A 113629-nucleotide genomic window follows, 5' to 3' on the forward strand; every position below is an offset into this window, starting at 1 on the left:
CGCCCCAGACCGTGGGCAGCGTCGCGGTACGCAGGTCGACGGTCCGGTCCCGGATAAGCGCGCTGATCCGGCCGTTCTGCGGCAGCCGCTTCTCGGTGATGTCGACGCCAGACATGATCTTTATACGCGAGGTGAGCGCGGCCATCACGCCGCGCGGCACGATGTCCAGCTCGTGCAGCACGCCGTCGATCCGGTACCGCACCCGCATGTCGTCCTCGGTCGGCTCCAGGTGCAGGTCGGAGGCGCGGTTCATGACGGCCTGCTCGATCAGGCTGTTCACGTACCTGACGATCGGCGCGTCCTCGGTGCTGGTGGCCTGCGCGGACATGGCCGAGTCCTCGACCTCGTCGGCCAGGTCGGCGAGGTCGGCGCCCTCGCGCTGGAGGCGTTCGATGATCCGGCGAACCTCGCTGCGGGCCACCACGACCGGGCGGATGGTCATGCCGGTCGCCGCGCGCACGTCGTCCAGCGCCACCACGTCGGCCGGGTCGGTCACACCGACGACCAGCTCGCCGTCGTTGATGGCGAGGCCGAGGACCCGGTGACGCAGCACCACCGGCAGCGGGATGCGCTTGAGCGCTGTCGGGTCCGGAGTGAAACCGACCAGGTCCAGCGTGTTGATGCCGAACGCGGCGGCCGCGGCCTTGGTGAGCTGCTCCTCGGTGACCACCTGGTCGTTGATCAGGACAGCGCGTACCGACCGTCCGCTGCGCTGCGCCTCATCGGCTGCCGCATCAACCGCGTGCGGGTCGACGCCGATCTGCTTGAGGGCATCGAGCAGCGGGCGGAACGTTTGATCCATCGAGTCCTCCGACGGACCCATCGGACGTCGCACCGGATTGCTGAGTCACCCCGTGTGCCGGAACGTCCGGCGATAGGCGGAAGGTGCCACTCCGATCGTGGCGTGCAGATGCTGCCGCAATGCGGTCGCGCTGCCCAGTCCGGCCCGCCGGGCCACCGCCTCCACGCCGAGGTCGGTGGACTCCAGCAGGAGGCGGGCCTGCTCCACCCGCCGGCGCAGCAGCCACTGCCGGGGACTGAGCCCGGTCTCGTCCCGGAAGCGCCGGGTGAACGTGCGCACGCTCATCCGCGCGTGCGCCGCCATCTCCTCCAGGCTCACCGGCTCGGCCAGCCGTTCCAGCACCCAGGCCCGGGTCGCCTCGGTGCCTCTGCCGGCTGCGGACGGCACCGGCCGCTCGATGAACTGGGCCTGGCCGCCGTCCCGCCAGGGCGGCACCACGCACCGGCGGGCCGCCCGGTTGGCCACCTCGCTGCCGTGGTCGGCTCGCACGATGTGCAGGCAGAGGTCGATCCCGGCGCCGACGCCGGCCGAGGTCAGCACGTCGCCGTCGTCCATGAAGAGCACGTCGAAGTCCCATCCGACGCCCGGGTAGAGCCGGCGCAGAACCCGCTCATAGGCCCAGTGGCTGGCCGCCGGACGCCCGTCGAGCAGGCCGGCCGCGGCCAGGACCGACGCGGAGGTGCAGATCGAGACGATCCGGGCGCCCCGTTCGGCGGCGGCGCGCAGCGCGTCCCGGATCTCCGGATCGATGGTCCCGTCCAGGATCGGTCCGACGCCGTGGACGCCGGGCACCACCACGGTGCCGGCGATCCGCAGCGTCTCCAGGCCGTGGTCGGGGATCACGGTGAAGCCGGCCGAGCTGCGAACCGGGCCGGGACCGCAGACCCGTACGTCGTAGAGAAGCTCGTCGTCGGCGCGGCGGGCGGACCGGAACACCTGCACGGGCGTGCCCAGGTCGAAAGCGACCACACCCTCCAACGCCAGGACGGCGACGATATGCACAGCCTTCAGTCCGATCTTGGGTGGTGGGCGGGGAGGTTGGATGGCATGGCTCGATTCTTGCGCATCATGGCCTCCCGGCCACTCGATCGGTGGTGCCGGATTCCGCAGAATCCGGGTGTGAGACGAATCCACCCCGCTTGGACCGTGGCCGCGGTGACCTTCATCGCGCTGATCGGCGCGGCCGGTTTCCGCGCCACCCCGTCCGTCCTGCTCCAGCCGCTGCACGACGAGTTCGGCTGGTCACTCGGCACCATCTCGGCCGCCGTGTCGGTGAACCTGCTGCTCTACGGCCTGACCGCCCCGTTCGCCGCCGCCCTGATGGACAGGTTCGGCATCCGGCGGGTCGCGGCGGCGGCGCTGCTGCTCGTCTCGGCCGGCTCCGGGCTGACCCTGTGGATGTCACAGAGCTGGCAGCTGATGCTCTGCTGGGGCGTCCTGGTCGGCCTCGGCACCGGGTCGCTCGCCCTCGGATTCGTCGCCACCATCACTGGGCGCTGGTTCGTCAAGCACCGCGGCCTGGTCACCGGCGTGCTCACGGCGGGCGGCGCGACCGGCAACCTGATCTTCCTGCCGGTGCTGTCCCGGATCGCCGGGTCGGACGGGTGGCGGACGGCCGCTCTGACCGTCTCGGTGGCGGCGCTTCTCGTCGTACCCCTGATTTATTGGCGGTTGAGAGATTTTCCGGCCGACCTGGGGGTGACCGCCTACGGAGGCATCGGCGCTTCCCGGATCGACCAACCCCGAGGCGCAGCCCGCACCGCGTTGCGCGGACTGCGGGACGCCGCGCGGACCCGAGCGTTCTGGCTGCTGGCGGGCGGGTTCGCGATCTGCGGCGCGACCACCAACGGGCTGGTCGGCACGCACTTCATCCCGGCCGCGCACGACCACGGCATGCCGCAGACCACCGCGGCCGGCCTGCTCGCCCTGGTCGGCGTCTTCGACATCGTCGGCACCATCGCGTCCGGCTGGTTGACCGACCGGGTGGACAGCCGGATCCTGCTCGGCGGTTACTACTTCCTGCGCGGGCTGTCGCTGCTGGTGCTGCCGTCCATCCTGGCCGCGACCGCGCACCCGAGCATGCTGGTCTTCATCCTCTTCTACGGCCTGGACTGGGTGGCGACGGTGCCGCCGACGGTCACGCTCTGCCGGGAGTACTTCGGCGCGGCCGGCCCGATCGTCTTCGGCTGGGTCTTCGCCTCGCACCAGTTCGGTGCGGCGATCGCGGCCACCGCGGCCGGCCTGGTCCGCGATCAGCTCGGTGCGTACACGATGGCCTGGTACGGCGCGGGGGCCCTGGCCATCCTCGCCTCGGTGCTCAGCCTGATGCTCTTCGCCGGCAAGAAGATCAAGACCATCTCGCCCGATCTGGGCCTAGCCGTCAAAACCAAAGCCGTCAAAACCAAAGCCGTCAAAACCAAAGCCGTCAAAACCAAAGCCGTCAGGGCGTGACCCGGACGACCTCCAGCAGCCCGCTCAGCACCAGGATCTGCCGGACGTTGGCGCTGGGGTGGGCCAGCCGGAACGCGATCGACTTGTCCCGGGCGCGCTGAAAACCGGAGATCAGGGCGCCGAGACCGGTCGAGTCGATGAACGCCACACCTGCCATGTCCACCACGATCTCGCGCGGGCGGCTCGCCACCGCTTCGCCCAGCACGACCCGCAGCCGCTCCACGGTCAGAATGTCGATCTCGCCCTGCAGCGTCACCGTGGCCGTGCCGTCGGCGACATCCAGACTCGTCACGATCTCATCAGTCACCGGGGAGCCTTCCGTCTCGAGCGCGTGCCCGCTTTGCGTTGGCGGGGGTTCCACGTACGGTAATCGGCATCACCAACACGTGAGGAGCACAGTGTGCCGATCCGTGGCGGCCTGCCGCCGCGCAACCCCCGCTTCGTGGGCCGGGAGGAATTGCTGACCCGGGTGCGCGGTCTGCTCGGCAACGGTCCGGTGGTGCTGCTGCCGAGCCCGGATCACCAGCTCGGCGGTACCGGACGTACCCAATTGGCGGTGGAATATGCCTATCGCCTCGCCGACACCTACGACCTCGTCTGGTGGATCCCGGCCGAGCAGAACGCCGGGATGCGGGCCGCGCTCGCCGGTCTGGCACAGCAGCTCGGCATCCCGGAGGCGCGTGATCTGAACCGGACACTCGGCGCGGTGCGCGACGCGCTGAGCCGGGGCGAGCCGTACCGCAACTGGCTCGTCGTCTTCGAGAACGCGAACCGGCCCGAGGACATCATGCCGTACCTGCCGAGCGGCGCCGGGCACGTGCTGGTGACCAGCCGGAACCCACGATGGACGGCCGAGGTGGCACAGGCGCTGCCGGTGCCGGTCTTCGACCGGACGGACAGTGTGGACCTGCTGCGCGCCCGGGCGCCGGAGCTGTCCGCGGCCGACGCCGAGGAGCTGGCGTCCCGTCTCGACGACGTGCCGATGGCGCTGGACCTGGCCGCCGCGGTGCGCGAGGCCGCCGGCTGGCCGCTGAGCGAGTACCTGCGCCGGTACGACGAGCGGGCCGCCGAGCTGGCCTTCCCCACCCCGATCCGGGTGGCCTGGGGACTGGCCGCCGAGGCGCTCGGCGAGGACGCGCCGGCCGACCGGGTCCTGCTGGAGCTCTGCACGTTCCTGGCCAGCGCGCCGATTTCCTGGCGACTGCTCTGGGCGGCGCGCACCCTGCCGCTGGAGGGTGAGGTCGCCCGCACGGTCCGGGTCGAGCGCCGGCTGCGGGCCGCGATGCGCCGGATCGGCCGCTTCGGCCTGGCCGACCTGGATCCGGCCGGCGAGAGCCTCACCGTGCACCCGCTGGTCCGGGGCATGTTCGGTCAGGAGCTCAGCTCGGAGCGGCACGCCGCGCTGCTGCGCACGGTCCGCGGGATGCTGGCGGCCGCCGACCCGGGCGACCCGGACAACCCGGCCGGCTGGTACCGGTACGCCGAGCTGGCGCCGCACCTGATCCACTCCGACCTGCTCGGCGGCGACGCCGAGGAGGTTCGTCAGCTGGTCATCAACTGCATCCGGTTCCACTTCGCCCGGGGTGACTACGACTCCAGCCGGGACCTGGCGTCGTCGGCGGTGGCCCGCTGGCGTGACGCGCTCGGCGAGACGGCCGAGCAGACGCTTCTCGCCGCGTTCCATCTGGCGAACGCGTTGCGGGCGGTGGGGCGTACCTCGGATGCCCGGAACCTGAACCTGCAGACGCTGCGCACCCAGCGCGAGGTCTTCGGCGCCGACGACGAGGCGACCCTGGCGACCGCCAACAGCGTCGGCGGCGACCTGCGGATGCAGGGCCACTTCGGGCAGGCCCGGCAGCTCGACGCGGACAACCTGGTCCGCTACCGGCGGCTGTTCGGCGAGAGCTTCCCGACCGCGCTGCGCTGTGCCAACAACCTCGCCGCCGACCTGCGGCTGCTCGGCGACTTCCGGGGCGCCCGGACGATCGACGAGCAGGTGCTCCGGCACCGGCAGGCGATCTTCGTGGACGGCCACCCGGAGACGCTGTCGTCCCGCACCGGCCTCGCCTTCGACCTGTACGGGCTGGGCGACTTCGCCGCCGCCGCGGCGGTGCTCGCCGGCCAGCCGTCCGGACGGGTGCCCGCCGACCACCCGTTCGCGCTCTGGGCCGGCCGGTTCGCCGCGATGGCGGCCCGCCGCCGGGGGCAGCCCGAGGCCCGCGAGCTGGCCGCCGCCAACTTCGCGGCGTGCCGGCAGAAATTCGGTGACCTGAGCGTCGACACGCTCGCCGCCGCGGTCTCGCTGGCGCACTGCGCCCGCGCCGAGGGCGACCTGACCGGCGCTCACGAGCTGCTGGAACGGGCGGTGATCCGCTACCACGCGGTGCTCGGCGACGAGCATCCGTTCACGCTTGCCGCCTCGGCCGGGCTGGCCGCCGTGGTCCGCGCGGCAGGCCGGTACGCCGAGGCCCGCACCATCGACCATGAGGTGCTCGGTGGCCTGCGGCGCAGTGTCGGCGCCGACCATCCGTTCACGCTGAGCTGCGCGAACGGGTACGCGGCGGACCTGGCCGCGGCCGGCGAGGCGCAACCGGCCCGGGAGCTGGCCGCGGACACCCTGCGCCGATCCCGTCAGGTGCGCGGCGTGGACCACCCGGACACGGCGGCCTGCGCGTGGAACCTGGCGCTCGGTGACGGCGACGAGGCGGCACGGCAGCAGGCGCTGGACGCGCTGGCGAAGGCGTTCGGCGACGGCCACCCGGTGTTCCGGAGGACCGCCGAAGGCGTTCGCCTGGAGACCGACATCGATCTCCCGCCGCTCTGAGCTGAGCCGCGCGTCTAAGCAGCGCGTTCCGAGACCAGCGCCTCCTGATCCAGCCGCGAGGTCACCTCGTCGGCCGGCATCGGGCGGGCGAAGTGGTAACCCTGCGCCCGCCCGGCGCCGAGCCCGCGCAGCCAGTCCGCCTGCGCGGCGTCCTCGACGCCCTCGGCGACCGGGGCCAGGTCGAAGGTGCGGGCGATGTGCAGCACGGCCTCGGCCACCGACGCACCGCCGCTGGACGGCATGCCCTGCACGAACGAGCGGTCGATCTTGACGACGTCGACCGGGAGGGTGCTCAGGTGGCTCAGCGACGAGAAACCGGTGCCGAAGTCGTCCAGGGCCAGCCGCACGCCGAGGGACTTGAGCCCGCCGAGGACCCGGGCCGACTCGTCCAGGTCGGTGAGCGCCACCGATTCGGTGAGTTCCAGCACCAGGTCGTTCGGGGGCAGGCCGGTGCGGTCCAGGATCTCGCGTACCTCGTCGATCAGCCGGGGGTTGCCGAGCTGCGACGCGGAGAGGTTGACGTTGAGCTCGAATCCGGGGAACTGCCGCTGCCAGGCGATCGCCTGCCGGCAGGACTCCTCCAGGACCCAGCCGCCGATCCGGGGGAGCAGGCCGAGGGACTCGGCGAGGTCGAGGAAGTCGGCCGGCGGGATCAGGCCGTACTCCGGGTGCCGCCAGCGGATCAGCGCCTCCACGCCGACGGTCCGGTCGTCCCCGGCCAGGTCGACGATCGGCTGGTAGTAGACCTCGAACTCGCCGGCGTCCAGCCCGCGCAGCAGGTCGGCCTCGGCACGGCGGCGAGCCTCGGCGGCGGCGAAGCGCACCGGGTCGAACCGCCGGGCGACCCCGCCACCCTCCTGCTTGGCCCGGAAGAGCGCCTGGTCGGCGCGGCGCAGCACGGAGTCGAGGCGCTCGTTGCGGCCGGCCACCGCGACGCCCGCGCTGACGCGCACGCTCATCGGGATACCGGCCACGGTGAGCGGCCGGTGCAGCTCGGTCAGGACCCGCTCGGCGACGGCGATCGCCGCCTGCTCGTCCTCGACACCGGGCAGCAGCACGGCGAACTCGTCGCCGTCGAGCCGGGCCACCGTGTCGCCGGCCCGGACGTTCGTGGAGAGCCGGTCGGCGGCGGCGCGCAGCAGGTTGTCGCCGATCTCGTGCCCGTGGAACTCGTTGAGCGCCTTGAACCCGTCCAGGTCCACGATCACCACGGCGGTCTGCGCGCGGGACGGCTCGTGCAGCACGCCGTCGGCGTACTCCAGGAACATCCGGCGGTTGCCGAGGCCGGTCAGCGAGTCGCGGAACGCGTGCTGGGCGAGCAGGCTCTGCTGCCGGGAGAGGTCGGCGCTGACTCGCCTGCCGAGGTACTCCCGGGCCAGGACCGCGATCGCCACCAGCAGCACCAGGCCGACCGCGGTCGGGGTGAGCTCGCCGTGCAGCTGGCGGAACCCGGCGGTGACAAGCGCGGCAGCGGTGACCGCCGTGCGCAGCGCCGGCCGTCCGCCGTCCAGCAGCAGGACGGCGAGGCCCAGGCAGAGCGCCGCGAGCAGCGGCACGACGTGCCCACCGGGGTGCGCCCCCGGGTAGGGACCGCCCTCGGCGGGCCAGGCGAGCAGGACGAGCGAGGCGATCACGACGGTGTCGTCGACACCGACCCGTACCCGATCCAAGAATGCGTGACGACCCACGAGCCACCTCCGGCGAGTCGTATCGGTCCGCCGGCGGTGCAGATGAGTTATCCGGCGAGCCAATCGGCGAGCTCGTCCACCGGGGCCTCGGGAACGGCCAGGGCGGCGGCCTTCACCAGCTCCGGCCGGGAGCGCAGGCTCGGGCGCGGGGAGACCAGGGCGAGGCCCGCCCAGGTGAGGTCCTGGTCGCGGTCCTTCTCAAGATCAATGTGGTACGCCGTGACAGCGGCCCCCGCATCACCCCGGACACAAGCGGAGTCTCCGGCCGACACGCCGCCCGCCGGGTCGTCGTCGTCCCGCCGCAGGTACGCCCGGGCCAGGCGCAGCCGGGGACTGTTCTCCAGGGCCCGGCCCACCACGTGCGCCGGCATCGACGGCACCGGCGGTGGCGGCCGGCCCTCCCGCCAGGCCGCGGCCAGGGCGGCGGTGTCCTCCGGCGCCACGGTCAGGTTCCGCAGCCGCCAGCGCAGGTGATGATCGGTGCGGGCCAGGTCGGCCAGCCGGACCGCCTCCGGGTCGACCGGCTCGTCCAGCCACGGCCGGACCTCGTCGAGCAGCGCCGTCACGAACCGCGCGCCGGCCGGCGTCAGCTCGCCACCGGCGAGCAGCCGCCGCGCCGCATCGGCGACCGCGACCCGCCAGCGGGCGAACTCGAACGCCGCGCCGGGGTCGTCCGCGTGCGCCAGCTCGGTTCGCCAGTACCGGGTGACGGCCAGATAGGCGTAGGTGCCGTGGAGCACGCCGGAGGCCGGTCTCGGATCGTCGCGCCAGGGCGAATAACCGCTGCCGCCACCGGGTGCGACCAGGTCGAACAGCAGGTTCGTGGCGTTCAGCACGCTGTGCACGGTCTCGTGCAGCAGGCCGACCGCGAGCGCGGTGGCGTCCGCCGGGGCCGACATGGCGACAGCGCCGAACGCCTCCGAGGAGGTGGCGCTGATCCCCTCGGCGGACGGGTCGGGGCGGACCGGGACGATCACCCGGAGGATCGCGGCGAGCATCTCGGCGGCCGGGCGGTGCCGGGTCACCAGGGTCCGCCAGGCGTCGTCGAGGCAGCGCTGCCAGTGGTCGCGCTCGGCCCCGGTGAGCGGCTCGGACGGCGGCAGGCCGAACTCGTGCCGCAGCGGGCTGGAGTCGTCCACCCGTACCCGCAGATGAAGGTCGTGGGAAACGGCCGTGAGCGGACGTCCCTGGATCTCGACGTCCTCGGCCCGGTCGCCGGCGCGCAGTGCGCGGGCGGCCCAGAGGCTCGTCATCGGATCGGCGATCAGCCGGTTCGCCTCGTCCGGGCCGGCCGCGAGGATCCGGGAGTACCACGCGGGGGCGGCCGGATGCCGGCGCCGGAGCTCGCGCAGCAGCAGGAGGGTCCGGCTCACCTGGGCGCGGCGCAGCGTGTCGAGGGTGCCGGCGTCCGGACGGCCGGCGCCGAGGGCGGCGAGAGCGGCGTCGCTGAGCTGGAAGGCCGGGGAACGCATCCGCGGGTCAGATGGCGGAGTTGAAGCCGGCGATCGGCTCACCGGGCCGATCCAGCTCGTCGGTGACCCGGCGCAGGGCGTGGGCGAGGGCCGAGTCGTCGGTCGCGACGAGCTCCGCGAGGGTGGCGCGGGAGACGTCGATCAGCACGGATCGCCACTGCTCCGGCGTCTCTCCGCCGTCCTGACCTGCCTCCACGGGCATCTCCTCCGGTCCTGCCTCGGTCTCGGTCGATGCGTTGCCGCAAGGTTACGGCGGTCGTCGGGTCGGGTGACCGGCGGGAGTCACTACCGTGGGTGCTCGCACAGGGTTGCATTCCCGTGATCTCATGGGACAACACGACCGCAAGCGGTAACGGAGGGCGAAATCGTGCTGGGTGCAGAGCCAGGCGCCGACGACGGCGTGCACCGGACCCGGGGCGCCGCCTCCGGGCTGGCCGATCAGACCGCGGAGGGGACGGACGAGCCGGTGATGCCGGCCGCGCCGCCGTTTCCCACCTTTGAGAACACCCCCACGTTGCCGCATCAGACACCCGGCAACGGATTCGAGAGTGGACGTGACAGTCGTGCCCGGTGAACCCACCCCTTCGCTGCCCCGTCGTGGCCCGGCGCCGCCGGTGGACCAGATGAGCAACGCGGAGCTCGCGCGGATGGTCGAGTCCGAGCATCCGTACCGGGGAAAGGCCCTTTTCGAGCTCTGCGACCGGGTGCCCGCCGACGACGACGCGGCGACGAAGGTGGGACTGCTCTCCCGGCTCACGTCGTTGCGCCGGGCGCGGCTCTTCGACCGGGTGTCGCTGGCCTGGTCGGCGATCATCGCGCTCCTGGCGGCCGAGACCACCCATGCGCGGGACGAGGCTTACGCGGCGTTCGAGGCGCTGGACCCGGCGGAGCAGCAGGACATGCTGGACTATCTGGAGGTCGGCGCGATCGAGGAGGCCCACCCGCGCATCACGTGAGCGGGCCTCCCTCCGGTGGTCTCAGGCTTCGACGCGGACGTCTTTGCGGAATGCGACCCGGTCGCGCACCGCGGAGGCGTCCGGTTTCGGGTCGGGGTAGAACCAGGCGGCATCGGGGGCGGTGTGCCCGCCCGCCTGCAGCGAGTAGTAGGACGCCTTGCCCTTCCACAGGCAGACGGTGTGCGTCTCGGACGGGACGAGCACGTCCTCCCGCACGCTGGCGAGGGGGAAGTACGTGTTGCCCTCGACAACCACGGTGTCGTCGCTTTCCGCGATCACTTCGTCGTTCCAGATGGCCTTCGGCATGTCTCGAACGTAGCGCGCCTCGCGATTTGTGTCCGATACGTGCGTTTTCTTCACCTCTCGTGGGTGAAACCTCGCAAACCGCATGTGTGAAGATCTACTCTTGGTCCCCAGCTTCCCCCTGGAGTGCACCATGCAGAACCGGCTCGATGATCTGCGCGGCCCCGCGAAGGCCAAGCGGCACAACGCACGGACGATCGCCGCGCTCACCGGCAACCCCGGCTGCTCCCGCCGCGCCGTGCTGGACGCCGCCGGAGTCGACAAACTCAAGCTCGCCGACCGGCTGGGCTTCCCCGGCAGCTTCGGCCAGTCCCGGTTCGCGCTCTCCCGGGGCAACGCGTTCGAGGCCATGCTCAAGGCCGACGACTGCGAGCTGCTGCGGTCGGTGCTCGGCGCGTCCGCGTCCCTGGCGTACCAGGATCTCGGCGCCGACTCGCTCGGCGACCGGCATGCGGAGACCGAGCGGGTGCTCGCCCACGCGCACGCCGCGCTGATCGACCATCCGCTGCTCACGCTCGAGGTGGCCGGGCAGACCGTCTATCTGGAACCGGATCTGGTCGCCTACGCCCACCAGGGCCGTCTCCAGGTCGTCGAGATCAAGTCGTTCGCGATCGTCGACGACCAGGCGGACAGCGCCAAGGTCTCGGCCGCCGCGGTGCAGGCCGCCGTCTACGTGCTCGCCCTGCGCGACCTGCTGACCCGTCTCGGCAAGGACCCCGACCTGGTCAGCCACAACGTGGTGCTGGTCTGCCCGGAGAACTTCTCGCTCAACCCGAAAGCCGTCGTCCTCGACGTCCGCAAACAGATGTCCACGCTGCGCCGCCAGCTGTCCCGGCTCGCCTCGGTCTCGTCGCTGATCGAGGCCCTGCCGCCGGGCGTCAGCTTCGACGTCACCCTGGAGCCCCTCCATCTGGTCGAAGCCCTCGGGCACGTCGAGGCCCGGTACGCCCCGGAGTGCCTCTCCGCCTGCGAACTCTCGGTCTACTGCCGGCACGAGGCCTCCGGCGGGACCGCGGCGCTGGGCCGGACCGTCCGGGAGGCGCTCGGCGGCATCGAGAGCGTCGAGGAGGTGCTCGCGCTGGCCGAGGGCCGCCAGGAGCCCACCGAGGAGCAGGCCGAGTCGGCGGCGCTGCTGCGGGCCGCCCTGCGGTTGCGCGCCGAGGCGCTGTCATGAGCGCTGTCACGAGTGTCGTGCCGGGTTCCCGGCGATTCCGGGTGGCCGGCCGTTGAGCACCCTCACCGCGCTGGCGCGGGCGCAGGCCGTCGCCACCGGTCGGGCGCAGCCGATCGCCACCGTGCGGCACCTGCACGTCCACCACGAACCGCTGGTGCTCGTCCCGTTCGCCATGGCCGGCGAGGCGAACGCGCCGCTCGCCGCCATGATCGGTACCGATCCGGCGAAGCCGAGGCTGCTCGTGGTCCGGCAGCCCCGCAACCGCGACGACCGGTTCGCCTTCTTCGCCGAGCTGGCCGAGGAACTCCTGCCGTACCTGGAGTCGTTCGCGACCGAGAGCGAAGAGGTCCCGATCGACCGGGGCAAGGACGTCCGCCTGCGCTACCTGGACGCGCCGCAACTCTGGGTACCGAACCCGGCCGGCGTCGACTTCCTCCGGCTGCTGGGAAGATCAACCCGATTTCGTACGGTCGACGGCGAGTACCCGGTGCCCGCCGGTGTGCCCCGGCTCGGCCGCTGGCTGACGTTCCTGACCGGCGCCGCCGAGATGCCGGGCTCGGCGCTGCTGCTCACCGCCGTCCAGGCGCTGGGACTGCACTGGGCGACCGGGCAGAGCGGCACCGAGGACGCCCAGTTCGGCACCCAGCTGGCCTGGATCGAGTCGGGCGCCGCCGCGGCCCGTGCCGCGGAGAACGGGCCGGCCGCCGGTCCCGCCACCGACCCGGAGTTCGACAACCGGGTGCTCGCGCCGCTGATCGAACGGTCCGCGCCCGAGCTGCCCGACGTGCTGCACGAGCTGATCCTGCCGACCTGGGACGGGATGTGGCGTGCGCTCGGGCTGCTGCGCGGGCTGCCGGTCGGCGACCGGGTGTCGTCGCGGTGGGACTCGGACCGGGACGCGTACACCGCCTTCGCCGACTACATCGCCGAGGGAGGCGCGCCACAGCCCCGGCGGGACAGCGCGGTGGCCGCCGCGGCGCGCCTCGCCCGGCTGGAGAACGCCGCCGCCCGGTACGCCGTGCAGCGCGCCTTCGACGACCCGCTGGTGCTCGCCGAACACCGGCTCACCGGTGCCGCGTTCGCCGGGGTGGTGACACTCGCCAACCCGAACCGGATCGACGACAGCGGCAAACGTAAGGCGCTCCGCCCGCGGATCATGGTGCACACCACCGAGCCGGTACGGATGGAGCCCGGCACGTCGCTCACCTCGCCGGCCCGGACCGCGCAGAAAGCACGGGTGATCTCGGTGACGCCGGCCGGTGACGGGGTGGACGTGCTGCTGGAACTCTCCGGCGGGATGGGCCGCAAGCTGGTCGCCGAGCCGGGGAGTGTGCCCGAGGTGGGGGAGCGGCTGGTGCTGACCACGCTGAACGAGGGTTTCCGGCCGGGCGGCTCCTTCCCCGACCCGGCAGACACGCCGTGGACCCACGGCGGGCCGCCGGTCACCGAAGCGCCCGTCTGACCGACTTCGCGGTCCAGCCTTGATCGGTTCAGCGGTGCAGCCTTGATCAGTTGAGGCGGTGCAGCCTTGATCAGTTGAGGCGGACCAGCAGGAGCGCTATGTCGTCGTTGCCGTCCGGGGCGGCCGCCAGCAGCAACTCGCCCAGCTCGTCGGGTGTGCGACCGGCCGCGGCGCTCAGCACCTCGCCGATCCGGGCGACACCGTCGTCCAGGAGGCGCTGCCGGTTCTCCACCAGGCCGTCGGTGTAGAGGACAAGCGTCGAGCCGGCCGGCACGAACCGGCGGCTGGTGGTCCGCGGCTCCCTCGGCGGCAGGCCGAGCAGCGGCTCCGGCGGCACCCACCAGACCTGCACCGTCCCGTCCGGCAGCATCAGCAGCGGCGGCGGATGGCCGGCCGACGCGAAATTCACCGCCCAGCCCGACCAGGACCGTTGCACCCGGGCCAGGACCGCTGTCGCGGCGCCCGGCACGCGCAGCCCGTGCAGCGCCTGATCGAGCCGGGAGAGCAGATCACCCGGCTCCTCGTCACGGCCGTACGCGTCACCGCGTACCAGATTGCGCAGTTGACCCATGGTCGCCGCGGCCTCGATGTCGTGCCCGGCGACATCACCGACCGCCACCATCACGCTGCCGTCCGGCTGAGCGAAAGCGTCATACCAGTCGCCGCCGACCGCCGCGCCGTCCTGCGCCGGCACATAACGGGCGTGCAGGTCGACGCCCGGAATCGCCGGCAACTCGGTGAGCAGGCTGCGCTGCAGGACCTCGGCGACGTGCCGCTGCTCCCGGTAGAGCCGGCTGTTCTCCACCGCCAGCCCGGCCCGGCGGCCGATCTCCGCCGCGGTCCGCTCCTCGGCCGCGGTGAACGCCGCCCGGTCCGGATGCTTCACCAGCAGCACCGCGCCGAGCGTCTCCCGCCGCACCGGCGAGGTGATCGGCACCAGCAGCGACGCGCCGAACCCGGCCCGGGTGGTGATCTCGGCGAGCTCGGCGTCGTGCAGCCGGCTCCGCAGGTCGGCCGCGCCGTCCGGGGTGCGCAGCGCACGCGTCCGGTGGGCCGCCCGGACCATGGCGTCCAGGTCGGCGTGCGAGCGCATGCCCAGCTCGGCGAGACGGGCCATGTCGGCGGCCCGATCCGCGTGCCGGTGAGCGGCCGAGACGTGCGCCGCACCGCGCGGCGAGTCGGCGATCGTCACCACGCACCAGTCCGCGAGCCGGGTCGACACGATGTCACCGAGCCGGCGCATCGCCTCCTCGACGTCCATCGTCGCGGCCAGCGACTCGGTCAGCTCGGCGAGCACCTCCAGCTGCTGGTGCGCCGACTCGGCGGCCCGGCGGGCCTCGTCCGCCGCGACCCGGGCGATCCGCAGGCAGACCTCCGAGGAACACACCTCGGCGAGCTCGCTGATCAGGGTGATCTCGCTCGGCGTCCAGACCCGGGGCTCCCGGTCGACCGCGCAGAGCGTGCCGACGATCAGGCCGTCCGGGTCGGTGATCGGGGCACCCGCGTACGCCAGAGCGCCCAGCTCCCGGATCGCCGGGTTGTCCCGGGTCCGCGGATCGGCCCGCACGTCCGGGATCGCCAGCAGGCGCCCGGCCATCACGACATGCCTGCTGAACGAATGGGTGAGTGACATCTCGCGAACCGTGGCGAGCGGCTCCGGCACACCCACCTGGCCGGCCAGATACTGCCTGTCCTCGGCGACCAGGCAGACCACGCCCATCGGCGCGTCGACCAGCTTGTTCACCAGCATCGCCACCCGGTCGAACGCCTCGTCCGGCCGGGGCCCGCCGATGATCCGGCGCACCGACCGCAGGCGTAACGGGTCCGCGAGCATGCGGCGCTCGGCGTCGCCGATCACGTCCTCCTGCAGCACCATCGCCCCCCGGTCCCGCTCGCCAGGCTACCGGCGCAGTGGCGGTGGCAGCCGCTCCGAAGCCGATCCGATCATCCGTTTCACCCTTGTCCGAACGGCCACCCCCACCCCATCGGGTGGCTCCTCCGCCCGCCGGCCCGAGGGCGCCGGTAGTAACGCCCGAGGGCCGGCCCTCGACGGCCTCCTCTCGCTCGACCTCGATCCGCCTGCCTTCGCGGCCCGGCCGACCTGGCCTCCCGCTCACCTCGATGCCGCGCCAACCTCGATGCCGCGGCAACCTCGATGCCGCGGCAACCTCGATGCCGCGGCAACGTCGCGGCCGGCCAATTGAGCGGGCGCCCGCCGACGTCGCCGCCCGCCTTCCGCGCGCCGCTTCACCCGCGTTCGCTCGCGCCGCGTTTGGCGCTCGCGCCGCGTTTGGCGCGCGCCGCTCACGCTGCGGCGCCGCCCCGATTGTCGAACGGCTGCCGTATCCCGGCCGTCAACCCGGACCGCAGCGTCCCCCGGATCTCCGTCGGCCCGAGCCCCGCGCACCGCGCCGCCCACGTCAGCTCCCGCCGGACCGTCGGAGCGTCCAGCAGCCCGGCCCCCACGAACCGCCCCAGCGCGAACGCCGCTCGGTTCAGCGTGTCGTTGCGGGCGCCGACCGGCGCGCGGGCCACCCGGTCGGTCTCCGACTCCAGCGCGACCTCCGCGTACCGATCGGGGTGCGCCACCACCCGCCGGCCCCGCGGCGGTGCCGGGCCCTCGATGAGCGCGAGCAGCGCGGCCGGACCGGCCGGGAGGCCCGGCCCGGGCCGCCGGATCCAGCTGTAGTCCACCCCGCTGGCGTGCCGTGACGGCGGCGCCAGAACGTAACCACCCGCGCCGCGCCAGTCGAGCCCGGGCAGCAGCCCGACCCGGTTGCCGAACCCGGTCGGCCGGAACCACAAGTGACGGCCGCCCCGGCCGGTGCGCACCTGAGGGCCGGCCGGGATCTCGTCGCGCAGCAGGTGGCGGAAGCCGTGCCAGCCCTCCGCGGAGTCGACGTCGGCCACGTCCATCACCACGCCCGTGCGCAGCCCGACGTTGGCGCGCGGCCAGCGGGTCCACCAGAGCGTGATCTGCTCGGGGTCGGTGGAGGCGTCGTGCAGGCCGTGCCGCAGGAGCGGGTGCTTGCCGGGGTGATCGCATCGGGACCCCTTGCCGCAGGAACAGACGCCACCCCGGGCAGGCGTGTGCACCGGCAGGACGGGGATGCCGTGCCGGGCGTACGCCAGGGCAGCCGTGAGCGACATTAGAACAAGCGTACGACTATTTCGGCTCCTTCAACACGTGCGCGATGTGATGCGGCGTGCCCCAGGCGATCCAGCTCGTGCGCGGTCAGTTCGCCCCGGCGTGGCCGCAGGATCGGCTGATACACGCCTCCGATTCGGTTATGACCGGTATAAATGCGCCAGCATCGATTGGTTCGCCTCCCAGCCGTCCGGGAACTTGACCGGGACGCCGAGGTGGACCGGCTCGGTCGACGGGTGCGCGTCGAGCAGCTCGGCGATGCCGGCGCGGGCCACCACGACGCACGCGTGCCGGTGCCGCGAGGTCAGCACGCAGAGCCGGCCGGACTCCAGGTGGAACGCCGTCGCGTCGCGCCGGCCGGAGAGCGGGTGGAGCACGACGGTCAGGTCGTACTCCCGGCCCTGCAACCGGTTCGCCGTGTCCACGGTGACGTCGGCGGCCTCCGGCGGCAGCAGCGAACGGATCACCGCGACCTGATCGCGGTGTGCCGCGCCGATGGCGATCCGGTCCGCGGTGAGCGGGCCGGTCCCGGACTCCGACGAGGCGACGCCCTCCCGGGTCAGCGCCCGGGCGGCCAGTGTCGCGCAGGCCGCTGCCGCCTCCGCGTCGGTCCGCACGGTGAACCGGGCGGGCAGCTCGTGCAGCCCCCAGCCGGTCGCGGCCGCGGTGTCCAGAACCTCGTCCAGCGCGTCCTCAGCGGGTTTCCCGAAAGCCAGCGTGCGGTCGCCCGGGCCGGTCCCGGAGCGGAACCCGGTGAACGGGTAGAACGCCCGGGCCACCACCGGCGCCGCCGACGCGGGCAGCCGCCAGGAGACCGGCAACCGGTGCACCGGCAGGTCGGGGTTGTGCCGCAGCAGCACCGCGACCGCGCTCTGCATCGGGTCCCAGGACAGGCCGATCCACCTGTCGACCTCGACCGTGGAGAACGGATCCAGCTGCCCGGGGTCGCCCACGAAGAGCGCCCGCTCGAACCGGGGAGCGACGCGCAGCAGCGCGTCCGACCGCATCTGGTACGCCTCGTCGACGATCGCCTGCGGCCAGGTGCCCTCGGTGACGGTCGCCCACTTGGCGGCCGTGCCGATGGTGACCGCGGGCGAGCCGAGATCCGCCACCTTCGCCGCCACCCGGCAGCTCGGATGTGCCCGCACCCGGTCGGAGGGCTCGTAGTCGACAGCGGACAACCGGCCCACCCCGACCTCCGGCGAGCGCACGCCGAGCCGCTCGATCAGGTCGTCCACCTGCTCGTTCGTCTGTGCCACGATCATCAGCGGCGCGCCTGTCGCGGCCACCTCCCCGGCTGCGCGAACCACCAGCGTGGACTTGCCGGCGCCGGGCGGCGAGTCGACCACCACGCCGCGATCGCGGCCGGACCGCAGGTCGCTCAGCACCGCCGTGATGACGGTCGCCGCCTCGGTGGCCGGGCTCGGGATCACATTCACCCGACGACCGTAGCGTTCCTGTCCGACAAGTTTCCGCGCCGCTCGGTACGCTCCCCGGCATCATGGATCAGCGTGAATGGGACTGGCCGGCCGTCAAGCTGGCGGCGCTCCGGCTCGGCCGGCGGCTCGGTGTGCTCCTGCCCGCCTCGCAGCCGCCTCGCTGGTCGCTGGTGCACATCGTCCCGAGTTCGGGACCGGCCGACGAGGCGGCGAGGCGATCGGGCCGTGCGCGCAGCGACCCGGCGCGCAGTTTCCGGGTCACGCACTGGGAGTTCGAGGCGGACCGGCTCGAGGGTTACGACCCTGACCTGGGTGCGGTCCGCCTCCGTCACGCCGACGCCGCGGACGAGGCGGAACTGCTCGCGGTCCTCCGGGAATGGCAGTTGCGGCCGGAGGATTTCGAACACTCCTGGGACACCGTGGACCCGCACTGACCGCGCTGACTGCGCTGACTGCGCTGACTGCGCTGACTGCGCTGAACAAGCCTCCGTCCGGCCGGGATCGGGTCGCCTTTCCGGTTATGCGAACAGGTCCGCCTGTGCTCGTTCACGTTCGGCGGTGAGAAACGCTTCCGTTTCCGGTCGGTAGTGAGGTGTTGTCACGCTGCGTGTTCGGGCTGAGAAGCCGCTGTGCTGGGCGCTCGCGCCGGCCCGGCAGTCCGGCCACGGCTGCCGTGCACTGAACGTCAATGGCGCGACGACCATTCATGACGAGTAATCGAGAATTGATTGATCGACCGTTGGTTTCCCGGTTAAGAAATTCCCTTTTCCGGTACGAGGTAAGAGCCGCTCCCTTTTCAGCGCCGTTCCCGCCGTACCCGATGATGGGGTTGCCCTGGGTCGGCCCGACGAGATCGCAAGCGTTTGCCGAGCGTGACCCGCACGCGTGGGGCCTCACCCGGGGCGCCGAACCGAAGTTGATCTGACGGGTATCTGACACTTGCTCCGTCGTGAGCCATCTAGTGATCTCGTGGCCCTCGGGGGACACCGCGCCGGTGGGCCCGCTTGCAAGCCCGCCACGCCGACTTGCAGTAGATCCACTTCGCCGGACCCGGCCCGTCACCCGTACGGCGGAATGATCAGAAATTCCCCGCCGTCCCAGGTGAGCCGTCATTTGATCACGCTCGGTGAAGCGATGTTTGCCTCTCCGTCATCGGCTGGAAATAACTACCCGCTTCAATAATCAGCACGGGCGAATGGCGAAACTAACCTGCAACTTGCGCGTGCGGTTCGCATCCGCAAGTTGCAGGTTTCACCGCTCTCCGGCCGCTCGCTCCAGCGTCGTGGCCCACCTTTGATCGACATGCGCGATTTCATTCACGGTTGTTTTTATGATCTCGTTGCGACCCCTTCCAGTCGATCATCGGAAGTGCAACTCTTCTAGCCAGCAGTGACGTCAGGAACACGGACGGTGGTGGTGGGGAATGCGCCCAGACGTTCTCGTCGGTCCGAGTGATTGGCTCATCGATCAGTTCGGCGCCCAGATCGCTGACGAGTTGTGGACCCGGGTCCCGGAGGCTTTGAGCACGGCGATCGATCGCGAGGTGCACGCGCACCCCGCGATGACTCAGACCATGGAACGTGTGCTCGGCAACCCTCGTTGGCCTTTGCCGTACGAAGAGCTGGTCCTCTTCCTCGGCACACTCCCGGGAGCGGAGATCATCGCTGTCCCGCGCTCGGTGTACCAGCTGGTCCTCATCAACGGGCACATCGTGGTCCCGTGGTGCTACGGCCAGTCCGCCCGCCTCTCGATGCGCGACGCGGAAGTCGGCCGTTCCTTCGGCCGTCTCGCCCGCGAGTTGCTGCGCCGCTTCGGCCCACCGTGGCGCCGTTCACCGGTCGAGGCCCCCCTCCCACTCGACGCCGTCGACGAGCGTGAGGTAGCCAAGATCTGCGCAGCGATCGCCCAGATCGCCCCGAAACCCGAGGTGGTCATCGCCGGTTACGCCGGGGCGCCCAACCTGGGACTGCTCCGCGCCTGCCTCGGCGAGGTCAAGTCCACCGACAACGGCACCCTGAACTGGGGCCACCTGGACGACCTGCCCCTCCCGCCGCCGGTGATCCCCCGGCCGAGGCGCATGCAGTTCCCCTAGTTCCCCGGAAGACACCCACCCACAAACGGCCACCTCAGGCAGCCGCCGCCCGAGGTGGCCGTTCCACACCCAGAGAGCGGACGCCCCCTCACCGAGCCGTAGCCCAGGCGTGCAACCCGCCGCCGGTTTGACCTGCGTGCGCTACGGCCGGGCCGGCCGAGCCGTAGGGCGGGCCTGTGACGCGCCGGGTTTGACCTGCGTGCGCTACGGCCGGGCCGACCGAGCCGTAGGGCGGCCCTGTGACGCGCCGGGTTTGGCCTGCGTGCGCTACGGCCGGGCCGACCGAGCCGTAGGGCGGCCCTGTGACGCGCCGGGTTTGACCTGCGCGGGCTACGCCGAGCACCCGAGCGCGCCGAGCGCGCCGAGCGCGCTGAGCACCCGAGCGCGCTGAGCACCCGAGCGCGCCGAGCACGCTGGACACGCCGAGCGCTGGGCACGCGCTAAAACGGACGGAGCGGGACCGCGAATCAGTTGGCCATCAAGTAAGCAGTCGAGAACGGCTCACGCCGCGAGCGCATGTCCGCATAAGCAGCGACCACGAACGGCGTCCCCACCACGGCGAACGCCACCGAGAACAACCCGTTCAGCAGCCCGTCAGCCGCCAGCCCCGCCCCCGCGCCACCGACGACCTCGACCATCGCGCTGACCCCTGCCACGGCGAGCCCGGCGACGATCGCGACGCCGAAGTACGTGCCGATGCGCCCCGCGGAGACCCCGAAGTCGGCGTGGAACAGCTGGAAGCACCGCCCGATTCCGGTCCCGCGTTCGACGGTGACGACCACGGGCAGGACGGCGGTGGCCGCGGCGACGTAGATGACCGGCAGCACGCAGAGGGCGATCGCGATCAGGGCGAGCGGGATGAGCAGGAGGTACCAGCCGAGCAGGGCGGGGGTGCGGCGCAGCGCGGTCCCCAGGGCGGCGCCGAGGCTGACCGGCCGCCCGGTTGCCGCCTGGACGACCAGCTGGACGGTCGCCGACATGGCGATCACGTAGATGGTGCCGGCGATCAGGGCGGCGATCACCAGCAGCGTGAGCGCCAGCACCAGATCACCCAGCGGCGGCAGCTCGGTGGGCCGGACGTCCAGGGCGGCTGCGGCGTCCTGCTGTTCGCGCAGCATGTAGTTCTGGGTGGGCAGGGTCAGCGCGACGGTCGGCACGGCGATCACGGCGTGCAGCAGGAGCGCGGGCTTCCAGATCTGTTTCACCAGGGCGGCGCCGCGCCGGAACCAGCCGTTGTAGTCGCCGCTGACCAGCGGATCGGTGGGACCGGCGTAGTACGACGGTGGAACCCCCGGCTGCTGACCGGGCCAGTAGTGCCCGTTGCCGTCCATGTTCTGCCAGCCCTGATTCACGTGCTTCCCCACGACGTCGTCCGAGATCAGTGGCGTCACCCTAGCGGTTCGGCGATGTGCTGGTGAGCCACCGCGACAACCGGCCGGGCGGAAGCGATGCCGAATCGGCGGTACGGCCTAAACTCCGTGGGATGGCCGAGCAGCGGGAGTCGCCCACCACGATCCGGGATCGTGCCGTGGCCGTCGCCGACTATTTGCTCGCCGTCCGGGCGCAGATGGAGAAGCCGTCGCGGACCCTGCCGTCCGACGCGCAGTGGCTCGACGACCTGCCGCACCACCCGGACTGCCGGACCGGCCCCGGGGCCGACGGCACTTCGTGGCTGCGTGTGGGTCGGCCCGAGCTCCCGGCGCCGGTGACCGTCCCGGCCGCCCTGCGCCGCCGGCTGCGCGGCGACATCTCCGCGACTGACGAGCCGGTGCCGGAGGCGGGCAGCAAAGCCGGGGAGAGTGAAGACAAAGCCGGGGAGAGTGAGGACAAAGCCGGGGAAACAGAGCAAGCGGACGACTTCGCGCACTGGCGGGACACTGTCTGGCGCCCCTGGTCCCAGGCCACCGCCGCCGCCGAGCAGACCCGCGAGCTGCACCGCCGCCTCTTCGACCGGATGTACCAGCTGGACATGGCGACCGCCACCACCGAGCTGGTCTGGGGCCACGGCGTCCTGGAGACCACGGTCGACGGCAACCGGGTGCGCTACCCGCTGGTCGCCACCCCGGTGCTGATCGAGTACGACGCGGACCGCGCCCTGGTCAGCGTCTCCCCGGCCGGCCCGTCCCGGCTGCAGGTGGAGGCCCTCGCGGGGCTCGACGAGCGGTACCTGAACCAGCTCGCCTCCCTGGCCGGCCCGGGTGGCGCGGTCGAGGTGGACCTCTGGAACGACTTCGAGCGGCGCGAGTTCTTCGAGCGCGCGCTGACCCGCCTGGGCTTCGACCGGGAGATCCTCGACAAAGGCGAGAGATCAACCAAGCCGGCGTACGTCGTCGACACCGCCGTCCTCTTCACCCGGCCGAGGCAACGCCACCTCCGTGCCTTCCTCGACAATTTGAGGGATCGCCTGACCAGCGGCGAGTTCGACTCGGTCGGCTCCCTGGCGGCGATCGTGGCGCACGAGCCGAGCCGCCTGGAGATGCCCGGCGACCAGCCGGAGTCATGGTCGCGTGTCGGCGAGCGTCTGCTCATGCCGCTGCCCACGAACGAGGCGCAGGAGTCGATCGCGCGCCGGCTCGCGCATCACCGCAACGTCGCCGTGCAGGGCCCGCCCGGCACCGGCAAGACGCACACCATCCGCAACCTGATCTGTCACCTGATGGCGAACGGCAAACGGGTCCTGGTGGTGGCGCAGAAGGAGGATCCGCTGCGGGTGCTCCGCGACGGCCTCCCGGAGGAGGTGCAGGCGCTCTGCCTCGCGGTTCTCGGCCGGACCACCGATCAGCTGGTGCAGCTTCAGCTGGCCGCCCGGGAGCTCTCGGATCGGGCCGCGACGCTGGACAAGGATGCCGAGGCGAGGCGGGTGGAGCGGCTCACCACCTCACTGGAGGAGGCGGAACGGGAACTCGCCGCGGCGATGGCGGGACTGCGTCTGATCGCCGAGAGCGAGGCGGCCACGTACCCGATCGGTGGGGTTGCTCTTCTCCCCGCCGAGGTCGGCGCCTGGCTTCGGGAGCGTGCCGCGGCGCACGGTGGCATCCCGGACCCGATCTCCGGGCCGCCGCCGCTGACCATCGAGGAGTTCGCGACGCTGCTCAAGCTGGCCGCACGCCTCACGCCGGAGGACCGCGCGGCCGCGATGCGCCCGCTGCCGGAGATCTCCGGTCTGCCGGACGCCGCCGCTGCCGCGTCGGCCCGGGAGAGGATTGGCGAGATCGAGGAGGCTCTCTCCCGCTTGGCGGACCAGGGCGTCGAGATCGGGAGGGTACGGTCGGAGCAGCGGACCGGCATGTCCGAGTTGCTCGCCGAGTTGAAGGACGCGGTGGCGTGGCTGCGGCGGCGCGAGGGCACCTGGACCGACCGGCTGGGCCGGCTGCTCGACGACCCGCATTGGCGCCGCCTCTGGAACGATCAGGTCGCCGCGACCGAGAAGACCTTCGCCGAGCTTGCCACCCTGGCCCGTGCGGTGACCGGCCACCGGATCGCGGTGCCCGAGCCGACCCTGAACGAGCCGAAACTGCTGCTCACCCGGCTGGGCGAGATGCGGCAGCGGTTCGAGGCGGGTCGCGGGCTGAGCCGGTTGCTGCAGCCGGGGCTGTACCGGCTGGCCGACGAGATCCGGGTGGACGGTGAGCCGTTGCGCACCGTGGACGACGTCGACCTGGTGATTTCCGGGGTGCGCCGGTCGCAGGCACGCCGGCGGCTCGGCGACAGCTGGCTGGAGTGGGTGGACCGGCTGTCCGTCCCGGCGCCGCCGACCGGATGGGGCGATCCGGAGGTCTGGGCGGGCGTGCTGCTGGCGGAGGCGAAACAGTCGCTAGATTTCGATCTGGACAGGTGGCCGCCGCTGGCCGGGCGACTCGCTCAGCTCGTACCGCAGAAGGAGCTGGAGATCGACGCGGCGTGCCTGGCCGACGTGGCGGGCCTGCTGGAGAGCGCGGCCGGGGTCTTCGTTCTGGACAAGGCGCAGGCGCAGGCCCGTGCCGTGGCGGAACGGGTGGCGCCCTGGCCGGACCTGGCCGAGGCGTGGAAGACCTTGGACGGCTGGGACGACGCGGTCGCCGCGGTGCGCCGGTTGGTGCTGCTGCAACCGGACGTGATGCGGTTCCACGCGGCGCACGATCGGCTGCTGTCGGTGGCGCCGGAGTGGGCCGCCATGATCGCGGGCGGCGAGCACCCGGTCGTCTCCGGGCAGGCGTGCCTGGAGGCGTGGGAGTGGCGGCGGGCGCAGACCTGGTTCGACGAGGTGGTCGGTGACGTCGATCCGGCGGTGCTGTCCCGGCGGGTGGAACGCGCCCGCGCCAAGATCCGTCGCCTGACCGGTGAGCTGGTCGTCGCGTCCGCCTGGCTGGAGGTGTCCCGGGCGCTGGACGACCGGCGGCGGGCCGCGCTCGGGGACTGGACCACCGCCCTTCGCAAGATCGGGAAGGGCACCGGCCGGGGCGCGGCGGCCTGGCAGGCGCACGCCCAGCGGGCGATGGAGTCCGCGGTGAGCGCGGTGCCGGTCTGGGTCATGTCGGTGGACCGGGCGATCGAGCAGTTCGCCGGCGGCGCGAAGTTCGACGTCGTGATCGTCGACGAGGCGTCCCAGGCGGACCTGTTCGCGCTGCCGGTGCTCTCGCTCGCCGAGCGGGCCGTGGTGGTCGGCGACGACCAGCAGATCGGTCCGCAGCTGGGCTTCGTCGGGTCGGTGACCGGGCTGATCCAACGGCACCTGGACGACGTGCCGTCGGCCGAGCACTTCGACCCGGAGTCCTCGCTCTACGACCACGCGGTGCGCCGCTCGCCGGAGCGGATCCTGCTGACCGAGCACTTCCGGTGCGTGCCGCAGATCATCGAGTTCTCGTCCCGGCACTACTACGACCACAAGATCATGCCGCTGCGCGCCGACCGGCCGGTGCTGCCGCCGATCCAGACGGTCTTCTGCGCGTCCGGGGTACGTCAGTCGCTGGCCGGTTTCGGCGATGTCAACCTGGAGGAGTCGGCGGCCCTCGTCGAGCGGGTCACCAAGATCGTGGCGGATCCGCGGTACGACGGCCGGACGCTCGGCGTGATCAGCCTGCTGAGCAGCAGTGGGCAGGCCGCGCACCTGTTGACCCAGCTGCGCGAGGCGATCGGCGAGGACGAGATCGAGGCCCGGCGGCTGCGGGTCGGTGACGCGTACACGTTCCAGGGCGACGAACGCGACGTCATGCTCGTCTCGATGGTGGTGTCCGAGAACGATCCTCGGGTGGCGGCGTTCACGAAGCGCGACTACCACCGGCGGATCAACGTGGCGGCGTCCCGGGCCCGGGACCAGCTCTGGATCTTCCATTCGGTGCGGCCCTCGGCGCTCGCGGCCGACGACGCCCGGGGACTGCTCCTGTCGTACGCGCTGAACCTGCCCACCGAGGCCGCGGCCGCCGACCTGGCCGCCCGCTGCGAGAGCGACTTCGAGCGTGCGGTGCTGAAGCTCCTGGTCGAGCGGGGGTACCGTCCGATCCCGCAGTTCCGGATCGGTGGCTACCGGATCGACTTCGTGCTGAACGCTCCGGACGGGCGCCGGCTCGCGATCGAGTGCGACGGGGACGCGTACCACGGCCCGGAGCGCTGGGAGAGCGACATGCGCCGGCAGTCGGTGCTGGAGCGGGTCGGCAACTGCGTGTTCGTGCGGATCCGGGGCAGCGTCTTCGCCCGGGAGCCGGAGGCGGCCATGCGGCCGCTCTGGCAGCGGATCGCGGAGTTGGAGATCGCCACTACATAAAGCACTCTTCTGCTGGCGGTGAGTGCATGTGGACGGTCGGGTTCGGGTACAAGATTGCGCAAGGTTCCAAGGCCAACACTTGTAGTAACTGTCTGTCATGGAGTTCTCGGCGGCATTTCGGCGTAAATGCGGAGTGACGAGGTCATCCGATCGGTTGTTTCGTCTCTCTGGATGGGCGATAATTCCCTGCTCCTGGCCCCGCTGGCGGAAACGTCAAAACTTTGACGCTTGTGTCCACTGTTACTACGGCCCGGTGACGGGTCGTAATAGGTGAGGGGTCTTGAGGTTGGTCGGGGGAGCAGCCGTGCGTGAGGGGGGAGGTGTCGTGGAATGACCGTGCCCGAAGAACGGGAGCGCTGGTCGCCGGCCCCGCCGTCGGCTCTGCCCGAACCACGGCAGCCCGCCGAGGACCGCGCCGCCTGGTTCACCTACTCCGCGGCCGGTGACCAGATCGTCTGGTCCGCCGCGCTCTCCGCGATGCTCGGCCGCCCGCCCGCCGAGAAGGAGATGACCCGGCAGATACTCGCCCGTTACGTGCACCGCGACGACCACGCGAAAGCGCTCGGCGCGATCACCGAGGCGTGGACCAGCCGGAACACCGTGCACACCACGGTCCGGCTGATGCGCACCGACGGCGGCTGGTTCGACGTGGACTGCCGGCTCGAGCCGATGATGAGCCCGGACGGCACGGTCCGCGGCCTGCGCGGCACGGTCCAGGACGTCACCCACCGGGAGCGGACCCGCCGGGAGAACGCGCGGCTCACCCGGCGCGGTGAGACCGTGCAGGCGTCCCTGATCGAGCCGGACCCGGCGACCGGCCTGCTCACCCGGGCCCGGTTCGCCGACGAGATCGACCGGGCGCTGCGCGGTTCGGCCGGCGCGGTGCTGGTGGTGCGGGTCCAGGCGGAGGACGACGGCGAGGACGGGGTGCGCCCCGAGCGCAACGGCGAGCTGCTGCGCCGCGCCGCGCGGCTGCTGGAGGACCGGATCCCCCCGGAGCATCTGCTCGGCCGGGTCGGGCCCAACGAGATCGGTGTCCTGCTCGCCGCGGCCGCCTGGAACACGGCTCACGAGCACGCCCGCCGGCTGATCGACGCGCTGCGGTCCGCGCCGCCGGCCGACCGATGCCCGCGAGCCACCGCCTGGGGCGGCCTGGTCCGCTTCGAGCAGGACGCCGAGGCCGGCAGCCACGACCTGCTGATCGACGCCGAGCAGGCTTGGCGGCAGTCCCGCGAGCTGCGCCGGCCGCTCACCCTGGTGGCGCATCCGGTTCCGGTGCGGGACCGGCAGGGGTCGTACCGCAGCCGGGTCGCCGACGCGCTCGGCACCGACCGGTTCACGCTCTACTCGCAGCCGATCCTGGAGCTGCAGACCAACAAGGTGACCCGGCACGAACTGCTGCTGCGGGTGATCGACGAGGCCGACGGCCCGCAGTCGCCGATCCAGGTGCTGGACACCGCCGAGCGGCTCGACGCGATCTTCGACATCGACCTCTGGGTGGTGGAGCGGGCCATGCGGCTCGCCGCCGAGGAGCCCGGCCTCTGCCTGCAGGTCAATCTCTCCGGTCGCTCGGTCGGCGACCCCCGGCTCACCGCCGAGGTGGAGAAACTGCTCGACCGGTACGCGGTGGATCCGGCACAGCTCACCTTCGAGATCACCGAGACCGCGCTGATCGGCAACCTGAGTGAGGCGCGCCGCTTCGCCGACCGGGTCCGTGACCTCGGCTGCGGTCTGGCGCTCGACGACTTCGGCTCCGGGTACGCGTCGTTCCGCTACCTGCGGCTCTTCCCGATCGACCTCGTCAAGATCGACGGGGAGTATGTGGTGGATCTGGTCGACAACCCGCAGGACCAGGTGCTGGTCCGGGCGCTGGTGCAGGTCTGCCAGGCGTACGGGATCCACACCGTCGCCGAGTTCGTGCAGGACGAGCCGACCCTGCGGATGCTGCGTGAGCTGGGCGTCGACTACGTGCAGGGCTATCTGATCGGCCGGCCGTCACCGGTTCCGCCGGGCCGATTGCACAACGCCTGACGCGGGTAACGTGCGGTGCATGGAGCACTTCACGATTGCGACCGTCGCTGAGCAGAGTCCCGACTTCCGCCGCGTCCTCTGGACCGGTAAGCACACCCAGCTCGTGGTCATGACGATTCCATCGGGCGGCGAGATCGGCGAGGAGGTCCACGAGGTGGACCAGATCCTCACCTTCGTCAGCGGTGTCGGCAAGGCCATCATCTCGGGTCAGACCCGCAAGGTCGCGCAGGGCGACCTGGTCGTGGTGCCCGCCGGGCGCAAGCACAACTTCCTCAACGACGGCCCGAACCCGCTGGTCCTCTACACGGTTTACGGCCCGCCGGAGCACGCGGACGGCGCCGTGCACAAGACCAAGGAAGAGGCCGACGCGGCCGAGGAAGCCGGCCAGGACGAGCCGCCGTCGGCGTGACGCGCGCGGCTCCGGCGACTGATCGGTTAAAACGACGCCGGAACCGGCCGAGGCCCCCCAGCCAGCCGGTTCCGGCGTCGTGTCGGGGTGAAAGTCCTTCGACAGACTACCCGGCAACGTTCATGTAAGTCGATCGAAACGACGCGTTATATATAGGCCCCCGCGGATGAGGGCGGCCCCGGCTGCCTCCGCCCGGCGCGATCACCACTAACCTGCGAACATGACTGAGCCCATCGACGGCGGGCCGCGCTGGCTGACCGACGAGCAGCAGCACACCTGGCGCCGCCTGGTCGAGGTGCTCGTCAAGGTGCCGGCCGCGCTGGAGGCCCAGCTGCAACGGGACGCCGGGCTGACCCACATGGGCTACCTGGTCCTGATGACCCTCTCCGAGCGCCCCGACCGCCGCCTGTCCATGAGCAAGCTGGCGAAACTGGCCTGCGCGTCGCTGTCCCGGCTCTCCCACGTGGTGGCTCGCCTGGAGGAGAAGGGCTGGATCCGCCGCGAGCGGGACCCGGACGACGGCCGGGTCCAGATCGCCGTGCTCACCGACGAGGGGTACGACAAGGTCGTGGCGACCGCGCCCGGCCACGCCGAGGCGGTGCACCAGCTGATCTTCGACCGGCTCACCGTGGCGCAGGTGCGGCAGCTCAACCGGGTGACCGAGGCCCTGCTGGAACAGCCCCTGGAGGTCCGGGAGAAGCGTTAGGCCCTGGCGTACGCCGGAGCCGAGCGGTCGGCCAGCAGGTCCAGGCAGAGCGCCGCGGTCCGTTCGTCGGACGACGTGCCGCGACCCTCACCGGTGTCCGGGTCGTACGCCGCGTAGTGCCCGTTCGCGTGGACCAGGCCGGTCACCGCGGTCCGCAGCCGGTCGGCCTCGGCGCGCTGGCCGTGCACGAGCAGTCCCCGGCGCAGCAGCCAGTTCAGGTCGACCCGGATCGGCCCGCGGCCGCCACCGTCGTTCTCCGGCACCGGCAGCCCGGTCCGCGACGGCAGCCCGAACCGCTCCGACGCCATCTCGGCGCGGATCGCCTCGGCGTGCTCGGCCGGCAGGTCCGGGAGCAGCAGCGGCAGCAGTCCCGCTGCCGTGTGCGCCGGGCCGGGCTCGCCGGTGCGCGGGTCACGGGATCGGAACGTGCCGGTCACCGGGTCCCAGAGCCGGCGGACCAGCGCCTCGGCGATCGCCTGCGCCCGATCCCGGTGCCGGTCGGCGTCGGCGGGCCGGCCCAGCGCGCCGGCCATCTGGGCCAGGGCGAGATCGGCGGCGCCGAGGATCGCGTCGAAGCCGGGGTGTGACGTCTCGCCGGTCAGGTACTCCTGCTGAGCCGAGAGCCGGGGGTAGAGCCAGGAGATCTCGGCCTGTGCCTGCCGGACGTGGGCCGCCCCGTGCGCCGCGCAATGCCGGTAGACCTCCCACGCCGCCACCGCGTGCAGGGGCGGGGTCGCTTGGCGGGTGCGGCTCCGGCCGTACCCGGGAAAGGTCGTGCAGGTCTCGGAAGGCAGCTGGCCGGTGGGTCGCTGGGCCTCGAAGAGGCCTCGGAGGCGCTGCCAGGCGCGCGCCGGATCGGTGTAGGCGAAGCCGATCGCGGTGACGGCGATGTCCCAGCTCGCCGGGGCGGAGCGGCCCGCGCGACCGGTGTCGAGGACCCAGGTCGCGGACTTCCAGAGTTCGGCGGAGACGTCTGCGTGCATCGTATTGAGACCCTTCCCTGCCCGAGCCGATGGAAACCTGATGATCGGCGGGGGAGGGGCCGGCTTGAGGAAATCAGTCCGCCGCAACGGCGAGCCAGAGACGACTGCGGCGGCCCGGCAGATAGGGCGAGTCCAGCCGCTTCGCGACCACTCCGGGCAGGCCCTGCGCCCGGGCGGCCTCACGGGCGAACTCGCCACCGCCGGCGAAGAACGGGGGCGTCTGCCAGTGGTCCCCGGCCAGGGCCAGCCCGTCCAGCAGCTCACGGCGCTCCGAGTACCGGACCAGCTCCATCGTGGAGTGCCCCTCCAGCCACAGCAGGTCGTACACCAGGAACTGCACCGGCGTGCGCTCCGCCGCCCGCCGCGCCGCCGCGGAGTCCTTCGGCGCGGTGCGCCGATCCAGGAGCTCGGGCGCGGGCCGGGCGCCGTCGAACGCGACGATCTCACCGTCGAGCACGGCCTCGACCGGGGCGAGCGCCGGGCCGATCGGCCGGATCTCCGGGTACCACGAGGTCACATCGACGCCGTCGGCGTCGGTCAGGCGAGATCTTCCACCGGAGATGTACGCGGTGACCCGCCGCCCGCCCCAGCGCATCTCATAACCCCAGTCGGCGTCGTCGGCCGGGAGTCCCGCCGCCCGGGTCGCCAGCATCGGGGCGACCACCTCGGGCATCGGCTCCCAGCCCGGTTCGGCCGGATCCATCCGGCGCACCATCCAGTCCCTGCCGCCGGTCTGGAAGAACACGTACCGTCCGGTGGTCCGCTCCCCGTGGAAGGTCACGCCGATCTCGTCGTCGCGCCACTTGTCGGTCTCGTAGGTGCCCCGGTCGTGGATCGTCATCCGGCCGCCGCCGTACTCGCCGGCCGGGATCTCGCCGGCGAAGTCGAGGTACTCCAACGGGTGATCCTCGGTGTGCTTGGCGAGATTGTTCCGAGCCTGATCCCGGGGGAGTCCGCGCGGCACGGCGAACGAGACGAGCACGCCGTCGTGTTCCAGCCGGACGTCCCAGTGCAGGCTGCGGGCGTGATGCTGCTGGATGACGAAGCGGTTCGTGGTAACCGTGCTCGTCGTCCTGATGGCCGGTGGGATCGGCTCCGGGGTGCGGCGGGCGTCCCGCTTGCGGCGGTAGTCGTCGAGGCGGTCCGTCATACCCTTATTGTCTGCCCGCGCGCATCGAGAAATACACCGGTGTAACTCGGGTGAGAACTGTCGTACCCCCGTGGTGGGGTGTCGGCATGCAGAACTCCGCGGTGCCGTTCGTCGTCGTCTGGCAGTCCACCCCCGAGGCCGCGCGGCTGCCCGCCGGCAGTGATCCGCGGACCGCGCGCCGGATCCTGCGGATGCGCCGGGCGGTCGCGCTGGCCCGTGCCGACCGGGCTTTCGGTGAGCTGGTCAGCAGCTCCTGACCGAACAAATCGGACTTGATGTCGATCGCGGGTGTTCCCCCGCGGTGATGGCGGGGGGTAGTGTCTTGGCTCCGGCCCGTATCCATCGACAAGAAAGCTCTGGTGCGATGACCTTGCGCATCCTTGTGGTGGGCGCCGGCATCTCCGGCCTGGCTGCGGCGCGAGGGCTGCGCATCGCCGGATTCCGGCCGGACGTGGTGGAGGCGCTGCCCGCCACCGTCGTGCCGGGCGCCGGCATCTACCTTCCGGGCAATGCGTCACGGGCCCTGCGGCTGCTCGGGCTCGACGTCCCGCTGCGACCGCTCGGCGATCTGATCTTCCGGCAGGTCTTCCTGGACGCGCGCGGCCGCGAGCTCTTCGAGATGGACGTCGCGGCTCTGTGGGCGGGCGTCGGCGAGTCACGGGCGCTGTCCCGCGCCGATCTGCAGCAGGTGCTGCTCACCGGGGTCGGCGGAGAGGTGCGCTTCGAGACCGAGGTCACCGGGCTGGAGATCGTCGAGGGCGCGGCGAAAGTGGAGTTCTCCACCGGCGGCGTCGCGGAGTACGACCTGGTCGTCGGCGCGGACGGCCGGCGCTCCACGATCCGCGAGAAAGTGGGTCTCGGTGGTCCCGCCGTGCCGACCGGGCAGATCGTCTACCGCTCGGTGGTGAGCGGCGGGCCGCCGCTCACCGACTGGACGGCGGTGCTCGGGCGCCGGGCCTCCTTCGTCGCGATGCCGATGGGCGGCCGCAGGATCTACTGCTACGCCGACGAGACCGCGCCGGACAGTCCCAACCCGGACGACCCGCGGGCCCGCATGCTCGAGCTCTTCGAGTCGTTCGGCGGTCCGGTGCCGGCCATCCTGGACAAGATCGAGAAAGTGCAGGTCGCGCGGACCGACGAGGTCGTGCTGCCGAGCTGGTCCAAGGGCCCGGTCGTGCTCGCCGGCGACGCGGCGCACGCCACCGCGCCGACCCTGGCCCAGGGCGCGGCGATGTCGTTCGAGGACGGTTACGTGCTGGGCCAGGAGCTCCGGGCCTCGGCCGACGACATCCCGGCGGCCCTGCGGGCGTTCGAGCGGCGGCGCCGGCCGCGCTGCGGCGAGGTGCGCGAGCGGACCCGGGAGCGGGACCGCACCCGCGACGTCCCGCCCACGCTGCGTGACCCGATGCTGCGCCGGCGTGGCCTGCGTCTCTTCACCGACCACTATCGCGAGCTGGTGTCTCCGGTTTAGACCCTCTTACCTGCATGGATCTTGTCCATGTGGGCCGGTTGGGTCCCCCCGCGCCAGCCGAAGGTCATGAGGGGGACTATCCTGCCCACGGGATACGCCCGATCTTCAGGGGTACCCCGAGAGGGACGAACGAGACAACGGAGGCATTTCGTGACGACCGTTGCGCCGTCGCCGATCGCGACCCGGCCATATCCGGTTCGGCGGCAGGTCAAGGGTTCGGCGATCGCTCGGATCCTGCGCACGACGGACGCGAAGCAGATCGGGATCATGTACATGATCACGGCCTTCGTGTTCTTCCTGCTGGGTGGCCTGATGGCCCTCCTGATGCGCGCCGAGCTGGCTCGCCCGGGCATGCAGTTGCTGTCGCCGGAGCAGTTCAACCAGCTGTTCACCATGCACGGCACGATCATGCTGCTGTTCTTCGCGACACCGATCGTGTTCGCGTTCGGCAACTACGTCGTGCCGATCCAGATCGGCGCGCCGGACGTGTCGTTCCCGCGGCTGAACTCCTTCGCCTACTGGCTCTACCTGTTCGGCGGTCTGATCACCATCGGCGGGTTCCTGACGCCCGGTGGCGCCGCCGACTTCGGCTGGTTCGCGTACACGCCGCTCAGCGACGCGCTGCACTCGCCGGGTGTCGGCGGCAACATGTGGGTCGTCGGCCTGGCGATCTCCGGTCTGGGCACGATCCTCGGCTCGGTCAACCTGATCACCACGATCCTGACCCTGCGGGCCCCGGGCATGACCATGTTCCGGATGCCGATCATGACCTGGAACATGCTGGTCACCGCGCTGCTCGCGGTCATGGTCTTCCCGTTCCTGGCGGCCGCGCTCTTCGCGCTCGCCGCGGACCGCGTCCTCGGTGCGCACGTCTTCGACGTGGAGACCGGCGGGCCGATGCTCTGGCAGCACCTCTTCTGGTTCTTCGGCCACCCCGAGGTGTACATCATCGCGCTGCCGTTCTTCGGCATCATCACCGAGGTCATCCCGGTCTTCAGCCGTAAGCCGGTCTTCGGCTACAAGGGTCTGGTCGCCGCGACCCTGCTGATCGGCGCGCTGTCGATGTCGGTGTGGGCGCACCACATGTTCGTCACCGGCCAGGTGCTGCTGCCGTTCTTCAGCTTCCTGAGCTTCCTGATCGCGGTGCCCACCGGCATGAAGTTCTTCGTCTGGATCGGCACCATGTGGCGCGGCCAGATCAGCTTCGAGTCGCCGATGCTCTTCGCGGTCGGCTTCATGGTGACGTTCCTCTTCGGTGGTCTCTCCGGCGTGCTGCTCGCCGCGCCGCCGATCGACTTCCACGTCTCCGACTCGTACTTCGTGATCGCGCACTTCCACTACGTGCTCTTCGGCACGATCGTGTTCGCGGTCTTCTCCGGCATCTACTTCTGGTTCCCGAAGATGTTCGGCCGGATGCTCGACGAGCGGCTCGCCAAGATTCACTTCTGGCTGACCTTCATCGGCTTCCACGCCACGTTCCTGGTGCAGCACTGGCTGGGCACGAAGGGCATGCCCCGGCGGTACGCGGACTACCTGCCGAGCGACGGGTTCACCTTCCTGAACACGTTCTCGACGATCGGTTCGTTCGTCCTCGGCCTGTCGACCCTGCCGTTCATCTACAACGTGTGGAAGTCCTACAAGGTCGGCAAGGTCACCACGGCGAACGACCCGTGGGGTCACGGCAACTCGCTCGAGTGGGCCACCACCACCCCGCCGCCGCTGCGCAACTTCGACCGGATGCCGCGGATCCGCTCCGAGCGTCCCGCGTTCGACGAGAAGTTCCCGGAGCTGGCCGCCGGTCACTCGCTCGCCGGCCCGCCCGAGGGTGGCGCCCGGCCGCTGACCGCCGAGTCCGACGGCGGCGCGACCTACCAGGAAGACAAGAGCTAGTTCTCCACCGCGCACGTTGCGGGCCGGCCCTTCGGGGCCGGCCCGTTCGCGTTTCCGCCGTGTTACGTGAGACTCGTCAAACCCGGTGGTTTCTTGTCGTACCCCTGGGGGAGGATCGGCGGCGGAGGTCAGGATCGTCATGTTGCTCACGCCTTACCGGGAAACGCTCGCCCTGCCGAAGATCCCGTCGTTGCTCGTGGTCGCCACCCTCGCCCGCATCCCGATCGCGGCCGCGGCAGTGGTGCTCACGCTGCACGTCGTGACGGACCTCGGCCGGGGTTACGGTGCGGCCGGTCTGGTCGGCGCGGCCGCCACGATCGGCGGCTCGGTCGGGGCGCCGGTCATGGGCCGTCTCATCGACAGGCGTGGGCTGCGGCCGGTGCTCGTGCTCACCACCGTGGCCGAGGTGATCTATTGGCTGGTGGCGCAGTCATTGCCCTACTGGGCTCTGCTCCCGGTCGCCGTGCTCGGCGGGTTCCTGGCCCTCCCGGCGTTCTCGGTCGCCCGGCAGTCGATCGCCGCCCTGACCCCCGAGTCGCACCGGCTGCCCGCCTTCGCCCTCGACTCGATCACCACCGAGATGTCGTTCATGGCCGGGCCCGCGCTCGGCGTGCTGATCGCCACCAGCGCCGGCCCGCGGGTCGCCATGCTCGCCCTGGCCGGCGGCATCTTCCTGTCCGGCCTCGGGCTCTGGCTGCTCAACCCGCCCACCCGGGCCGCGCACGAGAAACCCGTCTCGAGCGGCGAGCGGGTGCCGCGGCGCAGCTGGCTGAGCGCGCGGTTCGTCGCCATCCTGGCCGTCACGATGGCCGCCACCCTGGTGCTCTCCGGCACCGACGTGGCGGTGGTCGCGGTGCTCCGCGAGTCCGGCGAGGTGCACTGGACGGGGGCGGTGCTCTCGCTGTGGGCGTTCTTCTCCCTGCTGGGCGGTTTCGCGTACGGGACGATCCGTCGCGGCCTGCCCGCCCTCGCCCTGTTCACCCCGATGGCGCTGCTCACCATCCCGGTCGGCCTCGGCGGCGACCACTGGTGGCTGCTCGCCGTCCTGCTCATCCCGGCCGGCGCCCTCTGCGCCCCGACGATCACCGCCAGCTCCGACGCGATCAGCCGCATGATCCCGGCCGCGGCCCGCGGCGAGGCGATGGGCCTGCACAACTCGGCCCTCACCGTCGGCGTCGCCCTGGGCGGCCCGCTGGCCGGCCTGGCGATCGACACGAAGGGCGCTGCGTGGGGTTTCGTGGCGGTGGGCGCGGTCGGCGTTCTGGTGGCGCTGCTGGTCCTACCCGCCGAACTCCGCCGCCGCCGCTCACTGGCACAGCCGCCGGCCGCCGACGTGCCGTTGCCCGCCGGGGCGCCGTTGCCTGCCGACGTGCCGTTGCCCGCCGGGGCGCCGTTGCCCGCCGGGGCGCCGTTGCCCGCCGCCGTGCCGTTGCCGGCCGGGGCGCCGCTGGCGGCCGAGGGGCCCCACGCCGCCGAGGGGAAGTCTGCTCATGCAGGCGAACCCAGCCGACCCTGAGGCCGGCAACTCCGCGCTCACGCCTTCCCGCGCCGGGTCGCGCCCCCGCGCGGCGGGGTCAGTGGCGGGGGCGGGGCTGGATCGGGGTGTGGGGATCGGGGGCGGTTGCCCACGTCAGGAGTGAGGGCCAGGGGCCGTAACCTGACTCGTGGTTCAGGTGTTCGGCTCCGGGGATGACGTCGGTGGGGACGGCGAGCGGATCGCCGTACACCGTGGTGATGTCTTCGGGGAAGTAGGGGTCGTTGTCGGTGCCTACCAGGCGGGTGTAGGCGGACGCCGCGCTCAGCTGGGCGGGCGTCACCGGTGAGGGAGCGAACCCGGCGATCTCCGGGTGGCTTCGGGTGACTGACGGGGACGGCGGGGCGACCAGCACGACCCGATCCACCCGCAGCGGGACCTCGCCCCGGGCCGCCGCGTTCAGCCAGAGCAGGCAGCCGAGGCTGTGGCAGAGCACTGTGCGTGTCGTGCCGGGCATCGCGGCGACGCGGGTACGCAGTTCGGCCAGCCACTCGTCGAGCACCGGGAAGTCCGGGTTCGGCAGCTGAGGGTAATCGACCGAGTGACCCTGCGCGGTGAGCTCACCGGCCAGCCAGTGCTGCCAGTGCGTGGGTGGGCGGCGGTTCTGCCAGCCGTGCAGCAGGAGGAAACTCTGACCGGTCATGACAGCCCGCCGTCGATCGAGATGCCGTCCGGTTCGTGCCCCAGGTCGAGGGAGACCGCCGGGGACGTGTGATCGTCCGGGAGGACGTCGGTCCGCGCGGTCCTGGCGCCGAGGTGGTCGGAGGAGAATTCCAGGAACATGACGTGCAGGCCGACCCGGCCGTGCGCGGGGTGGTCGAAGGACCGTGGCACGGTGCCGACGATCCGGAAGCCGATCCGGCGGTACAGGTCGACGGCCGCGGTGTTGGTCTCCACCACGGCGTTGAACTGCATGCTCGCGTACCCGGATCGGCGTGCCCAGTCCACGGCGTGCCGGGAGAGCGCGGTGCCGACACCCTTGCCGCGTGCCTCGGACGCGACCATGAAGCTCGCGGTGGAGACGTGGCTGCCCGGCCCGGGGCGGTTCGTGCCCATCTTGGCGGTGCCGAGAATCCGGCCTTCCGGGGACGCCGCCACCACGGTCCGGCCGGGCGCCTGCTCGATCCACATGCCGCGGGCCGTCGCCTCGTCCATGCCGGGGTCGTACGGGAAAGTCTCCCGCCCCCGGATCACCTCGCTGATGATCGCCCAGACCTCGGGCCAGTCGGCGTCGGTGATCGGGCGGATGTCAGGCGTCGACAACTGGTGTGCCGGTCGTCGCGATCGAGGCGGCGCGCAGCTGTTCGAGGGCCGCGTCGGTGGTCGCCCGGGCCACCCCGGCGGTCAGCTCGAGCACCACGGTGGTGGTGAAACCGGCGGCTGCCGCGTCGAGTGCTGTCGCCCGTACGCAATGGTCTGTCGCGATGCCCACGACCTCGACGTCGGTGACTCCCTTGCCCCGCAGCCAGCTTGCGAGGGTTTCACCGGTCTCGGTCTGACCCTCGAAGCCGGAGTAGGCCGCCTGGTACTCGCCCTTGCGGAAGACCGCCTCGATCCGGTCGGTGGCGAGCTCCGGGTGGAACTCGGAGCCGCCGGAGCCGGCGACGCAGTGCACCGGCCACGAGTCGACGAAGTCGGGTGTCTCACTGAAGTGCGAGCCCGGGTCGATGTGCCAGTCCTTGGTGGCGACCACGTGATCCCAGCGGTCCCCGGCCTTCTCCAGGACCAGCGAGATGCCCTTGGCGACCGCGGCGCCGCCGGACACGGCGAGCGAACCGCCCTCGCAGAAGTCGTTCTGCACGTCAACGATGATCAGCGCGCGAGACATGGTGAACCCCTATGCGGTGGGAACGATGACGACGGGGATGGCGGGATCGCCGGCCGAGAGCTTGAGGCCCTCCCACGGGATGGAGATCAGGCACTGCCGCAGGTGCTCGCGGGACTCGGTCAGCGTGGGCAGCGCCTGCACCTCGCCGGACGCGATGAGGGTGTGCTGCAGCAGCCGGTCCCCGGCCTGGTGGTCGGGCAGGCCCTTGGAGTAGATGATCTCCTCGATGGCGGTGCCGGTCGGCTTGTGGCGGCGGACCGCGGTCTTGCGGCCGCCGACCGTCGCCTTGTTCTCCGAGCGTTTCACCACCGGGCGGCCCTCGACCTCGACCAGCTTGTAGACCAGGCCGGCGGTGGGCGCTCCGGAGCCGGTGACGACCGCGGTGCCGGCGCCGTACATGTCGACCGGCTCGGCGGCGAGGGTGGCGATCGAGTACTCGTCCATGTCGCCGGAGACAATGATCTTGGTTTCGGTGGCGCCCAGCGAGTCGAGCAGCTCACGGGAGTGCTGGGCCAGCACGGAGAGGTCACCGGAGTCGATCCGCACGGCCCGCAGGTCGGGGCCGGCGACCGCGATTGCGTTGCGGATGCCCTGGCTGATGTCGTACGTGTCGACGAGCAGCGTGGTGTTCTTGCCGAGCGCCGCCACCTGGGACCCGAAGGCGGTCGGCTCGTCGTCGTGCAGCAGCGTGAACGCGTGCGCGGAGGTGCCGGTGGTCGGGATGCCGTAGCAGCGGCCGGCCGCCAGGTTCGACGTCGAGGCGAACCCCGCCAGGTACGCCGCCCGGGCCGCCGCGACCGCAGCGTGCTCGTGGGTCCGGCGCGAGCCCATCTCGATGATCGGCCGGCCGCGCGCGGCGGTGACCATGCGGGCCGCGGCCGCCGCGATCGCGCTGTCGTGGTTGAGCACCGACAGGATCAGCGTCTCCAGCACCACGCACTCGGCGAACGTGCCGGAAACGGTCAGGATCGGTGATCCGGGGAAGAAGAGCTCGCCCTCCGCGTACCCCTCCACGTCGCCGGTGAAGCGGTAGTTCGCCAGCCAGGTCGCGGTCGTCTCGTCGACCACGCCGGAGGAGCGCAGATGATCCACATCGGCGGGGTCGAACCGGAAATCCTTGATCAGCTGGATCAGGCGGCCGGTGCCGGCCACCACTCCGTACCTCCGGCCGGTGGGCAGGCGGCGTGCGAAGACCTCGAAGACGCACCTCCGCGAGGCGGTGCCGTCCTTGAGCGCGGCGCTGATCATGGTCAGCTCGTAGTGATCCGTCATCAAGGCGGGGGTGCTGGTCTCCACGGCCCTACCCTATTGCGCCGGACGCGGATCTGCGGCGCGCGGGCACCGAACGGGTGTTGACCTGCGGTTCGGTGCTCCGGTTCACCGATCCGCCGAATCCGGTGGCAACATGGGGGCATGGCGTTACCACAGGTTGCTCCCGTCGAGACGCCGGAGATCGAGGAAGAACCGGCTGCTGACCGGCCTTGGGTGACGATCGTCTGGGACGATCCGGTCAACCTGATGTCGTACGTGACCTGGGTCTTTCAGAAGCTCTTCGGCTACAGCAAGGAGAAAGCGGAGCAGCTGATGATGGATGTGCACACGAAGGGGAAAGCGGTGGTCTCCACCGGCGCCCGGGAGCGCATGGAAATGGACGCCAACCAACTGCACGGATACGGTCTCTGGGCCACGGTCGACCGGGCCTGAGGTCCGACAAGCGGGTGGGGAAGAGCATGTTCCGACGCATCGGCGGCCAGTGTGTGGCCACCTTCGAGCACGACGAGGTTCGTGTGCTGAGGAAAGTGGCTGCCGAGGTGGTGGGCCTGCTGACCGACGGCATGGACCATACGGACCCGGTGGTGTCCCGCCTCTTCCCGGACATCTATCCGGACCGGCCGGACGACTCGAGTGAGTTCCGGCTCTACACCGAGAGCGACCTCAAAACCAGCAAGATCGACCAGGCGGGCGCGATTCTCGCGGCCCTGCCGGACGAGGGCGAGGGAGAGGTACGGCTGGACGGTGAAGCCGCCGAGGCCTGGCTCCGTGCGATAAACGACGCGCGGCTCGCGATGGGCACCCGGCTCGAGATCCGGGCCGACACCGACCTCGCCGAAGAGTTGGACGAAGCGGTCCTGGAGGACCCCGGATCCAGCCGGGTCTTTCAGCTCTCCGTCTATGCGTATCTGGGCTATCTCCAGGAGTCCCTGCTCAATGTCTTGCCGGAGATGAAGTAACGCCAGGTGTGGGCACCGCCACCCCCGGTGGCGCGAAATACTTCGGTAATGTGAACGCCGTGCTGACCATCGACAAGGCGATCATCGACGCGATCGTCGCCCACGCCCGCCGGGATCACCCGGACGAGGCCTGCGGCGTCGTCGCCGGGCCGATCGGCAGTGACGTCCCCAGCCGGCACATCGCGATGGACAACGCGGCCCGCTCGATGACGTTCTACGAGTTCGACTCGATGGAGCAGTTGCGGGTCTGGCGCGAGATGGACGACAACGACGAGGAGCCGGTGGTCATCTACCACTCGCACACCGCGACCGAGGCGTTCCCGTCCCGCACCGACATCTCGTTCGCCGGCGAGCCGAACGCGCACTATCTCCTCGTCTCGACACGTGAGCCGGATGTGGAGGAGATCCGCTCGTTCCGTATCGTGGACGGTGTGGTGACCGAAGAAGAGGTCAACATCGTGGATGCGACGGTGGACGCGTGAAGGTGAGTGCCGTGCAGTCGTACATGTTCGGGCAGAGCCCGGTGTCGGTGGTCTACGAGTGTCGCTGAGCGACCGTCCCGACCCGCTTTGCCCTTCTTCGTGAACGACTCTCTCTAGGAGCATTGACAGTCATGGCTATCGAAGTTCGCGTTCCCACCATCCTGCGCAACTACACCGGCGGTTCCAAGATCGTCGAGGGTGCGGGTGACACGCTCTCCGGCCTGATCGACGACCTGGACGCGAAGCACAACGGCCTCAAGGGCCGGCTCATCACGCCCGAGGGCGGCCTGCACCGCTTCGTCAACATCTACGTGAACGACGAGGACGTCCGGTTCCTCGGCGCGCTCGACGCGAAGGTGAAGGACGGCGACTCGATCACCATCCTGCCGGCCGTCGCCGGTGGCGCCCTGGGCTTCGCGGCCGCGGCCGCGCTCTTCGGCTCCCTCTGACCCTTCCACCGCCCCTAAAACGGACTAAAGGCGGATATGATGGCTCGCTACGAGAGCCTGCTGGACGCGTGCGGGGGCACGCCGCTCGTCGGCCTGCCCCGCCTCTCCCCGGCGGTGCCCGAAGGGGCGCCGCCGGTGCGTCTGTGGGCCAAGCTGGAGGACCGGAACCCGACCGGCAGCATCAAGGACCGCGCCGCGCTGTTCATGGTGCGCGAGGCCGAGGAGACCGGGCATCTGCGTCCCGGTGACACCATCCTCGAGCCGACCAGCGGAAACACCGGTATCGCGCTCGCCATGGTGGCGAAACTGCGGGGGTACCGGCTGGTCTGCGTGATGCCGGAGAACGTCTCGGCCGAGCGGATCCAACTGCTCCGGATGTACGGCGCTGAAATCATCTTCTCGCCGGCCGCCGGTGGGTCGAACCAGGCGGTGGCGACCGCGAAGCAGATCGCCGCCGAGCACCCCGACTGGAAGATGCTCTACCAGTACGGGAACCCGGCGAACGCCCGCGCGCACTACGAGACCACCGGTCCCGAGCTGCTGCACGACCTGCCGACGATCACGCATTTCGTGGCCGGTCTGGGCACCACCGGCACCCTGATGGGCACCGGCCGCTTCCTGCGGGAGAAGGTCGAGGGCATCCAGATCGTCGCGGCCGAGCCACGGTACGGCGAACTCGTCTACGGCCTGCGCAACATCGACGAGGGTTACGTTCCCGAGTTGTACGACGCCTCGGTGCTGGACCGGCGATTCTCGGTCGGCACCCGGGACGCGGTGTTGCGTACCCGTCAATTGGTCGAGGTCGAAGGCATCTTCGCGGGCTTCTCCAGTGGCGCGATCCTGCATGCGGCGCTCGCCGTGGCGCACGAGGCGGTCCGCGAGGGTCGCCGGGCCGACGTGGCGTTCGTGATCGCCGACGGCGGCTGGAAGTACCTGTCGACGGGCGCGTACGGCGGCACGCTGAACGACGCCGAAGAGGCCCTCGAAGGGCAGCTCTGGGCTTAGGCCGGAGCCCTCTTGTGAAACAGACCTAGTAGGAGAGGGCCACCGCCACCGCGGCGGCCATCGGCGGCGCGGCCGCGATCAGCAGCCACCACGGCAGGTTCCGCTCGTGGATGGCGAGGAACGCGGCCGCCGTCAGCAGGACACTGAGCAGCGTCAGCACTCCCAGCGCCGGCAGATACCAGCCGGGCGCGCCGCCGAAGACCGCCACCACCGCGTAGAGGCCGACGCCGACGCCGGTGAGCCCGAGGGCGGTGCCGTAGAGCGCCATCGCCAGCATCCGGGCCGCGCCGGGCGGCGGATCCTCCGGCGCCGGGAAGCGGAAGACCCCCGGATCCTCGGTTTCCGCGGTGTATGGGACCGGCGCGGCGGGGGTGGTGCGAGCCTGTTCGACCGCGGTCACGGGGCCTCCATCAGATGACCTTCGACGTACTACCCTGAGCAACGCCGACGGGTCACTGGACGTAACGAGAGAATTCGTGATGACCGAGGTCACGGCGGTTGTGATGTGCGTTGTCGATTTAGCGACAAATCGATCAGTTGTTTACGCGAAGCACTGGTCGGGGCGTACGCTTCGCTCCGTGATTGACTGGTCTGACAAGTCCAGCGCGGACCGGTCGGGTGGGGCGCGGGCGACCGATTGTTGTTCGACCCGATGTGAGTCAGAGGAAACCGCATGCGACTAACCGTTCTCGGTTGTGCCGGCAGTTTCCCCGGCCCCGAGTCGGCGTGTTCGGCCTATCTCGTGGAGGCCGAGGGCTACCGGCTCTTGATCGACTTCGGTTCTGGTTCGTTGTCCGCGCTGCAGCGGTACTCGGATATGCGCAGGGTCGACGCGATCCTTCTGACCCACCTGCACTGCGATCACATGCTCGACGCGTGTACGTACGTGGTGGTCCGCCGTTACGACCCGGCCGGTCCGCTGCCGCCGGTGCCGGTCTACGCCCCGCTCGGCGCCGCGGAGCGCATCGCGGCCGCGTACAGCACCGAGGGCGAGCCGGTCGACGACGTCTACACCTTCTACGGGCTGCAGCCCGGCACGTTCCCGATCGGCCCGCTGACGGTCACCGTCGATCGGGTCAACCATCCCGTGGAGACGTACGGGGTGCGGATCGAGCACAACGGGCGGGTGATCGCGTACTCGTCGGACACCGCGCCGTGCGAGGCCCTGTTGAGGCTTGCCGCGGGCGCCGATCTGTTCCTCTGTGAGGCGAGTTACCTCGACGGCGCCCCCAACCCCCCTGACCTGCACCTCACCGGGGGCGAAGCGGGTGAAGCGGCCACCAAGGCGGACGTGGGACGACTGCTTCTGACCCATTTGGTGCCGGCTTGGGCCAGCGAGGCATCTATTGTGGAGGCGGCCAGCGCGGCGTACGCGGGACCGGTCGAAGTCGTCCGCCCCGGGGCCAGATACGATCTCTGAGCCGATGTACGGGGGCGGGGTCGGCTGCACCGATGCACCACGTGTCGTGATCTTGGAGTTGTCGCATTGCGCATCGTTCGCCTGGCCAACTTCGTCACGGTCCACACCGGTGGCCTGCGTACCGCCCTCCGGCAGCTCGGCCGCGGCTACAAGGCCGCCGGCCACGAGCCCGTCCTGATCATTCCGGGCCGTCGTCACTCGGACAAGATGACCAAGCAGGGCCGGGTCATCACCCTGCCCAGCGCCCCCCTGCCGCGCACCGGCGGCTACCGCGTCCTGGCCGGCCGCAGCGAGCTCACCCGGCTCCTGGACAGCCTGGAGCCGGACCGGATCGAGGTCTCCGACCGGACCACCCTGCGCTGGACCGGTGACTGGGCCCGCCAGCGGGGTGTGCGCTCGATGATGGTGTCCCACGAGAGCCTGGCCGGCGTGCTCGGCGTCTGGGGCATGCCGAAACGGGACGCCCTCGCGGACCGGTTCAACCGGCGCACCGCCGAGGCGTTCGACACCATCGTCTGCACCACCGGGTTCGCCGCCGCCGAGTTCCGCCGGCTGGACGTGCCGAACCTGGTGGAGGTGCCGCTCGGCGTCGACCTCAACCTGTTCCACCCGAGCCGGATGGACGTGAGCGTGCGCTCGCGGTACGCGCGGCCCGACGAGCTGCTGCTGGTCTACTGCAGCCGGCTCTCCGCTGCCAAGCGGCCCGAGCTGGCGGTCGACGCGGTGGCGGCGCTGCGCAACGGCAAGATCCCGGCGGTGCTGGTGATGGCCGGGGACGGCACGCGGCGTACCGCTCTGGCGTACCGGGCGGCCCGGCTACCGGTCCGCTTCGCGGGCCACATCTCCGAGCGGGCCGACGTGGCCGCGCTGCTGGCCAGCGCGGACGTGACCATCGCGCCCGGTCCGGTGGAGACGTTCGGCCTGGCCGCGCTGGAGTCGCTGGCCTGCGGCACCCCGGTCGTGGTGAACGAGCAGAGCGCCCTGCCCGAGGTGGTCGGCAACGCCGGCATCGCGGTGCCGGGCAGCGCCGACGCGATCGCCGACGCGGTCAGCTCCCTGATGGAGCGGCCGCGGGTGGAGCGCCGCGCGGCGGCCCGGGCCCGCGCCGAGCACTTCGGCTGGCCGGCCTCGGTGGAGGGCTTCCTGCGGGCGCACGGCGCGCTTCCGGCGACCGTGCCGGCCGTGGCGCGGGGGGTCGTGCCGCTGCGCCCGGCGGTGCCCTGGGCGCGCTCACCGCTGCCACCGACCCGCAAGCCCGGGGCGGACGAAGCCGGCGCGGCCCGTTACGCATAGGGTTGGGGGCATGGCGCGACCCGACGGCCGAGCGGCCGACCAGCTGCGACCGGTGACGCTTTCCCGGCATTGGAGCATCCACCCCGAGGGCTCGGTCCTGGTGGAATTCGGCAACACCCGGGTGCTCTGCACCGCGAGTGTCACCGAGGGGGTGCCGCGCTGGCGTAAGGGCTCGGGCCTCGGCTGGGTGACCGCTGAGTACTCGATGCTGCCCCGCGCGACGAACACCCGTGGCGACCGGGAGAGCGTGAAGGGCAAGCTCGGTGGGCGTACCCAGGAGATCTCCCGCCTGATCGGCCGCAGCCTGCGCGCCTGCATCGACCTCAAGGCGCTCGGCGAGAACTCGATCGTCCTGGACTGTGACGTCCTCCAGGCCGACGGCGGCACCCGCACCGCCGCGATCACCGGCGCCTACGTGGCGCTGCACGACGCGGTGACCTGGCTGGCCGACCGCAAGTCGCTGGCCGGCAAGGTGGAGAAGGTGCTGCACACCTCGATCCAGGCGGTCAGCGTCGGCATCATCGACGGCGAGGCACGACTGGACCTGATGTACGACGAGGACGTGTCCGCCGAGGTGGACATGAACGTCGTGTGCACCGCCGCCGGGGACTTCGTCGAGGTGCAGGGAACGGGGGAGAACGGCGTGTTCAAACGGGCCCAGATGGACGCCATGCTCGATCTCGGGGTGCTCGGGTGCGCCGAGCTCGCCGCCGCGCAGCAGAAGGCCCTCTCGTGAGCGCCCGGCTGCTGCTGGCGACCGGGAACACGAAGAAGCTCGCCGAACTGCAGCGCATCCTGGACGCCGCGCTCGGCATGGCCCAGATCGAGCTGGTCGGCCTCGGTGACTTCCCCGGTTACCCGGACGTGCCGGAGACCGGTCTCACCTTCGGCGAGAACGCGCTGATCAAGGCGCGCGAGGGCGCCAAGCGCACCGGCCTGCCCACGGTGGCCGACGACTCCGGCATCGCCGTGAACGCGCTGAACGGCATGCCCGGCGTCTTCAGCGCCCGCTGGTCCGGCAAGCACGGCGACGACCAGGCCAACCTGGACCTGCTGCTGGCGCAGATCGGCGACGTCGGTGACGAGCACCGCGGCGGCGCGTTCGTCTGCGCGGCCGCGCTGGTCCTGCCGAACGGCCGGGAGCACCTGGTCGAGGGCCGGCAGACCGGTCGCCTGCTGCGTAGCCGCCGCGGCGAGGGCGGCTTCGGCTACGACCCGATCTTCGTGGGCGACGGTCAGCAGCGGACGAACGCGGAGCTGAGCCCGGCCGAGAAGGACGCGATCAGCCACCGCGGCAAGGCGTTCCGCGAGCTGGCCAAGGTCATCGCCAAGGAGCTGCCCCGCTAGAGCCGGCGTGGGGTTGCGCCAGGCGTCCCGGTCCCGCCCCCTTTCGGGTACGCGTGACCGCGAAGGCCAACCCCACCGCAAATCGAAAGCTCGACCCGCCGCAAATCGAAAGGCGACCTCGCCGCAAATCGAAAGCTCAAGGCTCGCGGAACGAAAGCCCCGCCAGGCGACCTGGTCCGACCAACTCGTCGACCTCTACCACTACCGTGACCAGAACAAGGTCGAGGTGGACGTGATCCTGGAGAACCGGCAGCGGCAGGTCGTCGCCATCGAGGTGAAGGCGGCCTCGACGGTCCGCTCCGACGACTTCACCGGCCTGCGCCGCGTCGCGGACCGGCTCGGCGACGATCTGATCGCCGGGATCGTTCTCTACACCGGTACCAGCACGCTGCCGTTCGGCGATCGGATGCGCGCGGTACCGGTGAGTGCCCTCTGGCAGCTCTAGCCCAGCGGGCCGACCGCTGCCTCGATCTCGGCTCGCAGGGCAGGCCCGGCGATCACCTGCCGGGCCTGTTCCAGCACCGGCGCGAGGAACACATCCGGCCCCGGCCCGCCGGCGAACGGCTCGACCGCCGCCACCGCCGCCCGGCCCGCCGGCGACGCGGTCAGCGGCGCACGCAGTTGCAACCCGCGCACCGCCGACAGCAGTTCGACGGCGAGCAGGCTGGTCAGATTGTCCAGGACGGTCCGCAGCTTCTTCGTGGCCGCCCAGCCCATCGAGACGTGGTCCTCCTGCATGCCGCTGGTCGGCAGCGAGTCGACCGAGGCGGGCGCCGCGAGCCGCCGGTTCTCCGCCACGATGCCGGCCGCCGTGTACTGCGCGATCATCAGCCCGGAGTTGACACCGGCGTCGGGGGAGAGGAACGGCGGCAGGTCGCGGGAGCGAGTCACGTCGAGCAGCCGGTCGACCCGGCGCTCGGCGATCGCGCCCACTTCGGCGGCGGCGATGGCCAGGTAGTCGGCGGCGAAGCCGAGCGGTGCGCCGTGGAAGTTGCCCGTCGACTCGACCCGCCCGTCCGGCAGCACCACCGGATTGTCCACGACGGATATCAGCTCACGGGAGCTGACCAGCTCGACGAAGTCGAGGGTGTCCCGGGCCGCGCCCGCCACCTGCGGCGCGCACCGCATCGAGTACGCGTCCTGCACCGCGTGCGCCAGGTCATCCCGGTGCGAGTCCATGATCGCGGAGTTCTGCAGGAGCCGGTGGACGTTCGCGGCCGAGGCGGCCTGCCCGGGATGCGGGCGGATGCTGTGCAGCTCGGGGAGGAAGGGCCGCTCCGAGCCGAGCATCGCCTCGATCGCCAGGGCCGTGGTGACGTCGGCCATCGCGAACAGGTGCCGCGCGTCGGAGATCGCCAGCAGCAGCATGCCGAGCATGCCGTCGGTGCCGTTGATCAGCGCGAGGCCCTCCTTGGCGGCCAGGTCCAGCGGACGCAGGCCGGCGGTGCGCAACGCCTCGGCGGCGTCGAGCCGGGAGCCGTCCTTGCCGAGCACCCAGCCCTCGCCGAGCAGCACGATCGCGCAGTGCGCGAGCGGCGCGAGATCGCCGGAGGCGCCGAGCGAGCCGTGTTCCGGCACCCACGGGGTGATGCCGTGGTTGAGCAGGTCGACGAGGCCCTGGGCGAGCACCGGCCGGACCCCGGAGCGACCCATCGCGAGCGACCGGACCCGGAGCAGCATCATCGCTCGGACCACCTCGCGCGGCATCGGCGCGCCGATCCCGGCGGCATGCGAGCGGATCAGCGCGTGCTGGAGCTCGGCACGGCGTTCCGGGGCGATCGAGGTGTTGGCGAGCGCGCCGAAACCGGTGGAGACGCCGTAGACCGGGCGTCCGGACGCCTCGATGCCGTCGACGATGGCGCGGCTGGTGGCCATCGCCTCCAGCGCGGCGGGTGAGATCTCGACCTGGGCGTCGCCACGGGCGACGGCGAGGACATCGGCGGGGGTGACCCCGGTGGGCTGAACGGTGACGATCACTGCGGCACTCCGTTGTGCAGAATGGTGCGGATCAGGGGAACACCGGGCCGGTAGGCCAGGTGCAGGTGGGAGGGCGCGTCGAGCACGATCAGGTCGGCTCGGGCGCCGACCCGGACGATGCCGAGGTCGTCGCGGCGCAGGGCGGCGGCGCCACCGGCGGTCGCCGCGAAGACGGCTTCGGCCGGGGTCATCCGCATCTCCCGCACGGCCAGGGCGATGCAGAACGGCATCGAGGACGTGTACGACGACCCCGGGTTGCAGTCGGTGGCGAGAGCGACCGTGACACCGGCGTCCAGCAGCCGCCGGGCGTCCGGGTAGGGCGACCGGGTGGAGAACTCGGCGCCGGGCAGCAGTGTGGCGACGGTGTCCGACCCGGACAGGGCCGCGACGTCGGCGTCGTCCAGGTGTGTGCAGTGGTCGGCGCTGGCGGCGCCGAGCTCGACCGCGAGGCGCACGCCCGGGCCGGGGCCGAGCTGGTTGGCGTGCAGCCGCAGACCCAGGCCGCGCTTCGCGCCGGCCGTCAGGATCGCGCGGGCCTGGTCAGCGTCGAACGCGCCGCGCTCGCAGAAGACGTCGACCCATTTCGCGTACGGGGTGACCGCCTCCAGCATCTCCGAGCGGACCAGGTCCACATAGTCGTCGGCCCGTCCCGCGTATTCGGCCGGCACCACGTGGGCACCCAGGAACGTGGTCTCCTCCACGATCTCGGCGGCGAGGCGCAGGGACCGGGCCTCTTCGGTGACGCTCAGCCCGTACCCGGATTTGATCTCGATGGTTGTCGTCCCCTGCCGCAGCGCCTCGCCGACCAGGCGCCGCGCGTTGCGACGCAGATCGTCGTCGGAGGCCGCGCGGGTTGCGGCGACGGTGGTGCGGATACCGCCGCCGGTGTACGCCTCCCCGGCCATCCGCGCGCCGAACTCGGCGGCCCGGTCACCCGCGAAGATCAGGTGAGCGTGGCTGTCGACGAATCCGGGCAGCACCGCGGCGCCGTCCGCGTCGAGCCGGGAGTCGGCCGCGGGGGCCTGCGAGGACGGGCCGATCCAGGCGATCCGGTCGCCCTCCACCACGATTGCCGCGTCGTGCACGATGCCGAGGTGCGGATCGTTGGTGACCAGTTCACCGATGCCGGTGACGGCGAGACTCATGAGAGCACCCCGGCGATCGCGTCGCGGAGGGCGGCCGGCACGTCGATCGATCGGTGCCGGCCGTCGGTGACGATCCGGCGCCCGTCCACGATCACGTCGGTGACGTCGGCCGCGGTGGCCGCGAAGATCAGGCCGGCCGGGTCGGTGCCGGCGGTCCGGACGCTGTCCAGCGAGACCGCGACCAGGTCGGCCCGCCTGCCGGCGGCGATCTCACCGGTGTCGGACCAGCCCAGCGAGGCGTGTCCGGCGCTGGTGGCCGCGGTCAGCAGTTCGGCGGCGGTGAAGTGCCCGCGCTGCCGGGTGGCGAGCCGCTCGTCGAGCTCGACGCCGCGTGCCTCCTCGAAGATGTCGATCATCGCGTGGCTGTCGCTGCCGAGGGTGAGGGTCGCTCCCGCGTCGGCGAGGGCCCGGGCCGGCCCGATGCCGTCGGCCAGGTCCCGCTCGGTGGTGGGACAGAAGCAGATGTACTGCCCGTCGCCGAGGATTCCGAGGTCGGCCGTGCTGAGGTGGGTGGCGTGCACCGCGGTGGTCGTCGGCTGCCAGACGCCCATCGCGTCCAGCAGTTCGGCCGGGGAGCAGCCGTGCACGTTGCGGCAGGCCTCGTTCTCGGCCGGCTGCTCGGAGAGGTGGACGTGCACCGGCAGCCCGCCGGTCCGCTGCGCGAACGTCGCCATCCCGTCGGCGGGCGCCGCCCGTACCGAGTGCAGCGCCGCCCCGATCTTCACCCCGTCACCCCCGTGGAGCTGCTCGAACCGCTCGAACCAGCCGTCGTAGCTCCCGTCGCCGAAGCGCCGCTGCACGCCCTCGAGGGGTTTGCCCTCCACGCCGGCGGTCAGGTAGACCGCGTCCAGCAGGGTGATCCGGATGCCGGCCTCGCGGGCGGCGGCGATGAGCGCGTGGCCCATCGCGTTCGGGTCGGCGTAGGGGACGCCGTCCGGCCCGTGGTGCAGGTAGTGGAACTCGCCGACGGTGGTGATCCCGGCGAGGGCCATCTCGCCGTAGACCGCTTTCGCCAGGGTGAAGTAGCTGTCCGGGTCCAGCCGGCCGGCGACCTGGTACATCAGCTCGCGCCAGGTCCAGAAGCTGCCCCGGTCGCCGTGGGTGCGGCCGCGCAGCGCTCGATGAAAGGCATGCGAGTGGGCGTTGGCGAATCCGGGAATCACCAGTCCGCGCAGTGATTCACCAGATTTGTCAGAATTCATCGAGACATTGGTTATGTAACCGTCAGCAACGTCAATGCGGACATCCCGCGCTATCTTGCCGTCGACCCACGCGTAGGCGGCGTGATAACTGCTCACGACAGCTCCTCCAGCACCGCCGCCAGCGCTTCGATCCCCGCCTCGCAGTCCTCGTCGGTCGCGTGCTCGGCCGGCGAGTGCGACACCCCGGTCGGGTTGCGCACGAACAGCATCGCGGTCGGCACGTGCGCGGACAGCACCCCGGCGTCGTGCCCCGCGCCCGTCGGCAGAATCGGCACATTTCCCAATCTAGCGGCCAGCTGCTTCGCCAGTGCCTCGTCGAACGCCACCTCGTCGGTCACCGACTCCGGCGTCACGGTCAGCGACGTGCCGTCCCGCCCGGCCCGCTCGGTGACCTTCCGGACCACGCCGTCGACCAGCTGATCGAGCGTGCCGGTGTCGGCCGCGCGGGCGTCCAGCCAGCCCCGGACCAGGGACGGGATCGCATTGGTGGCGTTCGGCTCGACCTGGACCCGGCCGACCGTGGCGTGGGCGCCGGTGAGACGCGCCTCCTTGTTCGCGGCGAGCACCGCGAACGCGAACGTCAGCATGGGATCGTGCCGGTCGGTCATCCGGGTGGTGCCGGCGTGGTCGCCGACGCCCGCGAAGTCCATCCGCCAGCGCCCGTGCGGCCAGATCGCGCTCGCCACCCCGACCGGCGTCTCCAGCGCCCGCCCCTGCTCGACGTGCAGCTCGACGAAGGCCTTCAGGTTCCCGATCCGGGCGGGCTGGGCGCCGTCCGGCGTCTTGCCGAGCGCTTCCGCGAAGGAGATCCCGTCGCGATCCTTCAGGGCGCCGGCCTGCTGCGGCGCGATCGCGCCGGTCAGCAGACGAGACCCCAGGCACGGTACGCCGAAACGCCCGCCCTCCTCCTCGCAGAAGGCGGCGATGGCGATCGAGCGGGACTTCGCCACCCGGTCGGCGGCGAGGAACGCGCTGACGATCCCGAGCGGGCCGTCATAGCCGCCACCGTGCGGAACCGAGTCGAAATGCGAGCCGGTCAGCACCGTACCGGGAGCCCACGGTTCGCCCCGCCATGCGAAGAGGTTCCCGTTGCCGTCGTCGGTGACCAGCATGTCCCTTCGCGCGGCCTGCGTGCGGAACCAGTCGCGCAGCGTCAGCTCGGGCTCGGTCAGCGCGTACCGCAGGTAACCGCCGCTGTCCGCCCGGCCGATCGGGGCGATCTCGTTCCAGAGATCGGTGAAGTCGCTCATCGCGGCATCGGAATCTGAACAGCGCCCGCCGCGTCCGAGTGGTAGCCGGCGTCCACGTGCCGCAGCACGCCCATCGCCGGGTCGTTGGTGAGCACGCGCTCGATCTTCTGACCGGCGAGCGCGGTGCCGTCCGCCACGCAGACCTGGCCGGCGTGGATGCTGCGGCCGATGCCGACACCGCCGCCGTGGTGGATGGAGACCCAGCTGGCACCGCTCGCGGTGTTGACCAGGGCGTTCAGCAGCGGCCAGTCGGCGATCGCGTCGGAGCCGTCCAGCATCGCCTCGGTCTCCCGGTACGGCGACGCCACCGACCCCGAGTCCAGGTGGTCCCGGCCGATCACGATCGGCGCGGACACCTCGCCCCGGGCCACCATGTCGTTGAAGCGGACACCCGCCTTGTCCCGCTCGCCGTACCCCAGCCAGCAGATCCGGGCCGGCAGGCCCTGGAACGCCACCCGCTCGCCGGCCATCCTGATCCAGCGCGCGAGCGGCTCGTTCTCCGGGAAGAGGTCGAGCACGGCGCGGTCGGTGGCGGCGATGTCGGCCGGGTCGCCGGAGAGCGCCGCCCAGCGGAACGGGCCCTTGCCCTCGGCGAAGAGCGGCCGGATGTACGCCGGCACGAACCCGGGGAACTCGAACGCCCGGTTGTACCCGGCCAGCTGCGCCTCGCCGCGGATCGAGTTGCCGTAGTCGAACACCTCGGCGCCCGCGTCCATGAAGCCGACCATCGCGGCGACCTGCTTCGCCATGCTGGCCCGGGACCGGTCGGTGAACTCCTCCGGCTTGGTCCGCGCCAGCTCGGCGGCGTCGGCCGGCTCCACGCCGACCGGTAGGTAGCTCAGCGGATCGTGCGCGCTGGTCTGGTCGGTGACGATATCGATCTCGACGCCGCGGGTGAGCAGCTCGGGGAAGACCAGGGCCGCGTTGCCGACGACGCCGATCGACGTCGCGGTCCGCGCCGCCTTGGCCTCCAGCGCGAGCGCGATCGCCTGGTCCAGGTCGTCGGCGATGACGTCCAGGTACCGGGTGTCGACCCGGCGCTGCAGCCGGGTGCGGTCCACGTCGACGATCAGGCAGACGCCGCCGTTCATGGTTACCGCGAGCGGCTGTGCGCCGCCCATGCCGCCGCAACCGCCGGTCAGGGTGAGCGTGCCGGCCAGGTCGCCGCCGAACTTCTTGGCCGCCACCGCGGCGAACGTCTCGTAGGTGCCCTGGAGGATGCCCTGGGTGCCGATGTAGATCCACGAGCCGGCCGTCATCTGCCCGTACATGGTCAGGCCGAGCTGCTCCAGGCGGCGGAACTCCGGCCAGGTCGCCCAGTCGCCGACCAGGTTCGAGTTCGCGATCAGCACCCGCGGCGCCCACTCGTGGGTGCGCAGCACACCGACCGGCTTGCCGGACTGCACCAGCAGCGTCTCGTCACCCTTGAGCGCGTCCAGCTCGCGCACGATCGCGTGGAACGACGGCCAGTCGCGGGCGGCGCGGCCGGTGCCGCCGTAGACCACCAGATCCTGCGGCCTCTCGGCCACGTCCGGGTCCAGGTTGTTCATCAGCATGCGCTTGGCGGCCTCCTGCGGCCACCCCTGAGCGGTGTACGACGTACCGCGCGGCGAACGAATCTCGGTCATTGTCGTCTCCTACCGTCACGCCAGAAAGATGTGTCGCTGTGCGGCTGTCGCCTCGAATTCCTCCAGGCGGCGCTGCACCGGTTCGGGCGCCGCGTCGCACATCGCCTGGAGCAGGACCATGGCCATCGCCATCGGACCGGTGTGCAGGTCGAAGACGAGCTGGGTGCCGACCGCGGCGGGCAGCACCACGTCGGCCGACTCGGCGACCGGGCTGACCGCCGAGTCGGTGATCGCCACGACCGCGAGGCCTGCCGCTTTCGCCTCGCGGACCGCTTCCACTGTCTCGCGCGGATAGCGCGGCAGCACGATCGCCAGCATCGCACCGGCGCCGGCCGCGCGGGCCTGATCGAGCCGGTCCAGCAGGCTGGTGCCACCGCCGTCGAGAACCCGCACGTCCGGAAAGGCCTTGGCGGCGAAATAGCCGAAGTACGCGGCGAGCGGCGCCGCCGCCCGCAGACCGAGCACCGGCAGCGGCCGGCTGGCGATCAGCAGTTCGGCGGCGGCCCGCACGTCCTCCAGCCGGTCCAGCTGCTCGCCGAGCCGGCGCAGGTGCTCGGTCTCGGCGTGCACCGCCCGCTGCATGGCGTTCTGCCCGGCCGGCTCGGCGGGCTCGTCCGCGGTGACGGCGCGCAGCTCACGCCGGAGCGCCGGATAGCCGGAGTAGCCGAGCGCCATCGCGAACCGGGTCACGGACGGCTGGCTGACCCCGGCCAGCTCGGCCACCTCCGCCGCCGACAGATAGGCCGCCTTGGAGTCGTGTTCCACAAGGCAGTGCGCGATCCGGCGCTGTGTCGGCGTCAGCCGGGCACCCTGAAAGATCTTGACGACTCCTTCATTCACGCCTGGAGCCTATGCATAAAAACTTTCAGAAACCAGAGGGTCCGCCGAAAGTGGCAGCAGCCGCGGTCAGGTCGCGACGACCTCGTGGTGGGTCACCGAGGTCTCCCGGTCGATCAGGAACGCGTCGTCCTCGGGGTAGAAGACCGCCTGCCCGATGTCGTCGCCGGCGAACCCGCGGATCACGTCCAGCGACTCCCACCAGCTCAGCGTCGTCACCTCGGACCGGCCGTCGCCGAGATCCCGGGTCCACATCTGAGCTCCCCGGTTGCCCGGGGTCCGCCGGTACGCCGCCAGACCCGTCTGCTCGATGTAGGTCACGTATTCACCGACCCGCTCGGTCGCCACCCAGCCCCGCCACATCCGCGCAATCATGAGAGTCAGCGTAGGAGCGCGTGTGACAAGCTGCAGGACATGCGGATCGCCTCGCTCCACACGTACCCGGTCAAGGGTTGCCACCGGCTGGACCACGACGAAGCCGGCGTCGAGCCCTGGGGCCTGACCGGCGACCGCCGGTGGATGATCGTCGACACCGACGGCGTCGGAATCACCCAGCGTGAGACACCGCTGCTCACCCAGCTCACCGCCCGGCCGCGTCCCGGCGGCCTGACGCTCAGCGCTCCCGGCCTCGGTGAGCTCGATCTGGACGAACCGGAGCAGGGCGAGAAGATCGCCGTGCGGGTCTTCAAGAACAAGACCCCGGTGCCCGCCCGTGTCGCCGACACGGTCTGGACCAGCGCGTTCCTCGGCCGTGACGTCCGGCTCACCTGGCAGGCCGACCCCACCGGCCGGGCCGTCGCCGAGTTCGCCCAGCCGGACGACCGGGTCAGCTTCGCCGACGGTTACCCGGTGCTGCTGGCCAACACGGCCTCACTCGACGCGGTCAACGACTGGCTCACCGAGGGTGGCGACGAGCCGGTGCCGATGCACCGCTTCCGCCCGAACGTGGTGGTCACCGGCGCGCCCGCGTGGGCGGAGGACGACTGGATCGGCCGGCGGCTGCGGATCGGCGACATGACGTTCCGGGCGGCCAAGTCGTGCGCCCGCTGCCGGGTCACCACCATCGACCAGGAGACCGGGGAGACCGGGCGGCAGCCGCTGCACGTCCTCGGCAAGCACCGCCGGCGCGACGGCGGCCTGCTTTTCGCGATCAACCTGATCCCCGACCTGGCCGCCGGCCGGACTGGTCTGATTCGGACAGGTGACCCCTTCGAAGTGATTCTGTCTTAGGAGAGTCTTAGAAGATTTGCCCCGTGCACCACCGCCCACCAGGATCGCCGGGGTGAGTGCTCACCGAAGTCCGTTCCCGATCCGATGGCTCGCTGCCGGAGGCGCGGCGGTGATCGCCGGAATCATCGGCGTCGCCCTCGTCCTGCAGACCGGCGGATCCGCCTGCGCCGCGCCGCCGAGCACCACCACCAAGTCCGGCAAGGCGACCTTCTACGAGCTGGCCGGCACGTCCGGCAACTGCTCGTTCGAGGTGCCCGCCGACGATCTGTACGTGGCGCTCGGCCCGGCGCAGTACGCCGAGGGCGCGTCGTGCGGCGCCTACCTCGACGTCACCGGGCCCAAGGGCAAGGTCCGCGTCAAGGTCTTCGACTCCTGCCCGGAGTGCGCCCCCGGCCACCTGGACCTGAGCCGCACCGCGTTCAAGAAGATCGGCGCCGAGATCGACGGCATCATCGGAATCAAGTACAAGCTGGTCAAGAACCCGTCGGTGCCCGGCCCGATCAGCGTCCGGATCAAGGAGGGCGCGTCGCAGTACTGGTTCGCCGCCCGCATCGACAACCACGCCAACCTGTTGTCGTCGGTCAAGGTCGCGAGCTCCGGCGGCGGCTTCACCAGCGCACACCGCACCGACTTCAACTACTGGCTGATCGACGGTGGCGCCGGTCCGGGCCCCTTCAAAATCAAGATCACCGACGTGTACGGGCGGACCAGCACCGTCACCGGAATCAAGATGACCCCCGGAACCGTGCAGAAGACCGGTGTCCGGGCGTCGTCCGGGTCTTCCTCGTCCACGGAGTCGTCCACGGCATCGTCCACGAAGAAGAAGGCGTCCCCCTCGGCTTCCGCATCGGGTGCCGCTTCACCTGCAGCGTCGGCTTCGGAGTCGGCTTCCGGGTCGGCTTCCGCCAAGGTGAAGACCTCGGTCTCGCCGAAGCCCTCCCCGAGCGCCTCATCGGCGTCCCCGCTCCTGGAGTCCGCGACGACGGATCCGGCAGCCGGCGCCGCGCCGACCGATCCCGAGGTCGCCCTGGCCGCCGCGGAGGACACGGCCGCCTGCTGAAACATCGAACATGCGACGAGGCCCGGGCCAGCTGGCCCGGGCCTCGTCGCATGTTCGTGCGGAAGAGGGGACTCGAACCCCCACGCCCTCTCGGGCACGGGCACCTAAAACCCGCGCGGCTGCCGATTTCGCCACTTCCGCCCCATTTGCCCGACAGGCAAACTCGTTGGGAGGAGTCTAAACCGTCGGCTCCGTTCATGGCGCGTCGGTGACCGCCGATGGTACGGGCCCCTGTGCGTCAGGCGGCTTCGCGGAGGGCGTCCAGATAACGCCGGAGTTCATGCGTCGCCCAGCTCGGCGGCAGTTCCGGGTTGTGCGCCAGGTGGAATCCCAGGCCGTCGATGAGGACCTGCAGCCGGCGCCCGTGCTCGGCCAGCCGCGGACGCAGGCCGGTGTAGGGCGGCGTCTCGGCGAGCATGCCCAGCAGGGACGCGCATGCCTGACCGACGAGGGCGTGCGACGTGTCGAACGACGCCCGCATGACCGGATTGGTGAAGGCCAGCGCGCCCAGGGTGAGGAACACCTCCATCTCCATCCGCCGGTCCGGGTCGAGCGGAAGCAGTTGTTCGAGGCACTGCTCGACATGGCGCCGCATGTCCGTCCCGATCGGCAGCGCGTCGAGGCGCGCCTGCGCCCGGCGTCCGGCGAGTTCGAGGCAGTAGGCGCGGAGCGCGTCCTGGGTGGGGAAGGACCGGCGCAGTGACGCGGTGGCCAGGCCGGCCTCCTCGGCGACGTTGCGGACCGAGAGGGCGAGGATGCCGTCGCGGGCCAGAACCCGCCACGCGGCGTCGGCGATGGCCTGCTCGCGAACGCTGTGATCGATGAGGCGGGGCACCCGCCGAATGTACACGCTCGTGTTAGCATCGGCTTTGTGAACACGACTGTACTAACAAAACGGCGAGTGATCGCGATTCTCCTGGTGATTCTCGTCGTCGTCCCGGCGGTCGCGGCGATCGTGGAGTGGCGCAACGTCGCCGCGGGTCGTGCCGCTCATCCCATGCCCGGACGCCTCGTCGACGTCGGCGGCCACCGGCTGCACGTCGTGAAGGAGGGCGCCGGCGGTCCCACCGTCGTATTCGAAGCCGGCAGCGGCGAAGCGGCATCGTCCTGGACGGCGGTCGCGGACGGGCTCGACCGGGATGCCACTGTGGTCCGCTACGACCGTGCCGGTTACGGGTGGAGCGAAGCGTCCAAGGCGCCGCGTACCGGTGAGCAGATCACCGCCGAACTGCACACCGCGCTCGACAGCATCGGCGCTCCGAAACCGTATGTGCTCGTGGGCCACAGCCTCGGCGGTCTCTACGTGCGGGAGTTCGCGCGGCGATACCCGGGCGAGGTGGCCGGCCTCGTCCTGGTCGACGCCCGGCCCGAGGACGACGCCCGCCGTACCGCCTCGCTGCTCGCCGGCACGACCACGGCCACCACGCTGCCGCCGTGGATCCCCGCCACGCTCAAGACCTTCGGGTTGTTGCGCGTCGCCGGCGGCGCCCTTCTCGACGGTCTGGTGCCCGCGGAGCAGCGGGAGGAGTTCCTCGACGTGACCGCCGGCTCGCCCGGCTACTTCGGCGCCAAGCAGGAGGAGGCGGACCTGATCGCCGGCACGGAGGACGCCGTCCGGAGGCAACAGCTCGGTGATCTCCCGGTCCGGGTCATCGCCCGCGGGCTGCCCCAGGATTACGCAGCGGCCGGCATCGACGCCACGACGGGCGCGGCGCTCGAGCAGGTCTGGCAGGACGGCCAGCGACGGATGCTGGAACTGTCCCGTGACTCGCGCCTGATGATCGCCGAGCACAGCGGCCACCTGGTGCCGTACGAGCAGCCCTCGATCATCATCGACGCGGTGCGTGAGGTGCTCGCCGGCCCGATACCGGCGCGACGCTGACGGCTGGAGGGCACGTGCACGGCGGCCGCCTTGCGGGTTGGTACCGCATGACGGCCGCCGTGAGCTCCGGGCTGCCCGGCCTGCCCGGGAGGGTGGCGGGATTGCCCTCCCCATCGGCGGGGCGGGCCCGGAGTTTCAGGGTTTCGCCGGACTTTTCCGACTGTTGGGAAGCCTCAGTCCAGTCCGAGATCGCGGCGCAGCTTGGCGACGTGCCCGGTGGCCTTCACGTTGTAGAAGGCCCGCTCGATCGCGCCGTTCTCGTCGATCACGAAGGTGGAGCGGATCACGCCGGTCACGGTCTTGCCGTAGAGCTGCTTCTCGCCGAACGCGCCGTACGCGGTGAGCACGCTCTTGTCCTCGTCGCTGACCAGCGGGAACGTGATGGCGTCGCGCTCGCGGAAGGTCGCCAGCTTGGCCGGCTTGTCGGGCGAGATGCCGACCACCTCGTAGCCGGCGGCCTGCAGCGAGGCCAGGGAGTCGCGGAAGTCGCAGGCCTGCTTGGTGCAGCCCGGCGTCATCGCGGCGGGGTACGCGTACAGCACGACCTTGCGCCCCCGCAGGTCCTTGAGCGAGAGGCTGTCCCCGTTGTCGGTGGGCAGGGTGAAGTCGGGCGCGGCGTCGCCGGCGGCCAGACGCACGTTTTCAGTCATGGAACCGACGATAGTGCCGGTCAGGCGGCCGCTCGCTGTCCGCTCCAGAGCTGTCTCGCGGCGGTCAGGTCGCGGGGCCATTCCTCGCCGCGGCGGGACAGCGAGCGCTCGGTGATCTCGAAGTCGCCGACCAGGCGGTGGAACTCGGCGAGCACGTCGGACTCGCGGAACGGCTTGCAGGAGAAGACGTTGACGAGGACTTCGCGCAGGTGAGGATAGGTGTGCACGGCCGCGTGCGACTCGGCGAGTATCACCACCGCGGATTTGCCGGCCTTCTCCGGTGTGCCGCCCTCGGTGGCGACGAGCGGCCCGGCGATCACGGTCATGCCGATCCGGGTGACCAGCTCCCGCATGAACGTGGTGAGCGTCTGGTCGTCGTCGAGGGGCCGGATGTCGCTCACTGCCGAGAGGCGGAGCGTGAGTTCGTCACCGTAATGGTCCATTGATCCTCCCCGTTCCGTAGGAATAACTGAACGTTACCTCTTAACTCCATTCCGGAGTGTGTCAATGTTTGTGCAGGTCAGGACCGGTGGGGAATCCGTGGGTAGGGGGCCCTGCAATGGCGGAAACGGTTGCCGACCGGAAAACAGAAAGCGCTTTCGATGGTGTTATGCGCACCGAGTCATATACTCCGGGCGCAGACGTCGAGAGTGGAGATCAGGTCATGAGCGAGGCCACGAACGGGACCACCACCGTCTCCAGCGAGGTGGTGGAGAAGATCACCGTCGCGGCGGCCCGGGCGGTTCCCGGTGTCGCGGATCTGGGCGGTGACGTGGCCCGGTTCTTCAACAGCGTCCTCGACAAGGTCGGCCTGGACGAGGTCGGCGACGCGAGCCGCGGCGTCTCCGCGAAGATCAGCAACAACAACGTCACGGTGAACGTCGTACTGGTCCTGGAGGCCGGCCGGGTGGTCGCCGAGGTGACCGGCGAGGTTCAGCGGAAGGTGACCGAGGCGCTGACCGGTTACGGACTCAACGTCGTCGCCGTCAACGTGAACGTCGACGACATCACCGGGGTCTGACGCCCGGAGCGGCTCACTGGACGGCGACCGGATCCGGCGCCGGTGCGGGTGCCGGGGTCGCCGCGCGCAGTCGCAGCACCCCGGTGAGCGCGAGCCCGCTGCCGGCGCCGATCGCCACCGCGACCGCCGCGCGCGCCAGCCAGCCCGGACCGGCGGCCGGCACGACCGGCGCGAAGAAGACGTCGGCGCTGCCGAAACCGGCGAACGCGGCGAGCACGAATCCGGCCAGGGCCAGGAAGAACGGCGGATGCCGGTAGGCCGCCGCGACCGCGATCAGCCCGGCCAGGACGAGAACGCCGGGGAGTCCGGCGCCGTCGGCCGTGCGCGCATACGCGTACCCCAATGTGGCGAGACCACCGAGAAGCGCGAGCGGCCCGGCCGACCTCGGCCACCGACCGGCGACGAGGGCGACCGCGAGGCCCAGCAGGGCCGCGCCCACCCACCAGGCCCAGGTCAGCGGGGCCGGCTCGTAGTCGAGGATGCCCTGGATCTCGAAGACCCGCACCTGGTCACGCAGCGGGATCGTCCAATCGCGCAGCCGGTGCTCGGAGTCCGGGTCGGCGACGGCCTGCGGCGGCAGCCCGGCCTCGACCCAGCGGGCCCGCTGGTCGTGCCAGCGCACCGTGGTGTCCGAGGAGGCCTTGCGCCAGGCGGGCGCGGCGGTGGGGTCGGCGTTCGCGGGCAGCGGGGTCTCGCCGCCGAGCGTCTCGTTGACGTACGTGGCCGGCGAGTTCACGTTCTCGTAGGTGCCGTCCGGGCGTACCTCGAGGTACGGCTCACCGGAGTACCCGAGCACCTCGATCGTCCGGCCGCTGGAGTTGCTCAGCTCCAGGCGTGCGCCGCCCTCGACGACTCGCACGCTCAGGCCGTCCAGCGGACTGCTCAGCCCGGTGACCTGACTGCGGTACGAACTCACCTCGGTGGTGTCGCCGGCGTGCGCGAAAGCAGGCGTCGCCGGCCCGAGGATCAGGCCGGCGATCACCAAAACCGCGGAGAGCAGTCGCGTCACCCGGCCGCCTTCTCGATGGTCTGGGTGAGCAGCTCGGTCGTCGGCACGGTGTCGTTCGGGCCGGTCAGCCTCGTGCCGTCCACCACGATCGTCGGCGTGCCGGTGAGGTTGCGGTCGGAGAACTTCTCGGTCGCCTCGGTCGCCCACGCCTTGTAGGTTCCCTCGTTCACGGCGTTCACGAAAGTCTCGCTGGTCAGGCCGACCGACGCGGCCAGCTCGATCATCTTCGCGTTGTCCAGGCCGTCGCTGTTCTCGGCGGGCTGGTTGTCGTAGAGCACGTTGTGGAACTCGAGGAACTTGCCGGCCTCGGCCGCGGCGGCGGCAGCGCCGGCGGAGCGGGTCGAGTACTCGGTGCCGTTGGAGAAGCGGTCCAGGATCGCCACCGGGTGGATCCGCAACGTGATCTTGTTGGCCTCGGCGAGGTTCTGCAGGGTGGTGCCGCTGGACTGCTCGAAGCTCTCACACGCGGGGCACATGAAGTCCTCGTAGACGTCGACCACGACCGGACCGGTGCCGACGGCGAACGCCGTGCCGTCGTCGACCGCCGCGGCGGGGGTGACCACCGTGCCGTCGTCCTGCTGGGACATCACGGTGTAACCGACCAGGCCGGCGAGGAAGAGGACCAGGACCACACCGACCGAGGTCCAGAGCGTGACCTTGCGGCGGCGCTCGGCGGCCTTCTGTTTCGCGACGATCTCCCGGGCCTTGGTGGCCCGGTCCCGCTGACCCTTGCTCATCGTGCCCCCATCGGAATGTCGCCCATCAGGGCGCTGTCGGCGGAGAACCTGGTCCGGGGCTTCCACAGCAGGATCCCGGCGAACGCCAGGAACGCCAGGTCCCGCAGGATGTCCAGCCCGTACACGGTCTCCTTGCCCGCAGCCAGCTCACCACCGGAGCTGAAGCAGCCGCAGTCGATCTGCAGACCGCGCGCCCAGGCCGAGATGATCCCCGCGATGAAGACCACCAGCAGGACCGCGGAGATGCCCGCGGTGAGCCGGGTCGCGAGACCGATCAGCAGGAGCAGCCCGAGCGCGATCTCCAGGAACGGCTGGACCGAGCCAACGATCTTGGCGGTGTCGTAGGACATCAATTGGTACGCGTTGACCGCCCGCGCCGACGCACCGAGGTCACCGACCTTGAGCGCCCCGGCGACCAGCCAGACCGCGGCCAGGGCGAGCCGAGCCGCCGTGGAGATCCACGGCCATGTTCTATCCATGGTCACGCCCCGTTAGACGCTCGGTGTTCCGGCCCGGTTCCCGATCATGTCTACTCCGGGACAGGCGTCACACGCAGGGCCGGAAGACCCTGAATCAGCTGGCCTGAGCCTGGGAAACAGCTGTGATCAGCTCATCGCGGGCGCGGGCCACCCGCGACCGGATCGTCCCCACCGGCACCGCTTCGACCTCGGCCGCCTCCGCGTACGACAAACCGAGCACCTGGGTCAGCACGAACGCGGTCCGCCGCTCGTCGCTCAGCCGGCTCAGCAGGTCCGCGCTGCTCAGGCGGTGTGCCGGGTCGGGGGAGGGCAGCTCGGTGACGGCCTGCGCGGCGAGCCGGGCGTCGAGCCGGCGGCGGCGCACCACCGAGCGCAGGTGGTCGGCGCAGACCCGCCGGGCGATGCCGAGCAGCCAGGTGCGCACGCTGGACCGGCCGGCGAACGTGTCGAGCGCCCGGAACGCCCGCAGGTACGTTTCCTGGGTGAGGTCGTCGGCGGTGCCCGGGTCGATCAGCGCGGCGGTGAAACGCCACACCTCGGCCTGGGTGGCACGCACGAACGCGGCCTGCGCCGACCGGTCGCCGTCACGGGCGGCCAGGGCCAGCGCGGTGGTCTCGTCCGTCTCGTGCTCACCAGCCGTCACGAGCCGAATGGTACGCGAATCGGCAGTCCCGGTCGGTATCTGGAACCATGCAAGGGCTTCCCCCACCGGAAACGGAGTGCATCTTGACTGACCGCCGCCGGGTGCTGGCCGTGCTGGCCGGTTTACTGCTCGGATTCTTCGGGACGTTGCTGTCCGCCGCGCCGGCGAGCGCGCACGCCGCGCTGGTCGGCAGCGACCCGGGCATGGGGACGATCGTTCCGGACGCGCCGAACCGGGTCACGCTCACGTTCAGCGAGTCGGTCCAGCTGATTCCCGGCAAGATCCGGGTGATCGCGCCGGACGGCTCGCAGGCGAACCAGGGCGACCCGTCGGTCAGCGGCGGGGAGGTGACGATCCCGCTGCGGTCGGGCGGCGGCCGGGGGACGTACCTGGTCAGTTATCGCGTCATCTCCGCCGACAGCCACCCGGTGGCCGGGACCATCACCTATTCGGTGGGCGCCGCGTCGACGCCGCCTGCGGCGTCGGCGGAAGACCAGGTCCGGGTCGATCCGGTGGTCCGCGCGCTCATCCCGGTCGGCAAATACCTGGGGTACGTCGGCCTGGTGCTCCTGGTCGGCCCGGTGCTCGTGCTGGCGCTGCTGTGGCCGCAGCGTCTCGACCGCAGCGGGCCGGGACGGCTGATCTGGACCGGCATCGGCCTGGTCACCGGCAGCACGCTGCTCGGGTTGTACCTGCAGGCGCCGTACACGCTGGGTGTCGGGCTCTTCGACGTGCGGGTCGGTGACCTGCGCGACGTGCTCGGCAGCACGTTCGGCGCGGTGATGCTGGTCCGGCTCGGCGTGGTGATCGCGGCGGCGTTCCTGCTCCGGCCGCTGCTCGGCGGCCCGCGCGGCGGCGGGGGCGGCGAGTCGAAGCTGGATCTGGCGCTGCTCGGCGTGCTGGGCGTGGCCGCGCTCGCCACCTGGCCGCTGACCGGGCACCCGACCGCCTCCCCGGTGGCCGGCGTCTCGGTGGTGATCGACGCGATCCACCTGGCGGCGATGGCGGTCTGGCTCGGCGGCCTGGTGATGCTCTTCGGGTTCCTGCTGCCGAGGGCGAACGGCCGCGAGCTCGGCGCGATCCTGCCGATCTGGTCGCGCTGGGCGGCCGCCGCGGTCGGCGCGCTGATCTTCGCGGGTGTGGTGCAGGCGCTGATCGAGGTGGCGTCGCTGGACGGCCTGATCAACAGCACCTACGGCCGGCTCATCCTCGCCAAGATCGGTCTGGCGGCGATCGTGATCGGGGTCGCCGCGTACTCCCGCAAGCTGGTCCGGGACCGCAGCGCCGAGGAGGCGCCCGGCCCGCTGCGCCGGATCGTCTCGATCGAACTCGCGATCACCGCGGTCGTGCTGGCGATCACCGCGGCGCTGGTGCAGATCTCCCCGCCGCGCACCGCCGAGGCGGCCGAGACCGGCGCCGCCAGCACGACTGTCACCCAGACCCTCACCGCGGAGAAGATGTCCCTGCAGGTCGACATCTTCCCGGCCGCGGTCGGCAACAATTCCATCCACCTGTACGCCTACACGCCGGACAACAAGCCGCTGCCCGTGGTCGAGTGGAAGGCGACCGCGGCGCTGGCCGACAAGGGCATCGAGCCGATCGAGATCCCGCTGCTGCGGATCACCGACTTCCACGCGATCGGTGACATCGCGCTGCCGGCCGCCGGCGAGTGGACGTTCAAGTTCACCGCCCGGACCAGCGACATCGACCAGTCCACGCTGACCATGACGGCGAACATCAAGTAACCGAGCGCTTCCACGGCCCGGCATCCCTGAAGGGTGCCGGGCCGTTCGCATATCAATCGGGGATCACGTTCCCATTCGCCCATTTTGAGGTTATTTGCGTCTGTATGGTCTGCGCAGTACCGCCTGGGAAGGGGGAGAAGAGATGCGGGTGTTCCGCACGATCCTCGGCATGCTCCTACTGGCCGTCGGGCTGCCCGCGCTGCTGGCCGGCGCCGCGCTGTGGACGGTCATGCAACACCGCGACCCGGGCGGCGCTTTCAGCGGTGAGCTGCAGAAACTGGCGGTTCCCGGCTACGCCGTAGTGGTGCCCGACATCGACCGCCTGCTGCGCGACGACGCCCCCTTCGCGCGGATCGGCGACACCCAGCTGCGGCTCACCGTGGCCACCACCGACGGTCCCGGCTTCATCGGCCTCGCGCCGTCCACCGAGGTCGAGCACTATCTGGCCGGGGTGTCACACACCCGCATCGACGCCGTCGACATCGGCACCGGGACGCTCCCGATCACCTCCACCCGGGTCGCCGGCCCCCGGGCGCCGTACGGGATCCCCGGGCAGCAGGCATTCTGGACACGCACCGGGCAGGGCGCGCTCGACCTCGTCCCCGGAACGCTGACCGGCTCGCACAGCCTGGTCGTGATGAGCGCCGGCGGCGCACCGGTGAACCGCCTGGCCGCCGTCGCCGAGATCCGGCCGGGCTGGCTGAACTCCAGCACCTGGGGCCTGATCACGCTCGGCACCCTGCTCCTGATGGCCGGCGTCGTGGCCCTGGTCTGGCCGGGCCGCCGCCGCGAGATCGTCTACGTGGTCGAGCCCAGCCAGGTCCCGGAGCTGATGCAGGCGATCGGGGCGCCGCTGCCGTCCGGCGTCGTCTCTCGTTCCGGCGGCCCCCGCCAGGGTGGCGCTCACCGCCCGCGCACTCTGGCCGATGCCCGGCCGGTCCGCCCGCCGGCGCTGCCCGAGTTCGCCTGGCCCCCGAAGGCGCCCAGCGCTGCGTCCGGCGGTGCCCTGCCCGGCAGCCCACTGAGTTCACCCCTGGGCTCGCCGCTCGGGTCTCCGCTGGGTGCGCCGCTCGGGTCCCCGTCGGGGTCCCCGCTCGGATCGCCCGTGGGTTCCCCGCTCGCGTTGCCCGGCAACGCGTCCTCCGTCGCGGATTCCCCCGCGCCTTCTCCCTCAGCCGTCACCTCGTCCGGTGTCACTTCGTCGGGAGCCACGTCGTCCGGCGTGGGTTCCCCGGGGACGGTCTCCGCCGGTGCAGGTTCCGCGGGCACGGTCTCCGCGGGCACGGTCTCCGCGGGCACGGTCTCCGCGGGTGCGGGTTCCCCAGGGACGGGCTCCGCAGGTGCGGGCTCCTCGGGCGCGGTCGCCACGGGCACCGCGCTTCTCGGCGCCGGTTCGCGAACCCCCGCACCCGGCCAACCCCTCAACCTGCTGGGCGAAACATCCGCACTGTCCGGTATGCACCAACCCGCCACCATCCCCGCCCGCCGCGCGAACCGCCGCCCGGCCACACCCGACGACATCCCGGAATTCCACGCCACAGCGGTAGGCGCCTGGGTAGCCGCAACCGCCCCCGAACGAGCCCGCCAGACCGAAGCCCGAGCAGCCGCCCGCCTCCGCGAGGCCGCAGCCCGCAAAGCCGCCGAAGCCGAACCGTCCCGCCCCACATCCCTGCCAGGCCAGTCCAGGCCCGAAGCAGCCAAAGCCCCCCAGCCCCAGCCGGCGCCCGCCGCCACTTCCGAGCCCGCGCCCGCGCCCGCTGCCGCTGCCGCTGCCGCTGCCGAGCCCCAGCCCGCGCCCGCTGCCGCTCCCAAGCCGGAGCCCGCGCCCCTCGCTGCTGCTTCCGAGCCTCAGGCCGCGCCAGCTGCCGAGACCCCCGCCGCCTCGAAGCCGCAGCCGGCCGCCGACGCGGAGACCGCTGCCCCCTTGGAGGCGCGCCCAGCCACCCTCGCGGAAGCTCCCCGGCAGGGCGGAACAGGCGGCCGACAGGCTTCCAAGAAGCAAGCACGAAAGAACGCCGCCCCGAACGATGCGAAGTCCCCGCTACCGCGAGCTGTTCAGGAAGCGACACCAGCGGCGGCACCCGCCAAATCCCCGGTCTCTCGCATCGCCCTGCAAACCGGCCCAGCCGCCACCGACTGGACCGCCATCGGCCTGACCCGCTTGACCGGCGGCCGCACCGCCACCCCGCCGATCCCGGCAGCACGCTCGCAGCACACCCCACCAGCCAAGCCGCCGACATGGCCCCCAGCAGCGAAGCCCAGCCAGCCCCTCCAGGCCGAACCCACCCCAGCACAACCCGCAACAGCCGCTCCGGCCGAAGCCGCTCCCGCCGCCCTGGCGGAGCCCGTTGCGGCCGTCCTGGCGGAGCCCGCTCCAGCTGGCCCGGCGGAGGCCGCTCCGGCGAGCCCGAAGGATCCGATCCTGCCGATCCCGAGCAGCCCGGTGGCCGCGCCGGAACTGCCCGCAACCTCCGCCGCCGGAATGCCACCGGCCTTGGACCCGAAACCGGCCCCCGCCTCAGAGCAGGCTGACACCACCATCCCGGCCCCACCCGCCAAGCCAGAAAAATCGGAAAAACCGGCAAGCAGGAAGGCCGCCCGAAAGAACAACCCCTTGGCCCAGGCGCAGAGCCGCCTCACTGGCAAACCGACATCCGTCACACCCGGCAAAACGGGCGTAGTTCGCCGCGCCCCCGCCGCCTGGATCAAGGCCGCCGAGTCGATGGCCGCCCGCGCCTCAGAGAAGGCAGTCGAGTCGCCGTCTCCGAAAACGCAGCCGGTCGAGGCGCCACTCCTGCAAGCCGAGCCCATCAAGACGCCGCTTCCAAAAACGCAGCCCGTCAAAGCGCCGGTTCCCAAGGCCGAGCCCGTCAAGGTGCCGGTTTCCAAGGATGAGCCTGTCAAAGCGACGCTTCCGAAAAGCGAATCCTCCGAGGCGCAGGCGTCGAACCTGGCGAGCAAACCGCGCCAATCCGCTGATAAGCCGCGGCCCAAAGCGCTGAGCTATCGCGAGGAGGCCGCCGAGCTCCTGGCCGGCACCACCGAGCGCCGCCGCCGCCGAACCGTAGCGGGCCGCCCCGCTGCCGACCGTGATCAAGACCGCCACCATGACCGTGGCCCCAGCCAGCATCCCGAGCCCAGCCAGGGTCCCGACCTCAGTCAGGATCGCGACCCCATCCAGGATCGTGGCCCCAGTCAGGATCGCAGCCAAAGCCAGGGTCGCGACCATCCACAGTCCTGATCCCCGGATGCCGGATATTTCCGGCATCCGCACACACGCACGCGCCCACCCGCATCCCCGCAGCAGCGCTCAACGGTCGGCACCGCAAGCTCACGCCCCACAACTCCGGTCAAGAACTGGCCGCAATAATCCCTACCGTTCCACCCATGAGAGTTCTGTCGAACCGCGAGCTCAACCGCACCTACCTGACCCGCCAACTACTCACCCACCCGGCAAGCCACCCCATCGCGGACACGATCGAGCACCTCGTCGCCCTGCAGGCCCAGGAATCCGACTCCCCCTACCTGAGCCTTCGCGCCCGCCACCCCGACCTCCACCTGGACGACCTCACCGCGCTCCTCCACGACCGCACCGTCGTCCGCAGTAGCCTCCTCCGCGGCACCCAACATCTCTGTACCGCCAGGGATTTCCGCTGGTTACGCCCGACATTGCAGCCCGGGCTCGACCGGTTCGCAGCACGCGGCGGGCGACTCGACGGCCTGGACCAGGCGACCCTTCTCGAGGCCGCCCAAGAGATCCTCGGCGACGGCCCGATGAGCCGCCCGGAGCTGACCCGTCGTCTGGTCGAGCGGTTTCCCGGCCCGGATCCCGAGTGGCTCAAGCTGGTCGTACATCTGCGGTTGTCTCTTCTTCATCCACCTCCGGCCGGAACGTGGCGGCATCGGGGGCGCGTGGGTTGTGTACTCGCCGAGGACTGGATCGGGCAGCCGCTGGCCGCGGAGCCGGCGCCGGAGACGCTCGTCATGCGGTACCTGGCGGCGTTCGGTCCCGCTTCGATCAAGGACATGCAGGTGTGGTCGGGCGTCACCCGCTTGCGCGGGGTGATCGCCACGCTGCGCGATCGGCTGCGGGTCTTCCGGAGCGAGACCGGAATTGATCTGTACGACCTGACCGACGCGCCCCTGGCCGATCCGGACCTGCCGGTTCCTGTCGTGTTCATCCCGGAGTTCGACAACGCGATCCTCGGCCATGCCGACCGTGACCGAATCATCCATCCGGGTGACCGCCCGCTCGTGACGCCGGGCTGGTCGATCGTGCGCCCGACGGTGCTGGTGGACGGGTTCGTGGCGGCCAGCTGGTGGGTGAGCGGGTCGTCGCTGAGCATCGCGCCCTTCCGCCCGCTGGCGGAGAGGGATCGGCTGGAGGTGGAGCGGGAGGGTGAGCGGTTGCTGGAGTTCATGGTGCCGGGGGAGAAGCCGGAGATCCACTGGGCGGGGGAGCAGCCCGGTGTGCGCTGGGGTAATAAGCCCGAAAGGGCCCTCCGTGCTGCCGACACAGAGGGCCCTTTACCGGGGGGAACGGAGTAACCGAAGGGGGGCTTCGTCCGTTAAGTACACTTTACCCAACAATCGGCCAAGTGGGAAGTCCACCCACCAAACCGGACAAACAGTGTTGATTCGGACCGGGGTCACTGTACGCGGCAAACGATGTCGCCGCGCCCGGCGTAGGCTGTGGCCGTGGCGGATCTTCTGGTATGGATCGACTGTGAGATGACCGGTCTCGACCTCGGCAAGGACAAGCTGATCGAGGTCGCGGCGCTTGTCACCGATCCCGAACTCAACGTGCTCGGCGAAGGCGTCGATCTGGTGATTCACGCGGACGACGCGGCGCTCGACGCGATGCCGCCAGTGGTGCGTGACATGCATGCGAAATCCGGTCTGACCGACGAGGTCCGCCGGTCCACGGTCACCATGGCCGAGGCGGAGGAAGCCGTCCTCGCGTACATCAAGGAATTCGTTCCGAACCCGCGGACCGCTCCGCTCTGCGGCAATTCGATCGCCACCGATCGCGGCTTCCTGGCCCGGGACATGCCGGCGCTCGACGCCCACCTGCACTACCGCATGATCGACGTCTCCTCGATCAAGGAGTTGTGCCGCCGGTGGTACCCGCGGGTGTACTTCGGTCAGCCGGCCAAGGGCCTGTCGCACCGCGCGCTCGCCGACATCCGGGAGAGCATCCGCGAGCTGGAGTACTACCGGCGCACGGTCTTCGTGCCGCAGCCGGGCCCGGACGTGGAGGCAGCGAAGGCGATCGCTGCCGGGCTGTAGCCCCTAACCCGCTCGACGGCCCCCCCAGTGGTGTGGCTATGATTGTCCCGCAACACAGGGTTCGCCCTGTGAGCGTGGTGGTCGTAGCTCAGTTGGTAGAGCACCTGGTTGTGGTCCAGGGGGTCGCGGGTTCAAGTCCCGTCGATCACCCCACGTGAGCAAAAGGCTCGGTCCTCAGGGACCGGGCCTTTTTCGTGTCGCTCCGATCAGGCCGGCCGAAGCCGGGAAAATAATTCCGGAACTCGCGCAACCTTTTGAGTGCGGGAGACCACTGGGGTGTGGATCAATCCTCGTTCCCCGGGAGACTCCCTCATGCTTGCCAAGCGCATCGTCGTACCGCTCTCGGTGCTGACCGTCGGCGCCGCTGCCGCGGTGGCCGGCGTCCTGAACGCCGACGCCGCCGAGACCGCGGCCTGTTCCGTCACCTACAGCGTCGCCAGCCAGTGGAACAGCGGCTTCACCGGCGATGTGAAGATCCGTAACACCGGGGCGGCGGTCCGCGGGTGGACGCTCGGGTTCACCTTTCCCTCCGGTCAGAAGATCTCCAGCGGCTGGAACGGCGCCTGGACCCAGACCGGCAGCACCGTCACGGTGAAGGACGCCGGCTGGAACGCCGCGATCGCGGCGGGCGGGCAGGTGGCGCTCGGCTTCAACGGCACGTCCAGTGGTGACAACGCCGCGCCCACCGGGTTCACCCTCAACGGCGTCACCTGCGGAGCGACCGCAAGCCCGAGCGCGTCCAAGACCGCGACCGCAAGCCCGACGGCGACAAAGAGCCCGACGGCGACAAAGAGCCCGACCACGAGCCCGAGCGCGTCGAAGACAACGAGCCCCACCAAAACCGCGACCGCGAGCCCGACCGCGACGACCACCAAGGGCACCGAGAACTGCACCGACTACGCCGCCCTGGTCCGCGGCAAATACTGGGTCAACAACAACGTCTGGGGCAAGGCCGACGGCGCCGGCTCTCAGTGCGTCCGGGAGAACGGCCTCAGCGGCGACAACCTGAGCTGGGAAACGAGCTGGAACTGGTCCGGCGACACCACCAAGGTCAAGTCCTACGCCAGCGCGGTGCTCGGCTGGCACTGGGGCTGGAAGGCGACAGGCACCGGCCTGCCGATCCGGCTCAGCGCCGGCAAGCAGGTCAACGCGTCCTGGAACTTCCAGGTCACCCAGACGACCAGCAACATCATGAACGTCGCGTACGACCTCTGGCTGCACGACATCGCGAACCCGGACTGGCAGAACAACCCGACCGACGAGGTCATGGTCTGGCTCTACAAGTCCGGCGGCGCGGGTCCGGTCGGCACGAAGCAGGCCACCGTGACGATCGCCGGCGCCACCTGGGACCTCTACAAGGGCAACATCGGCTGGAACGTGTACTCGTTCGTGCGTACCGCGAACACCTCGTCCGCCTCGCTGGACCTCACCGACTTCACCGACGACCTGGTCGCCCGCGGCTGGCTCGCGAAGAGCAAGTACCTGTCGAGCGTGCAGGCCGGTCCCGAGATCTTCACCGGCTCGGGCCGTCTGGAGACCACCGCGTACTCCGTGAAGATCGGCTGACGCCGCCCATCCCCGTGCTCCCCCTGACGGTCAGGAACAGTGGCTTGTCCGAGTATGAAACCGAATATGCCTTCCGGCGTTTCTTCGACGACCATCACGCCGACCTGTCCCGTCTCGCCTACCTGGTGACGGGCGATTCGCAGGCTGCCGACGATCTGGCCGCCGACGCGTTCGTCGAGGTGTGGCGGCACTGGGAGCGAGTTCAGGCGGCGCAGAGCCCGATCGCGTACGCTCGCGGCATCGTGACCAACCTGGCCCGTCAATGGATCAAGCGGCAGAGCCGGGAACGCGCCGGCATCCTCCGGCTCGGGCTGCTCCGCCGCGAGCGCGGCGAGAGCGACACCCCCGCGGTCCTCGACGTGCGCGCGGCGCTGCAGCGACTTCCGCAGCGGCGTCGGGAGTGCGTCATTCTGCGGTACGCGTTCGACGTGCCGGAGAAGGAGGTGGCGACGATCCTGGGAATCTCGGTGGGGGCCGTGAAGAGTCACACGTCGCGTGGCGCCGCCCAGCTGAGCGAGTTCCTGCGCGGCATGCCGCTGATGATGGGTGGCCTCCATGGCTGACCATCAGGACTCGAGGCACCCGGATCTCGGCCGGGTGCTGCGCCAGGAAGCCGACCGGCACGTGCCGGACCGGGACGCGATCCTCACCCGGGTCGCACGCCGCCGCGGTGAGCCGGCCCGCGGGCGGTGGGCGTTCCTCGCTCTTCGCCCGGTCGCGGCCGCCGCGTCGGTGGTGGCGACCCTGGTGGTGGGTGTCGCCGGCGTCAAGCTGATCGGCGACCGTCCCTCCGGCGAGGTTCCGGCGGCGACCGGGAGCAGCGCCCCGGCGTCACCCCCGGTGTCCCCGTCCCCGTCCTCGTCCATGTCGCCGTCCGCCTCGTTCTCTCCGTCCGAGCAGCCGCCCGTCACGTCGACGGTCCGTCCACATCGGCCTTCCGCGACCGGCGGGACGGCCGGCACTCCGGCCGCTCCGCAGTGGACTCCGGCGGCCGGGTACCTCAGTTCGGCGGCCGTGATCGATGCGCACTCGAACGACAACTGGGCGCAGGGCAACCTGGTGCTCACGACGACCGAGACGGTCACGGCGCTCGACGTGGTGGTCAGCGTGGCCCGCACGGACGGTGTCACGAGCGCGGGGCAGTGGAGTTCCGTACCCAAGGAAATGCTCTCGATGTCGGTGACCGAGGAGAAGGACGCGCTGCTCTACCGGTTCACCCTGCACGAGGGCGCGACGCTGGCGCCGGGCGGGTACACGTTCGCGGCGCAGTACCTGCACGCGGCCGGCCGGCGGGATCCCGGCGCGGACATCTTCGGCGCGATCGCGGCGGCCGGTGACCGGAAAGTGGAGATCAACGGGGCGTTCGCGACGGATTGACCTCCGACAGCGCACGCACAGCGCGATGCTGCATGATCATCGAATGGTTGCGGTAAACGCTGACGACTACGCCTGGTTCACCGAGCAGTTCGCGGAACTCGCCGATGGTCACTGCCTCACCCTGATCCGCGGGCGCACCCCGGCCGAGGTGATCGGACGGGTGGGCGGCACGAACCCGACCCGGGCCGTCGGTGTCCGCCGGCTGACCGGTGAGTCCTTCGTGGCGGCCGCGGAGATCGGCGAGTGGACCCTGCTGCTCCAGCCGGACGGCCGGGAGGGTACGGCTGCCGAGCGCGACTTGTCCCGTGGCACCGTGCTGGTGTCGCACTCCGCGACCCGCTTCCTCTGGGCCCGCGACGGCGGGGTCGTCCTCCGGTTCGACCCGGCCGACCCGTCCCGCCGCACCGGAACCGACCCGGACGGCCTGGTCGAGGTGCTCGACGGCCTGGGCTTCGACACGACCGCCGCCGGCGACGAGCCGGGGTCGGGCGGGGTCGACGACGCCAGGCTGCGGGAGCGCGGCCTGGCGCTGGCGGAACAGCTCACCGGGGTACGCCTGACGCTCGAAGCCTTCGAGGCGCTGACCTTCACCCGGGCCGCCGCGCAGTCCCCTGCCGAGCCCGCAGCCACCCGCGCCGTCCAGCCGGAGTCCGCAGTCCGCGCCGACCGGCCGGAGTCCGCAGTCCGCGCCGACCGGCCGGAGTCCGCAGTCCGCGCCGACCGGCCGGAGTCCGCAGTCCGCGCCGACCGGCCGGAGTCCGCGGCCCGCGCCGACCGGCCGGGGACCGCCGAGTCGCCGCTGGCGTCGAGTCGCCGGCCGCCCGCCAAGCCGGAACGCTGGGACGAGGAGTACGACGCCCCCGCGGAGGACTGGTCCGACGCGGACGGCGACGACGACGAGGAGACCGACACCGACGACCGGGAGTGGCCGCGCCTGATCGCCCGGGTCCGCCGCGCCTTCAGCTGACCCGCACGGTCTCCAGGTGGGCGTCCAGTTCGGCGACCGCCTCGGCGGGCGTCAGATGGCCGGCCAGCACGTGCACGCTCAGGCCGTCCACCAGCGCGTTCAGCCGGCGGGCCACGGACAGCTGCTGCTGCGGTGACGCGTCCGGGAGCAGGTGGCGGGTCAGGCTCTGGCACAGGTCGGACATGTCGATCAGCATCTTGCGCTGAACCGCGGCCAGGGCCGGGTCACTGAGGCCCAGGACCAGGAATGCGAAGGTGATCGACGACTCGGTGTGGCGTTCGGGATCGATCGGCATGGTCTCCAGCAGCAGTGTGCGGACCATCTCCTCCGGCGTCCCGTGCGGTTCCAGCGCCAGGATCCGTGCCGTCACCCGGGCGAGCACCTGGTCGCAGGCGAAGGCGAGCAGCTCGTCGCGGGTGGCGAAGTAGTGGCGCAGCGCGCCGGAGGACCAGCCCGACTCGGCGGCGACGGTCCGCATGGACACGTGCGCCACCCCGTCCCGGGTGATCACCCGCCAGACGGCACCGGCCAGCTCACGGCGGCGCTCCTCATGATCGACAACTTTTGGCACGTACCGATCATCGCACAGTCGTGTTATAAAAGAAAAAACACGAACGTGCGAAAACGGGGGGAGTGCCATGGTCGCGCTGATCGTCGCGTGTGAGATCGGCTTCTGGGTTCTGCTCGTGCTGGGTCTGCTGGCTCGCTACGTCGCGAAGTGGCGCCGGGTCAGTGCTGCCCTGCTGATCGCGGTGCCGCTCGTCGATGTGCTGCTGCTGGCGTTCACCGCGATCGACCTGCGCAGCGGGGCGGAGGCGACGCTCGGGCACGGGCTCGCCGCGGTCTACCTCGCTGTCACGGTCGTCTTCGGCCACCGGATGATCCGGTGGGCCGACGTGCGGTTCGCCCACCGGTTCGCCGGCGGTCCCGCTCCGGCGCCGGTGCCGAAGGTGGGACGCGAGCACGCCGCCCGGGAGCGCCGGGCCTGGTTCGACCACCTGCTGGCGTACGTGCTGGGCGCCGGATTCCTGGGCCTCTTCACGCTGGTGGCCGGTGGCCTGGACCAGGCGGCGGGGCTGTGGCAGGTGATGGGGATGTGGACGCTCGTGCTGGCGATCGACTTCGTCATCTCGTTCAGTTACACGGTCATGCCCCGCAAGGCGCGAGTTCGCTGACCCGTACCCGGAAATGGTTGCGGGCCTGGTCTGAAAAGACCAGGCCCGCACCACATCGGGTTTTAATCCTCGATCAGAGGTAGCTGCCCTTTTTGTACTCGGCGTAGCTCATGTTCCAGTCGGTCCAGCCGTTGCCGTTCTTCAGCTTGTCCTCGGTGCCGGAGACCGTGATCACGTCGCCCATCATCGTGCGGTCGAAGAGCCACTTGCCCATCGCCTCGGAGACGTTGACGCAACCGTGCGAGACGTTGCGGCGGCCCTGCTGGCCCTCGGACCACGGGGCGGCGTGGATGAACTGGCCGCTGTAGGTGATCCGCTGAGCCCAGTCGATGTCGGTGCGGTAACCGCCGTCGGGGTCGGTGTCGGTGGTGTCGAAGACGGTGTGCGCCTTCTTCTCCATGACGACCATGGTGCCGCTGGAGGACGGCGTGCTGGCCTTGCCGAGGCTGACGGGGAGGGTCTTGATGACCTTGCCGTCCTGCTTGACGACCATCTTCTTGGTCTTGTTGTCGACCGTCATGATCATCGAGCGGCCGATCTTCAGGTCGACCGTCAGGTCGGAGCGGCCGTACCAGCCGTCGCCGAGCTTCACACCCTTGAGCTGAACCTTGTAGAAGACCTTGGAACCGGCCTTCCAGTAGGTCTTCGGCCGGAAGTGGACCTCGGTGGAGCTGATCCAGCGCCAGGTGCCCTCCTGGGCGGGGGTGGCGGTGACCACCATGCGGCGCTCGACCTCGGCGCGGTACTTCTCCGGGATGGCCCGGCCGAACTTCATGATCAGCGGCATACCGACGCCGACGACGTTGCCGTCGCCGAGGAAGCTGGTCACGCGAACCAGGTTCGCCGGCTTCTTCATCGTCGTGAACGTGCTGGTCGTGGTGTTGCTCTTACCCTCGGCCTCCGGCGTGGTGACGGTGACCGTGTACTTCGTGCCCCAGGCCAGCGACTCGCTCGGCTTCCAGACGTTGTCGTCCTTGTCGAGCGTGCCCTTGACCTCGTCACCCTTGGGACTGGTGACCTTGACCGTGGTGTTCTCCGGGTCCTCGCTGTTGTACTTCACGTCGGACCAGGCCTCGACACCTGTCGCGTCGAGCGCGGGCGAGGTGACCGCCACGGTGCTCAGCGTCGGCTCCGGCGATGGCGCCTCGGCGGCCGGCGCGGCACTGTTGCCGCCGCCTGCCTGGCTGCCGCCCTGCCACGACGGGGAATCGTCGCCGCCGCCACTGCATGCGGCAGTCAGCAGCAGAGTGCCCGCCAGCACCGTGACCACGGCCGCGCGCCAGCGGCGACCCGACCGATTTTTACCCATGTCCATGGTCCCCTCACGGCGTCGTTCTCCGGCGCCCAATACTGCTCCAAAAATGTCTCTCGACCAATCCCGGTTTTGTGCCGTAGTACCCGGGTCACGGGTACTGAACACTCACGGAACCTTCAACGCGCTGCCCTTGACGAACTCTTCCCAGCTGACGTTCCACGGGGTCCAGCCGTTGCCGTAGTCCAGCTTGTCCTCGGTGCCGCGGACCGTGACCGGGTCGCCGATCAGCGTCTTGTCGAACAACCAGCGTGCATTCGACGGGGACACATTGACACAACCGTGTGACACATTTCGCTCGCCCTGTGCGCCGGTGGACCACGGAGCGGAGTGAATGTACTGACCGCTCCATGTCAGTCGCTGCGCGTACTGGATCTCGGTGCGGTAACCGTCCGCGCCGTCGGTGTCGGTGGTGTCGAAGACGGTCTCCGCCATCTTCTGCATGACCACCATCGTGCCGCTCGACGACGGGGTGCTCTTCTTGCCGAGGCTCACCGGCATCGTCTTGACCGTCTCGCCGTCCTGGACGACCGTCATCTTCTTCGACTTGTTGTCGACCTTCATCTCGAGCTTCCGGCCGATCTTCACGGTCGCCGAGCGGTCCTTGTCGCCGTAGATGTTGTTGCCGGTGGGCAGGCCGCCGACGGCGATCCGTGCGGTCAGCTTCGTGCCGGGCTTCCAGTACTCCGGCGCGCGGTAGTAGGCCTGGGTGCCGCTGTCGGTCCACGACCAGGCGCCGGGCTGCGGCGGGTCGGTCCGCACGAACATCCGCTTCTGTACGGCCGCGCGGTCCTTCTTCTTGATGCCCGGGCTGAACTCCACGACGACCGGCATGGCCACGCCGTACGTGTTGCCGTCGAACAGGTAGAGGCCGGTGCCCGTCCGGCGGCCCGGCTCGCCCATCGTGGTGAACGAGGTGGTCTCGGTCGTGGTGGCGCCGTCCGCGCCGGTGACGACGACCTTCGCCGCGTACTTCTGCTTGGTCTTCAGCGGTTTGGCAGGCACCCACGCCGACTTGTCCTCGCGGAACTCGCCGCTGACGGTCTTGCCCTTCGCGTCGGTCAGTGTGACCGAGCTGACCTCGCCGCCACTGACCTTCAGCCCGATCTCGGCGCTGACCGGCACGTTCTTCTTGTCCTTTGCCGGCGTGACCTCGAGCGACACCGGCTCGGCCACGGTGGTGCTCTCGGTCACCGGAGCGGAGGCGCCGCTCGCGGGCGAGGAGGACGCGGCAGGTTCGGCGAAGGAGGGTTTCGGGTCGTCGCCACACGCGGCGAGGGGGGCGATCACGGCAAGCGCCAGGATCGCCGCCAGTGAGCGGCGGAGGTCAACCATTGTCGTGGCCCCGTTCTGGAGTTCTCAGCGCAGACATACTGACTCATCCACGCAAGTCGCGGGTCCCCCTTTGCGGTGGCAAGTAACCGATTTCAGGGATGCTCGGAGGGCGTGCTAACGTTTTCCCCGTTGCAAGGCAAGCGCTTGCAAGGCCAGCGTCGCTAGCTCAACTGGCAGAGCAGCGGACTCTTAATCCGCGGGTTGTAGGTTCAAGTCCTACGCGACGCACTCGCTACAGCACCAGCCCCGGCCCACAGCCGGGGCTTTTTTCTGTCCCGTTCCGATAGTTTCGGAGCAGTGAAGATCATCACGCCTGCGGATGCCTGCATGCGACCTCCGAAAGTTTCGGAAACTACCGGTTGACTTGATCACGGCACGTCCGAACAATGAAACAGCGACGATCGTCAATCGATGTTCCCCCGCTCATCGAAAGGTGATCCCCCATGCGTCGATCCCTCGCCGCGGCCGCCGTCCTGGCCGTGGCCGGAACACTGCTGTCCGGAGCGCCCGCCATGGCAGAAGCAGAGGTCCAGGCCGCCGCGGCCGACTGCGCCAACGGCTATGTCGCGCTGACCTACGACGACGGTCCCAACCCCGGCAACACCACCAACCTGCTCAACGCCCTGCGCTCGGCCGGACTGCGCGCCACCATGTTCAACACCGGTCAGAACGCGGCGTCCAACCCGGGTCTCGTGGCCGCCCAGGTGTCCGCCGGCATGTGGGTGGCGAACCACAGCTACACCCACCCGCACATGCTCACGCTCAGCGCGGCGCAGATGAGCTCGGAGCTCTCCCGGACACAGTCGGCGATCTCCTCGGCCGGCGGCGGCACCCCGGTGCTGTTCCGGCCGCCGTACGGCGAGACGAACGCCACCCTGCAGTCCGCGGCGTCGGCGCTGGGTCTGCGCACGGTCATCTGGGACGTCGACTCCCAGGACTGGAACGGCGCGAGCACCGCCCAGATCGTGCAGGCCGCGAGCACCCTCACCAACGGCCAGATCATCCTCATGCACGACCAGTACGCGACGACCGTCGCGGCGATCCCGCAGATCGCGGCGGGACTGCGGAACCGGGGCCTGTGCGCCGGGATGATCTCGCCCACCACCGGCCGGGCGGTCGCGCCCTCGTCGGGTGGCACACCGGGCACACCGGGCACGCCGGGTGGTACGTGCACCGCGACCTACTCCGAGGGCCGGAAGTGGAGCGACCGCTTCAACGGCCAGGTGACGGTCACCGGGTCGAACAACTGGACGGTCACCGTCACGTTCCGCTCGCCGCAGCGCGTCAGTGCCACCTGGAACGCGGCGGTGACGTGGAACTCGACCTATGTCATGACGGCCCGCCCGAACGGCAGCGGCAACACGTTCGGCTTCACCGTGATGCACGGCGGCAACTGGACCTGGCCGTCGCTTACCTGCGCCGCGACCTGAGAAAACCCGCCCGCGGGCGTGGAGATCCACGCCCGCGGGTTAGGGTGATTCGTGTCGTCCATCCAGATGCTGACCAGCGATGATCTCGACGGAATCGGCCATGACGCGCTGCACGGCGGCGATCCCCGGGCCGCGGTCACCGAGCTGGTCACCGCGGTTGACCAGCAGACGCTTGCCGATCCTGCCGACGCCGGTTACGCGTTGATGCTGGCCGCCGAGATCACCGAGAAACAGGGCGACCTGGAGCCGGCTCTCGCCCTCGTGGAGCGGGCCATCGCGACGTACCAGCTGCTCGAGGACGCGGCCGACGGGTTCGCCCGGGCGCAGCGCGGCGAGTTGTTGTCCCGGCTCGGCCGCGACGACGAGGCGATGGCCGCGTTCACCGCGCTGCGTCCCCGGCTGGTCCGCGATCCGGACGCGCCGATGTACCTCGCGGAGGCGCTGGAGGAGTGCGGCGAGGGCGCCGTCGCCGAGCAGTGGCTGACGGCGGCGCTGACCACGGTCCTGGACCGGCCGGAAGACAAGATCGACGAGCGGGTGGCGTCCGCGTTGCTGCACACCCGCCGCCGGGTCCGGCGGGAGATGGGGATGCCCGCCGACGAGTACGACGAGTTCCTCGACGGGGCGCCGGCCGGGAACGGTCAGAGCGTCATGTTCTGGCCGCACGACGAGTTCGACCGGGTGCAGTTGCGCTGGCCGGCGTTCGCCGAGGTCTACGGGCACACCTGGGATGATCATCGCGCCGATCTGGAGAAGGCGCTCACCGTCTGGGCCGAGTCCGGGCAGTCCGGCTTCCGCCTCTTCCCGGGTTCCGCCGACGGGTTGGCCGAGCACGTGAGCCGGCACGGCGGCGATCCCTCGGACGCAGCGGTGCGAGCCGGGTACGCGCAGCAGCTCGAAACCCACGTCCACGCGGTCGCGTGGCCGCCCGGCCGTAACGATCCGTGTTGGTGCGGTTCCGCCGCGAAGTACAAGAAGTGCTGCCTGCCACGGTCCCGCTGAGGGGTCCCCGACCGTGTGCTAACGTTCTTCCTCGTTGGCAAGCGCCGCTAGCTCAACTGGCAGAGCAGCGGACTCTTAATCCGCGGGTTGTAGGTTCAAGTCCTACGCGGCGCACCACGAAGGAAAAGGCCTCGCCCTGATGGGCGGGGCCTTTTTCGTTACTGCCTGTGATCAGGGGGCCGTGGGGAACCTGTGATCAGGGGGCCGTGGCGAACCCGCCGGTCACCATGCCGATGCCGCCCAGCGCGATGATCACGATCATCGGCAGGAACACCAGGTAACCCATGACGAGGCCGGCGATCGCCATGCCTCGGCCGGACTTGCGGCCGTCCTTCGTCTCGGCGAGTCCGATGTGGCCGAAGACCACCGCGAGCAGCGCCGGCACGGCCCAGGTGCACCAGCCGAGCAGCAGGCTGCAGATGCCGAGCACCAGCGCCGCCACCGACCAGGCCGAGGTGGGCATGCCGACGACCATGTGCGGGTGGTATCCCGGCGGCGGCAGGTACGGCGGCGTCTGGGGCTGTGGATAACCCGCTGCCTGCTGTTGATAACCGGTCTCGGGGTAGCCCGGCGCCCCGAAGACGGGAGGGGCCGGGTAGGCCGGCGGGCCGGAGTGGGCGGGCGGCGCCGAGTAGGGCTGCTGCGGCTCGTAGGGGAGCGGCGCGTACGGCTGCGGGGGGAACGGCGCGGCGTGCGGGAACGGCGCGGTGGGCGGCGCGCTCTCCGGAGCCGGGAACGGCGTGGTCGGCGTCGTGCCGTCCGGCTGGAACGGGGTCGTCGGCGGTGCGTTGTCCGGCGGGAACGGCGCGGTCGGCGGCGTGCTGTCCGGTGCGGGATAGGCCGGCGGGAACGGCGTGGTCGGCTCGAACGGGTCTTGCGGTGCGGGGTGTGACATCGGGCTCCGAGCTCCTGACACTGTGCGGGTGGGAGTCCGGCCGGTCCCACCCCCATTTGGACCGTTTGTTCATGCTGCCGCCCGGCTTCGCCCGTGGCTACTCGGTGAGACCCATTCGGTACGAAAATCTGGCCCGGCTCGGCCGTACGGTCGTGATCGCCGGCGGCCCGTATCGTCGGCGCCATGACGCGCGTCCTGCTGATCTCGGGGAGCACCCGCGACGGATCACTGCACACCGCCGCCCTGCGCACCGCGGCCCGGCACGCCACCGCGGGGATCACCGCCGACCTCTATGACGGCCTCTCCGGCCTGCCGGCGTTCGTGCCCGGCGAGCCGAACCCACCGGTCGCCGTCACCGAGCTGCGTGACCGGGTGACCCGGTCGGACGCGCTGCTGGTCAGCACCCCGGAGTACGCCGGATCGCTGCCCGGCAGCCTGAAGAACCTCTTCGACTGGCTGGTCGACGGCGGCGAGCTGAGCCGTAAACCGGTGGCCTGGCTCTCCGTGGTGACGCCGGGGCGCGACGACGGCGCCCGGGCGTCGCTGGAGTCGGTGCTCGAGCACGGCGGCGCCCGGCTGCTGCGTCCGGCCTGTGTGCGGATCCCGCTCGAGATGGCCGCCGTCGACGCGGCCGGCCTGGTCACCGACGTCCGGCTGCACGTGGCGCTGCAGGACATGGTGGGCGCGCTGGTCCGCTCACTGAATGAGCGGACCAGCGCACCGCAGCCGTCGTGGCAGGCGCACTCCAGCGTCTACCCGGTGGTGCAGCGCCAGGACGCGCCGCGGGGCGCCCAGCTGCCGCCGTGGGCCCGCGGCGTCAACTGACCCGGCAGACACGCCGCCTGCCGGCCTGCGGCGTCAACCGAGCCCGGTCGCGGCGGTCAGGCAGGCTTGGGCCCCGGCGCAGCGGGTCATCGCCTTGACCGACGCGCGCAGCCGCGCGATCCGGTCGGCCGACAGGTCGCCGGCCAGGTTGCGCAACTGGTCCGGGTCGGCCCGGTTGTCGTAGTACTCCCGGGTGCCGTCGACGTATTGGACATAGGTGAAGCGGGCGGTCCGGATCGCGTCGTACGTCGGCGGAATGTTGATGCTGTCCTGCTCGTAGTCCGGGTCGGCCGGGTCGGTCGCCGGGTCCCGGTGCTCGATCAGCGCGGCCTCCCGCCACCGCGCCGGGGTCTCCCCGGCCAGCAGCGGCTTGAGGCTCTGCCCGTCCACCTCGGCGGCGGCCGGCACCCCGGCCAGGTCGGTGAAGGTCGGCCTCAGGTCGATGTTCGCCACCACCGCGTCGACGGTCTGCCCGGCCTTGACGCCGTGCCCGGCGGCGATCAGCGGCACGTTCACGTCGGTGTCGAACGCGGTCTGCTTGCCGGAGGGCAGGCTGTGCTCACCCATGTGATAGCCGTTGTCCGAACTGAAGATCACGACGGTCTCGTCGGCGACGCCGGCCTTCGTCAGGGTCGACCGCAGCGCGCCGAGCATCCGGTCCACCGACACGACGGACTGGGCCCGTTTCCGGAACTCCTGGTCCATCCGGGCCTTCTGCTGGGCGTTCAGTTTCGGGTGCGGGGCGAGCCAGGCGGGCGCGTCCGCCGGCACCTTGTCGTACGCCGCGGTGCGGGGCGCCTTGAGCCCGGGGAACAGGTTCGCGTCCCGTGGCGCCGGTGTGTACGGGGCGTGCGGCGCGTACGTCGCCACCTCCAGCATGAACGGCGTGCCGGTCGCCGCCGAGGTGGTGATGAAGTCGGTCGTCCGGGCAGCCAGCACGTCGGTGAGGTAGTCCGCCGGCTTCTCGCCGTACTTCTTGACCGTCCCGTTCTCGTTCAGCGCGTAGTTGAAGTTGTCGTACGCGTTGCCACCCACGAACCACTGGTCCCAGCCCGGCGGCACATACGGCTTGCCGCCCCCGAAGCTGGTCGCCGGGAGGTACTCGTTGAGGTACTTGCCGAAGAACCCGGTGCGGTACCCGGCCGCCTGCAGGTCGGTCGCGAACGTCGACTTCTCCTGGCCGCGGCTGTGGAAGAGCCGGAAACCGCCGTCCGAGCCGTGGTTCTTGAAGATCCCGGTGTTGTGCGGAAACTGTCCCTTGAGGAGCGACGCGCGGGACGGGCAGCAGAGCGAGTCGGTCACCGTGTAGTTGACGAACCGCGTGCCCTCCTTCTGCATCTTCAGCAGGTTCGGCATGTACCGCACGAGGTTCTCGGAGAGATCGTCGGTGAGCACGAAGACGATGTTCGGCCGGCTCGCCGCCGATTCGGTGGCCGGGGCCGCCGAGGCGGACGGGCTCGCCGACCGGTTCCCGGTCCCCGGTGAGGATTCCGTGGTGGTGCACGCGGTCACGGCCAGTAGGGAGGCGGCGACGGCGAGCGCGCGGCGGAAGGAAGACATGGCGGGGCGGGAGCTCCATCCTTCAAGGGGTGGGGGCCTTCAAGGGACGACGGCCTTCAACAGGCGACGACCGGAGGGTATCCGCCCCGGGCACCCGGATCTGCCACGGTTGCTTACCTCTCGCTGAGATGATCTTTAAGAATCCCTCAACGGAGGCGGATCCGGCCCCACGGTGACGCATAGTCACCTCCATGCTCGCCGTCATCGCCGTCTGCTCCCAGCCACGCCCCCGACGTCCCCGTCGCCTGGTTCCGCCGCGCCCCCGGCTGCCCCGGCGACCGCCCCGCACGCCCCGGCGCAGCAGCTGATCCCCTGAGGCATCGACCCGGTACGACGATGCGCGACGTGCCCTGGCCGACCCGCGCCTCTCCAAGCAGTCCGCGTTCTCGGTCGGCTCGTCCGCGACGGCGAACAGGCAGTCCAGCCCGGCCGCGATCCTCTCCCGGCACATGCTGGCAGCCGATCCGCCGGACCACACCCGGTTGCGCCGCCTGGTGTCGGCCGCCTTCACGGCCCGGCGGATGGAGAGCCTGCGCCCGCGGATCGAGGAGATCACCCGGGACCTGCTCGACGCGATCGATGGCCGGGACGAGGCCGACCTGATCGACACGTTCGCGTTCCCGCTGCCCATCCAGGTCATCTGTGAGCTGCTCGGGGTGCCGGCCGCCGACCGGGACGACTTCCGCGCCTGGTCCAACGTGATAGTCGCCGGCTCGCAGTCCGGCGACCGGCTGGAGCCGGCGATCCGCGCGATGGTGGGGTACATCCTGGCCCTGATCGCCGAGCGCCGCGCGACCCCCGGCCCGGACCTGCTCTCCGGCCTGATCCAGGTGCGCGACGAGCAGGACCGGCTCACCGAGGAGGAGCTCTCCTCGATGGTGTTCCTGCTTCTCATCGCCGGTCACGAGACCACCGTCAACCTGATCGGCAACGGGACGTACCTGTTGCTGCGCGACCGCCCCCGGTGGAAGCGGCTGCGGGCCGAGCCGTCGCTGCTGCCCACCGCGATCGAGGAGTTCCTGAGGTACGAGGGGCCGGTGGAGACCTCCACGTTCCGGGTCGCCACCGAGGACCTGGAGATCGGCGGGGTCACCGTGCGCGCCGGCGACCCGGTCGTGGTCGTGCTGCTGTCGGCGAACCGTGACGGCGACCGTTTCCCGGACGCGGACGAACTGCGCCTGGACCGGACGCAGAACCCGCACCTGGCGTTCGGGCACGGCATCCACTACTGCCTCGGCGCGCCGCTGGCCCGGCTGGAGGCGCAGATCGCTTTCACGCAGTTGATGGCCCGCCATCCCGGCCTGCGGCTGGCGGTCGAACCGGAGGCTCTGCGGTGGCGTCCCGGGCTGCTGCTGCGCGGGCTGCATGAACTGCCGGTGCTCCTGTAGACCTGGCATGATGGCGGCCGTGTCCGTCCCTCATGATCCGTACTACTCGCCGACCACCAAGCTGCCGGTCGTCAAGCCGTCCGGCGCCGGCGTCCGCCTGAAGATCCTGGGCGCGATCACGGCCGCCACGGTGGTGATCGTGTCGGTCGCGGTCTGGATCATCTCGCCGGGTTCGTCCGACGGGGACGAGACAGCGGCCGTGCCGCTCGCCGTGCCCAGCGCAATCGTCACCGAGCCCTCGCCGGAGCTCACGGCCGAGGTGGAGCCCTCGGTGACCCCGAGCACCGCGCCGACGTCGAAGCCGACGCCGGCCACCACCCGGCCGGTGCGCCCGGCCGAGCTGGTGACCCAGCTGATGACCGTGGTGCGGGCGCTGGAGAAGCGCGGCGAGCTTGACGACGACGGCGCCAAGGCGCTGAACCGGCGACTGCAGCATCTGAAGAACCGGCTCCGCAAGGATCCGGAGAAGGCGTCCGGCAAGCTCGACGAGTTCGTCAAGAAGCTGGCCGACCTGCGCGAGGACGGGGACATCAGCGAGGACGGATTCCAGGCGCTCGCGGCCGGGGCGACGCAGATCGGCGCGGTGCTCCCGGCCGCCGGCTCGGGCTCCGATTCCGGCTCCAGCGATGACGGCGACGATGACGACGACGATGATGACGACTAGCCAGGGATCACCCGTCCCCGGATAGACCTGGCCACGGGTCAGCTGATGCCCAGCTCGGCCATCCGGCGGATCTCGGCGACCTGCTCCACCGCCGACTCATTGGCTAATTCGGACAGTCGCTCGTCCATCCCGCTCCGCAGCAGATCCGCGGCCATCTGCTGGGCGCCCTTGTGGTGCTCGGACATCATCGCGACGAACTGGCGGTCGAAGGCGGCGCCGGTGGCGGCGGTCAGCGCGGCGACCTTCTCCGCGCTCTGGCCGCCGGGCATCGTGGAGTGGTCGTGCGACGGGTCCGACTCCGGCCGGTTCCGGTCCTTCAACCAGGACCTCAGGTAGTCCATCTCGAGTTTCTGCCCGACGCTGATCCGCTCCGCCAGCCGTTTCAGCGCGGCGTTGCCGGCCTGGGAGGGCGCCAGGTCGGCCATCTCCACGGCCTGCTGATGGTGGGCGATCATCATCTGCACGTACGCCACGTCGATCGAGTTGTAGGCGCTCCCGTCGGGCGCCTTCACTTGATCAGAATCGGACACTTTTGCCGATTCTCCGGGACGACCCGGCAACAGCACCGGCACCGGCGATGATGAGGCGGTGGGTGCCGTGGCCTCCGGCGTCTCCTTCTCGGCGGTACAGGCGGACAGGGCGATCCCGCCGGCGGCCAGGACCGTCAAGGTCGCGGCCGCCAGGGTCCGGGCGTGTCGGCGATTCATCGCTTCCTTTTCGGTAAGGGTCCCCAACGCAACATTCGACAGCTATCGTAACGACCGACATCGCTGTCACCGGGGGTGCTCGCGACACAACTCGCGGTGTGTCGTCGGTGGCTCCGTATCCGGAAGGAGCTCCATGAAGCACCCTGCCCCACAAGGGCGGTTCAAGCGCCTGTTCAGTATCGGGTCTGCGGCAGCCCTGCTCAGCTTCTTGGTCGCGGCGCCTGCCCAGGCGGCAGCGGCGGACATTCCGGGCGTCGATGAGATCCGGAGCAGCTCGAATCTCAAGCAGATCGCCAACATTCCCAAGCCGGCCCCGTTCGCCGCCGAGAACGCGCTCAACTCGGACTGGGCGTTCCAGGGCAAATACGCGTACGGCGGCAACTACAACGGCTTCACCGTCTACGACATCCGCAATCCCCGGAGCCCGCAGGTCGCGGCCGTCGTGGTGTGCCCCGGCTCGCAGAACGACATCACGGTCTGGGGAGACCTGCTCTTCCTCTCCACCGACTCGCAGCGTTCCGACGACTCGTGCCAGAGCACGTCCGTCCCGTCCACCGCGCCGGCCGAGACGCCGCGCTGGGAGGGCATCAAGGTCTTCAGCATCAAGGACCCGCGGAACCCGCAGTACGTGGCCTCCGTGAAGACCGACTGCGGCTCGCACACGCACACCATCGTGCCGGGCAAGGGCTGGGACAAGTCGGTCTACCTCTACGTGTCGTCCTACAACCTGTCCGGCGTGAGCCTGCCGAACTGCGCATGGCCGCACGACAAGATCTCGATCGTCAAGGTCCCGCTGAAGAAGCCGGCGGCCGCGAAGGTCGTCGCCACGCCGGTGCTCTTCCCGGACGGCGGCTTCCCGGGCAGCGACTACGGCACCGCGACCAGCGGCTGCCACGACATCACCGCGTACCCGGCCAAGGACATCGCGGCCGGCGCCTGCATGGGTGACGGCGCGCTGTTCGACATCTCCAACCCGGTGGCGCCGAAGGTGATCACCACGGTGCGGGACACCGAGAACTTCGCGTTCTGGCACTCGGCGACGTTCGACAACGACGCCGACAAGGTCGTCTTCACCGACGAGCTCGGCGGCGGCGGCCAGGCCACCTGCAACCCGGCGATCGGGCCGAACCGTGGCGCGAACGCCATCTACGACATCAAGGGCAAGGGCAAGAAGCTCAAGCTCGAGTTCCGCAGCTACTTCAAGATCCCGCGGGAGAACGCCTCGACCGAGAACTGCGTGGCCCACAACGGCTCGCTGATCCCGGTCAAGGGCCGCGACATCATGGTCCAGGCGTGGTACCAGGGCGGCATCTCGGTCTGGGACTTCACCGACTCCCGCAAGCCCAAGGAGATCGGGTTCTGGGAGCGCGGCCCGCTCAGCACCGAGCGCGCCGTCACCGGTGGCTCGTGGTCCGCGTACTGGTACAACGGCTTCATCTACTCCAACGACATCCAGAAGGGTCTGGACGTCCTGGAGGTCAGCGACCGCCGGATCGACAAGGCGGAGCGCGAGCGCACCTGGCAGTTCAACGCGCAGACCCAGAGCGATTACCGTCGCTGGTAAACCTGGGTGAGCAGCACTGATGGGACCGTCCGTCCGGGCGGTCCCATCAGCGTCAGCCCGATCGGGTGATCAACCCGCGCGGCGTAATCGGACTTTCTGCCCATATCGGTACGTTCGTTGCATGGCCACGACACACCGCAGCGCTCTGCTCCGGTCGTTGCCTGTTCTGCTGGCGCTCGTTCTGGCCTTCTTCACCGCACCGGCCTCGGCCGGTCAGCCCTCCCGTGGCCCGGGCGCACACAGCATCTCCGCTTCTGCCGTGGCGGTCTCCACGGCCTCCGCCGACCTCGGTGACACGTCGGCGCGTACCCCGGAATCGCCGGCCGCCATGCCGGCACCGCTCTGCTCGACCACCTGCGCTGAGCGCGTCCTGAGCGCTCAGATCGTTCCCGGCGTCGCCGGCTCGCGGGCCCCGCCCGCCGCTCTCGCCTGACCCTTGTCGGACAGCACCTCGTGCTGCCTGTGGGTCCACGCATGCCGGGAGCGCCGGGACGGTTCCAGATCCTCGCTCCGGCTCCTTCTTTCGAACCAGCCCCCGGACCGAGACGAGCGGACGGAATCTCCTGCGATGAACATCCTTGCCGACATGCTGCTGACCGAGCCCGCCCCGATGGCGATCTGGGCGACCCTGATGCTGCTCACCCTGCCGGCCCTTGTGGTGCTGGCCAGCCCGCACAACGTGCGGAACCCCGGGCGGGCCCTGATCGACACGGTGGGCTTCCTGCGCCGCCGGGCCGAGCGCAGGGACGCCGAGCGCCTGCGGCGCATCGAGGAGGCCGTTCAGGCTGCGCGGTACGCCGACGAGGTGGGTGTGGCGGCGGAACAGGCCGGGTACGCGGCGCAGCGCTGGCAGGGGCACTGGGAGGCGGCCGGGGAGCGGGTGGACGCGGCCTGGCAGGCGTGGCGGGCCGCGGACGCGCGCTGGGCCAGGAGCCGGGCCACGGCGGCCTTCGGCACGCCCTACACCCCGAAGACCCCGATGGAGTACGCGTACCGCGAGCGCTTCCTGCACCGGGCGGTGCAGGCCGCCGCTGTCCGTGGTGAGCTGCCCGTGGCGGCGGTCGCGGACGCGCTGCACGGCCGCAACGGGTGGGATGCCCGGTTGCACCCGGCCGTGCAGGAGACGGTGGTGCTGCAGGCGAGCGCCGCGCACCTGCGGCGGGTGCACGAGCGTGCCGTGGAGGCCGAGCGGATGGCCTGGCAGGACTCGCTGCGGGCCGGCCGCAACCGGGACAGCCTGGCCCGGGAGGCGGCGGTCGCCACGGCTCACGCCGAAGCGGTCCGGCACCTGATCCCGCTGCCCGGCACCGCAGCGGCAGCCTTCCGGCCGGCTTTTGCCTGACCCTTCGTGGGGTTCAGGTGACCGATTGTCATCATTTCAGTGCTGCGGCGGGGTGTCTCGCCGGCGAGTGCTGGACCCGCGCCACGGCGCCCCGCGGGGAGGCGCCGTGGCTTCCTCAAGTCGCACATCGCGAAAGTCGATCATCTGTTCACGACTTCCATCGGTGCACGCCTATCGGTAGGCTCTCACGAGTCGATATCGAATTCGCCGTCCTTGGCGGAGTCCACGAAAGCGGTCCACTCCGCTTCCGTGAACAAGAGAGCCGGGCCCGTCTGGTCCTTGCTGTCACGGACGGCAATTCCCCTGTCGAGGATTGCCACCTCGACACAGTTGTTGCCGCCGCTGCCGTTACTGCGACTGCCTTTTTTCCAGACGGCACCGTCGAGTTGGTGCGCGAGCATACTCGAGCACCTCCCTTCGATATGAGATTCTTTCGGGAGTGCTACGCGACGAGCAGACTCTCGATCATCTTTATCGTAGTCCGATGATCGAGCGCCTTCGCGCTCATTCGCTCGAACTCCTGTCGGTACCGGGCAACCTCGTCTGGTTGCTCTTCGTAATAGTCTCCCGCAAGGCCTTCGAGGTAGACAACATCCAAATGGGTAGTCTCCCGGAACTCCAAAAGTGCTGCTGACCCGCCCAGGAACGGATGTTCCCCGGCGCTGAAGGGCAAGATCTGCAACATTACATTCGGTAATCTAGCTGTATCGATCAGATGTTGCAGTTGCTCCGCCATGACGTCCTCGCCGCCGATCACCCGGCGGAGCACGGATTCGTCGATGATCGCGGAGAGCTCCAGGGGCCGATCCCCGCCGAGCCGGCTCTGCCGGGTGAGCCGCAGCGCGACGCGCCTGTCGATCTGCTGCGGTGTGTCGGTGGAGCGACCGGTCTTGATCAGGGCCCGCATGTACGCCTCGGTCTGCAGCAGGCCGGGCACGATGATCGGCTCCCAGGCCCGCATCGAGGACGCGGCCGCCTCCAGGCCCACGAAGTTGCCGGGGCGCATGATGTCGCGGTAGTCGGTCCACCAGGTGCGCTCCCGGGAGAGCCGGGCCAATTCCACCAGCGCTTCGCGATATCCCTGGTCGCGCACGTTGTACAGGGTCAGCAGATCACGCACGTCGCGCGGGGTCACCGCCACGCGCGCGGTCTCGATCCGGGTGACCTTGGCGGCGTGCCATTCGAAATGCCGGGACACGTCCTGTTGCGTCAGGCCGGCGGCTTCCCGGCATCGTTTCAGCTCCGCTCCCAGTCGGCGGCGTCGTAGCGTCGGACCCTCGATATCGGACACCTGGACTCCCTACGGTCCTGATGCGGTCGATATTACGACCGGTACCTCACGATCCAGTAGCCCATTGATGATCACGCGCCCCATGATCGCCATTCTGCATGATCCATTTAGGAGTGTCAGACTGCAGGGCCTGAATAAGAAGTCTAGTACTTCTTGTATTGACCTTGGTGTTGGGTACATGATGCTGCGGACATCGAGTTCTGTCTTCTTTCCTACACATAGAGAAATGATCATTGGAACTGGCGTCTAAGGGGCGTGGCGCAAGTGTTGGCTGACCAGTACTACCTGATCGCACACGAGGACCGGACCGGCCGGTCCAGACTCCATCCCCGCGCGACCGGCCTCGGACTGGCCGCCGCTCTGCTCTCCGAATTAGTTCTCGAAGGCCGTGTCGGTGTCGCCGACGGCGAGCTGTTCATCGTCGATCGTCATCCACCGCGCGACGCGCTCTCCCACGACGTCCTCGATCTGCTCAGTGCCCAGTCACAGCACACGGACGTCCGGACCTGGCTCGCCTTCCTCTCCCAGGACGCGGCCCTGCGCGTCGCCGAGCGCCTGATGCGCGTCGGCGCCGTCGAGATGGTCACCCGCCGCCGGATGCTCGGCTCCACACAGACGCTCTACATGCCCAACACCGCACGGCAGCGCAACGCCGCGGCCTGGGCCTCCACCCGGATCGCCAACATCCTGGTCCGGGGCATGGACCTCAACCTGTCCGACCGGATGCTCGTCGGCCTGGTCGTCGCGACCGGGCTCACCCGCCACGTCATGTACGGGTTCGAGAACTACCCGCACATCTACCACGCCCTGCCCAGCATGATCGCCTCCCTGCCCAACGACCTGCGTGAGCTCGTCGAGTGCACCGAGCAGTCGGTGGGCACCGCCCTCGCGGTGGGGCGACGGTGACCGGTCGTCATCAGCGCCGCCGCAACAACCCCGACCAGTGGGCCGGCACGATGCTGATGGAACTCCAGCGGACCAACCGCAACGGGCCGGACATCGTCAGTCAGTCGCTGGCGAGCAACCGGCTCGGCGTCTCCTCGGTGGTGTTCTTCGGCGTGGCCGGCGCGGCGCCGCTCACCGTGATCATCGGGGCCATCTCGACGATCTACGCGGTGGTCGGCAACACGGCTGTCCCGCTGGTCTACCTGGTGGTGGCGGGGATCCTCTCGATCTTCACGGTCGGGTTCGTCGCGATGAGCCGGCACATCGTCAACTCCGGGGCGTTCTACGCGTACATCAGCCATGGCCTCGGCCGGGAGCTCGGCGTCGCGGCGGCGTTCGTCGCCCTGGCCGCCTATTCGCTCATGCAGATCGGTCTCTTCGGCCTGTTCGGGGTGGTGGCCTCGGGCATTCTCGAAGCGATCGGCCTGACCGCCTCCTGGCTCGCCTGTGCGCTGGTGGCCTGGGCGCTGATCGCGGTGCTCGGCATGCTCTGGGTCGACCTGAGCGGCAAGGTGCTCGGCATCCTGCTGATCGCCGAGATCGCGGTGGTGCTGATCTACGACCTGGTGATGGCGGGGAACCCGGCCGAGGGTTCGGTCAGCTTCGCCGCGCTGGCGCCGCAACAGCTGCTCACACCCGAGGTCGTCGCCATGATGGTGCTCGCCATCGGCGGCTTCACCGGTTTCGAGGCGACCGTCGTGCTCTCCGAGGAGGCGAAGGACCCGAAACGCACGATTGCCCGGGCCACCCACCTCTGCGTGATCCTGGCCGGCATCCTCTGCGCCCTGTCGGCGTGGGCGATGTCGGTGGCGGCCGGCCCGACACAGATCGTCGCGTCGGCCCGCACCGAGCAGACCGACCTGGTGTTCACCCTGGTCGCGCCCCATGTGCCGGACACCCTGATCACCATCGGCTACCTGCTCTTCATGACCAGCATCTTCGCCGCCCTGCTCGCGTTCCACGCCGCTGTCTCGCGGTACCAGTTCGCCCTCGGCCGGGAGCGGGTGCTGCCGAGCCGGTGGGGGACGGCTCACCCGCGTACCGGAGCTCCGGTCGTCGGATCGATCACCCAGAGCATCCTGGCGCTCGGGGTGCTGCTCACCTACGGCATGCTCGGCATCGACCCGCTGGTGCACCTGTTCGCGTGGCTGACCGTGGTCGGCGGGCTGGGCGTGCTGATTCTGATGTGGAGCGCGTCCGCCGCGGTGATCGCGTTCTTCGTCCAGCACTCGCGTGGGGAGAACGTGTGGCGTGGCCGGGTTGCTCCGATCATCGCGTTCTTCCTGCTCAGCATCATCCTGCTGGCGACCGTCATCGGCTTCGGCGACCTGCTGCAGGTGGGCAGCGACTCGGTCTTCCACTGGGTGTTCACGGTGGGGTACCTGATCTGCGCGGCCATCGGCTTCTGCTGGGCGCTGATCGTGAAGCGCACCCGACCGGACGTGTACGCGGGGATCGGCCGGGGAGCGGACGGCCGGAACGTCGTCGACTACGCCGAGCTGGCCCGCCCGCACTCACACGCGCATGCGCAGACCAACGCGCAGCACCCGCACGAGTATCGAGACCAACTTCCGTCGATCAAGTAGGGAAGATCCATGACGTACGCCATCCAAGAACTCGTGATCCGGCATGTGTCGCCGTTCGACACCGAGGAGATCACCACTCTGGTGGCCGAGGCCATGTGGGACGGCCCGGTGGCTCGCTGGATGCAGCCGGACATGCTGGTGCGCAGGCGTAACTCGCCCCGATACTTCGAGATCTTCGTGGAGCACGCCCTGCAGCACGGCGAGGTCTACAGCACCGCCGACGCGGACGGCCGGATGAGTGGCGTGGCGCTCTGGTTCCCGCTCACCGCGATGATCCCGGCGCCTGTGGATTACGAGCGCCGGCTCAAGGAGGCCTCGGACACCGCGTTCGACAGGTGCCAGCAGCTGGACGCCGCGCTCGACGAGCACCACCCGCTCGAGCCGCACCACTACCTGGCGTTCATGGCGGTGCGGCCCGGCCAGCAGAACCGTGGCATCGGCAGCGCATTGCTGGACCGTCACCACGCACGGCTGGACCGGGCCGGGCTCCCCGCCTATCTCGAGGCCAACGATCCGCGCAACCGTGACCTTTACCTTCGGCACGGATACCAGGTCCGGTCCGTGATCGAGCTACCCGACGGGCCCCCGCTCTGGTGCATGTGGAGGTCGCCTATGGCCTGACGATCTTACGAAGCCGTGGGAAACTCGTAGATCCAGAACGACTGCTGGTCCATGCATGAGGCTTGCAACGTGCCGCCGGAGAGCCGGCGCAACATCAACCGGATCACCTTTGACATGTTGCGACTGTCGTCGTTGTAACGGCAGAAGTCGAGTGCGATGATCCCGTTTCGATCCGTGGCGGTGCGGTACATGGCCTCGACCAATTCCGCGAAGGCACGGGTGGACCGGGCGTCCTCAGCGACGGCTACGAATCCGCAGTACCAGATCTTGTTCTGCGCGTAGAGATCGGGCCACCGGCGTTCGAAGTACTCGGGTGCGATCAACGGCATCGCGTAAAGATCATTGGTGTACGTGGACAGGCCGCAGAGTTTGCCGCCGTCGTCGAGGCAGAGGTACTTGTCGACTCGGGGATCGAACATGACCTGGTCGAACTCGGCCCGATACATCAGATGGCGCTGCACGGCGAGGGCGCGGACCTCTTTGAACGCGCCTTCGTAGAGATCCCACGCGGTCTCGTGCATGTCGTCGGTGATCTGGTCGATGACTTTGACAAGCATGGCTGCTCCCCCACGGGCCCGTGCCGAGCGGTCCCGCTTTCGCACTCAAGTCGATCGATAACAGGTGACCACAGAGTACGAAGTGCAATAGGGCCACGACAATGCGTATTCACCAAAATCATGTGCCAATCCAGTTTGGAGTGATGCCCTTGGCTACTCGATCGTGCAACTTGCGTCTTTGCAGGTAGCCGCGAGATCGACCCGTCTGAGCCCGCGCCGGCCATTCTCACCGGAGTTGCTGGAAATCGGTTTTCGAAAAGTGCAGTCTCTCGTGGATCAGCCTTTTCGTAGAATGCACCGAGTACTAGCCTTCGCGTTATGAGCATCGTGCGCTCGCCCGGGCTCACCCTTCGACGACGCGACGGGTCGTGGCGCGGCTGTCCGTCTGCGGGCCATCCCCGGCGAGGTGCGCATCCCCCGCTCGCCCCCGGATGGCCCGCCCTCATGCATTCATTGACATAGTTTGACGTCCGTACTTAGTCTGCCGAGGTCAGAGTGGGAGCGCTCCCGATCTCCCGCATCCGCGCGCGTCCTCATCAGGAGCGTCATGTCGCGTCTACCAGGCAGACTGCGAGGCCTCTGCCTCGGCCTCGCCTCGATCCTCGGGCTGTCCATCGCGGTGACCGTCCCAGCCACCGCCGTCGCTGTCCCGGCCGCAGGCGTCGCTGTTCCGGCCGCAGCCGTCCACGCGGCCCCGCGCACCCCGGCGCAGGCCGTCGCCGCGATGCAGCCCGGATGGAACCTCGGCAATACGTTCGACTCCACCGGCGACGACGAAACCTCGTGGGGCAACCCCCGGGTCACCCGCGAGCTGCTCGCCGGCATCAAGGCACAGGGCTTCCGGAGCATCCGGATCCCGGTCACGTGGGGACAGCATCAGGGACCCGATCGGGTGATGGACCCCGCGTACCTCGCCCGGGTGGACGAGGTGGTCGGCTGGGCACTCGATCAGGGCCTCTACGTGATGATCAACGTGCATCACGACTCCTGGCAGTGGATCAACGGGATGGCGGCCGACCACGACGCCGTGCTGGCCCGCTTCACCGCGATCTGGACCCAGGTAGCCACCACCTTCCGCGACGCCTCACCCCGCCTCGTGCTGGAGAGCGTCAACGAGCCGCAGTTCACCGGCGGAGACCCGGCCGCGCTGCTCGCCCTACTGAACACGACCTTCCACCGCATCGTGCGCGGCACCGGCGGCGGCAACGCCGGCCGGTTGCTCGTGCTGCCCACTCTGCACACCTCGGCCGACCAGGTGCATCTCGACAACCTGGCCGCCTCGATGGCCTCGCTCGGCGACCCGAACCTGATCGCCACCGTGCACTACTACGGGTACTGGCCGTTCAGCGTCAACGTGGCCGGCGGTTACCGCTTCGACGCCACCGCACGACAGGACATGCTCGACATGTTCACCCGGATCTCCGCCACGTTCGCCGTCCGCGGCATCCCGGTCATCATCGGCGAATACGGCCTGCTCGGCTTCGATCGGCACACCGGCACGATCGAGCAGGGCGAGAAACTGAAGTTCTTCGAGCTCTTCGGACACCTGGCCCGCACCCACGGGGTCACCACGATGCTCTGGGACAACGGCCAGCACTTCGACCGTACCCAATCGGTTTGGAAAGATCGTGAACTTTTCGCCCAGATCCGGAGCAGCTGGCGAACCCGCTCCGGCACCGCCGGCAGCGACCTGATCTTCGTGCGCCGATCGGTGCCGGTGACCGCGCAGGCGATCACGCTGAACCTGAACGGCACCGGCTTCACCCAGATCCGCCTCGGCACGAGCACCCTGCGTCGCGGCCCCGACTTCCAGATCTCCGGCGACCAACTCACCCTCACCGCCGGGTTGCTCACGCGACTGACCCAGACCCAGGGGTACGGGGTCAAAACGTCCCTTTCCGTGCGATTCTCGCGAGGCGTCCCGTGGCGAATGGACGTGATCTCCACGGATCGACCCGTCGTCGCGGCGGCCGGCGGGAGCACGGACGCGTTCGCGGCACCGGTCGCCTTCAACGGTGATCGGCTGGCGACGATGACCGCGACCTACGCGGATGGCAGCAATGCTGGTCCGCACGGGTGGACGCCGTACAAGGAGTACGACCGCGCCTTCGTCCCCGATCCGGCGGCGGGGGTGATCCGGTTGACGCCGGAGTTCTTCGCGGAGGTCGCGGACGGGGCGCCGGTGACGGTGGGGTTCCACTTCTGGAGCGGGGAGGTGATCCGTTACGTGGTGGTACGTGACGGTTCAGCCGTGACGGGCACGCCCGTCGTTTGACGGGTTCGAGGGGCGGGCGGCGGACGCAGAGTGAGCGCAGGGCACCGCCCGCGTCGCCCGCGCCCCCGCGTCGCCCGCGCCCCCCGCGTCGCCCGCGCCCCCCGCGTCGCCCGCGCCCCCCCGCGCCGCCCGCGCCCCACCGCGCCGCCCGCCCCACCGCGCCGCCCGCCCCACCGCGCCGCCCGCCCCACCGCGCCGCCCGCCCCACCGCGCCGCCCGCACTGCCGGCACCGCCCGCGTCGCCAGCACCGCCGCGCCGCCCGCACCCGCCGGGGCCGCCGCGCCGCCTGCGCTGAGGACCGGCTGGTCCGGCTGGTGCTGAGTGTCGTGCACTGGGAGCCGGCCGGTCCGGCTGGCGGTGAGTGTTGTCGCGCGCTGGGTGCCGGCTGGTCCGGCTGGTGGTGAGTGCTGTCGCGCTGGGAACCGGCTGGTCCGGCTGGTGGTGAGGGCTGCTGCACTGAGGACCGGCCGGACCGGCCGGACCGGCCGGCTCTCAGTGTTGTTGGGATGTCTCGGCGGCGCCTCAATCACCGCCATGCGTCCACCCGCTGACAACGCCCCGCAAAGGCGGCGATCAACTGAAGTGCAACCCCGCGACTGTCGTGCCGCCCTCGGTGAACTGGACGAAGACGTCGTGCCGGCCGGTGCAGCGCGGGATCTGCGACGACACCTCGATCAGCGGGTCCGCGCCGGCCGCCACCGGCACCGGCAGTACTGCCAGCACCGGCCCGGAGAGCGGATCGTCCAACCGGATCATGATCGTGGACCCGGCGGGGGCGGCGACGGTGGCCCGCGCGCGGGTCAGGCCCTGCCCGAAGTCGACGTCGTCGAAGACCGCCCACGCTCCGGGCGCTGAACTGCGCAGTGCCTCTCCCGCAGCGGTTCCGGGGATCGGCACGGTGCTGGCCAGGGCGTACCCGTCGTTGTCGGTCATGGTGAGGCTGGGGGAGCGGGCCGGTATCCGCTCGCCGTGGACGCGGAGCGTCGTGGTCTGGCGCCAGTCGGTGCTGGAGCGGCCGGCCGCGACCGTGTGGGTGGCGTCCTCGATCACCCAGCGGGAGCGGGTGACGTCCCAGAATGCCAGGTCGGCGGCGGTCAGTGCGAAGTGGACCGTGGAGCGTCCGCCGGGTGACAGGTGGATCCGCTGGAAACCGCGGAGCCGGCGCAACGGCTGCTTGACCCGGGATCGCTGCTGGCGGGTGTAGAGCTGCACCACCTCGTCACCGGGGCGGTCACCGGTGTTGACCACGTCGACGGAGACCGTGACGGCGCCGGCCGAGTCGATCGCCGGCGTGTCGAGCCGCAGGTTCTCGTAGCGGAACGAGGTGTACCCGAGTCCGTGGCCGAACGGGAAGAGCGGCTCGCCACGGTAGTACAGGTAGGTGGCGTCCGACGCGATGATGTCGTAGTCGAGCAGGTCCGGCAGGTCACCGTCATGGGCGTACCAGGTCTGGGTGAGCCGGCCGGACGGTTCGGCGGCGCCGAAGAGGATGTCGGCGAGCGCGGCACCGTGTTCCTGGCCGCCGTGCGCGGACCAGAGCAGGGCCGGCAGGTGCTGACTGGCCCAGCCGACGGCGTACGGGTAACTGCTCGTCAGCGCGAGAACGGTACGCGGATTGGCGGCTCGCACCGCCCGCATCAGATCGTCCTGGGTGCCGGGCAGGTCGAGGTCACGGCGATCCGCGGTCTCCCGCCCGGCGACCAGCGGGTGGTTGCCGAGGGCCAGCAGCACCACGTCCGCCTCCGCGGCCACCTCGGCGGCCGCCGCGACCCCGTCGACCAGCAGATCGACGGTGAAGACTGTCGCGTCGGCCACCGAGGTGGCCGCGGTGCGGATCAGGCCGTCGTCCCCCGCCACCAGGAAGCGGTTGCTTTGCAGATGGTGCACAACCATTCCCTGGGGTACGGGTAAGAAGCGCAAGGATTCCCGAACCTCCCAGCCGTTCGGGCCGGGGCGATCCGTCACCAGCAGATCAGCGTCGGAGCCGACGAACCCGCCGGTGGAGACGGCGCGCAGCGAGATCGTCTCCTCGCCCCAGTCGAGCACGTCGAACAGCGCCTCTTCCGGGATGTCGGGCGCTTCGGTACCCCGTACCCCCAAATGGTGTGAAGCGGACGCCCAGAGCAGGCCGGACGCGCAGCGCAAGGCCACGCGGTCCACGCCCTCCGCGAAGAGCACCGCGTCCGCGCCGATCCGGCGGGTGACGCCGGCGCGCAGGGTGGTGCGGTACGGCGGAGTCCCGCTGTACCAGTCCTCGAAGACCTGATCAGCGAGCGGCCCGATCACCGCGACCCGGCCCACGGTCTGCGGGTCGAGCGGCAGGATCCCGTCGTTGCTCAGCAGCACGGCCGACGCGCGGGCGGCCTCGTGGGCCAGCTCCCGGTGCTCGCCGCAGTCGATCACTTCCGGGCCGATGTGCCGGTACGGGTCGGAGGCCGCATCGAACTCGCCGAGCCGCACCCGGATCGACAGGATGTGCCGGACCGCCGCGTCGACGTGCGACTCCGTGATCAGTCCACGGTCGTAGGCCGCGGTGAACCGTTCCCGGGTCGCCGTCACGTCCTCGGTCACGCAGTCGATGCCGGCGCGCAGCGCTGCCGCGAACCCGGCCACGTGATCGTCGAACCAGTGCTGGTCACCGGCCAGGTTGTGCACCGCCCAGGCGTCGCCGACGACCAGCACATCGTCCTCGGCCCACGATCGAAGTGTCTCGTCGATCAGCGGGCTGAGGTGCGTGGGACGGCCGTTGACCAGGTTGTACGACGCCATCACGGCCACCGCGGCCCCGTCGGCCAGAGCGGGCCGGAACGCCGGGAGCTCGTACTCGTGCAGCACCCGCGGCGGCAGGTTGCTCGACGTGAGGCAGCGATCGGTCTCGTTGTTGTAGCCGAGGAAGTGCTTGAGCGTCGGCGCGGTGCGCAGCCACAGTGGATGATCGCCGCGCAGGCCCCGGGAGTACGCGGTGCTGAGCACCCCGGTGAGCCACGGGTCCTCGGCGTAACCCTCCTCGTTGCGTCCCCATCGCGGGTCGCGGAGCAGGTTCACGACCGGCGCCCAGACGTTGAGGCCGACGTTCTCCGGGTCGCGGTGGTGCATCGCGCGGACCTCGGTGCCGACGGCTTCGCCGACCCGCCGCATCAGGTCCGGGTTCCAGCTGCTGGCGAGTCCGACCGCCTGGGGGAATGCGGTGGCGGTGCCGAGCCAGGCGACGCCGTGCAGCGCCTCGGTGCCGGTGCGGAAGGCGGCGACGCCGAGCCGGGGTACGGCTGGCTGGTACTGGTTGAGCAGGGCGATCTTCTCGTCCAGGGTCAGCCGGTCGAGCAGGTCGGCGACCCGGACGGCGACCTTGTGCTGCGGGTCGCGGAAGGCGGGGGTGGGCTCGCTCTTTCCGGGGCCGGGCTCGCGGAAGGCGGGGGTGGGCTCGCTCTTTCCGGTGGCGGCCTCGCGGAAGGCGGCGGGCTCGTGGTCGGTGGGGGATTCGGTCACGACGCGTTCCTTCGGGGACATGTCGAAGCGCTTCGACAACCAGGCGCGCGAATGGATTTCGCGAATGTTTCGGTCGGGGTTCCTCGAGGCTCGCACCCGCGCACGCCCGGGTCAAGCAGTAACGGGTATCGATCTGCCGTGGTCCACGCGGTCCAGATGCGACAGTGCGCCGCCCAGCGCCGCGGCGTGCAGACCGAGCTCGGAGGCGACCACGCGAACGCCGCCCGGCGCCGGCGTGTGCCCGGCCAGCTCGGCCTCGGCGGGCGGGATCAACCACTCGGCGAGCGTCGCGTAGTGGTCGCCCAGCACGATCACCGAGGGGTCCGCGAGGTTCGCCAGGATCGCCAGGCCCTGGCCCAAATGGCGGCCGGTGTCCCGGAGCGCGGCCAGCACGCCCGCGTCGCCGGACCGGGCCAGCACGGAGATCTGCTCGACGGAGGGTCCGAGATCGGTGAGCGACTCCGGGTCGAAGCCGGGCAGGGCGCGGCGGGCAAGCGGTTCGATGCCGGCCAGGTCGTGCAGGGTGGGTGAGCCGGCCGGGCCGAGGGTGAGACGGCCGATCTGGCCGGTGAAGCCGCGGGCGCCGTGCAGTGGCCGGCCGTCGACGACGATGCCCGCCTCGATGCCGGCCGCGCCGGTCACCACGACGAGGTTGTCCTCCGCGAGCGCAGCCCGCTGCCGTTCTGCGAGGGCCGCCAGGATTGCCTGATGAGAAACGGTCACGACCAGATCCGGCTGCCGCAGCGACCCGGCCACCGGCCCACGCAGGTCCACGTCGGACCAGCCCAGGGCCGGGGAGAGCCGCACCATGCCCCGGTCGTCGACGAGTCCGGGCACCGCGATGGTCAGGCCGAGGACGGAGCGGCCCTGTTGGCGTACCCGGGTGGCGGCTCTTTGTGCCAACGCGATGATGGCGCTGATCGCCCGGCCGGGACCGGCCGCCTCCGGCGGGGAGGTGAATGCGCGGTGCCAGAGCAGCAGCTGGTCACCGGCGAAGTCGACGGCGAGCGCGGTGATCCGGTCGGCCGCGACCTGCAGGCCGATCGCCGCGAACGCGGAGCCGTCCAGGGTCAGCGCGGTGCCCGGCCGCCCGATCCGGTTGCCGCTCGCGCCGGTCTCGCGCAGCAGCCGCTGATCGATGAGGTCGCTGGTCAGGCTGGAGACGGTCGCCTTGTTGAGGCCGGTGGACGCGGCGATGGCGGCGCGGGAGCTCGGCCCGTTGGTCCGGAGGTGGCGCAGCACCACGGCGAGGTTGGTGGCGCGCACGTCGGTGAAGCCCATGGTCCTCACATCCGTCATCTTGCCATCCCCATGTGGGTGCGCTCCCATTTCATTCTTGTCGCCCGCGCCACACGTCAGTTAGCTTGTCATCGATGTACTTAGTTTAGACGCTAACCAAACTTAGGCCATTTCGGAAGGCAGGTGCGTCGTGGGCGCGTCGACGAACAGGCGTAATTTTCTCGGGCTGATCGGCCTCGGCGCGGCCTCCGTGGCCGGGGGTGGGCTGCTCACCGGATGCAGCAAGGAGCCGGGCAGTTCCGGGTCCGCCACCACCGCCGAGCAGGCGGCCGGTGTGGTGCCCACCTTCAAGGACTCGACGCTCGTCCCGCCTGACATCAAGGGCATCCGGCCGGTCGCCGACGGCTACCTGAAGTACCCGGCGACGCTCGCCGACGCGGTGAGCGAGAAGGCGATCATCAGCGGACAGCCGATCTCGGTGACCACGCCGTGGTGGGGTCCGGCCCCGCCCACCGACAACAAGCTCGTCGGGGCGGTCAACGCCGACCTCGGCGGCACGGTCAACTTCAGCATCCAGGACGGCGTCACCTACGGCGACAAGCTCAACACCATGCTCGGCGCGCGGGACGTGCCCGATCTGACGTGCATCCCCGGCTGGGAGATCAACAAGCTGGCCCGGTTCAACGACGCGGTCCACGTGCTGTTCGAGGACCTGACCCCCTATCTGGCCGGGGACAAGGTCAACGCGTACCCGATGCTTGCCGGCCTGGACACGAAGGCCTGGGCCGACTCGGTCTGGGCCGGGAAGCTGATGGGCGTCCCGTTCCCCGCCGACAACCCGTTCCCGACGCTGCTCTTCTACCGCAAGGACGTCGCCGACCAGCGCGGCATCGCGGCGCCGACCACGCTCGACGAGCTCTACGAGTTCGGCAAGAAGATGACGAATCCGGACAAGGGCGAGTGGGCCTTCGGTGACGTCTTCCAGGAGGTGCTGCAGATCTGCGGCAACACCGGCTCGCAGAACGGCTGGGCCAAGGGCGCCGACGGCAAGGTCTACCACCGGCACGAGACCGAGAACTACAAGCGGGCCGTCGAGTTCATGAGCCGTCTCTACGCCGAGAAGCTGATCCACCCGGACATCGCCAGCAGCAAGGGCGGTGACGTGAAGACGCTGTTCAAGGGCGGGAAGATCTTCATGTTCTGGGACGGCGGTGGCGCGTGGAAGGAAGTCTGGCGCCCGGCGATCCAGAACAACCCCAAGTTCAACATGCAGGCGATCAAGGTGTTCGGGGCCGACGCGAGCACGCCGCCGGTGCGCTGGTGCAGCACCCCGTCGATCATGTGGACCTTCGTGAAGAAGGGACTCGGCCAGGAGCGCACCCAGGAGTTGCTGCGGGTGCTCAACTACACCGCGGCGCCGTTCGGCACCAAGGAGTGGGAGCTGCAGAACTACGGCGCCGAGGGTGTCCACTTCAAGCGGGATGCCGGCGGCTCCCCGGTCACCAACGACCTGTACGTCCAGGAGTTCGCCAACCAGTTCGTCTTCACCGGTGGGCGCCCGCCGGTGATCGTCGGCGGACCGGACATCCCGACCTACGCCGAGGATTTCGTGAACTGGGGCAACGACGCCACGAAGCACCTCGAGAAGAACCCGTGGGAGGGCATCAAGGTCGAGGTGCCCACCGAGCAGGCCGCGATCGAGCAACCCACCCAGGACAAGGTCACCGACATCATGCGCGGCCGGCGTCCGCTCTCCGACTTCGACAAGGTGGTCACCGAGTGGCGCAACGGCGGCGGTGACAAGGCGCGCGACTTCTACGCCAAGGTCCTGGCAGACAACGGCCGATGAGCGCGATCCCCTCGGTCTTCCGGAAGGCCGCGCGGTCCGAGCCGGTCCGGCAGCAACTCACGGTACGAGCACGTCTGCGGCGGGACTGGCCGCTGCTGCTCATGTGCGTACCGGCGATGGGGTTGCTGCTGGTCTTCCACTACATCCCGGCGCTCGGCAACGTCATCGCGTTCCAGGACTACAACCCGTACGTCGGGGACAACCCCCTGGAGGCGTTCCTCTACAGCGAGTGGATCGGGTTCGGGAACTTCGAGTACCTCTTCACGACGTCGGCGTTCTGGGACGCGGTGCGCAACACGCTCACCATCACCGCGTTTCAGCTGATCTTCTACTTCCCGATCCCGATCGCCCTGGCGATGCTGCTCAACAGCATCCTCTCGCCGCGGATCCGCTCGCTGGTGCAGAGCGTCGTCTACCTGCCGCACTTCTTCAGCTGGGTGCTGGTGGTCTCGCTGTTCCAGATGATGTTCGGTGGCGCCGGCCTGATCGTGCAGACGGCGGGCCAGGCCGGTTTCACCGTCCCGGACATCATGACCAACCCGGACACCTTCCTGTTCCTGATCACCGCGCAGTCGCTCTGGAAGGACGCCGGCTGGGGCATGATCGTCTTCCTGGCGGCGCTCGCGGCGATCGACACCAACCTCTACGAGGCGGCGGCCGCCGACGGCGCGGGCCGATGGCGCCGGCTCTGGCACATCACGCTGCCGGGTCTGCGACCGGTCATCATCCTGCTGCTCATCCTCCGGCTGGGCGACGCGCTCAACGTCGGTTTCGAGCAGTTCGTCCTGCAGCGTGAGGCGGTCGGCCGGGACGCCGCCGAGGTGCTCGACACCTACGTCTACTACCAGGGCATCGCTGTCCAGCAGTGGGGCGTCGGCGCGGCGGCCGGCCTGTTCAAGGCGGTGGTCGGGCTGCTGCTCATCGTGGGCGCCAACAAGGTGGCCCATCGGTTCGGCGAGCAAGGGATCTATTCGAAGTCATGAGCGTCCGACCGGTCTGGGAAGAGAAGCCGAGCCTGCTGGGCAGGGTCGGCAAGGGGACGATCCTCACCGTCGTGGTGCTGGCCGTGCTGGTGCCGCTCTGGGTGGTCCTGGTGACGAGCCTGTCCTCGGAGGCGACGATCAACAATGCGGGCGGCTATGTGTTCCTGCCCCGGGAGTTCGACCCGTCCGCCTACATCGTGATCTTCACGGGTGGGCAGATCACCGACGCGATCCTGGTCAGCACGGTGGTGGCGGTGGCCGGGACGGCGTTGAGCCTGGTGGTCACGGTGCTCGCCGCTTACGGTCTGTCCCGTCCAGGCTCGCTGGGACACCGGCCCATCCTCTTCTACTTCCTCCTGACCTTCCTGATTTATCCGGGCATGATTCCGTCGTACCTGGTCGTCACCGGTCTCGGCCTCAAGGACAACCTGCTGTCCCTGATCCTCCCGACCGCGATCAGCGCCTTCAACCTCGTGGTGCTCCGCGCCTTCTTCATGAACATCCCCGGCGAGCTGCTGGACAGCGCCCGCATCGACGGCGCCGGCGAGCTCCGGATCCTCTGGCGGATCGTGCTCCCGCTATCAAAAGCGGTCACAGCGGTGGTCGGCCTGTTCTACGCCGTCGGTTACTGGAACGCCTTTTTCAACGCCGTCCTCTACATCGACCGCAACGATCTGCAGCCCGTGCAGCGCGTCCTGCAGCAGTTCATCCTCGCCGGACAGTCCCCGACATCCTCGGGCACCGCCGTCTACGTCCCCGGCCTGGGCTCCGCCATCCCACCCACCCTGGCGATCAAAATGGCGGTGGTGGTGGTGACGATCGTTCCCGCGCTGCTGGTCTACCCGTTCATCCAGCGCCACTTCACCAAGGGCGTCATCATCGGGGCGGTGAAGGGCTAGAGAGGGTACGGGCGGAGAGCCGGACAACCGCACCGGCGCGCTCTCAAGAAGCCCCGCGGCCACCTGCCCGCTCCAGGCCGCCCGGCGACTTCCGCTACCGCTGCATGGTCACCCACCACCCGCGCCCGAACTCCGCACGCGGGGCCCGCGGGTCAGCGAGGGAGTGTTGTCCTGAAAGGAGTACCGGCTCGGACGGGCAGGAGCTCTCGGCCTCCCGGCCACGTCAGCTCCACCGTCCGATCACGGGGTGACCTCAGCGTCACCGCCACCGCTCCCGGCGACCACGACAAATCGACCGTTACCGCGCCCCGGGCGACGAGCCCCCGCACCTCGCCCGACGGCCACGCCTGCGGAAGCGCCGGCAGCACCGACACGCGCGCCACCTCGTCAAGACCGACATCCCGGCTCTGCAGCAGCATCGACACGACCAGGGCCGGCAACCCGCCCGCCAGGTCCACGTTGAACATGTGGTCGCGGTTGTGCGTGGGCACCAGGTTCGACCGCCAGTACGCGTCCGCGATCCGGGCCAGCGCCGCATGCGCCTCCTCGGCCAGCCCCAGGTGCGCCGCAGCCACGCCGAGCAGGGCCAGCCCGTACCCCATCTCGTCCGAATCCGAGCCCAGCCACCAGCGCAAACGTGCCCGCACAGCCCGCACCGCCGCGGCGTGCAACGCCGGATCCTGCCTGATCGCCGGGTCACCGGCGTACCAGAACGGGTAGAAGTGGCTGCAGTGCCGATGCTCGTGGTTGTCGGGTGATCGCGGGTCCAGCCATTCGGCGAGCTCGCCGGACGCGGTGATCCGGTACGGCGGCAGCGCGTCGAGCAGTGCCCGCCAGCGCGGCGCGCCGGCGGCGCCGGGGTCGAGCGCCAGCAGGGAGCGGAGCAGGTCACCGACCACCTGCATGTCCATCGTCGCGTCGGCGCACGCCTGTGAGCCGGCGCCGGCCGGGTGGTTCTCGGGGGAGTACGACGGGGTGAACCGGGCCCGGCCGTCCTCGATCACCACGAAGCTGAGGTAGAACTCGGCGGCTTCGCGGAGGAACGGGAGGGCCCGGGACTCCAGGAAGTCCCGATCGCCGGTGTGCTGCCAGTGATCGACGTAGAGGCGGCCGAGCCAGGCCGCGCCGGCGGTCCAGAACGTCAGGCACCAGATCGGCCCGAAATGGTTGTGCCGGCCGTGCGTGCTGAAGTGCGCGGGAACCAGAAATCCCGGCATGCCGTACAGGTCGCGGGCGTTCGCCCGGAAGTCGTCGATCAGGTCGTCGACCAGGTCGAACACCGGCACCATCAGCGACGGCGTCCCCGTCGAGTGCACCGCGAGCATCGCCGCCTGCAGATTCCCGTCCACGGTCCAGCCACTGCGCCACGGCGGCGCATAGGTCCCGGTCCACACGCCCTGCAGGGTCGGCGGCCGCTCCCCGGTGCTGCTGATGATCGCGTAACGGCCGGCGTCGAAGAGCCGCTCCACCGGATCCCCGCCGAGATCGAGGCGCACCCGCCCGAACAGCTCACCGTGCACCGCCACGTGCCGGGCCAGCAGCGCATCGAAGTCCGCGTCGACCTCCGGAAAAGCGGACTCACCCGGGGAGACCCGAGCCACGATCACCACCTCTTCGGGGGTACGGCGGACCCGCGTCTCCACGGTCCACCCCCGTGCCGCAGTCCACGGAACGTCCACGAACCGCCCGGTCAGCCTTCCACCGTCCACGCTGAACGAAATCGGTCGCTCCGGCTCTCCGGGGGCCGGCTCGAGGGTGACCGTCGCACCGCACCCCGACACCCGGATCACCACCACGTCGTCGGCTCGCGACACGAACGCGTCGCACACCACCGCGCCCCACGACTGCCGGACCACGCCCGTGGTGAAGTCGGTTCCCCGCACGTGGTCGCCCTGCGCCTGATCAGGGCGGACGGTCAGCGTCGCGGCGGGTATCAGTGGGTCGATCCAGCGCGTGTCCCCGTACCCACGATGGGATTGAACGGCGAGGTCGCAGACCGCCTGTGCCGCCTCCTGGAAGCGTGCGGTGTCGATGAGCTCGCGCAATCGCGGCAGAGCCGCAGCGGTCGGCGGCGCCGGTAGGGGTTCGGTGACCGGCTGGAAGAGGCGCTCGTGGGCGAGCGTGAAGCGCAGCGCGGCGGGGGAGCCGTAGCAGAGCGCGCCCTGTCGCCCGTTGCCGCAGATCAGCGCGCGCTCCCAGTCCTCAGTGGTATCGGAGTCATGGAAAGACAGATTGACAGCGGTCTGCACTCCTCCTACTTTGTTTAGACCTCAAACTAAAGTCAAGGCGGCAGGATGTTCTTCGGCGGCGACTACAACCCCGAGCAGTGGCCGGAAGAGGTGCAGGAGGCGGATGTCGCGCTGATGCGGGAGGCCGGCGTCACGGCAGTCACCGTCGGCGTCTTCGCGTGGTCGCACCTGGAGCCGGTCGAGGGTAGGTACGAGTTCGGCTGGCTGGACCGCGTGCTCGACCGGCTGCACGCGGGCGGCGTCAAGGTCGTCCTCGCCACGCCGACCGCGTCGCCGCCACCCTGGTTCACGGCCGCGCATCCGGAGGCGCTGCCGGTGACCGCCGACGGGGTGCGACTCACGCACGGTAGTCGTGACACGTACTGCGTCTCCGCCCCGGCCTATCGCGAGCCGGCCCGGAGCATCGCTCGTGAGCTGGGCAGACGCTATGCCCGGCACCCGGCGCTGGCGATGTGGCACGTGCACAACGAGTACGGCACCGACTGTCGCTGCGACCTGACCGCCGAGGCGTTCCGCGGCTGGCTGCGGGAGCGGCACGGCACGCTCGACGCGCTGAACGAGGCGTGGACCACGGCGTTCTGGAGCCAGCGCTACACGGACTGGGCGCAGATCACCCCGCCGCGGGCGACGCAGTACCTCCCGAATCCCGCGCACGTGCTGGACTTCCGCCGGTTCCTCTCGGACGAGATGCTCGGCGCGTACCGGGAACAGCGTGACCTGCTCCGCGAGTGCAACCCCGACGTGCCGATCACGACGAACTTCGTGCAGGGCGGCTGGGTGAGCGTCGACCACGCGCGATGGGCAGAATCGGTCGACGTCGTGGCGGTGGACCACTATCCGGACAGCGCCGGCATCGGCGCCGAGGAGGAGACGGCGTTCGCCGGGGACCTGGCGCGCGGCTGGGGCGGTGGATCGTGGCTGCTGATGGAGACCGCGCCGAACGTGATCTACACGCGCGGCCGGATGCACGCCAAGGAGCCGGGTCGCCTGACCCGGCACAGCCTCGGTTACGTGGCCCGCGGGTCGGCCGGCGCGATGTACTTCCAGTGGCGGCAGCCGCGCGGCGGCGCCGAGCTGTTCCACTCGGCGCTGGTGCCGCACGCCGGCCCGGACAGTCCGGTCTTCCGGGAGGCGGTGCGGCTCGGGCGTACCCTCGCTGCCCTCGCACCGCAGCTCGCCGGGCTCGCGCCGCCCGCCGCCGAGGTCGCGCTGACCTGGGACGCGCCCTCCTGGTGGGCGTTGCAGGGCGCCGGCCTGCCATCCGACGGCATCGATTACCTGGCGGCCGTCCGGCAGGCGCACCGCGCGCTGTTCCGCTCCGGCATCATGACCGATTTCGCCTTCCCGGCTCTCGATGGCGACCTCTCCCGATACCGGATGATCGTGGTGCCCCACCTCTATCTCGCGCCGCCCGAGGTGGCCGCCCGTCTCCGCGACTTCGTCGCCTCCGGAGGCCATCTGGTGGTGGGTCATCTCAGCGGCATCGCGGACGCCTGCGCGCGGGTCGGTCTGGGCGGTTACCCGGCGGCCTTCCGCGATTTCCTGGGGGTACGGGTGACCGAATGGCACCCCGTGGACCCCGGTGTCCCGATCGCGCTGGACGACGGCACCGCGGTCTCCGGCTGGACCGAGCGGGTCGAGACGACGGGGGCCGAGGTGGTGGCGCGTTACGCGGAGGGGGTGCTGGCCGGCGAGCCGGCGGTGACCAGGAACGGCACCGCCTGGTACGTCTCGGCCGGTCTGGACGACGCCGGCTGGCAGCGGCTGCTCCGATCGGTGGCCGCGGAGGCGGGCGTCGCGCCCGTGCTCGAGGACCTGCCGCCGCAGGTGGAAGCGGTCCGCCGTGGAGCCCTGGTGTTCCTGCTCAACCACGGCGTGGCGGAGGCTGTCGTGCCGCTGCCCGAGCCGGGAACGGACGCGATCACCGGCAACCCGGTGGGCCGGTCGGCGATCGTGGAAGCCGGTGGGTTCATGGTGATCAGGACCGGTCAGGCGGCTCCCGTCTGAAAGGCTCGGCGATAGGCGGACGGTGACGTCCGCATCGCCTGGGTGAAGTGATGCCGGAACGTCACCGCCGTGTCGAATCCGACGCTGGCCGCCACCTCCTCGATCGGCGCGCTCCCGGACTCCAGCAGCGGCAGGCTGGCGTGCACCCGCTGGGTGATCAGCCAGCGGATCGGAGTGGTCCCGGTGGCCCGGGCGAAATGCCGCAGGTAGGTACGCGGCGACATGTGCGCCCGCCGCGCCAGCACGTCGACCGTGATGGTGGCGGTCAGGTTCGTCATCGCCCACTCCATGCTGCGGGCCACCCGGTCGTCCTCCGGGTCGGCCGGGACCGGCGCCTCGACGAACTGGGCCTGACCGCCGTCCCGGTGCGGCTGGACGACAAGTCGCCGGGCCACCATGTTGGCCACCGTCGGACCGTGGTCGAGGCGGATCACGTGCAGGCAGAGGTCGAGCCCGGCGGCGCTGCCCGCACTGGTCAGGACCGGTCCGTCGTCGATGTAGAGGACGTCGGCGTCCACCTCCACCGCCGGGTGCCTGGCGCGCAGTGTCTCCGCGTACCGCCAGTGGGTGGTGGCCCGCCGGCCGTCCAGCAGGCCCGCGCCGGCCAGGGCGAACGCGCCCGAGCAGATCGACATGATCCGGGCGCCACGGTCGTGGGCGGCGCGCAGCGCGTCGGCCAGGGCGGGCGAGACGGGGGCGTGCACGTCCGGCACGCCGGGCACGATCAGCGTCTCGGCGGCGGCGAACGCGTCCAGGCCGTGCTCGGTGTGCAGGGCCGCGCCGCCGACCACGCGCACCGGACCGGGGGTGTCGGCGCAGATGGTCAGTTCGTACCAGGGGAAGTCGAACTCCGGGCGGGGCAGGCCGAAGACCTCGCTCACGATGCCGATCTCGAAGACCGACATCCCCTCGAAGGCCAGCACCGACACGGTCGGGCCCCGGCGACGCACACCCAGCATGGCGGAATCTTAGCGGTCAGCGTCGTTCGCGCCACTGGGCCGGCCCGGTCAACATTGGCAAGCTCAACGGCATGACCATGGAAAACGCTGACGCTGTCGCCCACTTCTCCGCCCGCCTCCGGTTCGAGACCGACGTGAGTGACGTGCACGCCGACCTGGAAGCCGGCCTGCCGGGGGTCGTCCTGATCGACACCCGCAACGACGTGTCCTGGGAACAGGGCCACGTGCCGCAGGCCGTTCACGTACCGACCGCGCAGATCGCCGCGCGGGCCGCCGAGGTGGTTCCGCCGGGCAGCCGGGTCGTCACCTACTGCTGGGGTCCCGGCTGCAACGGGGCGACGAAGGCCGCGCTGGAGTTCGCGCGGCTGGGATATCCGGTCCGGGAGATGCTCGGCGGTTTCGAGTACTGGGTCCGGGAGGGCTTCCCGGTCCGCGACCGGAACGGTGTCAGCGCGCGGCCGGCCGACGAGCTCACCTCGCCGGCCGGAGTGGCCTGCGGCTGCTGAGCCGCGAGAGCCCGGTTGCCTATCCCAGGAGCCCGTCCAGCCACTCGTTGCGGAACGTGCCCTTCGCATCGAAGCGCCGGACCAGCTCGGCGAAGTCGCCGAAGCGGGGGTACGCGGCCCGCAGGTCGGCCTGCGCCGTCGTGAAGATCTTGCCCCAGTGCGGCCGGGCCGCGAACGGCGCGAGCGCCCGCTCCACGTCGGCCACCACCGGCAGCACCGCCTCGGTGTCGGCGATCCAGGTGAAGTGCAGCGCCAGGCTGTCCCGCCGGTGGTTGGGGCTCAGCCAGAGCTCGTCCGCGGCGATCGTCCGCATCTCGCAGACCTGGAGGACGGCCGCGACGCGCTCGCGCAGCTCGGCCACCGCCGCGATGGCGGCCCGGGCGTGCTGGCGCGGGACGTGCCACTCGGACTGCAGCTCCTCGCCGCTGCTCGGGGTGAACTCCATCCGGAAGTGCGGCAGCCGGGCATGCCAGGGGCCGGGCACGCCACCCTGCTCGGTGCAGTTCTCGGCCGGCATGCCGGGCACCGGGTGGCGCGGCCCGCCGGCGAGCGTCGCGCCGTGGAAGTCGCCGGCCGGCATCGGGTCGTGCCGCTTGAGCCAGACCTGGTCGATGCCGGGCCCGGTCCAGCGGGTGAAGAGGCTGACGCTGTAGCCGTCGGCGAGGATCTCGTCGAGCGCGTCGTCGAGGGCGGCGGCCGGCAGGTTCTCGTAGACGTACTGCCGCAGGTCGAAAGCGGGCGACACGTCCAGGGTGAGCGCGGTGACCACGCCGAGCGCGCCGAGGCCGACCACGGCTCCGGCCAGGTCGGCGTCGGCACGGGTCAGCGTGACCAGCTCGCCGTCGGCGCGGACGATCTCCAAACCGGAGACGGCGGTGGCGAGGTTGCCGTTGCGTACGCCGGAGCCGTGGGTCGCGGTGGCGACCGCGCCGGCGACCGAGATGTGCGGCAGCGAGGCCAGGTTGTGCACGGCCAGGCCGGCCTCGCTCAGGGGCGCCGCCAGGTCGCCGTAACGAAGGCCGCCGTCGACCCGGACCGAGGTCCGGTCCGGTCCGATCTCAACGGTGCGGGGCAGGTCGGCGAGGGAGATCAGGGCGCCGGTGGTGTCGGCGAGGCGGTTGAACGAGTGGCCGCTGCCCAGCACGCGCAGCCGCCCGGCGGCGGAGGCCACCACCTCCTGCACCTCGGCGACCGATTTTGGTCGATGCACCTGGTCGGTGCCGAAGACGATGTTGCCGGCCCAGTTGGTGAGTTGCTCCCGCATCGCCTCACACTAACCGTTTCGATTAGATGTATACGCTGGGGCGATGCCTATGGATGCGTCCCGGAACAGCCTGGTTCTGCCTATTCTGGGCTTGTTGACCGAACAGCCCGCGCACGCATACGACCTGGCCGGACGACTGCGGGATCGTTCCGGCCGGCTGCCGGTGACCCGCAGCACCGTCGCCACGCTGCTCAAATCCATGGCGCGGAGCGGGCTCGTGACGGCTCGCGAGCCGGGCCGGGTCGGCAACCGCCCGCCGCGGACCGTCTACGAGACGACATCCGCGGGCGTGGCGGATTTTCACCATCGGGTCGAGTCCGGCTTGCGTGACTCGCCGGTCGCCTCGATGGACTTCGTGCTGGCCGTCGGGTACGCCGGGGTGCTCTCCGCCGACCGCGCCGCGCTGATCCTGGAAGAGCGGGCGGCGCTGCTCGCGTCGTCCGAAAGCGATCCTTCACAAGGCACGCTGGAAGCCGAGTACTGGCGAGGCATGGCGGCCGCGGAGATCACCTGGATCCGGGAGCTGGCGCGGCGGATCCGGACCCGCGAGATCACCTGGGGAGCGAAGCCGGCGCTGGCCGGGCGGGCAAACGCCTGATTCGCCGGGCTTGATCGGGTTAAGGTCGATCTGCCGGGCGGCGGCAGGGTTTCGGTCGGACCGATGAGGAGCAGCGAATGGCGTCGATCGTGGTCGCCGAGGACGACACCGATATCGCCGAACTGCTCGCCACCGTGCTGAGCAACGAGGGCCACTCGGTGCGTACCGCGTCGACCGGGCTGGACGCGCTGGCCCTGATCGCTGACGCCCGTCCGGACCTGATCATCCTGGACCACCACATGCCCGGCCTGAGTGGCCTCGACGTCGCCGCGCGGCTGCGCGCCGAGGACCCGGCCGGGAGCACGCCGGTGATCATGCTGTCCGCCGCCGCGCCGGCTGCCGCCCGTGGCCTGGTCGACGTCACGATCTCCAAGCCGGTACGCCCGAAACACCTGATCGAGGCGGCCCGCGAGCTGCTCGCCACCCGTGACGCGGGAGAGCACGCGAGCCACGACGCGTCGACCCAGCTGGTCGACGTGGGTCGCCTGCTCGCGGTCTCCGACTACCTGACCCGGCCGGCCCAGGTCGCCGCCCTGGACGCCTTCGCCGAGGAGCTGACCCGGCTGACCGGCGTCCCGATGGCGGCGATCACCCTGGTCCTCAACGACAGCGTGGTGCTGGCCGGCTCGCACGGCCTGCCGAAGTGGGTCCGGGAGGCCGGCGGGGTGCCGGTGGAGTGGTCGCCGGACACCATCGTGGTGTCCGAGGACGTGCCGGTCCTGATCAGCGACAGCAGCACCTCGGACGACGAGTACGCGGGAAGCCCGCTCTTCTCGATCAGCGGCATCCGGTCGTACGCGAGTGTTCCACTCAACTCCGCCGAGGGTCACGTCGTGGGCACGTTGTGCGTGATGGACGATGAGCCGGGCACCTGCACCGAGGACACCGTGCAGGTCCTGCACTCGCAGCGGGCGCCTGCGGTGAGCCTGCTGTCCCGCGCGGGCTGAGCGACCCGCATCGATGGTTCGAATCGCCCACATGTAACCCAAGGTTACATTTATGACAACCGTTATTTCTTTGTAGCGGGATGGTTACAGCTCGACATCTGGGCGATTATCTGGAGATACAGTGCGCAGAACGCGCAAATTGATGATCAGCCGATCGGACGAGATCTAAATCGAGATGTGCTGCTCGTTCTCTCGTAACGAAACCTGCGTCACAATCAGTCACGCCCATGGCGGTGGTGCAGGCAGGATGCAGCCCGGCGGAAGCAAATCCCGAGAGGAACAGCGCAATGGCGGAGATCCATCACTTCGACCACGGATGGGTGACTCCGGCGGTGAGTTATCTGCTCTCCGTGCTCGGCTCGCTCCTGGGGCTGACCGCCGCGGTGCGCTTGCGCCAATCGAAGTCCGGCGGTGAGCGGGCCTGGTGGCTGACGCTCGCCGCGGTGGCCATCGGTGCCACCGGCATCTGGAGCATGCACTTCGTCGCGATGACCGGCTTCAGCGTCACCGGCACCCCGATCCGGTACGACATCGGCCTCACCATCGCCAGCGCCGTGATCGCGTTCGTGGCGGTCGGGGTCGGCCTCGCCATCGCGCTGCTGGGCACCGCCGCGCCGCGTACCCGGATCCTGATCGGCGGTGTGCTCGCCGGCCTGGGTGTGGCCGCGATGCACTACACCGGCATGGCCGCGAT

General features: G+C 70.5%; 101 protein-coding genes, 4 tRNA genes and 3 pseudogenes (2 of these 108 cut by a window edge). 61 read left to right on the forward strand and 47 right to left on the reverse strand.

Going from position 1 to position 113629, the window contains the following annotated elements; all coding sequences use genetic code 11:
• Positions 1 to 802: the start of a GspE/PulE family protein gene (locus tag AMIS_RS04555; RefSeq protein ID WP_041830505.1), read on the reverse strand. 860 nt of this gene lie to the left of the window's left edge; 802 of the gene's 1662 nt are visible here — the first part of the coding sequence; the start codon lies at positions 800 to 802; its stop codon lies beyond the left edge, outside the window.
• Positions 803 to 847: 45 nt separating this feature from the next.
• On the reverse strand, positions 848 to 1804 hold the full coding sequence (locus tag AMIS_RS04560; protein ID WP_014441024.1) for a GlxA family transcriptional regulator: 957 nt from the start codon (positions 1802 to 1804) through the stop codon (positions 848 to 850).
• A 66-nt stretch (positions 1805 to 1870) separates the two neighbouring features.
• Between AMIS_RS04560 and AMIS_RS04565 the strand changes: the two genes are divergently transcribed.
• Positions 1871 to 3253 carry an MFS transporter gene (locus tag AMIS_RS04565; protein ID WP_083888565.1) on the forward strand — a complete coding sequence of 461 codons (1383 nt, stop codon included), beginning with the start codon at positions 1871 to 1873 and terminating at the stop codon, positions 3251 to 3253.
• On the opposite strand, the gene AMIS_RS04570 is transcribed toward AMIS_RS04565, so the two are convergent.
• Entirely contained in the window at positions 3243 to 3560 is a 318-nt protein-coding gene (locus tag AMIS_RS04570) for an STAS domain-containing protein (protein WP_014441026.1), read from the reverse strand. The genes AMIS_RS04565 and AMIS_RS04570 overlap by 11 nt on opposite strands.
• A gap of 93 nt (positions 3561 to 3653) precedes the next feature.
• Here AMIS_RS04570 and fxsT point away from each other — a divergent pair, with 93 nt between their 5' ends.
• Positions 3654 to 6077: an FxSxx-COOH system tetratricopeptide repeat protein gene (fxsT, locus tag AMIS_RS04575; protein ID WP_014441027.1), complete on the forward strand. Its 2424-nt coding sequence runs from the start codon at positions 3654 to 3656 to the stop codon at positions 6075 to 6077.
• 14 nt (positions 6078 to 6091) lie between these two features.
• Here the strand turns inward: fxsT and AMIS_RS04580 are convergent, their stop codons facing one another.
• From AMIS_RS04580 to fxsA, 3 genes are read right to left on the reverse strand one after another with little or no spacing between them, the layout of a single operon-like run.
• Positions 6092 to 7765, reverse strand: a complete 1674-nt coding sequence (locus AMIS_RS04580; RefSeq protein ID WP_014441028.1) for a putative bifunctional diguanylate cyclase/phosphodiesterase — start codon at positions 7763 to 7765, stop codon at positions 6092 to 6094.
• Between the two features lie 47 nt (positions 7766 to 7812).
• A complete protein-coding gene (locus tag AMIS_RS04585) occupies positions 7813 to 9237 on the reverse strand; it encodes an aKG-HExxH-type peptide beta-hydroxylase (protein ID WP_014441029.1) in 1425 nt (474 codons plus the stop codon).
• Between the two features lie 7 nt (positions 9238 to 9244).
• Positions 9245 to 9439, reverse strand: coding sequence for an FxSxx-COOH cyclophane-containing RiPP peptide (gene fxsA, locus AMIS_RS04590; RefSeq protein WP_014441030.1), 195 nt, complete (start codon positions 9437 to 9439; stop codon positions 9245 to 9247).
• A 346-nt stretch (positions 9440 to 9785) separates the two neighbouring features.
• Here fxsA and AMIS_RS04595 point away from each other — a divergent pair, with 346 nt between their 5' ends.
• Complete coding sequence (locus AMIS_RS04595; protein WP_231859233.1) at positions 9786 to 10193, forward strand: hypothetical protein; 408 nt, start codon at positions 9786 to 9788, stop codon at positions 10191 to 10193.
• Between the two features lie 21 nt (positions 10194 to 10214).
• On the opposite strand, the gene AMIS_RS04600 is transcribed toward AMIS_RS04595, so the two are convergent.
• Positions 10215 to 10499, reverse strand: a complete 285-nt coding sequence (locus tag AMIS_RS04600) for a DUF427 domain-containing protein (RefSeq protein WP_014441033.1) — start codon at positions 10497 to 10499, stop codon at positions 10215 to 10217.
• A gap of 130 nt (positions 10500 to 10629) precedes the next feature.
• On the opposite strand from AMIS_RS04600, the gene AMIS_RS04605 reads away from it, so the two are divergent.
• Positions 10630 to 11670 carry a hypothetical protein gene (locus tag AMIS_RS04605; RefSeq protein ID WP_014441034.1) on the forward strand — a complete coding sequence of 347 codons (1041 nt, stop codon included), beginning with the start codon at positions 10630 to 10632 and terminating at the stop codon, positions 11668 to 11670.
• Positions 11671 to 11722: 52 nt separating this feature from the next.
• On the forward strand, positions 11723 to 13132 hold the full coding sequence (locus AMIS_RS04610; RefSeq protein ID WP_014441035.1) for a hypothetical protein: 1410 nt from the start codon (positions 11723 to 11725) through the stop codon (positions 13130 to 13132).
• A gap of 70 nt (positions 13133 to 13202) precedes the next feature.
• Here the strand turns inward: AMIS_RS04610 and AMIS_RS04615 are convergent, their stop codons facing one another.
• The 3 genes from AMIS_RS04615 to AMIS_RS04625 all read right to left on the reverse strand — a co-directional run bounded on the left by AMIS_RS04615 (position 13203) and on the right by AMIS_RS04625 (position 17719).
• Positions 13203 to 15008: a GAF domain-containing SpoIIE family protein phosphatase gene (locus AMIS_RS04615; protein ID WP_014441036.1), complete on the reverse strand. Its 1806-nt coding sequence runs from the start codon at positions 15006 to 15008 to the stop codon at positions 13203 to 13205.
• A gap of 428 nt (positions 15009 to 15436) precedes the next feature.
• Complete coding sequence (locus AMIS_RS04620; RefSeq protein WP_014441037.1) at positions 15437 to 16282, reverse strand: bifunctional DNA primase/polymerase; 846 nt, start codon at positions 16280 to 16282, stop codon at positions 15437 to 15439.
• Positions 16283 to 16420: 138 nt separating this feature from the next.
• Positions 16421 to 17719 (reverse strand): AAA domain-containing protein, encoded by a 1299-nt coding sequence (locus AMIS_RS04625; protein ID WP_014441038.1) that lies wholly within the window; start codon positions 17717 to 17719, stop codon positions 16421 to 16423.
• A gap of 62 nt (positions 17720 to 17781) precedes the next feature.
• Between AMIS_RS04625 and AMIS_RS04630 the strand changes: the two genes are divergently transcribed.
• Both AMIS_RS04630 and AMIS_RS04635 read left to right on the forward strand, forming a co-directional pair.
• Positions 17782 to 18153: a hypothetical protein gene (locus tag AMIS_RS04630; RefSeq protein WP_014441039.1), complete on the forward strand. Its 372-nt coding sequence runs from the start codon at positions 17782 to 17784 to the stop codon at positions 18151 to 18153.
• Positions 18154 to 19142: 989 nt separating this feature from the next.
• On the forward strand, positions 19143 to 19811 hold the full coding sequence (locus AMIS_RS04635) for a hypothetical protein (protein ID WP_014441040.1): 669 nt from the start codon (positions 19143 to 19145) through the stop codon (positions 19809 to 19811).
• 467 nt (positions 19812 to 20278) lie between these two features.
• Here AMIS_RS04635 and AMIS_RS04640 read toward each other — a convergent pair whose 3' ends face one another.
• Positions 20279 to 21175: a hypothetical protein gene (locus AMIS_RS04640; RefSeq protein ID WP_157434734.1), complete on the reverse strand. Its 897-nt coding sequence runs from the start codon at positions 21173 to 21175 to the stop codon at positions 20279 to 20281.
• A gap of 119 nt (positions 21176 to 21294) precedes the next feature.
• Between AMIS_RS04640 and AMIS_RS04645 the strand changes: the two genes are divergently transcribed.
• The 4 genes from AMIS_RS04645 (at position 21295) to AMIS_RS04660 (ending at position 28697) form a co-directional block, all read left to right on the forward strand.
• Positions 21295 to 25551 (forward strand): AAA domain-containing protein, encoded by a 4257-nt coding sequence (locus AMIS_RS04645; RefSeq protein ID WP_014441042.1) that lies wholly within the window; start codon positions 21295 to 21297, stop codon positions 25549 to 25551.
• 330 nt (positions 25552 to 25881) lie between these two features.
• Positions 25882 to 27582, forward strand: coding sequence for a sensor domain-containing phosphodiesterase (locus tag AMIS_RS04650; protein ID WP_014441043.1), 1701 nt, complete (start codon positions 25882 to 25884; stop codon positions 27580 to 27582).
• 19 nt (positions 27583 to 27601) lie between these two features.
• The gene (locus AMIS_RS04655; protein ID WP_014441044.1) at positions 27602 to 27991 is read left to right on the forward strand and encodes a cupin domain-containing protein; all 390 of its coding nucleotides are present in this window, start codon (positions 27602 to 27604) and stop codon (positions 27989 to 27991) included.
• Between the two features lie 220 nt (positions 27992 to 28211).
• On the forward strand, positions 28212 to 28697 hold the full coding sequence (locus AMIS_RS04660) for a MarR family winged helix-turn-helix transcriptional regulator (RefSeq protein ID WP_014441045.1): 486 nt from the start codon (positions 28212 to 28214) through the stop codon (positions 28695 to 28697).
• Here AMIS_RS04660 and AMIS_RS04665 read toward each other — a convergent pair.
• Together AMIS_RS04665 and AMIS_RS04670 are read right to left on the reverse strand one after the other, a co-directional pair.
• Entirely contained in the window at positions 28694 to 29680 is a 987-nt protein-coding gene (locus AMIS_RS04665) for an MGH1-like glycoside hydrolase domain-containing protein (protein ID WP_014441046.1), read from the reverse strand. The two genes, AMIS_RS04660 and AMIS_RS04665, sit on opposite strands and share 4 nt — an antisense overlap.
• A 73-nt stretch (positions 29681 to 29753) precedes the next feature.
• On the reverse strand, positions 29754 to 30830 hold the full coding sequence (locus AMIS_RS04670) for a DNA polymerase ligase N-terminal domain-containing protein (protein WP_014441047.1): 1077 nt from the start codon (positions 30828 to 30830) through the stop codon (positions 29754 to 29756).
• An 86-nt stretch (positions 30831 to 30916) separates the two neighbouring features.
• Here AMIS_RS04670 and AMIS_RS42265 point away from each other — a divergent pair, with 86 nt between their 5' ends.
• The 4 genes from AMIS_RS42265 (at position 30917) to AMIS_RS04685 (ending at position 35707) form a co-directional block, all read left to right on the forward strand.
• Entirely contained in the window at positions 30917 to 31087 is a 171-nt protein-coding gene (locus tag AMIS_RS42265) for a hypothetical protein (protein ID WP_014441048.1), read from the forward strand.
• Between the two features lie 107 nt (positions 31088 to 31194).
• Complete coding sequence (locus AMIS_RS04675; protein ID WP_014441049.1) at positions 31195 to 32301, forward strand: FAD-dependent monooxygenase; 1107 nt, start codon at positions 31195 to 31197, stop codon at positions 32299 to 32301.
• Between the two features lie 150 nt (positions 32302 to 32451).
• A complete protein-coding gene (ctaD, locus tag AMIS_RS04680) occupies positions 32452 to 34191 on the forward strand; it encodes an aa3-type cytochrome oxidase subunit I (protein ID WP_014441050.1) in 1740 nt (579 codons plus the stop codon).
• A gap of 139 nt (positions 34192 to 34330) precedes the next feature.
• Positions 34331 to 35707, forward strand: coding sequence for an MFS transporter (locus AMIS_RS04685; protein ID WP_014441051.1), 1377 nt, complete (start codon positions 34331 to 34333; stop codon positions 35705 to 35707).
• A 58-nt stretch (positions 35708 to 35765) separates the two neighbouring features.
• Here AMIS_RS04685 and AMIS_RS04690 read toward each other — a convergent pair whose 3' ends face one another.
• The 4 genes and pseudogenes from AMIS_RS04690 to AMIS_RS04705 all read right to left on the reverse strand — a co-directional run bounded on the left by AMIS_RS04690 (position 35766) and on the right by AMIS_RS04705 (position 38849).
• Complete coding sequence (locus AMIS_RS04690; RefSeq protein WP_014441052.1) at positions 35766 to 36368, reverse strand: RBBP9/YdeN family alpha/beta hydrolase; 603 nt, start codon at positions 36366 to 36368, stop codon at positions 35766 to 35768.
• Between the two features lie 128 nt (positions 36369 to 36496).
• Positions 36497 to 36973, reverse strand: a pseudogene (locus tag AMIS_RS04695) (N-acetyltransferase family protein); the annotation flags it as partial.
• A gap of 1 nt (position 36974) precedes the next feature.
• A complete protein-coding gene (locus tag AMIS_RS04700; RefSeq protein ID WP_014441054.1) occupies positions 36975 to 37553 on the reverse strand; it encodes an isochorismatase family protein in 579 nt (192 codons plus the stop codon).
• Positions 37554 to 37562: 9 nt separating this feature from the next.
• Complete coding sequence (locus AMIS_RS04705) at positions 37563 to 38849, reverse strand: nicotinate phosphoribosyltransferase (protein ID WP_014441055.1); 1287 nt, start codon at positions 38847 to 38849, stop codon at positions 37563 to 37565.
• 117 nt (positions 38850 to 38966) lie between these two features.
• Here AMIS_RS04705 and clpS point away from each other — a divergent pair, with 117 nt between their 5' ends.
• The 5 genes and pseudogenes from clpS to AMIS_RS04730 all read left to right on the forward strand — a co-directional run bounded on the left by clpS (position 38967) and on the right by AMIS_RS04730 (position 41720).
• Positions 38967 to 39257, forward strand: coding sequence for an ATP-dependent Clp protease adapter ClpS (clpS, locus tag AMIS_RS04710; RefSeq protein WP_014441056.1), 291 nt, complete (start codon positions 38967 to 38969; stop codon positions 39255 to 39257).
• 26 nt (positions 39258 to 39283) lie between these two features.
• Positions 39284 to 39784, forward strand: coding sequence for a DUF2017 domain-containing protein (locus AMIS_RS04715; protein ID WP_014441057.1), 501 nt, complete (start codon positions 39284 to 39286; stop codon positions 39782 to 39784).
• A gap of 59 nt (positions 39785 to 39843) precedes the next feature.
• Positions 39844 to 40334, forward strand: a pseudogene (locus tag AMIS_RS04720) (Mov34/MPN/PAD-1 family protein).
• 63 nt (positions 40335 to 40397) lie between these two features.
• Complete coding sequence (locus AMIS_RS04725) at positions 40398 to 40715, forward strand: MoaD family protein (RefSeq protein WP_014441059.1); 318 nt, start codon at positions 40398 to 40400, stop codon at positions 40713 to 40715.
• A 39-nt stretch (positions 40716 to 40754) separates the two neighbouring features.
• A complete protein-coding gene (locus tag AMIS_RS04730) occupies positions 40755 to 41720 on the forward strand; it encodes a PLP-dependent cysteine synthase family protein (RefSeq protein WP_041830511.1) in 966 nt (321 codons plus the stop codon).
• Positions 41721 to 41745: 25 nt separating this feature from the next.
• On the opposite strand, the gene AMIS_RS04735 is transcribed toward AMIS_RS04730, so the two are convergent.
• Positions 41746 to 42120 carry a hypothetical protein gene (locus AMIS_RS04735; RefSeq protein ID WP_014441061.1) on the reverse strand — a complete coding sequence of 125 codons (375 nt, stop codon included), beginning with the start codon at positions 42118 to 42120 and terminating at the stop codon, positions 41746 to 41748.
• 273 nt (positions 42121 to 42393) lie between these two features.
• Here AMIS_RS04735 and AMIS_RS04740 point away from each other — a divergent pair, with 273 nt between their 5' ends.
• The 5 genes and pseudogenes from AMIS_RS04740 to AMIS_RS44565 form a co-directional block, all read left to right on the forward strand.
• Entirely contained in the window at positions 42394 to 43140 is a 747-nt protein-coding gene (locus tag AMIS_RS04740) for an MBL fold metallo-hydrolase (RefSeq protein WP_014441062.1), read from the forward strand.
• Positions 43141 to 43206: 66 nt separating this feature from the next.
• Complete coding sequence (locus AMIS_RS04745) at positions 43207 to 44433, forward strand: glycosyltransferase (RefSeq protein ID WP_014441063.1); 1227 nt, start codon at positions 43207 to 43209, stop codon at positions 44431 to 44433.
• A 10-nt stretch (positions 44434 to 44443) separates the two neighbouring features.
• Positions 44444 to 45169 (forward strand): ribonuclease PH, encoded by a 726-nt coding sequence (rph, locus tag AMIS_RS04750; protein WP_014441064.1) that lies wholly within the window; start codon positions 44444 to 44446, stop codon positions 45167 to 45169.
• The gene (gene rdgB, locus AMIS_RS04755) at positions 45166 to 45780 is read left to right on the forward strand and encodes an RdgB/HAM1 family non-canonical purine NTP pyrophosphatase (RefSeq protein ID WP_014441065.1); all 615 of its coding nucleotides are present in this window, start codon (positions 45166 to 45168) and stop codon (positions 45778 to 45780) included. The genes rph and rdgB overlap by 4 nt, the downstream gene beginning before the upstream one ends.
• A 121-nt stretch (positions 45781 to 45901) precedes the next feature.
• Positions 45902 to 46225 (forward strand): annotated as a pseudogene (locus AMIS_RS44565) (DUF4143 domain-containing protein); the annotation flags it as partial.
• Here AMIS_RS44565 and hutH read toward each other — a convergent pair.
• The 7 genes from hutH to AMIS_RS04795 all read right to left on the reverse strand — a co-directional run bounded on the left by hutH (position 46222) and on the right by AMIS_RS04795 (position 54194).
• Positions 46222 to 47757 (reverse strand): histidine ammonia-lyase, encoded by a 1536-nt coding sequence (gene hutH / locus AMIS_RS04765; RefSeq protein WP_014441067.1) that lies wholly within the window; start codon positions 47755 to 47757, stop codon positions 46222 to 46224. The pseudogene AMIS_RS44565 and the gene hutH sit on opposite strands and share 4 nt — an antisense overlap.
• Complete coding sequence (hutI, locus tag AMIS_RS04770; RefSeq protein WP_014441068.1) at positions 47754 to 48902, reverse strand: imidazolonepropionase; 1149 nt, start codon at positions 48900 to 48902, stop codon at positions 47754 to 47756. Before hutI ends, hutH begins: the two co-directional genes overlap by 4 nt.
• Positions 48899 to 50200: a formimidoylglutamate deiminase gene (locus AMIS_RS04775; protein WP_041829553.1), complete on the reverse strand. Its 1302-nt coding sequence runs from the start codon at positions 50198 to 50200 to the stop codon at positions 48899 to 48901. Before AMIS_RS04775 ends, hutI begins: the two co-directional genes overlap by 4 nt.
• The gene (locus AMIS_RS04780; RefSeq protein WP_014441070.1) at positions 50197 to 51354 is read right to left on the reverse strand and encodes an allantoate amidohydrolase; all 1158 of its coding nucleotides are present in this window, start codon (positions 51352 to 51354) and stop codon (positions 50197 to 50199) included. The genes AMIS_RS04775 and AMIS_RS04780 overlap by 4 nt, the downstream gene beginning before the upstream one ends.
• Positions 51351 to 52982 (reverse strand): urocanate hydratase, encoded by a 1632-nt coding sequence (gene hutU / locus AMIS_RS04785; protein ID WP_014441071.1) that lies wholly within the window; start codon positions 52980 to 52982, stop codon positions 51351 to 51353. The genes AMIS_RS04780 and hutU overlap by 4 nt, the downstream gene beginning before the upstream one ends.
• Before the next feature lie 15 nt (positions 52983 to 52997).
• Entirely contained in the window at positions 52998 to 53822 is an 825-nt protein-coding gene (locus AMIS_RS04790) for a MurR/RpiR family transcriptional regulator (protein ID WP_014441072.1), read from the reverse strand.
• 66 nt (positions 53823 to 53888) lie between these two features.
• On the reverse strand, positions 53889 to 54194 hold the full coding sequence (locus AMIS_RS04795) for a hypothetical protein (RefSeq protein ID WP_014441073.1): 306 nt from the start codon (positions 54192 to 54194) through the stop codon (positions 53889 to 53891).
• A gap of 39 nt (positions 54195 to 54233) precedes the next feature.
• Between AMIS_RS04795 and AMIS_RS04800 the strand changes: the two genes are divergently transcribed.
• Positions 54234 to 55049: an MOSC domain-containing protein gene (locus AMIS_RS04800; protein WP_014441074.1), complete on the forward strand. Its 816-nt coding sequence runs from the start codon at positions 54234 to 54236 to the stop codon at positions 55047 to 55049.
• A 109-nt stretch (positions 55050 to 55158) separates the two neighbouring features.
• Positions 55159 to 56109: an expansin EXLX1 family cellulose-binding protein gene (locus AMIS_RS04805; protein WP_014441075.1), complete on the forward strand. Its 951-nt coding sequence runs from the start codon at positions 55159 to 55161 to the stop codon at positions 56107 to 56109.
• Between the two features lie 57 nt (positions 56110 to 56166).
• Here AMIS_RS04805 and AMIS_RS04810 read toward each other — a convergent pair.
• Positions 56167 to 56250, reverse strand: a tRNA-Leu gene (locus AMIS_RS04810).
• 97 nt (positions 56251 to 56347) lie between these two features.
• The gene (locus tag AMIS_RS04815) at positions 56348 to 56944 is read right to left on the reverse strand and encodes a TetR/AcrR family transcriptional regulator (protein ID WP_014441076.1); all 597 of its coding nucleotides are present in this window, start codon (positions 56942 to 56944) and stop codon (positions 56348 to 56350) included.
• Between the two features lie 66 nt (positions 56945 to 57010).
• Between AMIS_RS04815 and AMIS_RS04820 the strand changes: the two genes are divergently transcribed.
• Positions 57011 to 57991 (forward strand): alpha/beta fold hydrolase, encoded by a 981-nt coding sequence (locus tag AMIS_RS04820; RefSeq protein ID WP_014441077.1) that lies wholly within the window; start codon positions 57011 to 57013, stop codon positions 57989 to 57991.
• Between the two features lie 173 nt (positions 57992 to 58164).
• Here AMIS_RS04820 and bcp read toward each other — a convergent pair whose 3' ends face one another.
• Positions 58165 to 58641, reverse strand: a complete 477-nt coding sequence (bcp, locus tag AMIS_RS04825; RefSeq protein WP_014441078.1) for a thioredoxin-dependent thiol peroxidase — start codon at positions 58639 to 58641, stop codon at positions 58165 to 58167.
• A gap of 20 nt (positions 58642 to 58661) precedes the next feature.
• The gene (locus tag AMIS_RS04830; RefSeq protein WP_014441079.1) at positions 58662 to 59084 is read right to left on the reverse strand and encodes an S-adenosylmethionine decarboxylase family protein; all 423 of its coding nucleotides are present in this window, start codon (positions 59082 to 59084) and stop codon (positions 58662 to 58664) included.
• A 221-nt stretch (positions 59085 to 59305) separates the two neighbouring features.
• On the opposite strand from AMIS_RS04830, the gene AMIS_RS04835 reads away from it, so the two are divergent.
• Positions 59306 to 59662, forward strand: a complete 357-nt coding sequence (locus tag AMIS_RS04835) for an Asp23/Gls24 family envelope stress response protein (protein WP_041829556.1) — start codon at positions 59306 to 59308, stop codon at positions 59660 to 59662.
• Between the two features lie 13 nt (positions 59663 to 59675).
• Here AMIS_RS04835 and AMIS_RS04840 read toward each other — a convergent pair whose 3' ends face one another.
• From AMIS_RS04840 to AMIS_RS04855, 4 genes are all read right to left on the reverse strand, one after another.
• Complete coding sequence (locus AMIS_RS04840; RefSeq protein WP_014441081.1) at positions 59676 to 60671, reverse strand: hypothetical protein; 996 nt, start codon at positions 60669 to 60671, stop codon at positions 59676 to 59678.
• On the reverse strand, positions 60668 to 61408 hold the full coding sequence (locus AMIS_RS04845; protein WP_014441082.1) for a DsbA family protein: 741 nt from the start codon (positions 61406 to 61408) through the stop codon (positions 60668 to 60670). Before AMIS_RS04845 ends, AMIS_RS04840 begins: the two co-directional genes overlap by 4 nt.
• Positions 61405 to 61887, reverse strand: coding sequence for a MauE/DoxX family redox-associated membrane protein (locus AMIS_RS04850; RefSeq protein WP_051041838.1), 483 nt, complete (start codon positions 61885 to 61887; stop codon positions 61405 to 61407). The genes AMIS_RS04845 and AMIS_RS04850 overlap by 4 nt, the downstream gene beginning before the upstream one ends.
• Before the next feature lie 94 nt (positions 61888 to 61981).
• A complete protein-coding gene (locus AMIS_RS04855) occupies positions 61982 to 62530 on the reverse strand; it encodes a sigma-70 family RNA polymerase sigma factor (protein ID WP_014441084.1) in 549 nt (182 codons plus the stop codon).
• Positions 62531 to 62577: 47 nt separating this feature from the next.
• On the opposite strand from AMIS_RS04855, the gene AMIS_RS04860 reads away from it, so the two are divergent.
• The 9 genes from AMIS_RS04860 (at position 62578) to AMIS_RS04910 (ending at position 73474) form a co-directional block, all read left to right on the forward strand.
• The gene (locus AMIS_RS04860; RefSeq protein WP_014441085.1) at positions 62578 to 64275 is read left to right on the forward strand and encodes a copper resistance CopC/CopD family protein; all 1698 of its coding nucleotides are present in this window, start codon (positions 62578 to 62580) and stop codon (positions 64273 to 64275) included.
• A 142-nt stretch (positions 64276 to 64417) separates the two neighbouring features.
• Positions 64418 to 67516 (forward strand): hypothetical protein, encoded by a 3099-nt coding sequence (locus tag AMIS_RS42270; protein WP_014441086.1) that lies wholly within the window; start codon positions 64418 to 64420, stop codon positions 67514 to 67516.
• A gap of 146 nt (positions 67517 to 67662) precedes the next feature.
• Positions 67663 to 68823, forward strand: coding sequence for a winged helix DNA-binding domain-containing protein (locus AMIS_RS04880; RefSeq protein WP_014441087.1), 1161 nt, complete (start codon positions 67663 to 67665; stop codon positions 68821 to 68823).
• A 144-nt stretch (positions 68824 to 68967) separates the two neighbouring features.
• Positions 68968 to 69564, forward strand: coding sequence for an oligoribonuclease (gene orn / locus AMIS_RS04885; protein WP_014441088.1), 597 nt, complete (start codon positions 68968 to 68970; stop codon positions 69562 to 69564).
• 77 nt (positions 69565 to 69641) lie between these two features.
• A tRNA-His gene (locus tag AMIS_RS04890) sits at positions 69642 to 69717 on the forward strand.
• A 159-nt stretch (positions 69718 to 69876) separates the two neighbouring features.
• Positions 69877 to 71130, forward strand: a complete 1254-nt coding sequence (locus AMIS_RS04895) for a GH12 family glycosyl hydrolase domain-containing protein (protein WP_014441089.1) — start codon at positions 69877 to 69879, stop codon at positions 71128 to 71130.
• A 44-nt stretch (positions 71131 to 71174) separates the two neighbouring features.
• Positions 71175 to 71693 (forward strand): SigE family RNA polymerase sigma factor, encoded by a 519-nt coding sequence (locus tag AMIS_RS04900; protein ID WP_041829560.1) that lies wholly within the window; start codon positions 71175 to 71177, stop codon positions 71691 to 71693.
• Positions 71686 to 72507 carry a hypothetical protein gene (locus AMIS_RS04905; RefSeq protein ID WP_014441091.1) on the forward strand — a complete coding sequence of 274 codons (822 nt, stop codon included), beginning with the start codon at positions 71686 to 71688 and terminating at the stop codon, positions 72505 to 72507. The genes AMIS_RS04900 and AMIS_RS04905 overlap by 8 nt, the downstream gene beginning before the upstream one ends.
• A 43-nt stretch (positions 72508 to 72550) precedes the next feature.
• The gene (locus AMIS_RS04910; RefSeq protein WP_041829561.1) at positions 72551 to 73474 is read left to right on the forward strand and encodes a DUF6461 domain-containing protein; all 924 of its coding nucleotides are present in this window, start codon (positions 72551 to 72553) and stop codon (positions 73472 to 73474) included.
• Here the strand turns inward: AMIS_RS04910 and AMIS_RS04915 are convergent.
• On the reverse strand, positions 73467 to 74045 hold the full coding sequence (locus AMIS_RS04915) for a TetR/AcrR family transcriptional regulator (protein ID WP_014441093.1): 579 nt from the start codon (positions 74043 to 74045) through the stop codon (positions 73467 to 73469). The genes AMIS_RS04910 and AMIS_RS04915 overlap by 8 nt on opposite strands.
• A gap of 67 nt (positions 74046 to 74112) precedes the next feature.
• Between AMIS_RS04915 and AMIS_RS04920 the strand changes: the two genes are divergently transcribed.
• Entirely contained in the window at positions 74113 to 74649 is a 537-nt protein-coding gene (locus AMIS_RS04920; RefSeq protein ID WP_014441094.1) for a hypothetical protein, read from the forward strand.
• 73 nt (positions 74650 to 74722) lie between these two features.
• Here AMIS_RS04920 and AMIS_RS04925 read toward each other — a convergent pair whose 3' ends face one another.
• Both AMIS_RS04925 and AMIS_RS04930 read right to left on the reverse strand, forming a co-directional pair.
• Positions 74723 to 75964, reverse strand: a complete 1242-nt coding sequence (locus AMIS_RS04925) for a L,D-transpeptidase (RefSeq protein WP_014441095.1) — start codon at positions 75962 to 75964, stop codon at positions 74723 to 74725.
• Between the two features lie 105 nt (positions 75965 to 76069).
• The gene (locus AMIS_RS04930) at positions 76070 to 77296 is read right to left on the reverse strand and encodes a L,D-transpeptidase (RefSeq protein WP_014441096.1); all 1227 of its coding nucleotides are present in this window, start codon (positions 77294 to 77296) and stop codon (positions 76070 to 76072) included.
• A gap of 155 nt (positions 77297 to 77451) precedes the next feature.
• Between AMIS_RS04930 and AMIS_RS04935 the strand changes: the two genes are divergently transcribed.
• The 4 genes from AMIS_RS04935 to AMIS_RS04950 all read left to right on the forward strand — a co-directional run bounded on the left by AMIS_RS04935 (position 77452) and on the right by AMIS_RS04950 (position 79845).
• Positions 77452 to 77524: transfer RNA gene (locus AMIS_RS04935), tRNA-Lys, on the forward strand.
• 215 nt (positions 77525 to 77739) lie between these two features.
• Complete coding sequence (locus AMIS_RS04940; RefSeq protein WP_014441097.1) at positions 77740 to 78726, forward strand: polysaccharide deacetylase family protein; 987 nt, start codon at positions 77740 to 77742, stop codon at positions 78724 to 78726.
• A 51-nt stretch (positions 78727 to 78777) separates the two neighbouring features.
• Entirely contained in the window at positions 78778 to 79728 is a 951-nt protein-coding gene (locus AMIS_RS04945; protein WP_157434736.1) for an SEC-C metal-binding domain-containing protein, read from the forward strand.
• Positions 79729 to 79769: 41 nt separating this feature from the next.
• Positions 79770 to 79845 (forward strand) — tRNA-Lys (locus tag AMIS_RS04950).
• Positions 79846 to 79924: 79 nt separating this feature from the next.
• Here the strand turns inward: AMIS_RS04950 and AMIS_RS40235 are convergent.
• Positions 79925 to 80623, reverse strand: coding sequence for a DUF4190 domain-containing protein (locus AMIS_RS40235; protein WP_014441099.1), 699 nt, complete (start codon positions 80621 to 80623; stop codon positions 79925 to 79927).
• Positions 80624 to 80806: 183 nt separating this feature from the next.
• Between AMIS_RS40235 and AMIS_RS04960 the strand changes: the two genes are divergently transcribed.
• A complete protein-coding gene (locus AMIS_RS04960; RefSeq protein WP_014441100.1) occupies positions 80807 to 81448 on the forward strand; it encodes an NADPH-dependent FMN reductase in 642 nt (213 codons plus the stop codon).
• 33 nt (positions 81449 to 81481) lie between these two features.
• On the opposite strand, the gene AMIS_RS04965 is transcribed toward AMIS_RS04960, so the two are convergent.
• A complete protein-coding gene (locus tag AMIS_RS04965) occupies positions 81482 to 83008 on the reverse strand; it encodes a sulfatase family protein (RefSeq protein WP_014441101.1) in 1527 nt (508 codons plus the stop codon).
• Positions 83009 to 83457: 449 nt separating this feature from the next.
• On the opposite strand from AMIS_RS04965, the gene AMIS_RS04970 reads away from it, so the two are divergent.
• Together AMIS_RS04970 and AMIS_RS04975 are read left to right on the forward strand one after the other, a co-directional pair.
• Positions 83458 to 84396, forward strand: a complete 939-nt coding sequence (locus AMIS_RS04970) for a cytochrome P450 family protein (RefSeq protein WP_231859234.1) — start codon at positions 83458 to 83460, stop codon at positions 84394 to 84396.
• Between the two features lie 19 nt (positions 84397 to 84415).
• Entirely contained in the window at positions 84416 to 85060 is a 645-nt protein-coding gene (locus AMIS_RS04975) for an FIMAH domain-containing protein (protein ID WP_157434737.1), read from the forward strand.
• Positions 85061 to 85098: 38 nt separating this feature from the next.
• Here the strand turns inward: AMIS_RS04975 and AMIS_RS04980 are convergent, their stop codons facing one another.
• On the reverse strand, positions 85099 to 85767 hold the full coding sequence (locus AMIS_RS04980; protein ID WP_014441104.1) for a DUF305 domain-containing protein: 669 nt from the start codon (positions 85765 to 85767) through the stop codon (positions 85099 to 85101).
• Positions 85768 to 85900: 133 nt separating this feature from the next.
• Between AMIS_RS04980 and AMIS_RS04985 the strand changes: the two genes are divergently transcribed.
• The 3 genes from AMIS_RS04985 to AMIS_RS04995 all read left to right on the forward strand — a co-directional run bounded on the left by AMIS_RS04985 (position 85901) and on the right by AMIS_RS04995 (position 88673).
• The gene (locus tag AMIS_RS04985) at positions 85901 to 87331 is read left to right on the forward strand and encodes an LVIVD repeat-containing protein (protein WP_014441105.1); all 1431 of its coding nucleotides are present in this window, start codon (positions 85901 to 85903) and stop codon (positions 87329 to 87331) included.
• Between the two features lie 121 nt (positions 87332 to 87452).
• Positions 87453 to 87764 carry a hypothetical protein gene (locus AMIS_RS04990; RefSeq protein WP_014441106.1) on the forward strand — a complete coding sequence of 104 codons (312 nt, stop codon included), beginning with the start codon at positions 87453 to 87455 and terminating at the stop codon, positions 87762 to 87764.
• A gap of 135 nt (positions 87765 to 87899) precedes the next feature.
• A complete protein-coding gene (locus tag AMIS_RS04995; protein ID WP_014441107.1) occupies positions 87900 to 88673 on the forward strand; it encodes a hypothetical protein in 774 nt (257 codons plus the stop codon).
• Between the two features lie 185 nt (positions 88674 to 88858).
• On the opposite strand, the gene AMIS_RS05000 is transcribed toward AMIS_RS04995, so the two are convergent.
• On the reverse strand, positions 88859 to 89074 hold the full coding sequence (locus AMIS_RS05000; protein WP_014441108.1) for a DUF397 domain-containing protein: 216 nt from the start codon (positions 89072 to 89074) through the stop codon (positions 88859 to 88861).
• A 41-nt stretch (positions 89075 to 89115) separates the two neighbouring features.
• Complete coding sequence (locus AMIS_RS05005) at positions 89116 to 89964, reverse strand: helix-turn-helix domain-containing protein (protein WP_014441109.1); 849 nt, start codon at positions 89962 to 89964, stop codon at positions 89116 to 89118.
• Positions 89965 to 90228: 264 nt separating this feature from the next.
• Here AMIS_RS05005 and AMIS_RS05010 point away from each other — a divergent pair, with 264 nt between their 5' ends.
• Genes AMIS_RS05010 through AMIS_RS05020 form a run of 3 tightly spaced genes read left to right on the forward strand, consistent with a single transcriptional unit; the run spans position 90229 to position 93116 of the window.
• Complete coding sequence (locus AMIS_RS05010) at positions 90229 to 90870, forward strand: GOLPH3/VPS74 family protein (protein ID WP_051041841.1); 642 nt, start codon at positions 90229 to 90231, stop codon at positions 90868 to 90870.
• A complete protein-coding gene (locus AMIS_RS05015) occupies positions 90867 to 92495 on the forward strand; it encodes an APC family permease (protein ID WP_014441111.1) in 1629 nt (542 codons plus the stop codon). Before AMIS_RS05010 ends, AMIS_RS05015 begins: the two co-directional genes overlap by 4 nt.
• Positions 92496 to 92504: 9 nt before the next feature.
• Entirely contained in the window at positions 92505 to 93116 is a 612-nt protein-coding gene (locus AMIS_RS05020; RefSeq protein WP_014441112.1) for a GNAT family N-acetyltransferase, read from the forward strand.
• Positions 93117 to 93121: 5 nt separating this feature from the next.
• Here AMIS_RS05020 and AMIS_RS05025 read toward each other — a convergent pair whose 3' ends face one another.
• On the reverse strand, positions 93122 to 93673 hold the full coding sequence (locus AMIS_RS05025) for a hypothetical protein (RefSeq protein WP_014441113.1): 552 nt from the start codon (positions 93671 to 93673) through the stop codon (positions 93122 to 93124).
• A 547-nt stretch (positions 93674 to 94220) separates the two neighbouring features.
• Here AMIS_RS05025 and AMIS_RS05030 point away from each other — a divergent pair.
• Positions 94221 to 95948 (forward strand): cellulase family glycosylhydrolase, encoded by a 1728-nt coding sequence (locus AMIS_RS05030; RefSeq protein WP_014441114.1) that lies wholly within the window; start codon positions 94221 to 94223, stop codon positions 95946 to 95948.
• 574 nt (positions 95949 to 96522) lie between these two features.
• Here AMIS_RS05030 and AMIS_RS05035 read toward each other — a convergent pair.
• Both AMIS_RS05035 and AMIS_RS05040 read right to left on the reverse strand, forming a co-directional pair.
• Positions 96523 to 99435, reverse strand: a complete 2913-nt coding sequence (locus tag AMIS_RS05035) for a glycoside hydrolase family 3 protein (protein ID WP_231859235.1) — start codon at positions 99433 to 99435, stop codon at positions 96523 to 96525.
• Between the two features lie 111 nt (positions 99436 to 99546).
• Positions 99547 to 100734 (reverse strand): ROK family transcriptional regulator, encoded by a 1188-nt coding sequence (locus tag AMIS_RS05040; protein WP_041829562.1) that lies wholly within the window; start codon positions 100732 to 100734, stop codon positions 99547 to 99549.
• A gap of 130 nt (positions 100735 to 100864) precedes the next feature.
• Between AMIS_RS05040 and AMIS_RS05045 the strand changes: the two genes are divergently transcribed.
• From AMIS_RS05045 to AMIS_RS05055, 3 genes are read left to right on the forward strand one after another with little or no spacing between them, the layout of a single operon-like run.
• The gene (locus AMIS_RS05045; RefSeq protein ID WP_014441117.1) at positions 100865 to 102523 is read left to right on the forward strand and encodes an extracellular solute-binding protein; all 1659 of its coding nucleotides are present in this window, start codon (positions 100865 to 100867) and stop codon (positions 102521 to 102523) included.
• Positions 102520 to 103506: an ABC transporter permease gene (locus tag AMIS_RS05050; protein ID WP_014441118.1), complete on the forward strand. Its 987-nt coding sequence runs from the start codon at positions 102520 to 102522 to the stop codon at positions 103504 to 103506. The genes AMIS_RS05045 and AMIS_RS05050 overlap by 4 nt, the downstream gene beginning before the upstream one ends.
• Positions 103503 to 104405, forward strand: a complete 903-nt coding sequence (locus AMIS_RS05055; RefSeq protein WP_014441119.1) for a carbohydrate ABC transporter permease — start codon at positions 103503 to 103505, stop codon at positions 104403 to 104405. Before AMIS_RS05050 ends, AMIS_RS05055 begins: the two co-directional genes overlap by 4 nt.
• A gap of 152 nt (positions 104406 to 104557) precedes the next feature.
• On the opposite strand, the gene AMIS_RS44570 is transcribed toward AMIS_RS05055, so the two are convergent.
• Complete coding sequence (locus AMIS_RS44570) at positions 104558 to 106654, reverse strand: glycosyl hydrolase family 95 catalytic domain-containing protein (RefSeq protein ID WP_014441120.1); 2097 nt, start codon at positions 106652 to 106654, stop codon at positions 104558 to 104560.
• Between the two features lie 45 nt (positions 106655 to 106699).
• Here AMIS_RS44570 and AMIS_RS05065 point away from each other — a divergent pair, with 45 nt between their 5' ends.
• Positions 106700 to 108661, forward strand: coding sequence for a beta-galactosidase (locus tag AMIS_RS05065; RefSeq protein ID WP_014441121.1), 1962 nt, complete (start codon positions 106700 to 106702; stop codon positions 108659 to 108661).
• On the opposite strand, the gene ftrA is transcribed toward AMIS_RS05065, so the two are convergent.
• On the reverse strand, positions 108643 to 109620 hold the full coding sequence (ftrA, locus tag AMIS_RS05070; protein WP_014441122.1) for a transcriptional regulator FtrA: 978 nt from the start codon (positions 109618 to 109620) through the stop codon (positions 108643 to 108645). The genes AMIS_RS05065 and ftrA overlap by 19 nt on opposite strands.
• A gap of 71 nt (positions 109621 to 109691) precedes the next feature.
• Between ftrA and AMIS_RS05075 the strand changes: the two genes are divergently transcribed.
• Positions 109692 to 110126, forward strand: coding sequence for a rhodanese-like domain-containing protein (locus AMIS_RS05075; RefSeq protein WP_014441123.1), 435 nt, complete (start codon positions 109692 to 109694; stop codon positions 110124 to 110126).
• Between the two features lie 19 nt (positions 110127 to 110145).
• On the opposite strand, the gene AMIS_RS05080 is transcribed toward AMIS_RS05075, so the two are convergent.
• Positions 110146 to 111390: an FAD-binding protein gene (locus AMIS_RS05080; RefSeq protein WP_014441124.1), complete on the reverse strand. Its 1245-nt coding sequence runs from the start codon at positions 111388 to 111390 to the stop codon at positions 110146 to 110148.
• Positions 111391 to 111484: 94 nt separating this feature from the next.
• On the opposite strand from AMIS_RS05080, the gene AMIS_RS05085 reads away from it, so the two are divergent.
• From AMIS_RS05085 to AMIS_RS05095, 3 genes are all read left to right on the forward strand, one after another.
• Complete coding sequence (locus AMIS_RS05085; RefSeq protein WP_231859236.1) at positions 111485 to 111988, forward strand: PadR family transcriptional regulator; 504 nt, start codon at positions 111485 to 111487, stop codon at positions 111986 to 111988.
• Between the two features lie 77 nt (positions 111989 to 112065).
• Entirely contained in the window at positions 112066 to 112935 is an 870-nt protein-coding gene (locus tag AMIS_RS05090; protein ID WP_014441126.1) for a response regulator, read from the forward strand.
• A 287-nt stretch (positions 112936 to 113222) separates the two neighbouring features.
• On the forward strand, positions 113223 to 113629 hold the 5' end (the start) of the coding sequence (locus tag AMIS_RS05095; RefSeq protein ID WP_014441127.1) for an MHYT domain-containing protein. 511 nt of this gene lie beyond the right edge of the window; only the first 407 of its 918 coding nucleotides appear in the window; its start codon is at positions 113223 to 113225; the stop codon falls past the right edge of the window.

It is taken from the genome of Actinoplanes missouriensis 431 (assembly GCF_000284295.1).
Classification (GTDB): Bacteria; Actinomycetota; Actinomycetes; order Mycobacteriales; family Micromonosporaceae; genus Actinoplanes; species Actinoplanes missouriensis.

What these genes read in the sequence shown, in the direction of transcription:
- AMIS_RS04565 (WP_083888565.1), top strand. Translation starts at nt 1,871, where the DNA reads ATGGCCTCCCGGCCACTCGATCGGTGGTGCCGGATTCCGCAGAATCCG.
- AMIS_RS04585 (WP_014441029.1), bottom strand. Translation starts at nt 9,237, where the DNA reads ATGCGTTCCCCGGCCTTCCAGCTCAGCGACGCCGCTCTCGCCGCCCTC.
- fxsA (WP_014441030.1), bottom strand. Translation starts at nt 9,439, where the DNA reads ATGCCCGTGGAGGCAGGTCAGGACGGCGGAGAGACGCCGGAGCAGTGG.
- AMIS_RS04600 (WP_014441033.1), bottom strand. Translation starts at nt 10,499, where the DNA reads ATGCCGAAGGCCATCTGGAACGACGAAGTGATCGCGGAAAGCGACGAC.
- AMIS_RS04605 (WP_014441034.1), top strand. Translation starts at nt 10,630, where the DNA reads ATGCAGAACCGGCTCGATGATCTGCGCGGCCCCGCGAAGGCCAAGCGG.
- AMIS_RS04615 (WP_014441036.1), bottom strand. Translation starts at nt 15,008, where the DNA reads ATGGTGCTGCAGGAGGACGTGATCGGCGACGCCGAGCGCCGCATGCTC.
- AMIS_RS04620 (WP_014441037.1), bottom strand. Translation starts at nt 16,282, where the DNA reads ATGTCGCTCACGGCTGCCCTGGCGTACGCCCGGCACGGCATCCCCGTC.
- AMIS_RS04630 (WP_014441039.1), top strand. Translation starts at nt 17,782, where the DNA reads ATGGATCAGCGTGAATGGGACTGGCCGGCCGTCAAGCTGGCGGCGCTC.
- AMIS_RS04635 (WP_014441040.1), top strand. Translation starts at nt 19,143, where the DNA reads ATGCGCCCAGACGTTCTCGTCGGTCCGAGTGATTGGCTCATCGATCAG.
- AMIS_RS04645 (WP_014441042.1), top strand. Translation starts at nt 21,295, where the DNA reads ATGGCCGAGCAGCGGGAGTCGCCCACCACGATCCGGGATCGTGCCGTG.
- AMIS_RS04650 (WP_014441043.1), top strand. Translation starts at nt 25,882, where the DNA reads ATGACCGTGCCCGAAGAACGGGAGCGCTGGTCGCCGGCCCCGCCGTCG.
- AMIS_RS04655 (WP_014441044.1), top strand. Translation starts at nt 27,602, where the DNA reads ATGGAGCACTTCACGATTGCGACCGTCGCTGAGCAGAGTCCCGACTTC.
- AMIS_RS04660 (WP_014441045.1), top strand. Translation starts at nt 28,212, where the DNA reads ATGACTGAGCCCATCGACGGCGGGCCGCGCTGGCTGACCGACGAGCAG.
- AMIS_RS04665 (WP_014441046.1), bottom strand. Translation starts at nt 29,680, where the DNA reads ATGCACGCAGACGTCTCCGCCGAACTCTGGAAGTCCGCGACCTGGGTC.
- AMIS_RS04670 (WP_014441047.1), bottom strand. Translation starts at nt 30,830, where the DNA reads ATGACGGACCGCCTCGACGACTACCGCCGCAAGCGGGACGCCCGCCGC.
- AMIS_RS42265 (WP_014441048.1), top strand. Translation starts at nt 30,917, where the DNA reads ATGCAGAACTCCGCGGTGCCGTTCGTCGTCGTCTGGCAGTCCACCCCC.
- AMIS_RS04675 (WP_014441049.1), top strand. Translation starts at nt 31,195, where the DNA reads ATGACCTTGCGCATCCTTGTGGTGGGCGCCGGCATCTCCGGCCTGGCT.
- AMIS_RS04685 (WP_014441051.1), top strand. Translation starts at nt 34,331, where the DNA reads ATGTTGCTCACGCCTTACCGGGAAACGCTCGCCCTGCCGAAGATCCCG.
- AMIS_RS04690 (WP_014441052.1), bottom strand. Translation starts at nt 36,368, where the DNA reads ATGACCGGTCAGAGTTTCCTCCTGCTGCACGGCTGGCAGAACCGCCGC.
- AMIS_RS04700 (WP_014441054.1), bottom strand. Translation starts at nt 37,553, where the DNA reads ATGTCTCGCGCGCTGATCATCGTTGACGTGCAGAACGACTTCTGCGAG.
- clpS (WP_014441056.1), top strand. Translation starts at nt 38,967, where the DNA reads ATGGCGTTACCACAGGTTGCTCCCGTCGAGACGCCGGAGATCGAGGAA.
- AMIS_RS04715 (WP_014441057.1), top strand. Translation starts at nt 39,284, where the DNA reads ATGTTCCGACGCATCGGCGGCCAGTGTGTGGCCACCTTCGAGCACGAC.
- AMIS_RS04725 (WP_014441059.1), top strand. Translation starts at nt 40,398, where the DNA reads ATGGCTATCGAAGTTCGCGTTCCCACCATCCTGCGCAACTACACCGGC.
- AMIS_RS04730 (WP_041830511.1), top strand. Translation starts at nt 40,755, where the DNA reads ATGGCTCGCTACGAGAGCCTGCTGGACGCGTGCGGGGGCACGCCGCTC.
- AMIS_RS04740 (WP_014441062.1), top strand. Translation starts at nt 42,394, where the DNA reads ATGCGACTAACCGTTCTCGGTTGTGCCGGCAGTTTCCCCGGCCCCGAG.
- rph (WP_014441064.1), top strand. Translation starts at nt 44,444, where the DNA reads ATGGCGCGACCCGACGGCCGAGCGGCCGACCAGCTGCGACCGGTGACG.
- hutI (WP_014441068.1), bottom strand. Translation starts at nt 48,902, where the DNA reads ATGAGTCTCGCCGTCACCGGCATCGGTGAACTGGTCACCAACGATCCG.
- AMIS_RS04780 (WP_014441070.1), bottom strand. Translation starts at nt 51,354, where the DNA reads ATGAGCGACTTCACCGATCTCTGGAACGAGATCGCCCCGATCGGCCGG.
- hutU (WP_014441071.1), bottom strand. Translation starts at nt 52,982, where the DNA reads ATGACCGAGATTCGTTCGCCGCGCGGTACGTCGTACACCGCTCAGGGG.
- AMIS_RS04795 (WP_014441073.1), bottom strand. Translation starts at nt 54,194, where the DNA reads ATGATTGCGCGGATGTGGCGGGGCTGGGTGGCGACCGAGCGGGTCGGT.
- AMIS_RS04800 (WP_014441074.1), top strand. Translation starts at nt 54,234, where the DNA reads ATGCGGATCGCCTCGCTCCACACGTACCCGGTCAAGGGTTGCCACCGG.
- bcp (WP_014441078.1), bottom strand. Translation starts at nt 58,641, where the DNA reads ATGACTGAAAACGTGCGTCTGGCCGCCGGCGACGCCGCGCCCGACTTC.
- AMIS_RS04830 (WP_014441079.1), bottom strand. Translation starts at nt 59,084, where the DNA reads ATGGACCATTACGGTGACGAACTCACGCTCCGCCTCTCGGCAGTGAGC.
- AMIS_RS04835 (WP_041829556.1), top strand. Translation starts at nt 59,306, where the DNA reads ATGAGCGAGGCCACGAACGGGACCACCACCGTCTCCAGCGAGGTGGTG.
- AMIS_RS04845 (WP_014441082.1), bottom strand. Translation starts at nt 61,408, where the DNA reads ATGAGCAAGGGTCAGCGGGACCGGGCCACCAAGGCCCGGGAGATCGTC.
- AMIS_RS04850 (WP_051041838.1), bottom strand. Translation starts at nt 61,887, where the DNA reads ATGGATAGAACATGGCCGTGGATCTCCACGGCGGCTCGGCTCGCCCTG.
- AMIS_RS04860 (WP_014441085.1), top strand. Translation starts at nt 62,578, where the DNA reads ATGCAAGGGCTTCCCCCACCGGAAACGGAGTGCATCTTGACTGACCGC.
- AMIS_RS42270 (WP_014441086.1), top strand. Translation starts at nt 64,418, where the DNA reads ATGCGGGTGTTCCGCACGATCCTCGGCATGCTCCTACTGGCCGTCGGG.
- AMIS_RS04880 (WP_014441087.1), top strand. Translation starts at nt 67,663, where the DNA reads ATGAGAGTTCTGTCGAACCGCGAGCTCAACCGCACCTACCTGACCCGC.
- AMIS_RS04895 (WP_014441089.1), top strand. Translation starts at nt 69,877, where the DNA reads ATGCTTGCCAAGCGCATCGTCGTACCGCTCTCGGTGCTGACCGTCGGC.
- AMIS_RS04905 (WP_014441091.1), top strand. Translation starts at nt 71,686, where the DNA reads ATGGCTGACCATCAGGACTCGAGGCACCCGGATCTCGGCCGGGTGCTG.
- AMIS_RS04910 (WP_041829561.1), top strand. Translation starts at nt 72,551, where the DNA reads ATGGTTGCGGTAAACGCTGACGACTACGCCTGGTTCACCGAGCAGTTC.
- AMIS_RS04920 (WP_014441094.1), top strand. Translation starts at nt 74,113, where the DNA reads ATGGTCGCGCTGATCGTCGCGTGTGAGATCGGCTTCTGGGTTCTGCTC.
- AMIS_RS04925 (WP_014441095.1), bottom strand. Translation starts at nt 75,964, where the DNA reads ATGGACATGGGTAAAAATCGGTCGGGTCGCCGCTGGCGCGCGGCCGTG.
- AMIS_RS04930 (WP_014441096.1), bottom strand. Translation starts at nt 77,296, where the DNA reads ATGGTTGACCTCCGCCGCTCACTGGCGGCGATCCTGGCGCTTGCCGTG.
- AMIS_RS04940 (WP_014441097.1), top strand. Translation starts at nt 77,740, where the DNA reads ATGCGTCGATCCCTCGCCGCGGCCGCCGTCCTGGCCGTGGCCGGAACA.
- AMIS_RS40235 (WP_014441099.1), bottom strand. Translation starts at nt 80,623, where the DNA reads ATGTCACACCCCGCACCGCAAGACCCGTTCGAGCCGACCACGCCGTTC.
- AMIS_RS04960 (WP_014441100.1), top strand. Translation starts at nt 80,807, where the DNA reads ATGACGCGCGTCCTGCTGATCTCGGGGAGCACCCGCGACGGATCACTG.
- AMIS_RS04965 (WP_014441101.1), bottom strand. Translation starts at nt 83,008, where the DNA reads ATGTCTTCCTTCCGCCGCGCGCTCGCCGTCGCCGCCTCCCTACTGGCC.
- AMIS_RS04970 (WP_231859234.1), top strand. Translation starts at nt 83,458, where the DNA reads ATGCTGGCAGCCGATCCGCCGGACCACACCCGGTTGCGCCGCCTGGTG.
- AMIS_RS04980 (WP_014441104.1), bottom strand. Translation starts at nt 85,767, where the DNA reads ATGAATCGCCGACACGCCCGGACCCTGGCGGCCGCGACCTTGACGGTC.
- AMIS_RS04985 (WP_014441105.1), top strand. Translation starts at nt 85,901, where the DNA reads ATGAAGCACCCTGCCCCACAAGGGCGGTTCAAGCGCCTGTTCAGTATC.
- AMIS_RS04990 (WP_014441106.1), top strand. Translation starts at nt 87,453, where the DNA reads ATGGCCACGACACACCGCAGCGCTCTGCTCCGGTCGTTGCCTGTTCTG.
- AMIS_RS04995 (WP_014441107.1), top strand. Translation starts at nt 87,900, where the DNA reads ATGAACATCCTTGCCGACATGCTGCTGACCGAGCCCGCCCCGATGGCG.
- AMIS_RS05000 (WP_014441108.1), bottom strand. Translation starts at nt 89,074, where the DNA reads ATGCTCGCGCACCAACTCGACGGTGCCGTCTGGAAAAAAGGCAGTCGC.
- AMIS_RS05020 (WP_014441112.1), top strand. Translation starts at nt 92,505, where the DNA reads ATGACGTACGCCATCCAAGAACTCGTGATCCGGCATGTGTCGCCGTTC.
- AMIS_RS05025 (WP_014441113.1), bottom strand. Translation starts at nt 93,673, where the DNA reads ATGCTTGTCAAAGTCATCGACCAGATCACCGACGACATGCACGAGACC.
- AMIS_RS05030 (WP_014441114.1), top strand. Translation starts at nt 94,221, where the DNA reads ATGTCGCGTCTACCAGGCAGACTGCGAGGCCTCTGCCTCGGCCTCGCC.
- AMIS_RS05040 (WP_041829562.1), bottom strand. Translation starts at nt 100,734, where the DNA reads ATGACGGATGTGAGGACCATGGGCTTCACCGACGTGCGCGCCACCAAC.
- AMIS_RS05050 (WP_014441118.1), top strand. Translation starts at nt 102,520, where the DNA reads ATGAGCGCGATCCCCTCGGTCTTCCGGAAGGCCGCGCGGTCCGAGCCG.
- AMIS_RS05055 (WP_014441119.1), top strand. Translation starts at nt 103,503, where the DNA reads ATGAGCGTCCGACCGGTCTGGGAAGAGAAGCCGAGCCTGCTGGGCAGG.
- AMIS_RS05065 (WP_014441121.1), top strand. Translation starts at nt 106,700, where the DNA reads ATGTTCTTCGGCGGCGACTACAACCCCGAGCAGTGGCCGGAAGAGGTG.
- ftrA (WP_014441122.1), bottom strand. Translation starts at nt 109,620, where the DNA reads ATGCTGGGTGTGCGTCGCCGGGGCCCGACCGTGTCGGTGCTGGCCTTC.
- AMIS_RS05075 (WP_014441123.1), top strand. Translation starts at nt 109,692, where the DNA reads ATGACCATGGAAAACGCTGACGCTGTCGCCCACTTCTCCGCCCGCCTC.
- AMIS_RS05080 (WP_014441124.1), bottom strand. Translation starts at nt 111,390, where the DNA reads ATGCGGGAGCAACTCACCAACTGGGCCGGCAACATCGTCTTCGGCACC.
- AMIS_RS05090 (WP_014441126.1), top strand. Translation starts at nt 112,066, where the DNA reads ATGGCGTCGATCGTGGTCGCCGAGGACGACACCGATATCGCCGAACTG.